Genomic DNA, 113,537 nt, shown 5'->3' with positions numbered 1-113,537 from the left:
GGCGATCCGAAGGAGGGTTCCGCCCTCGGAGAGCCGGGCACGTACGCACCGCTCGACGAGCCGTCGGGCCTGGTCAGCGGAGGGAAGGGCAGCGTGCGGCTGGTGAGCTTCAGCCACTTCAAGCTGATCGAGACGGACTTCCGCTACAGGTGCGCCGGGGGCGGGAAGCCGGTCATCGGGCATGTGTCGACCTGGGGGTCCTCCGGCGGGGGCGCGGTCAATTGCGACGAGCGCCTGGGCAAGGACGCGTCCGCCGCGGCCCACGAGGCCGTCAGGCTCTCCTGCGCCCGCTAGAAACCGCCCGGGAAGCCGCAGCAGCGGCTGCCCCGTACCATGGGAGTAGCCGTGGCGCGTCCGCCCGGCGGGCGTACGAGGACTCAAGACCGACCCAGGCGCCTGAATCCCCGATCCGAGAGAAGCGCAAGCCACACCATGCCCACGCGCCACGACATCCGTAACGTCGCCATCGTCGCCCACGTCGACCACGGCAAGACGACCATCGTCGATGCCATGCTCAAGCAGGCCGGCTCGTTCGCCGCGCACGCCGCCGAGTCGCTCGACGACCGCATGATGGACTCGAACGACCTGGAGCGTGAGAAGGGCATCACGATCCTGGCCAAGAACACGGCCGTGAAGTACCACCCCAAGGATGGCGGCGACGTCATCACCATCAACATCATCGACACCCCCGGCCACGCCGACTTCGGCGGCGAGGTCGAGCGCGGCCTGTCGATGGTGGACGCGGTCGTGCTTCTGGTCGACGCCTCCGAGGGCCCGCTCCCGCAGACCCGCTTCGTGCTGCGCAAGGCGCTCCAGCAGCGCCTGCCCGTCATCCTGTGCATCAACAAGACGGACCGCCCCGACTCCCGGATCGACGAGGTCGTCAACGAGACCTACGACCTCTTCCTCGACCTGGACGCGGACGAGGAGCAGATCGAGTTCCCGATCGTCTACGCGTGCGGCCGTGACGGCATCGCCTCGCTGACCAAGCCGGAGGACGGCACGGTCCCGGCGGACTCCACCAGCCTGGAGCCGTTCTTCTCCGCGATCCTGGAGCACGTCCCGGCCCCGACGTACGAGGAGGGCGCGCCGCTCCAGGCCCACGTCACCAACCTCGACGCCGACAACTTCCTCGGCCGCATCGCGCTCCTCCGCGTCGAGGAGGGCGAGCTGCGCAAGGGCCAGACGGTGGCCTGGATCAAGCGCGACGGCTCGATCCAGAACGTGCGCATCACCGAGCTGATGATGACCGAGGCGCTCACCCGCAAGCCCGCCGAGGTGGCCGGCCCCGGTGACATCTGCGCCGTCGCCGGTATCCCGGAGATCATGATCGGTGAGACGCTCGCCGACCCGGAGAACCCGGTCGCGCTGCCCCTGATCACGGTCGACGAGCCCGCGATCTCCATGACCATCGGCACCAACACCTCGCCGCTCGTCGGCCGGGGCGGCACCGGCAAGGGCGCGGAGGCCAAGGCCGCGGTCAAGGACCGCAAGGTCACCGCCCGCCAGGTCAAGGACCGCCTGGACCGCGAGCTGATCGGTAACGTGTCGCTCCGCGTCCTGGACACCGAGCGTCCCGACGCCTGGGAGGTGCAGGGCCGCGGTGAGCTGGCGCTGGCCATCCTGGTCGAGCAGATGCGCCGCGAGGGCTTCGAGATGACCATCGGCAAGCCCCAGGTGGTCACCAAGCAGGTCGAGGGCAAGACGTACGAGCCCGTCGAGCGCATGACGATCGACGTGCCCGAGGAGCACATGGGCGCCGTCACACAGCTCATGGGCGTCCGCAAGGGCCGTATGGACAACATGTCGAACCACGGCTCCGGCTGGGTCCGCATGGAGTTCGTCGTCCCGTCGCGCGGCCTCATCGGCTTCCGTACGGAGTTCCTGACGAACACCCGCGGTACGGGTATCGCGCACTCCATCCACGAGGGCCACGAGCCGTGGTTCGGCACCCTGACGACCCGTAACAACGGCTCGCTGGTCGCCGACCGCGCCGGTGCCGTCACCGCCTTCGCGATGACGAACCTCCAGGAGCGCGGCGTGCTGTTCACCGACCCCGGCACCGAGGTGTACGAGGGCATGATCGTCGGCGAGAACTCGCGCGCCGACGACATGGACGTGAACATCACCAAGGAGAAGAAGCTCACGAACATGCGGTCCTCGTCGGCCGACTCGTTCGAGGCGATCGTCCCGCCGCGCAAGCTCTCCCTGGAGCAGTCCCTGGAGTTCTGCCGCGACGACGAGTGCGTCGAGGTGACTCCGGAGGCCGTCCGCATCCGCAAGGTCGTCCTCGACCAGAAGGAGCGCAACCGCACCGCGTCGCGCGCCAAGCACGGCTGATCCGGCGCCGGTAGGCGATTTTCGGCCGACGATCCGTCAGCTCCAGGCATTGCCGTAGCCCAGGGCCCTCACAGACACTGTGGGGGCCCTCGGTCATGGTCAACCGGTTTTAGGCTTGCCTGACCAGCATGTGAGACAAAAACGTCCGATTATCGGAGGTTGCTCTCCGAAACATGTGTTAACAGTCCGTTTCGGGGGTGTCTGTCTGGGATCGCTTTGTCCGGATTTTGGTCCGCGCAAGGGTCGGATGTTGTCAAACCGAGACCCTTTAAGTGTGGTTTACGGCCCAGTCGTACTTAATAGTTGGCTCCATTGAGCTCGGGTCAATGGGTCACGCACCGTGGGGAGTGCGCCGACTCACGAGCACACTAAGGGCACTGAAACGATCACCGTCAGGGGTGTCGGTGTATCAACCCAGTGCCCTTCTTGTAGTCAAAAGTGGACTCATGAGGAGGAAACCCATGCGTGGTGCCAAGAGCGCCAAGTGGGTCGCGGGAGCGGCCATCATCGCCCTGGCTGCGACTGCCTGTGGTGGCGGCGACGACGACGGCGACAAGGGCAGCAAGCCCGCCGCCAAGGGCGCTGTGAACCCGGACGGCATCTTCTCCGTCGAGGTCGGCGAGCCGCAGAACCCGCTGCAGCCGGCGAACACGATGGAGTCGAACGGCAGCATCGTCACCGACGCGATCTTCTCGCAGCTGGTGGACTACGACCCGTCCGGCAAGCTTGAGATGATCAACGCCGAGTCCGTCGAGACCAAGGACTCCAAGCTCTGGACGGTCAAGCTCAAGAAGGACTGGAAGTTCCACGACGGCACCCCCGTCACGGCCGAGTCCTACATCAAGGCCTGGAACTGGGCCGCCAACATCAAGAACGACCAGACCAACGCGTCCTGGTTCGGCGACATCAAGGGCTTCGAGGACGTTCACCCGTCGGACGCGAAGGCCAAGCCGAAGTCGGACACCATGTCCGGTCTGAAGAAGGTGGACGACTACACGTTCACCATCGAGCTCAACGCCCCGCTGCCGTACTTCTCGTACAAGCTCGGCTACACGGTCTTCTCGCCGCTGCCCGAGTCCTTCTACGCGGACCCGAAGGCCGCCGGTGAGAAGCCGGTCGGCAACGGCGCGTACAAGTTCGTCAGCTGGGACCACAAGAAGCAGATCAAGGTCGTCCGCAACGACGACTACAAGGGTCTCGACAAGGCGAAGAACGGTGGTGTGATCTTCAAGAACTACACCACCCTCGAGACCGCCTACGAGGACCTGAAGTCCGGCAACGTCGACGTGCTCCGCCAGATCGGCCCGAAGGACCTCCCGGTCTACCGGTCCGACCTCGGTGACCGCGCCGTGGACAAGGCGTACTCCGCGATCCAGACGATCGCCGTCGCCTACTACACGGACCAGTGGAAGAAGATCGACCCCAAGGTCATCCAGGGTCTGTCGATGGGCATCGACCGCGACACCATCACCAAGACCGTGCTCCAGGGCACGCGTGAGCCGGCCACCGGCTGGGTCGCCAAGGGTGTCCTCGGCTACCAGCCGAACGCCACGGGCGACGTCACCAAGTACGACCCGGCCAAGGCCAAGCAGCTCATCAAGGAGGGTGGCGGCGTCCCGGGCAACAAGATCTCGATCCAGTTCAACGCCGACGGCGGCCACAAGGAATGGGTCGAGGCGGTCTGCAACAGCATCACGCAGTCGACCGGCGTCAAGTGCACCGGTGACTCGAAGGCCGACTTCCAGGCCGACACCAACGCGCGTGACGACAAGCAGGTCAAGTCCCTGTACCGCTCCGGCTGGGTGCTCGACTACCCGGTGAACGCCAACTTCATCTCGGACCTGTTCCGTACCGGCGCCGCGGGCAACCAGGGCGACTTCTCGAACAAGGGCCTGGACGCGGAGATCAAGAAGGCCGACTCCGCCGCCTCCCTCGAGGACTCCGTCGCCGCGTACCAGAAGATCGAGAAGGAGCTGGTGAACTACATGCCCTCCATCCCGCTCTGGTACTACAAGGTCAACGCCGGCTACTCGGAGAAGGTCCAGAACGTCGACTACGCCCAGGACGGCGACCCGATCCTGACGCAGATCGAAGTCAAGAAGTAATCACACCGACGTAGTCCGCGCGCACGCGCGGGACCGCAGAAGAACGGTCCCGCGCCTGCCGCTCGCAGTGGCCGGGGGGCCCTTCCACGCAACCGACCCACCCTCAGGGGCAGGCGGAGCGGGGGAGGGCCCGTCGGCTGCCGCCGCCTATTACATGGAGGCATGATGGGGCGCTATGTCGCACGACGACTGCTCCAGATGATCCCGGTCTTTCTCGGGACAACGCTGCTGATCTTCCTGATGGTCTACACGCTGCCCGGCGACCCCGTGCGCGGGCTCTTCGGGGACAAGGGGGCCGACCCGGCCACTCTGGAAGCGATGCGGCACAAGCTCGGACTGGACCAGCCGATTCTGGTGCAGTACTGGGACTACATGAAGGGCATGGTCTTTCATGGGGACTTCGGTAACCAGATAGCCAGCGGGCGCCCTGTCACCGACGTGCTCGGCGACGCCTTCCCGGTCACCCTGCGACTGGCGGGCATGGCGTTCGTCATCGAGATCATCCTCGGCATCGGCCTGGGCATGGTCGCGGGTCTGCGGGCGGGCCGGCTGGCCGACAACGTCGTCCTGATCCTGACGCTGCTGATCATCTCGATCCCCGTCTTCGTGCTGGCGCACATCGTGAAGTCCGTCTTCGCCGACCAGTTGGGGCTGATCTCGCCCAACGTCTCGAACGAGGCGACCTGGAGCGAACTGCTGACGCCGGCCATCGTGCTCGGCTCGCTCTCCCTCGCATACGTGGCCCGGCTGACCCGTACGACGATGGCCGAGAACCTGCGGTCCGACTACATGCGTACGGCCGTCGCCAAGGGACTTCCCAAGCGCCGCATCATCGGTGTGCACCTCATGCGCAACTCGATGATCCCCGTCATCACCTTCCTGGGCACCGACCTGGGAGCCCTGATGGGCGGTGCGGTCGTCACCGAGTCCGTCTTCAACGTCAAGGGCATCGGCGGCACCATCGTCGAGTCGATCACCCGGCGTGAAGGCACCACCCTGGTGGGCCTCGTCACCATCCTGGTGCTCGTCTACCTGTTCATGACCCTGATCGTCGACCTGCTGTACGCGGTCCTGGACCCGAGGATCCGTTATGCCTGACGTGACCAAGACCGCACCCGCGCCCGAGGACGTCCACGGTCCCGTCACGGACCCGACCTCCGTCGTGAAGGCCGCCAAGGCGCGCAGCCTGTGGGGCGACGCCTGGGCGGACCTGCGCCGCAACCCGTACTTTCTGGTGTCGTCGGTGCTCATCATCATCCTCCTGGTGATAGCCGTCTTCCCCGGCCTGTTCACCGGGGCTTCGGCGACCCACGCGGACCTCGGGAAGCACTTCCTGAAGAAGCCGGAGCTCAGCAAGATCGGCTCGGAGGGCTGGCTCGGATACGACGGGCAGGGCCGCAGCGTCTACGCCCGCGTCATCTACGGCACCCGCGCCTCGATCACCGTCGGCGTCTGCGTCACCGTGCTGGTGACCCTGTTCGGCGGCCTCATCGGCATGCTGTCCGGGTTCTTCGGCGGCTGGGTCGACGCGGTCCTCTCGGGCTTCACCAACATCTTCCTGGGCCTGCCCTTCCTGCTCGGCGCGATGGTCGTGCTCCAGTCCTTCAGCGAGCGCAAGGTGTGGGTCGTCGTCCTCGCCCTGGCGTTCCTGGGCTGGACGCAGATCGCCCGCGTCATGCGAGGCGCGGTGATCACCGTCAAGGAGGCCGACTACGTCCAGGCGGCCAGAGCGCTCGGCGCGGGGACCAGCCGGATCATGTTCCGGCACATCCTGCCGAACGTGATGGCGCCGGTGATCGTCGTCGCCACCATCTCGCTGGGTGTGTACATCTCGGCCGAGGCGACTCTGTCGTACCTGGGCCTCGGTCTCGCCGACCCGACCATCTCGTGGGGCATCGACATCTCGACCGGTTCGAACCAGATCCGGGTGGCACAGCACATCCTGATCTACCCGTCGATCATGCTCAGCATCACCGTTCTGGCGTTCATCATGCTCGGCGAAGCCGTCCGCAACGCCCTCGATCCGAAGTCGCGATAGGAGGGCGAACGTGGCCACCATCAACACGACCGCCGAAGTCCCGTCCGCACGCCGGGGTGACGACCACGTCGGTCCCCTGCTCGAAGTCCGTGACCTGCACGTGGAGTTCCACACCCGCGACGGTGTGGCCAAGGCGGTCAACGGGGTCAACTACAGCGTGGACGCCGGCGAGACCCTCGCCGTCCTCGGTGAGTCCGGCTCCGGCAAGTCCGTGACGGCGCAGGCCATCATGGGCATCCTCGACATGCCGCCCGGCAAGATCCCCAAGGGCGAGATCCTCTTCCGCGGCCAGGACATGCTCAAGATGTCCAACGAGGAGCGCCGGAAGATCCGCGGTCAGAAGATCGCCATGATCTTCCAGGACGCGCTGTCCTCGCTGAACCCGGTCCTCACCGTCGGCTACCAGCTCGGCGAGATGTTCCGGGTCCACCAGGGCCTGTCCAAGAAGGAAGCCCGCGCCAAGGCCATCGACCTGATGGACCAGGTGAAGATCCCGGCCGCCGCGGCCCGGGTCTCGGACTACCCGCACCAGTTCTCCGGCGGTATGCGCCAGCGCATCATGATCGCGATGGCGCTCGCCCTGGAACCGGACCTGATCATCGCGGACGAGCCGACCACCGCGCTCGACGTGACCGTCCAGGCCCAGGTGATGGACCTGCTCGCGGAGCTCCAGCGCGAGTACAACATGGGCCTGATCCTGATCACCCACGACCTGGGTGTCGTCGCGGACGTCGCCGACAAGATCGCCGTGATGTACGCGGGCCGGATCGTCGAGACCGCCCCGGTGCACGAGATCTACAAGCGCCCCGCGCACCCGTACACCAAGGGTCTGCTGGCCTCGATCCCGCGCCTGGACCAGAAGGGCCAGGAGCTCTTCGCGATCAAGGGTCTGCCGCCCAACCTGCTGCACGTGCCGTCGGGCTGCGCCTTCAACCCGCGCTGCACCATGGCCCAGGACATCTGCCGTTCGGACATCCCGGCCCTCCTGCCGGTGACCGAGCAGGACGGCACCGAGCTGGCCGGCCGCCGCAGCGCCTGTCACTTCTGGAAGGAGACGATCCATGGCTGACATCTCGAAGGAGTCCGTGGACGCCACCCCCAACGTCTCCGACGTGGAGACCGTCGACGCGGCGTCCGAGGCGGAGGCCGTAGCCGCCATCGACGCGCCCGTGTCGCAGGGGGAGCCGATCCTCCAGGTGCGCAACCTCGTCAAGCACTTCCCGCTGACGCAGGGCATCCTCTTCAAGAAGCAGGTCGGCGCGGTCAAGGCCGTCGACGGCATCTCGTTCGACCTGTACGCGGGCGAGACGCTGGGCATCGTCGGCGAGTCCGGCTGTGGCAAGTCCACCGTCGCCAAGCTGCTGATGACGCTGGAGCGGGCCACCGCCGGCGAGGTCTTCTACAAGGGCCAGGACATCACCAAGCTGTCCGGCCGCGCGCTGAAGGCCGTGCGCCGCAACATCCAGATGGTGTTCCAGGACCCGTACACCTCGCTCAACCCCCGTATGACGGTGGGCGACATCATCGGCGAGACGTACGAGATCCACCCGGAGGTGGCTCCCAAGGGCGACCGGCGGCGCAGGGTGCAGGAGCTCCTGGACGTCGTCGGGCTCAACCCGGAGTACATCAACCGGTACCCGCACCAGTTCTCCGGCGGTCAGCGCCAGCGCATCGGGATCGCCCGCGGCCTCGCGCTCAACCCGGAGATCATCATCTGCGACGAGCCGGTCTCCGCGCTCGACGTGTCGGTGCAGGCGCAGGTCGTCAACCTGATGGAGAAGCTCCAGGACGAGTTCAACCTGTCCTACCTCTTCATCGCGCACGACCTGTCGATCGTCCGGCACATCTCGGACCGGGTCGGCGTCATGTACCTCGGCAAGATGGCCGAGATCGGGACGGACGTCCAGATCTACGACCACCCGACGCACCCCTACACCCAGGCGCTGCTGTCGGCGGTCCCGGTCCCCGACCCGGAGGCCCGCGAGGGCCGCGAGCGGATCATCCTCTCCGGTGACGTCCCGTCCCCGGCCAACCCGCCGTCGGGCTGCCGCTTCCGCACCCGCTGCTGGAAGGCCCAGGACAAGTGCGCCACCGAGGTGCCGCTCCTCGCGGTCCCCGAGCGCTTCAAGGACTCGAAGACGCCGGCCGCCCACGAGTCGGCCTGCCACTTCGCGGAGGAGAAGGACGTGGTGCACGCGGCCTCGTAACGCCGCGCGCGACAAAGGGCGCCCCGGAACCGATGGGTTCCGGGGCGCCTTTCCCGTGTACCGGGAACCGGGCTCGCAGGGTGCTCGGGTCAATGGGCCGATGCGGGCTCGGTTCCCCCGGCCGGAGCCGTATGGCGGGCGTGGACCGGTCGGGTCCCGCGCCGGGCGTACGGCCCCGGGGCCGAGGCGAGGGGTGTCAGCCTCGCGCCTCGCGGTCTTCGGGCCCGCCGTCCTTCTCCAGACCCTTGGCGGGCTTGGCGTCCGCCGTGCCGAGGCTCTTGGCGGGCTTGGCGTCCGCCGTGCGGGCCTGCGGGACGGCGGCCACCGACTGGGAGTCCTCCGGGTAGTGGCAGGCCGTCAGGTGGCCCTCACGGCTGCCGGAGACCCGCACCAGCGGGGGCGTCTCGCTCGCGCACTTGTCCGTCGCCTTCCAGCAGCGGGTGCGGAAGCGGCAGCCCGACGGCGGGTCGACGGGGGACGGGACGTCGCCGGTGAGCCGGATGCGGTCACGGGCCGGCGTGTCGTCCGCGCTGGCCTCGGGCACGGCGGAGAGCAGCGCCCGGGTGTAGGGGTGGCGCGGATTCCCGTACAGGTCGTCGCGGTCCGCGATCTCCACGATCCGGCCGAGGTACATCACGGCGACGCGCTGCGAGAAGTGCCGTACGACCGCCAGGTCGTGGGCGATGAACAGGAAGGCGATCCCCAGCTCCTTCTGGAGCTTCTGCAGCAGGTTGACCACCTGCGCCTGGATCGACACGTCCAGCGCCGACACCGGCTCGTCCGCCACGATCAGCTTCGGCTGCAGGGCCAGTGCGCGGGCGACCCCGATGCGCTGGCGCTGACCGCCGGAGAACTCGTGCGGGAAGCGGTTGTAGTGCTCCGGGTTGAGCCCGACGGTCTCCAGCAGCTCCCGCACCCGGGCCTCGCGGCCGCCGGGCGGCTCGATGCCGTTGACCTCCATCGGCGCCGACACGATCTTCCCGACCGTCTGGCGCGGGTTCAGCGAGGCGTACGGGTCCTGGAAGATCATCTGGATCTCGGAGCGGACCGGGGCCAGCTGCTTGCGGGTGGCGTGCGTGATGTCCTGCCCGCGGTAGGTGATCCGGCCCGCGGTCGGCTCAAGCAGCCGGGTGACCAGCCGGCCCGTGGTCGACTTGCCGCAGCCGGACTCACCGACCAGGCCCAGGCTCTCGCCCTCGGCGACGGTGAAGTCCAGTCCGTCCACGGCCTGGACGGCCCCGACGGTCCGCCGGATCGGGAAGCCGCCCTTGATCGGGAAGTGCTTGGTGAGTCCGGAGACGTCCAGGAGGGGATCGGTGCTGCTCATGGTGGGAAAGTCCCGTCTCTTGTACGTCAGTTGGCCCGGGTGTCGGCGAAGTCGGTGAAGAACTCCACGCGCTGCTCCGGGGTCAGGTGGCAGGCCGCCCCGCGCCCGGACACCAGGTCCAGCGGAGGCTGCTGGGCCGAGCAGCGGTCGCCGCCGACCTGCTCGGTGAAGGAGCACCGCGGGTGGAAGCGGCAGCCGCTCGGCGGGTTGAGGAGGCTCGGCGGGGTACCGGGGATCGGCGACAGCGGCACGTCCACCGGGCCTTCGAGGGTGGGCATCGAGCCCAGCAGACCCCAGGTGTACGGGTGCTGGGGCGTGCGCAGCACCTCCTTCTTCGTACCCCGCTCCACACAGCGCCCGCCGTACATCACGAGGACGTCGTCCGCGATGTCGGCGATGACCCCGAGGTCGTGGGTGATGAAGATGATCGAGGTGCCGAACTCCTGCTGGAGGTCCTTGAGCAGGTCCATGATCTGGGCCTGCACGGTGACGTCCAGCGCGGTCGTCGGCTCGTCCGCGATCAGCAGCGCGGGGTCGCAGACCAGCGACATGGCGATCATGGCCCGCTGGCGCATACCGCCGGAGAACTGGTGCGGGTAGTCGTCCACGCGCAGGTCCGGCTGCGGGATGCCGACCTTGGTGAGCATCTCGATGGCCCGCGCCCGGGCCTCCTGCTTGGAGGCGCCGGTGTGCTTCCGGAACGTCTCGCCGATCTGCTTGCCGACCGTGTGGTACGGCGACAGGGAGGCCAGGGCGTCCTGGAAGACCATGGACATCTTGTTGCCGCGCAGCCGCTCCAGTTCGCGCTCGGACGCGGTCAGCAGGTCCTGCCCGTCGAGCAGGATCTCGCCCTCGATCTCGGTGTGGTCGGGGTGGTGCAGTCCGAGGATGGCCAGGTTGGTGACGGACTTGCCGGAGCCGGACTCGCCGACGATGCCGAGGGTCTTGCCGCGCTCCAGGTCGAAGGAGAGCCCGTCGACGGCCTTGACCATGCCGTCTTCGCTGGAGAAGTGCACGCGCAGATCGCGTACGGAGAGGAAGGGGGTGCTCATGGGGTCTCTCCCTAGGCGAGGCGGACGCGTGGGTCGATGAGGGCGTAGACGGCGTCGACGACGATGTTGAAGAAGACGATCGCCGCCGCCGCGACCAGGACGACACCCAGGATCATCGGCAGGTCGTTGTCGTAGACCGCCTTGATCGACAGGGCGCCGATGCCGTGCAGGCCGAAGGTCTTCTCGGTGATGATCGCGCCGCCGAGCAGCAGGCCGAGGTCGAGCCCGAAGATGGTGACGATCGGGCCCATCGCGCCGCGCCAGGCGAACCGGAAGAACACGGTGCGCCGGGACAGGCCCTTGGCACGGGCGGTGCGGACGTAGTCCTCGCTCATCGTCTCCACGAGCTGGGAGCGGGTCATACGCGTGTAGTTGGCGGTGAAGATCAGCGCCAGCACCATCCAGGGCAGCAGCAGTCCGGAGAACCAGCCGGCCGGGTCCTCGGTGAACGGGACGTCCTTGGGGCGGCTGAGGATGTGCCACTGGTCGCTGAGGTAGTACATGGCGACCACGCCGACGATGTAGATCTGCATCGAGGAGCCGATCAGGGACGCCGAGGAGGCGACCTTGTCCAGCGCCTTGCCCTGCTTCACCGCGGCCAGCATGCCCGTGCCCACACCGAAGAGCACGAAGACGACCGCGCTGCCGACGGAGAGGGAGAACGTCGTCGGGAGGCGGTCCATGATGGTGGCGAGGACCGGCTCGCGGTTGCGGAACGAGTAGCCCAGGCACGGCGCGGGGCAGTGGCCGAACGAGCTGTAGTCGCGCCCGACGAACACGCCCTCCAGCCAGTGCCAGTACTGCACGGGCAGCGGGTCGGCGATGCCGAGGTTCTGCTTGACCAGTGCCAGCGTCTCCGGCGTGCAGATCTTGCCGCAGGCCGCGCGAGCGGGGTCGCGGGGTGCGACGTAGAAGAGGACGAAGGTGATGGCACTGATGATCAGCAGGATGACCAGTGCGCCGATTGCCCGGCGGATGAGGAAGCGGAACATGGCGATGGATTTCCCTGGCAGACGCCGACGAGGGGGAGGGGAGCGGGCGGGGCGCCGCCGGGGCGCCCCGCCTCGGGGGGTGTCGGCTAGGCCTTCACGAAGAGCTTGTAGAAGATGGCCGAGGAGTACTGCGGGTGGAACATGGCGCCGCCGACCTTGGAGCCGTAGAGGTAGAAGCGGCGCTGGAACGTCTCGGGGATGATCGGCGCCTCCTCCGTCATGATCCGCTTGTCGAGCGCGGCCCACGCCTTGCCGGCCTCGGCCGGGTCCGCGATGGTGACGTTCTTCTTGATGGCCTCGTTGACCCAGTCGACGTTCAGCTGCGAGATGTTGTTCGCGCCGTCCGCGATGGTCCCGCCGTCGAGCAGCGGCTGGATCAGCGTGTAGCCGGTCGGCCAGTCCGGGGACCAGCCGAACCACATCACGTCGAACTTGTTGTCGATCTTCTGGACGCCGTCGTAGTAGCTGGTGGACTCCAGCGGCTTGAGGACGGGCTCGAAACCGGCCGCCTTGAGGGCGTTCTCGATGACGACCTTGGTCTTGTCGTAGGTGTTGCTCTGCGGGAAGGCGTAGACGATCTTCTGACCCTCCTTGCCCGCCTCCTTGAGCAGCGCCTTCGCCTTCTCCGGGTCGCCCTGCGGCTTCTTCAGCTTGCCGTAGACGTCGTCCTTGGCGTAGCCCAGGATGTCGGGGCTCAGGATGGACGTGGCGTAGTCACCGGCCGAGGGGCCACCGTAGATCTTGCGGATCTGCTCCAGCGGCCAGGCGTGGATGAGGGCCTGGCGCACCTTCAGGTCGGTGATGCGCTTGGTGTTGATCGCGTAGTAGTAGATGCCGGTGAGCAGACCGTTGAAGGTGCGCTTCTTCAGCTCGGCGTCGGTGAGGACCTTCTGGATGCGCTCGGCCGGGACGCCGCTGTACGCCATGACGGCGTACTGGTCGTCGCCGGAGTCGGCGATCAGGCGGTCGGTCGCCTGGAGCGACTCGGGGCCGAACTCGTAGACGATGCTGTCCGGGTACGCGTTGCGGATGGCGTCGGTGTTCGGGTCCCAGTGCTCGTTGCGGACCAGGGTCATCGACTTGTCGACGGAGTGCGACTTGATGCGGTACGGGCCGCAGGACACCGGGTCCTTGTCGTACTTCTCCTTGCTGTCGCCCTTGACCGGGACGGCGCCGTAGGAGCTCATCGCCAGGGTGAAGTTGAAGTCCGGGCGGGTCTCGGCCAGCTTGAAGGTGATGGTCTTCGCGGCCTTGTCGGTCACGACCGAGTCGAGGTGCTTGCCGCTGAACGGGCCCTTGTACTTCCCGCGGAAGTCCGAGGAGCCGGTGAGCGCCTGCTGGGCGTAGCCGGCGCCCTCGGTGGTGAAGCTGGCGAAGCCGCGCTCGATGCCGTGGCGCACGTCCTCGACCGTCAGCTCCTTGCCGTCCTCCCACTTGAGGCCGTCCTTGAGCGTGAACTCCCAGGTCTTGCCGCCGTCCTTGGTGGTGCCGGCGTCGGTGGCGAGGTCGCCGACGAGCTTCATCGAGCCGTCGGAGGCGATCTTGTAGCCGGTCAGGCAGCGGATGAAGAGGTCACCGACCGCGGAGTTCCACGAGAAGTAGATGCGCTGCGGGTCGAGGTGCGAGAAGTCGTCCGGCGCGATGCCGCGGATCGTCCCGCCCTTCTTGGCGCCGGGGATCTCCGGAGCGGCGCCCGTGGAGTCCTCCTTGGTGCCGACGACCACCGAGCCGGTGTACTTGTCGGTGCCGCCGTGGCCCTTGCTCTTGTCGCCCTTGCCGGCGCTGGAGCTGCCGCTGCTGCAGGCGGTGAGCACCATCGAGCCGCCGGCCGCGACCGACGTGGCGATGACGAAGTTTCTGCGGGAGAGAGACATGGCTTCCTGCTCTGGTCGAGTGGAGAAACGGTGGATCCGGGTGGGCCCCGTCGCCCGTCCGGAGTACGGCGGATTCAGCGCTTGGTCTTGGGGTCCAGTGCGTCGCGCACGGAGTCGCCGAGGAGGTTGAAGGCGATCACGAAGATCACCATCGACGCGCCGGGGAAGAGCATGAAGGTGATGTCGCTCTGATAGACGTCCGAGCCGCGCTGGATCATCACGCCCCAGTCCGGGGTCGGGGACGTCAGCCCGACGCCGAGGAAGGCGAGACCCGCCTCCGCCGTCACGTACGCGGGCAGCGCGAGCGTGGCCTGGATCAGGATCGGTGTCCAGAGGTTGGGCAGCAGTTCCTTGAAGATGATCCGCGCCGGGGAGGCACCGGTGACCTTGGCGGCCTCCACGAACTCGCGCTCGCGCAGGGCCAGCACCTCACCGCGCAGCAGACGGGCGATGGAGGCCCAGCCGAAGGCGGTCATGACCGAGATGAGGGTGACCACGGTCAGCCAGACCGGAGTGTTCTCCTCCGGGTCGACCAGGATCGAGAGCAGTACGGGCCAGAAGGCGATGAAGAAGAGCGTGGACGGGAAGGCCAGCAGGATGTCGATGACCCGGCCGACCAGGTAGTCCGTCTTGCCCCCGAGGTAGCCCGCGGTGATGCCGATCGCGATGCCGATCACGGTGACGAGCAGCGTGGTGGCGGCGGCGATGAGCAGGGAGTTGCGGATGCCGTAGAGCAGGAAGGTGAAGACGTCCCGGCCGAGACCGGGCTCGATGCCGAACCAGAAGTCGCCGCTGATCCCGCCGTTGGGAAGGACCGGGGAGCCGAAGTCGTCCAGCAGGCTGGTGTCGTTCTGCCCGTACGTCGTGTACGGGTCCTTTCCGTACAACTTCGCGATCAGCGGGGCGGCAATGCCCACCACGAAGAAGAAAATGACCACATAGGCGGAAATCACGCCGGTGCGGTCCCGCTTGAAGCGACGCCAGGCGAGCTTTCCGGGTGACCGGCCGTCACCGCCCTTGCCCGAGGCGGACTCCGGCGGAAGGGCCGCCGTCACATCCGCCGCCTCAAGAGTGGCTGCTGCGTTCGAGGTTGGAATCGTCATGGTGCTCCTGGCCCGGAGGGTCGAAGGACTCCGCAGGGCACACCCACGGGCTACCCGGACTTTTTCAACGCAATTCACGCAGGGTCAATGAATGTCGAGCCGCCTTGGTCCGCTCTTTGGCACCTTGACCGTTTCATGACCCGCACATGGTGAGTCTTTTACCTTGCATTTACCTGGTACTGGGGATATTGACCTGCAATTCAATTCAATCCGGGCATTGAGTCCGATATCCGGGCGGCGTTGTCTCGGAATTCGTACATCCGGATGTGGTGCTATGCGGTCGATGCCGGTTCGTTGTCCCGCCGTTATTGCTTCGTCGCTCGTCAGGCGGGGTGGGGAGCTCCGTCTGGGTGTCGTGTACGCGTCCGGAATCCGGTGTCCGGGCGTGTTCGCGGGTGCCCGGAGGGGTGTCGGCGCGCCCGAATGGGCGGAGTAGATATGCATACGCACCGTTCTGAGGTGATATTTGACCTCACGTAAGCCGGAGCACAATGAGGAGGCACTCCATGCGCGGAGCCACACACGTCAAGTGGGCCGCATGCGCGGCGGCCGTCGCCCTGGCGGCGACGGCCTGCGGCGGGGGCGACAGCGGTGGCGGTGGAGGTGGCGCCGACGGGATCGTCAGCTCGTCCTGGGGTGACCCGCAGAACCCGCTGGAGCCGGCCAACACGAACGAGGTGCAGGGCGGCAAGGTCCTCGACATGATCTTCCGGGGTCTGAAGAAGTACGACCCGAAGACCGGCGAGGCCACCAACATGCTCGCGGAGAAGATCGAGACCAAGGACAACCAGAACTTCACCGTCACGGTGAAGGACGGCTGGACCTTCAGCAACGGCGAGAAGATCACCGCCAAGTCCTTCGTGGACGCGTGGAACTACGGCGCCCTCCTGAAGAACAACCAGAAGAACGCCTACTTCTTCGGCTACATCGACGGCTACGACAAGGTCCACCCGGAGTCGGGGAAGGCCAGCGCCACCAAGCTCTCGGGCCTCAAGGTCGTGGACGGCCAGACCTTCACGGTCAAGCTGTCGCAGAAGTTCTCGCTGTGGCCCGACACCCTCGGCTACCCGGCCTTCGCCCCGCTCCCCAAGACCTTCTACACCGACCACGCCGGCTGGCTCTCCAAGCCCGTCGGCAACGGCCCGTACACCATCGACAAGTACACCAAGGGCTCCTCGATGAGCCTGCGCAAGTGGGACGACTACCCCGGGGACGACAAGGCGCAGAACGGCGGCATCGACCTCAAGGTCTACACCGACAACAACACCGCCTACACCGACCTGACGGCCGGCAACCTCGACCTCGTGGACGACGTGCCCGCCTCGCAGCTCAAGAACGTCAAGTCGGACCTCGGCGACCGCTACATCAACACCCCGGCCGGCATCATCCAGACCCTCGCCTTCCCCTTCTACGACAAGAACTGGGACACCGCCGGCGCCGTCAAGGTCCGCCAGGGCCTGTCGATGGCGATCAACCGCCAGCAGATCACCGACCAGATCTTCCAGAAGACCCGCACCCCCGCCTCCGATTGGACGTCTCCGGTCCTCGGCGAGGACGGCGGCTTCAAGAAGGGGCTCTGCGGCAAGGAGTGCACGTACAACGCCGCCGAGGCGAAGAAGATGATCGAGGACGGCGGCGGCATCCCCGGCGGCCAGCTCAAGATCTCGTACAACGGCGACACCGGCTCCCACAAGGAGTGGGTCGACGCCGTCTGCAACAGCATCAACAAGGTCATGGGCAATAACAAGGCGTGCGTGGGCGCCCCCGTCGGCACCTTCGCCGACTTCCGCAGCCAGGTCTCCCAGCAGAAGCTGCACGGCGCCTGGCGCGCGGGCTGGCAGATGGACTACCCGCTCATCCAGAACTTCCTGCAGCCCGTGTACTACACCAACGCCTCGTCCAACGACGGCAAGTGGAGCAACAAGCAGTTCGACGACCTCGTGGACAAGGCCAACGCCGAGTCCGACAAGGCCAAGGCCGTCTCCACCTTCCAGGACGCCGAGAAGGTCATGGTCGAGCAGATGCCCGTCATCCCGCTCTGGTACCAGAACGGCAGCGCCGGCTACTCGGAGAACGTCACCAACGTCTCGCTGAACCAGTTCAGCGTCCCGGTGTACGAGCAGATCAAGGTCAAGTAAGGGACGAAGCCGGGCGACCCGTGCGGTGACGCACCGGCCGCCCGGCTTCCCCGTCCCCCGACTCCCGAGCCTCCGTCCCCCGCGACCCCCGGAGCCCTTCATGGGACGTTATGTGATCCGGCGGCTGCTGCAGATGATCCCGGTCTTCTTCGGCACCACGCTGTTGATCTTCCTGATGGTGAACGTGATGGGTGACCCCATCGCGGGTCTCTGCGGCGACCGCCAGTGCGACCCGGCGACCGCCGCCCAACTCCGCTCGGAATTCGGCCTCGACAAGCCGGTGTGGCAGCAATACCTCACCTACATGGGCAACGTCTTCACCGGCGACTTCGGCACCGCGTTCAACGGGCAGAAGGTCACCGAGCTGATGGGCACCGCGTTCCCCATCACCATCCGCCTTACGCTCGTCGCGATCGTCTTCGAGATCGTCATCGGCATCAGCCTCGGCGTCGTCACCGGGCTGCGCCGCGGCCGGCCGGTCGACACCACGGTCCTCATCCTCACGCTGGTCGTGATCTCGATCCCGACCTTCGTCACCGGTCTGCTGCTCCAGCTGCTCCTGGGCGTCGAATGGGGCGTCATCAAGCCGTCCGTCTCGCCCGAGGCCCCCCTGAACGAGCTGCTCATCCCGGGCCTGGTGGTCGCCTCCGTCTCCCTGGCGTACGTCACCCGGCTCACCCGGACCTCGATCGCCGAGAACACCCGCGCCGACTACGTCCGCACCGCGACCGCCAAGGGGCTGCCCCGGCGCCGCGTGGTCATCCGCCACCTGCTGCGCAACTCGCTGATCCCCGTCGTCACCTTCATCGGTACGGACGTGGGCGCCCTGATGGGCGGGGCGATCGTCACCGAGCGGATCTTCAACATCCATGGCGTCGGCTACCAGCTCTACCAGGGCATCCTGCGCCAGAACTCGCAGACCGTCGTCGGCTTCGTCACCGTCCTGGTGCTGGTCTTCCTGGCGGCCAACCTGATCGTCGACCTCCTCTACGCCGTACTCGACCCGAGGATCCGCTATGCCTGAGCAGACACCGGACGAGGCGATCTCGGCCGCCGGAGCCGGCGGGCCCACGGACCTCGCGCTCGCGGAGGGCGACAGCCTGGAGAAGACCCCCGGCGGACCCGAGGGGACCGGGCCGGAGACCAAACCGCAGAGCCTGTGGTCCGACGCCTGGCGCGACCTGCGCCGCAACCCGGTCTTCATCATCTCCGCGCTGATCATCCTGTTCCTGGTGGTCATCTCGATCTGGCCGCAGCTCATCGCCTCCGGCGACCCGCTCGACTGCGACCTCGGCAAGGCCCAGCAGGGCTCCCAGCCCGGCCACCCCTTCGGCTACGACGGACAGGGCTGCGACGTCTACACCCGCGTCGTCTACGGCGCCCGCAACTCCGTCACCGTCGGCATCTGCTCCACCCTCGGCGTCGCCCTGATCGGCAGCGTCCTCGGCGGCCTCGCCGGCTTCTTCGGCGGCTGGTGGGACGCGGTCCTGTCCCGGCTCACCGACATCTTCTTCGGCATCCCCGTCGTCCTCGGCGGCCTGGTCTTCCTGTCCGTGGTGACCAGCTCCACGGTCTGGCCGGTGATCGGCTTCATCGTCCTGCTGGGCTGGCCGCAGATCGCCCGCATCGCCCGCGGCTCCGTCATCACCGCCAAGCACAACGACTACGTCCAGGCGGCCCGGGCCCTCGGCGCGTCCAACGGCCGGATGATGCTGCGCCACATCGCGCCGAACGCCGTCGCCCCGGTCATCGTCGTCGCGACCATCGCGCTGGGCACGTACATCTCGCTGGAGGCGACCCTGTCGTTCCTCGGCGTCGGCCTGAAGCCGCCCGCCGTCTCCTGGGGCATCGACATCTCCGCCGCGTCCCAGTACATCCGCAACGCCCCGCACATGCTCCTCTGGCCCGCCGGCGCGCTGGCGGTGACGGTGCTGGCCTTCATCATGCTCGGCGACGCGGTGCGCGACGCCCTCGACCCCAAGCTGCGCTGAGGAGTCCGCTGCCATGTTGCTCGAAGTGCGCGATCTGCACGTGGAGTTCCACACCCGGGACGGGGTCGTGAAGGCCGTCAACGGGGTCAACTACTCGGTGGCCGAGGGCGAGACGCTCGCGGTGCTCGGCGAATCCGGCTCCGGCAAGTCGGTCACCGCACAGGCGGTCATGGGCATCCTCGACATGCCCCCGGGGAAGATCCCGCAGGGCGAGATCCTGTTCAAGGGCCGCGACCTGCTGAAGATGAGGAAGGAGGAGCGCCGGAAGATCCGCGGCCAGGAGATGGCCATGATCTTCCAGGACGCGCTGTCCTCCCTCAACCCCGTCCTGACCGTCGGCGAACAGCTCGGCGAGATGTACGTCGTGCACCGCGGGATGTCCCGTAAGGACGCGAAGGCCAAGGCCATCGAGCTGATGGACCGGGTCCGCATCCCGGCCGCCAAGGAGCGGGTGGGCAACTATCCGCACCAGTTCTCCGGCGGCATGCGCCAGCGCATCATGATCGCGATGGCGCTCGCCCTGGAGCCCTCCCTGATCATCGCGGACGAGCCCACCACCGCCCTCGACGTGACCGTCCAGGCCCAGGTGATGGACCTCCTCGCGGAGCTCCAGCGCGAACTGAACATGGGCCTGATCCTCATCACCCACGACCTCGGCGTGGTGGCGGACGTCGCCGACAAGATCGCCGTGATGTACGCGGGCCGCATCGTGGAGACCTCGCCCGTGCACGACATCTACAAGGCGCCCGCCCATCCGTACACCAAGGGTCTGCTGGCCTCGATCCCGCGCCTGGACCAGAAGGGCCAGGAGCTGTACGCGATCAAGGGCCTGCCGCCCAACCTGCTGCACATCCCGCCCGGCTGCGCCTTCAACCCGCGCTGCCCGATGGCCCAGGACGTCTGCCGCACCGACGTGCCACCGCTGTACGACGTGTCCGAGCACCGAAAGAGCGCCTGCCACTTCTGGAAGGAGACGCTCGATGCACGCTGACCACTCGGGGCGCAAGGAAGCGCGCGAGGAGGGCGAGACCGCGCGCACCCTGCTGTCCAAGTCGCGCCGGGAGAGCGCGTACGCGGGCGGCGAACCGATCCTGGAGGTGCGCGACCTCATCAAGCACTACCCGCTCACGCAGGGCGTCCTCATCAAGAAGCAGGTCGGCGCGGTCAAGGCCGTCGACGGGGTCACCTTCGACCTCGCGGCCGGTGAGACGCTGGGCGTCGTGGGGGAGTCCGGCTGCGGCAAGTCGACGGTCGCCCGGCTGCTCGTCCAGCTGGAGAAGCCGACGGCCGGGGCCATCAGGTACAAGGGCGAGGACATCACCAAGCTGTCCGGCCGCGCGCTGAAGGCCGTGCGCCGCAACATCCAGATGGTGTTCCAGGACCCGTACACCTCGCTCAACCCGCGCATGACGGTGGGCGACATCATCGGGGAGCCGTACGAGATCCACCCCGAGGTCGCCCCGAAGGGCAGCCGGCGCCGCAAGGTGCAGGAGCTCCTGGACGTCGTCGGGCTCAACCCGGAGTACATCAACCGGTACCCGCACCAGTTCTCCGGCGGTCAGCGCCAGCGCATCGGGATCGCCCGCGGCCTCGCGCTCAACCCGGAGATCATCGTCGCCGACGAACCGGTCTCCGCGCTCGACGTCTCCGTCCAGGCACAGGTCGTCAACCTGCTGGACCGGCTCCAGGCCGAGTTCAACCTGAGCTACGTCTTCATCGCGCACGACCTCTCCATCGTGCGGCACATCTCCGACCGGGTCGGCGTGATGTATCTGGGCCGGTTCGTGGAGATCGGCACCGACGCGGAGATCTACGACCACCCCACGCACCCGTACACGCAGGCGCTGCTCTCCGCCGTGCCGGTGCCGGACCCCGCGGCGCGGGAGTTCCGCGAGCGGATCATCCTGCACGGCGACGTGCCCTCGCCCGCCAACCCGCCCTCCGGCTGCCGCTTCCGCACCCGCTGCTGGAAGGCCCAGAAGCGGTGCGAGCTGGAGGTGCCGCTGCTGGCGGTCCCGGAGGCGTTCCAGGACGTGGACACCCCCGCGCGGCACCCCTCCGCGTGCCACTTCGCGGAGGAGAAGCGAGTGGTCCCGCCGGAGGGCACCCTCGACTCGGTGCCGGGGGAGGGCGGCCAGGGGGAGGCGGCCGCGCGGGCGGCGGAGGCCGCGGAGGCGGAGGCGGCGGAGGCCGGGGAGCGGCCCGGACCGGCGGACCGCGACGAGGGCCCGCCCCCGCCGTCCGGGAGCAGCCGGGCGGTCTGACGCGGCGTTAACACGCGGGCAACGTCCCCGATATACGGACGCGGCATCATCGACAGCGTACGGCCGTGCGGGTGCCGTGGAACCGGCCGGTGGGGTGTGACGCCCCCCGGCCGGTCGCCGTACGGGCGGCGGTGCGGGCCCTCTTGTCCGGAGGGCGGACGCACGGAAGTATCACCGGTGTGATACTCACCCGCGGAGCAAGAGTCACCGGAGCCGTCCTGTCCGCCGTGCTCGCGGTGATCACCGCGGGCTGGCTGATACGAGACGTCGACGCGACAGGTTTTGGCCAACTGTGGCGTTACTGGTCGGGGTTGTACGACGAGACCCCCACGCGGGCCCTCCCCGCCACCTCGGGCACGGACCTCATCCTGTTCGTGGTGTACGTCGCCGTCACCGTGGCCGCCCTGCGTGCCGCGTCCGCCGCCTCCGCGCTCGTCGTCGCCGGTGTGGTCACCCTCGCGGTGCGGCTCCCCGGCCTCTGGACCATCGGGACCCGCCGGATGGAGTCCGCGTACCCCGACGACCTGCGCTCGCGGGCCCTGATCTGCGCCTTCGTCGCCGTTGCCGCGGCCGCCGCGATGATCATCGCCGCCGGTGCGGGCCGCCGTCCGCCCGTCGACTCCTACGAGCGGACGCCGGCCGGTCCGGGCCCGGGCTCGGGCGTGCTTGCCTTCCTGGCGCTGTGCGCCGCCGGGGCCGTGCTGATCGCCTGGGAGATCCGCCAGATGGTCCGGATTCCGGAGCTCTTCCCCGACTGGTACGTGGGCGGTGACCGGATCGGGCAGTACCTGACCGGGCCGCCGCCCGGCTGGGCCACCGTGACGCTGGCCCTGCTGTGCGTGGCCGCGGGGATCAGCGCCGTGGCCCGGGCCCCGCACGCGCGCCCGTTCGGTCTGGTCGCCGGGGCGGTGCTGCTGCCCGGCGGGGTGTTCGGGGTGGTCCGGATGGTCCACTACGAGACGCTCCAGCACTTCGACCAGCTGTCCACCGAGCTCCAGCTCAGCCTGCTCAGCACGGTCTTCCAGGTGCTGGCCGCCCTGGCCGCGCTGATCGCCCTCGCCGTGCCGGGCCCGGTCCGCGCCCCGGGCCAGGACCCCTGGACCGGCGGCGGCCCGGGCTGGGGCCCCGCACCGGCCACGCCCCCGCATCCCGGGCAGGGGCCGGGCTACGGCTACCCGCAGGGCGGCGGCTTCGGCCCGCCCCCGCCGCCCTCGCAGCCGCCGCCCGGCTGGTAGTTCAGATCCCCAGCGACCGCTTCAGGAAGTCGACCTGGAGCAGCAGCAGGTTCTCGGCCACCTTCTCCTGCGGGGTCATGTGGGTCACCCCGCTCAGCGGCAGCACCTCGTGCGGCCGCCCCGCGGCGAGCAGGGCCGAGGACAGCCGCAGGGCGTGCGCGACGACCACGTTGTCGTCCGCCAGACCATGGATGATCATCATGGGCCGCGCCTGCTCGGCCGCGTGCGACAGCCCCTCGTCGGTGAGCAGCGAGTTGTACGCGTACACCTCCGGGCTCCGTGCCGGGTCGCCCAGGTAGCGCTCGGTGTAGTGGGTGTCGTAGAGCCGCTGGTCGGTGACCGGGGCGCCCACGATCGCCGCGTGGAAGACGTCCGGCCGTCGCAGCGCGGCCAGCCCTGCCAGGAAGCCGCCGAACGACCAGCCCCGGACGGCCACCCGGCCCAGGTCCAGCGGGAAGCGCTCCGCGAGCGCGTGCAGGGCCTCCACCTGGTCGTCGAGGCCGAGGGTCAGATTGCCCTTGACCGCCTTCTCCCAGGCCGGTGAGCGGCCGGGCGTCCCCCGTCCGTCCGCCACGACCACCGCGAAGCCCTGGTCCGCGAACCACTGCGAGGTGAGATGCGGATGGTGGGCGGCCACGACCCGGCGCCCGTGCGGTCCGCCGTACGGGTCCATCAGGACCGGAAGCGGACCGTCCGACTCCGAGTACCCGGTGGGGAGCAGCACGGCGCACGGAATCCGCCGTGCGCCCCCTTCGGTGAGCACCGGCCGCGCGGTCAGCACCGGGCGCTCCGCACGGCTCTCCACGACGGCGATCTCCTTGCCGTCCCGCAGCACCCGCGCCCTCGGCCCGGGGTGCTCGGGCGTCGCCGAGACCAGCACCGTCACCCGGCCCGACCGGACCGCCGTATGCACGCCCACGCCCTCGGAGACCCGCTCGACGCCCAGTTCGTTGACCCGGTAGACGTGGGTCTCGCCGGTCTCCGGCGCGGCCGCCTCCTCGCCCGCCGACGCCGACACCAGGACGTCGGAGTCCCCGATGTCCAGCACCGCCTGGACGTGCAACTGGCCCCCGGTCAGCGTCCGGTCGCCGACCGCGAGCCGCCGCGCCCCGCCCTCGTCCGTGATCCGCACGAGCCGCCCGTCCGGCGCCCACGCGGGCACCCCAGGGAACAGCTCCAGCCAGACCGGGTCCTCGTCCGCGTGAACGGTCCGGGTCGCCCCGGTCTCCGGGTCCACCGCCAGATACAGCTGGCTCTGCTGGTCCCGGGCCTGGACGAGGAGCAGCGGAGCCCCGTACGAGGACCAGTGCACCCGCGCCAGATACGGGAACCGGGCCCGGTCCCACACCACTTCGGTGCGCTTGCCGTCCAGGTCCACGACATGGAGCCCGACCTCCGCGTTGGGCGTGCCCGCCGCGGGGTACGCGACCTCCGCCGGCTTCTGCCCCGGGTGCGCGGGGTCGGCGATCCACCAGCGCCGCACGGGGCTGTCGTCCACCCGGGCCACCAGCAGCCGGGCGGAGTCCGGCGACCACCAGAAGCCCCGGTTGCGGCTCATCTCCTCGGCCGCGATGAACTCCGCCAGCCCGTACGTGACATGGGCGTCCTCCGGCTCCGCGAGCGCCCGGTCCGCCTCGCCGTCCACCCCGACCACGCGCAGGGCACCCTTGGACACATAGGCGACGTGTCGCCCGTCCGGGGAGGGGCGCGGATCGATCACCGGGCCGGGAACGGGCAGCGCGCGCGCCGTGCCCGCGCCCAGATCCGCGACGTAGACCTTCCCCGACAGCGCGAACGCGGCCGTTTCGGCGGCCCCGTCCAGGGCGTAGCCCACGATCCCCGAGGAGCCCTCGCGGCTGCGCTCCCGCCGGGCGCGCTCCTGCGCCGACAGACGCTCCTGTGACCCGCCCAGCAGCGCCCGCGGATCGGCCACCAGGCGTTCTCGCGGTCCGGAGCCCTCGTCCAGGTCCAGCGCCCAGAGCTGCCCGGAGCGGTCCGTACCCGAACCCGAGCGCAGGTAGACCACGCGTCCACCGTCGGGTGACACCGTGAACGCACGCGGTGCCCCAAGGGTGAATCTCATGGTCCGGGCCAGCTGGAGCGGAAACGTGATCTCTGACGAAGTCATGCGCCCGAACCTATCGGCAGCGCCCGTCCGTGCGCCCCTCGTGCTGCTGTGACCCGAACAATGCGTTGCCACGGATAGTTATGATCCGTAGCGCTCGGTGGGTATGAACCTGCTGGCTCCATGCGTGCTGCCCGTCCCGACCGTACAGATGGAGGTGAACCGCCGTGGCGCTCTCGATTTCGGCGGTGGTGCTGCTGGCGATCATCGTCTTCCTGCTGATCCGGAAGTCCGGACTGAAGGGAGGACATGCGGTCGTCTGCGCGCTGCTCGGTTTCTATCTCGCCAGTTCGTCCATCGCACCCACCATCTCCGAGCTGACGACGAACGTGGCGGGCATGATCGGCGGCATCAAGTTCTGAGCGGGTCACCCGTCGGCGAGCGGCCGTCCCGCGGGCTCGTAGGCTGGTCCCATGACGGACCTTCCCGCCCGGCGGCTGCTCCTGGTGCACGCGCACCCGGACGACGAGTCGATCAACAACGGCGCCACCATGGCCAGGTACGCGGCCGAGGGCGCCCTGGTCACGCTCGTGACCTGCACGCTCGGCGAGGAGGGCGAGATCATCCCGCCCTCGCTCGCCCACCTCGCCGCCGACCGCGACGACGCCCTGGGCCCGTACCGCATCGGTGAACTCGCGGCGGCCATGAAGGAGCTGGGCGTCACCGACCACCGCTTCCTCGGCGGCCCCGGCCGCTACCGGGACTCCGGGATGATGGGCGCCGAGCAGAATCACCGCCCCGGCGCCTTCTGGTCCGCCGACGTGGACGAGGCCGCCGGACACCTCGCCGACGTCATCCGCGAGGTGCGCCCCCAGGTCCTGGTGACGTACGACCCCGACGGGGGCTACGGCCACCCCGACCACATCCAGGCCCACCGGGTCGCCACCCGCGCCGCGGAGCTGGCCGCCGACGCCGCGTACCGGCCCGGCTCCGGCGCCCCGCACGCCGTCGCGAAGGTCTACTGGAACCGGGTGCCGCGCCCGGTCGCCGAGGAGGGGTTCGCCGCGCTGCGCGCCGAGGCCCCGGACGCGTTCCCGGGGATCGCCGCGATCGGCGACGTACCGGGTGTGGTGGACGAGGACCGGATCACCACCGTGATCGACGGTGCCGGGTACGAGGGCGCGAAGACCGCCGCGATGCGGGCGCACGCCACCCAGGTCGCCGTCCAGGGGCGCTACTTCGCCCTGTCGAACGACCTGGGGCAGCCGGTGTTCACCACGGAGTACTACGAGTTGGCCGACGGCACGCCCGGCGCTCCGGCGGGTGAACGCGAACAGGACCTCTTCGCGGGTGTGCCGGGGGCGGACCGGTGAGCGGCAGCAGCAGGGCACGGGCCGGCGGCGACCGGACGGGTGCACAGAAGAAGGACGTTCCGGCCACTGGTCTGGCCGCACCCCTCAACCCCGCCCGGATCGCCGCGCTGTTCGGGCTCGTGGTCGTCGGCGCCGTCGTGGGCATCGCCGGAACGCTCGTCCAGGCCGCCTGGTTCCCCGGGGGGCTGCTGCTCGCCCTGGCGGCAGCCGCCGGCCTCTTCTACGGCGGGCGCACGCTGACGGGCACCCAGCCGGGCGCCGTGGCTCCGGCGGCGGGGTGGCTGATTTCGGTCATCTTTCTGCTCAGTGGGCGCCCCGAAGGGGACTATGTCTTCGGTGACGCGCTTGGCCTCGGGCTCTTCATGCTGGGCGGAATGGCCATCGCTGTGATCTGCGCCACCATGTCGCGATCGTCCGGGCAGCGGGCCGAAAGCGGCCGACCTGCCAAGTAATGTGCTCCGTCCGATCCCGTAATGCCCCCTGTCCGTCCGGGGGGTGCGCAGTCGTTTCCCCCGGTGGCGGGGTGTGTGCCGGCGGCGGCCAGTATGGTGGTTCGCGCGCCCGGGCTGCGGCACGGGGGAAGTACGGGCGGCGGAGCCAATCGGGAGAACCTGCTTTGAGTCGTGAAACTGACAGTTCGTCCTCCGGGCCCCAGGGTCGCGGAGGAGCCGCGTACCCCTCGGGTACGCCGCCGTACGGATCCCGCCAGTATCCGTCGACGCACCCGTCGCAGGACGCCCCGGAAGGGTCCCAGGAACCCGGCGGCGCGGACCGGCCCGATGAGCCGAAGACCGAGACGACGCTGACGACGCGCATCCGGATCAACATCCCGGGCTCGCGTCCCATCCCGCCTGTTGTCATGCGTACGCCCATGAGCGACGCCGAGGGCGAGGGCGAGCGCACCGGCTCGGCCCCGCGTCCGGACGCCTCCGCGCCGGGCGGCGCACCGCAGACGCCCCAGGCACCGGCCGCGGAGGCCGGCGAGGACGCGGAGTCCGGGAAGCCGGCCAAGGAGAAGAGCGGCGGCAGCGACTGGTTCGCCCCGCGCAAGCCCCCGGCGGCCGGGAAGCCCCCGACGGGCGGCGGTCCCGGCGACACGGACGGCGCGGGCTTCCCCGCACCGGGTGCCGGGGGGCCTGGCGGTGCTGGTGTCACGGGTGGGGCCGGCGGTGTCGGCGGCGAGGGTGGTCCCGGCGCCCCGAGCGGTCCCGGCGCCCCCACCGGCCCCGGCCGTGTCTCCCCGCCGTCCGGCCCCCGTACCGATCTGCCGTACTTCTCGGACGGGCCGCGGAACGACGCCCCGGAGGGGCCCGGCGGCCCGCGTTCCACCCCTGACCTGGGCGTCCGTACCCCCGGCCCGGCCGGCCCCACCACGGGCCCGGCCACCGGCAGTTCGCCGCTCACCCCGGACCTCGACGGCCCCGGCCCCTTCCCGCCCGGCCCCGGTCCGTTCCCGCCGGGCCCCGGTCCGCTGACCCCGGGCGGCCCCGGGCAGGCCGGTGCGCCGCAGCGCATGTCCGACGACACCGCCATCCTCACCCCGCAGTTCGCCCCGCCCCCGGGGGCCTCGGGCGGCAACGTCTCGGGTGACACCCTGAACAGCGGCATCCCCGTCGTGCCCGGCGGCCGGAACGTCCCGGGCGACCCGATGGGCACCGGGCCCGGTGGACCTGGCGGACCCGGTGGGCCCGGCGGCCCGGGCAGCACGGCGCCGAAGCCGGCCGCCGCGGCCCGGCCCGCGCCGAAGGCGGCCCCCGCCAAGAAGGGCCGCTCGAAGCTGGTCCTGCTCGGTGTGGCGGTCGTCTGCCTGCTCGGTGTCGCGTACGGTGCCGGGCTCCTGATGAACCACTCCGACGTACCCAAGGGCACCACCGTCCTCGGCGTGGACATCGGCGGCGGCACCAAGGAGGACGGCGTCGAGAAGCTGGACGCCGCGCTCGCCAAGCGCGCCGCGACCCCGCTCAAGCTGACCGTGGACGGCAAGGAGACGCAGCTCGCCCCGGACAAGGCCGGGCTCTCCCTGGACAGCCAGGCCACCGTGCGCGCCGCGGCCGGCAGCGACTACAACCCGGTCTCCGTCATCGGCTCGCTCTTCGGCGGCGCGCGGACCGTCGAGCCTGTCTTTCCGGTGGACGAGGAGAAGCTGGGCGTCGCGCTCCAGGACCTGGCCGGTGACTCCGGCACGGTGAAGGACGGCACGATCCGGTTCGAGCCGGGCAAGGCCGTCGCCGTACCGGGCAAGCCCGGCAAGGCGATCGACGTCAACAAGTCGATGGGCTCCGTCCGGGACGCGTACCGTGCCCAGGTCGAGACCGGCAGCGCCCGGACCGTCGAACTGCCCGTGGTCACCAAGGAACCCACCATCACCCAGGCCGAACTGGACCGGGCGATGAAGGAGTTCGCCGAGCCCGCGATGTCCGGCCTGATCACCATCAGGGCCGGCGGCAAGGAGATCCCGTTCGGCCCGGCGAAGTCCCTGCCGCAGATCCTGTCGATGAAGGCGGTCGACGGGAAGCTGGTCGACGTCTATGACAAGAAGGCCATCGACCGGCTCTGCGCCGGTGTCTTCGACGGCGTCATGATCACCAAGGGCGACGGCAAGAAGCACCAGCTCAGCGCGGACGACGTGGCCTACGCCATGAAGGGCGCGCTGATGGGGAAGACCCCCGCCGAGCGCACGGTCACCATCGACCTCGACGGCAACGGCTGACCCGCCCGCACCACAGCCCGCCCGCCCCCGACCGGCTCCCGGTCGGGGGCGGCGGCGTTGCCGGGCACCGGCCCCCGTACGTCCATCACCCCCGGCACATGACATCTGTCATCCCGGATCCACGACCGCTGACCCTGCCGCGCGCGCACCCCGGTCCGCCAGGCTGGACGCATGACAACGACAGCCACCGGAGCGACTGCGACGAGGACCGCGGTGGTCAGCTTCGACCAGGTCAGCAAGGTCTACGGGGACGTACGCGCCGTCGACGGGCTCACCCTGGACCTGCGTCCCGGCGAGACCGTGGCCCTCCTCGGCCCCAACGGCGCCGGCAAGTCCTCCACCCTCGACCTGCTCCTCGGCCTGCGCAGCGCCGACTCCGGCACCGTCAGCCTCTTCGGCACCACCCCGCAGGAGGCCATCAGGGCCGGCCGGGTCGGCGCCATGCTGCAGAGCGGCGGCCTGATGGAGGACGTCACCGTGGAGGAACTGGTCCGGCTCGCCTGCGACCTGCACCCGCGCCCCCACCCCGTCGGTGACGTGCTGGCCCGGGCGGGCATCGCGTCGATCGCCGGCCGGATGGTCAACAAACTCTCCGGCGGCCAGGAGCAGCGCGTACGGTTCGCGCTCGCCACCGCCGGCGCCAACGACCTGATCGTCCTCGACGAGCCGACGACCGGCATGGACGTCACCGCCCGCCAGGCGTTCTGGGCCACCATGCGCGAGCAGGCCGAGCAGGGCCGTACCGTCCTGTTCGCCACGCACTACCTGGAAGAGGCCGACGCGATCGCCGACCGCGTCCTGGTCCTGCACAAGGGCCGCCTCCTCGCCGACGGCACCGCGGCCGAGATCAAGGCGAAGGCCGGGGCCCGCCGGATCGCCTTCGAGCTGGAGGGCGCGATCGACGAAGCGGCCCTGCGCGCCCTGCCGTTCCTCTCCACGCTCGACATCAACGGGCGGCGGGTGCGCATCCAGTCGCACAACGCGGACGCGACCGTCCACGCGGTCTACGGCCTCGGCCTCTACCCGCGCGAGCTGGAAGTCGCCGGACTCGGCCTGGAACAGGCCTTCGTCGCCATCACCGAGGCCGAGGAGGCCAGGAACTCGTGAACACTCTGATCCGGCTCGAAGTGACCCGGACCCTGCGGAACAAGAAGTTCATGTTCTTCTCGGTCATCTACCCGTCGGTGATCTACCTGCTGATCTCCGGCACCCGGAACGACACCGACACGATCCCGCACACCGATCTGACCCTCCAGTCCTTCTTCATGGTCTCCATGGCCTCCTTCGGCGCGCTGACGGCCGTCCTCATGGGCAACAGCGAGCGCATCGCGAAGGAGCGCGAGAAGGGCTGGGTGCGCCAGCTGCGGCTGACCGCGCTGCCCGGCCGGGGCTACGTCCTCGCGAAGATCGCCGGAGCAGCCATCGTCACCCTGCCCTGCATCGTCGTGGTCTTCCTCGTCGCCGCCTCGGTCAAACACGTCCGCTTCGACGTCTGGCAATGGTTCGCGCTGACCGGCGTCATCTGGGCCGGCTCCCTGGTCTTCGCCGCGCTCGGCGTCGCCATCGGCTACCTCACCAGCGGGGACGCGGTCCGCCCGGTCACGATGATCATCTACTTCGGGCTCTCCATCCTCGGCGGCCTCTGGATGCCCAGCGCGACCTTCCCGCAGTGGCTCCAGAACATCTCCGAGTGGCTTCCCACGCACGCGTACGCTGCACTCGGCCAGGCCGTCGAGATGGGCGGCGCGCCGCACGCCAGGGACATCGCCGTCCTCTGCGGCTACTTCCTGCTCTTCGCGGGCGGCGCGGCCTGGCTCTACCGGAAGGACACCTTGAAGGCGTGAACGACGACGAGATGTCGGTGGGGCTCGGGCGGCCGCCCGCGACCGCCCGGCAGGCCGGGATCAAGCTGCTGTGGATCGGCATCTGGCTCGCCTTCATGAGCGCGCCGGTCAAGGACCTCGCCGACGGGAACCACACCCCGTGGGCGACCGCGCTGGGCGTCCTCGGGCTGCTGGTCTTCGTCGGCGCCTACCTGGTCCTGGTCTTCCGGCACACGTCGAAGGCGCTCGACCCCTTCCGGGTGCGGGCGTCGCTCGCCTTCCTCGGGGCCCTCGCGGTCCTGCTGTCGCTGACGTTCGGCACGCCCTGGCTGGTCCTCTTCGTGTACGTGGCGGTGTCGGCCGGGGCCACGATGCCGATGCGGACCGCGCGGTGGCTGATCCCCGTCGTCACCGCCGTCCTGGTGGGCATCGGGGCGACCCTGGAGGACCCGCGCGAGACCGTCACCGCCCTGGTCTTCCCGGCCCTGCTGGGCGGTTTCGCGATGACCGGCGTACGGCAGATGGTCCGCACCACGATCCAGCTGCGCGAGGCCCGGGCCACCGTCGCGCAGCTCGCCGCCAACGAGGAGCGCCTGCGTCTCGCCCGCGACCTGCACGACCTGCTCGGCCACTCCCTGTCGCTGATCACCCTCAAGAGCGAGCTGGCCGGCCGGATGCTCCCCGACCGGCCCGATCTCGCGGCCGCCCAGGTCGCGGACATCGAACAGGTCAGCCGCCAGGCCCTGGTGGACGTACGCAGTGCCGTCACCGGATACCGCCGGCCGACCCTCCCCGGCGAACTGGCGGGGGCCCGCACCGCGCTGGCCGCCGCCGGAGTCGACGCCGCCGTCCCGGCCGACATCCCCGACGGGCTGCCCGAGAAGGCGGAGGAGGTGCTCGCCTGGGGGCTGCGGGAGGCGGTCACCAATGTCGTACGCCACAGTGGTGCGCACCGCTGCATGGTGACCCTGACGCCCCGTCAGACACTGGGCGGGCGGGTACTCGAACTCACCGTCGCCGACGACGGCCGGGGCGCCGCCGGAACGACCCCCGGCAACGGCCTCACCGGCCTCACCGAACGCCTGGCCTCGGTGGACGGCACCCTCACCACCCGGGCCACCCAGCCCCGTTCGGGCAAAGGCTTCACCATGGTCCTCAGTGTCCCGTTCGAATCCGGCCTAGGATCCGCGGAATGAGCATGATCAGACTTCTCCTCGCGGAGGACCAGTCCATGGTGCGCGAGGCCCTGGCGGCGCTCCTCGGCCTGGAACCGGACATCGAGGTGGTCGCCCAGGTCGCCCGCGGCGACGAGGTCCTGGCGGCGGCCCGGGAACACTCCGTCGACGTGGCCCTCCTGGACATCGAGATGCCCGGCATGACCGGCATCGAGGCGACCGCCCGGCTCCGCGACGCCCTGCCGGCCGTGAAGGTCGTCGTCGTCACGACGTTCGGCCGGCCCGGCTATCTGCGCCGCGCCATGGAGGCGGGCGCCGACGCCTTCCTGGTCAAGGACGCCCCCGCCTCCCAGCTCGCGGAAGCGGTACGGAAGGTGCTCGCGGGTGAACGCGTCATCGACCCCGGCCTCGCGGCCGCCGCCCTCGCCGACGGCGCGAACCCGCTGACCGATCGCGAACGCGAGGTCCTGCGCACCGCCGCGGACGGCTCGACCAACGCGGAGATCGCCACCGCCCTCCACCTCTCCCAGGGCACCGTCCGCAACTACCTCTCCACGGCGATCCAGAAACTGGCCGCCCGCAACCGCGCCGAGGCGGTCCGCGTGGCGCGGGAGAAGGGCTGGCTGTAGGGGGCGTCCGCGTCGGGCCGTCGCCGTCCGCCCCCGCCGTCACCGCCCCGGGGACACCAGCCCCGCCTCGTACGCGATGATGACGAGCTGCACCCGGTCCCGCGCCCCCAGTTTGGCGAGCAGGCGGGTCAGGTAGGTCTTCGCCGTGGCGACGCTGATGACCAGGCGCTCCGCGATCTCCGCGTTGGAGAGCCCGCTGCCGACCAGCACCAGCACCTCACGCTCCCGCTCGGTGATCGCGGTCAGCGGCGCCGGGGGAGACGGGGTGGACGCGGGACGGGCCGCGAACTCCTTGATCAGCCGCCGGGTGACGCTCGGCGCGATCAGGGCGTCTCCGGAGGCCACCACCCGGACCGCCGCCAGGATGTCGTCCAGCGCCATGTCCTTGACCAGGAACCCGGCCGCACCGGCGCGCAGGGCGCCGTAGACGTAGTCGTCGTCATCGAACGTCGTCAGGACCACCACGTGCGCCGCGCCGCCCTGAGCGGCGATCCGCTCGGTGGCCTCGATGCCGTCCATGCCGGGCATCCGGATGTCCATCACGACGACGTCCGGAGCCAGCCGGGCGGTCAGCCCGACCGCCTCCTCCCCCGTCCCCGCCTCGCCGACCACCTCGATGTCCGGGGTGTCCGCCATGACCATGCGCAGCGCGGTCCGCACCAGCGGCTGATCGTCCGCGAGCACGACGCGGACCGGGGGAGGGGCAGCCGCCCCGCCGCCCACGTCCTGGGCGGGGCCGACGGGCGCGCCGGGCTGCTCGCCGCTCATGTCGCCGCTCCCTGAACCGGCTCCGGCTCCGGCTCCGGCGGCACGGGGGCCGCCTCCCGAGCACGCTCCGGCGCGGGGACCGCCTCCGACGCGGGCACCGGCAGGCGGGCGGTGACCCGGAAGCCTCCGCCCGGGGCCGGGGCGGCGCTGAACTCGCCGTGCAGCAGGGCCACCCGCTCCCGCATGCCGACCAGGCCGAACCCGGAGGCCGCGCCGGGGGCGCCGCGCCCCGTGTCCTGGCCCCCGCCCCGGCCCCGGTCCGTGACCTCCACGGTCAGCTCCTCGTCGCCGTACTCGACGCGAACCCGGCAGGCGTCGGTCTCCGCATGGCGCACGACGTTGGTCACCGACTCCTGGACGATCCGGAACGCCGACAGCTCCAACTCCGGAGGCAGCGGGCGCCGTTCACCCCGCCAGTCCACCCCGACCCGGACCCCGGCGGCGGTCGTGGCCCGGGCGAGCCGGTCGATGTCCGCCAGGCCCTCGGCGGGGCGCAACGGCGCGTCCTCGCGTCCCGCCGCGTCCTGGCCGGGCCCGGTCTCCCGCAGGGCGCCCAGCATCCGGCGGAGCCCCGACAACGTCTCCCGGCCCGCCGCCTCCACCGCGCTCATCGCCTCGCGTGCGGCGTCCGGCTGGGTGTGCACGACCCTGGCCGCGGCGCCCGCCTGGAGGGCGATGATGCCGACGCTGTGGGCCACCACGTCGTGCATCTCGCGGGCGATGCGCAGCCGTTCGGCGACGAGTGCCCGGTCCGTGGCCCGCGCCCTAAGGTCCGCGTCGTGCTTGCGGCTCTCGTGCACCGACCGGCCCACCAGCCACGCGACGACCGCCACCAGGGCGACGGCCAGCTCCGCCGACGTGCCGGCGGCCCATCCCGCGAGGACCCGGTAGCTCACGTAGGAGACCAGGACGAGGACCGACATGACGAGGGCGAGGACGCCCGTGCGCAGCGGGCGGGCGGCGGCCGTGAAGTACAGGGCGACATCGACGGCCAGGAACTGCGCCAGGGGTATCTCCGCCACCCCGAGCGGCATCGTGGCCAGCGCGGAAGCGGCGAGAAGCAGCGCCATGGCGCCCAGCGGGCGCCGGGTGAGCCATCGGCAGCCCGCCAGGAGCATCGCCGTGGACAGCACGTTGGTCAGCAGGCCGTCCCAGCGGTAGAGCAGGACCCCGGGCAGGACCGACGCCCGCTGCTCGCCGGGCAGCCGGACCCGCATGAGGAGGGTGAGCACCATGCCCGCGAACCAGGCAGCCGCCACCCACGCACCCGGTGGGACGCGCTTGAGCAGGGGCAGGACCGGTGAACTGGACATGAGTAGAGCGTAACCAGCGCCGAACCCCCGCGCATCGGACCGTGGTTGTACACCCACGGGTGCAGTCCGGCCCGTCCGGATGTCAGCGACGGCCCGACGACACCGCCCGGTCGCGGCCAGCAGAGTGGGGACCGTGATCGAAGTCAACGGACTGACCAAGCGATACGGCGGTGCCACCGCCGTGGACGACCTGACCTTCACCGTCCGGCCGGGCGAGGTGACCGGCTTCCTCGGGCCCAACGGGGCCGGCAAGACCACCACCCTGCGCATGTTCCTCGGCCTGGTCGAGCCGACCGCCGGAACGGTCACCGTGGGGGGCCGCCGCTTCCGCGACCACCCGCGCGGACTGCGCCACGTCGGCGCCCTGCTCGACGCGGGCGACGTCCACGGCGGACGCACCGCCCGCGCCCACCTCGCCGTGCTGGCCCGGAGCAACGGCATCCCCCGCGCCCGGGTCGACGCGATCCTCGAAGAGGTGGGCCTCGCGGCAGCGGCCCGCCGCCGCGTCGGCGGCTTCTCGCTCGGGATGCGCCAGCGCCTCGGCATCGCCACGGCCCTGCTCGGCGACCCGCCCGTCCTGCTCTTCGACGAACCGCTCAACGGCCTCGACCCGGAAGGCGTGTTGTGGGTGCGAGGACTCTTCCGCCGGCTCGCCGCCGAAGGCCGTACCGTCTTCGTCTCCAGCCACCTGATGACCGAGATGGAGCACACCGCCGACCGGCTCGTCGTCATCGGGCGCGGCGCGCTCATCGCGGCCGAGAGCCTGAGCGCCTTCGCCGCCCGCTCCGCCCGCCGCAGCGTGACCGTACGCACTCCGGACGCGGCGGACCTGACGCCGCTGCTGACCGCCGAAGGCGCCTCGGTGGCCGGGGACGGCGACCGGCTCGTCGTGACCGGGCTCCCCGCGGAGCGCGTCGGTGAACTCGCCCTGCGCCACCGGGTCCTGCTCCACGAACTGACCACGCTCGGCGCCTCGCTGGAGGAGGCGTTCATGGAAATCACCGCGGACAGCGTCCAGTACCCGGCAGGAGACCCCCGATGACCACGGCGACCGCCGTCCCCGTCACGCGCGTCGAGGCCCGCGCGCGCTTCACCGACCTGATCGCCGCCGAGTGGCTGAAGACGTGGTCGCTGCGCTCCACGCCCTGGCTGTACGCGCTCGCCGCGCTGGCCGTCGTCGCGTTCAACGCCGGTACGGCCTACGACCACTACAAGTACTGGTACCAGTACGACAAGGGCAGCCAGGAGTTCTTCGTCGGCCACCGCCTGGCGCTGGTCGACGCCTTCACCAACAACTCCGCCCTGGTGCTGGTCCTGGCGCTCGCCGCGGTCGGCGCCGTGTCGGTCACCGGCGAGTACGGGACCGGGCTCATCCGCACGACCTTCGCCGCCGTGCCGGCCCGGCGCTCGGTGATGGCCGCCAAGGTCCTCGTGCTCGCCGGCGTCACCACGGCCTTCGGCGTGCTCGTCGCCGCCGCCTCCTTCGCCTCGACCCAGGCGATCCTGTCCGGACGCGGCGCCTCCGTGGCCCTCGGCGACCCCGGAACGCTCCAGGTCCTCGCCGCCTCCGCGCTGCTCGCCCCGGTCGCCGCACTCACGGGCTTCGCGCTCGGCACGGTGATCCGGCACACGGGAGCGTCGGTCGTGGCGTGCGTGGTGGTGCTGCTCCTGCTCCCCATGGTCCTCAGCGACCGCCGCCACCTGACGGCGGTGCTCCGGCACACCCTGCCGTACAGCGCCTGGGAACGCCTGGCGGGCGGCGCCCTTCCGCGGCCCCCGGCCGAGCTCTACCCGTGGTCGGAGGCGGGCGCCTGGGCCGTCTGCGTCCTGTGGGCGCTGGTCGCGGCGGGCGTGGCGGTGTGCGCGGTGCACCGCCGCGATCAGTGAGGGCGGCGGTTGTCAGGGGGTGTCCCGCGGACGTCCGGCCGGTCGGGGGCCGGTGGGACACCCCCCGGGCGTCACGCTCCCGGCGCGCCGAAGTAGTGCCCCTCGTCCAGGTCCTCGATGAGCCCGGGGCGGGCCGGCTTCCAGCCGAAGCGTTCGCGGGTCAGGGCGCTGGAGGCGGGCGAGTCGAGGCTCACCATGCCGGCCAGCCAGCCGAAGTGGCCGGCCGCGTCCTCGGGGGCGACGGAGGCCGTGGGGACGCCGAGGTGGCGGCCGATGGTCTCGGCGACGGACCGCAGCACGACGCTCTCCTCGGCCGCCGCGTGCAGCATGGTGCCGGCGGGGGCGTCCTCCAGGGCCAGCCGGAACAGGTGGGCGGCGTCCGTTCGGTGGGCGGCCGGCCAGCGCTGGGAGCCGTCGCCGACGTAACCGGAGACGCCCTTGGCGCGGGCGGTGGCGATGAGGGAGGCCACGAAGCCCTGGTCCCCGTCGCCGTGGACCGTCGGGGGCAGCCGGACGACCGACGAGCGGACGTCGCGGGAGGCGAGGGCGATCGTCGCCCGCGCGTTGTCCTGGCGGCCGCCGGGACCGCCGGCGGGCGCGTCCGGGTCGGCGGCCTGCCAGTCCTCCTCGGTCGCGACCCGGCCGGGGGCCAGTCCGAGGAGCCCGGACGCGATGACGAAGGGCTTGCCGGAGCCGGCGAGCGCGTCCCCGAAGGCGTCGATGGCCTTCCGGTCCGCGTCGGTGGCGCCCTGGAAGTCGCCGGAGAACGCGATGTCGTGCTTGAACGCGAGGTGGAGCACCCCCTCCGCGTCGGCGGCGGCCTCGCGCAGCACGTCCAGGTCGTCCAGCGATCCTCGCCGCACCTCGGCCCCCGCGGCGGCCAGCGCCTCTGCCGAGGCGTCCGAACGGGCGAGCCCGACGACCTGGTGACCGGCCCCGATGAGCTCGGGGACGACCGCGGAACCGATCCAGCCGGACGCACCGGTGATGAATACACGCATGGGAAACCTCCTGGAACAGGCTGACGATCCGGGCGGCGGGAACGCTGCCGGACCCCTGATGTCAGCGACTGTCATCAGCCTAACTCTGATGTCAGTGACTGTCATCCCATAGACTCGCCGTATGGGTCGATGGGAGCCGAACGCACGCGGCAGGCTGGAGCATGCAGCCATGGAGCTCTACGCCGAGCGGGGCTACGAGCAGACGACCGTGACCGAGATCGCCAAGCGGGCCGGGCTCACGGAACGCACGTTCTTCCGCCACTACGCGGACAAGCGCGAGGTGCTGTTCGCGGGCTCCGCCCTGCTCCAGGAACGCCTGGTGAGCGGCCTCGCCGGGGCGCCGCCGTCCGCGCCGCCGATCGACGCCGTGGCGGCGGGGCTCCAGGCGGCCGCGGCCGTGCTGGACGAGCGGCACCCGCAGGCCAGGCAACGGCAGCGGATCATCGCGGCCAACGCGGAGCTCCAGGAACGCGAGCTGGTCAAGCTCGCGTCGCTCGCCGCCGCGATGGGGGAGGCCCTGCGGGCCCGCGGCGTCAGTGAACCGGCGGCGAGTCTGGCGGCGGAGGCGGGGATCGCCGTCTTCAAGGTCGCCTTCGAGCGCTGGATCGACACCATCGGGGTGCGCGGCCTGGGCATGTTCGTCCTGGAGGGTCTGGCCGGGCTCGAATCCCTGATGGCGGGCGGCCGCCCCTGACACGACGACGCCCGCCCCGTCGGAAGACGGAGCGGGCGTCCTGGCGGAGGACTCCGGCGACCGGAGCCCCGTACCGCCGGCGGATTACGGGAACGACACCACCTGTGACGGGACGGTCTCCGTACCCGAGGTCGGCGAACCCGTGTCGTTGATGACGTGGTTGTACTGGCCCTGGCCGCCGAGCGAGACGACGAGCAGGTCGTGGAACTTCACGCCGTCCTTCACCGGGGCCTCGAAACCGTGGTCCTGGCGGATGCTCGGGTCGACGTTGTAGTAGCAGTAGCTGCCGAGCCCCCAGCCCTCGTGCGTGTTGACCGAGTCGTCCACCTTGTAGGCCGCGTAGCCCTTGATGTCACCGTTCTGGATGGCGTCCTGGTTGGGGGCGTCGTAGGCCTTCTCGTTCTGGAAGAAGATCGTCTTGCCGTTCTCGCCGGACCAGCGGACGTCGTACTTGTTGAAGTGCTCGACGAACAGCCCGGTGGCCAGGACGTTGTCGCCGTTGACCTGGAGGCCGTAGTCGGCGCGGTTGGTCTCCCAGCCGACGCCCTCGCCGTGGTCGGCGCGCCACAGCCAGGTGTGGTCGATGATCGTGTCGTTGCTGTTGATCACCATGCCCGTGGTCGCCTTGCCGGCGCCCGCGCCGCCGACCCGGACGAACACGTCCTGGACGCTGGTCGGATTGTCCGCGTGGCTCGCGGAGGCGCCCTCGGGGCCGACCTCGACCAGGGTGTCGCTGTTTGTGGTGCCCGCGTCGATGAGCAGCCCGGCCAGCTTGACGCCGTCCACGTCACCGACCTTGATGGCGGTGACCCCGTTGTCCGGGACGATCGTCGCCAGGCCGAGGCCCAGCACGACGGTGTCGGCGCGGTCGATGTCGATCGTCTGGTCGACGTGGTAGATCCCGGGCGTGAACAGCAGGTGCAGGCCCTGGTCCACCGCAGCGTTGATCGTCTCCGCGCTCGCGCCCGGCTTCACCACGTAGAACTGGTCGAGCGGGATGGACTCGCCCTGCGGGGTGCCGTTGCCCCAGGAGACGCCGCGCGCGTTGGTGCGCTTGGCCGGGACGAACACCTTGTAGGCGTCGCCGTCCAGGTAGAGGAACGGCTTCTCGCGCGAGACCGGGGTGTTGTCGAGGGTGGTGTACGGCGGTTCGGGGAAGCTCTGCGCCGGGGCGCCCTCGACGCCGGAGAACGTCATGTTCCAGACGCCGTTGCCCCAGCTGCCGATGGAGCTGTCGCGGGTGTACCACTGCTGCTGCGAGTACGGGCCGACCTGTCCGTCGATCTTGCTGTCGGCGATGTAGCCGCCGCTCGCCCAGCCGTAGCCGTTCGGGGCGAGGTTGAGGCCGCCCTTGACGTGCATCCGGCGGAACGGTGCGGCCTGCGAGACCGCCCAGCGGTCGGTGCCGTTCACCGGGTTAAGCGCCAGGTTCTCGGCCGAACGCCAGAAGTTCTGCGTGGCGTTGCCGTTGAACCAGCCCGCGTCCACGGTGACATCACCGTTGAACGTGGTGTCGTCGGGGTTCAGCCCGAGGCCGGCGATCGAGGTGTAGAAGCCGATCTGCGCGTTGATGTTGTCGTACGTGCCCGGCTTGAACAGCAGCGCGTAGCGGCCGTCACCGAACTGCGCCGACTCCTGCTTCTTGAAGACCTCGTCGACCTTGGCCTGGATGTCCGGCGTCGACGGGTCGAACACCATGACGTTCGGGCCGAGATCGCCGCCGCCCTCGACGGCCTGCGCGTCCTGCCCGAAGGCGGTCTGCGCCGTGGGGACGGCCATGAGCAGCGACACGGCGAACGCGGCGAACCCGAAGGCCCTGCCCCGGCGCCTGCGGCGGGAGGGTGCGGTGGAGGTGGGTGTGGGGGGTGTGGTGGGGGCTTCCGTGGGGGGAAGGTGCATGGACGTACGTCTCCTGGGTGTTGGTGCGGGTGACGCGACGAACGGTCCGGCGAGATGCTCAGAGAGCGCTCTCCGGTGGCTGTTGATGGTTCCGCTGTTACCCGGGACACGTCAAGAGGTGTGCGTCGGAAGCCTTGGCCGGACCGGGTCTTGCGCAACAAGTAATGTCTGCGGCACGGCAATTGACCCGCTCTGTGGCCAGTCGGGCGTGCTCGTGCGTTCAGGAGCTGACGGTGACCGCCCCGGCGCGCGGGGTGCCCGGCACCGTCCGGCGCCACCACCCCTTAGGGTCGTACGGATGACCGAACTCGACGCGACCCGCGCCTATTACGACACCGTCGCCGAGGACTACGCCGTACGCGTCCCCGGCCTCTTCGCCGAGGACGTCCCGGGGCGCGCGCTGATCGGCGCGTTCGCGGAGGAGGTCCGCGCGGACGGCGGGCTCCCCGTCGCCGATCTCGGCTGCGGGCCGGGCCATGTGACGGCGCATCTGGCCGCCCTCGGGCTGAGTGTCCACGGTGTGGACGTGTCGCCGCGCATGGTGGACATCGCCCGGCGCCGCCACCCGGAGCTGCGCTTCGAGACCGGAACGATGGACGCGCTCGCGCTGCCGGACGGCGGCCTCGGGGGGATCGTCGCCTGGTGGTCCATCCTGCACACGCCGCCGGACCGGCTCCCGGTCCTCTTCGCGGAGTTCCGCCGCGTCCTGGCCCCCGGCGGCCGGCTGCTGCTGGGGTTCCACGCCGGGAACGGGGAGCCCTACACCTCGGAGAAGCGGGCGGGCGGATTCGCGTACGCCATCCATCTGCTGTCCGCCGACCGCGTTGCCGGACAACTGGAGGAGGCGGGGTTCGCCCTCACCGCCCGGCTGACCACCCCGGGCGCGAAGTGGCCCCAGGTGTGCGTGCTGGCCCGGGCGGCCGGTGCGTGAGAGGTGGCCTGGCCGGCACCTTGGTCAGGTGGGGTGCCGGCCAGGGGCTGTGGGCGCGTCAGGCGCGCGTGATGCGGGCGATGGCCTCGACGGTCAGGGCACGGTCGTGCGGTTCGGTTTCCAGCGCCCGATGGATGGAAAGGCCCTCGATCAGCGCGTCGAGCTGACGGGCCGTCGCCGGGTCGAAGTGCCACTCCAGGGCGACCCGGCTGCGGCGCATCCACTCGCGGGTCAGCTCGCGGTAGGCGGGTTTGCGGGCGGCGAGGGTGTACAGCTCGTGCGTGAGGACCAGTTCGCGCTGATTGCCGCCGGACAGATGGTGGACCAGATCGGCCACCGCCTCGCGGGCCTCGTCCCGCGTGGTGGCGGCGCCCAGGCGCTCCTCGAAGACGGCGACGATGCCGCTGGAGAAGCGCGTGAACGCCTCCCTCAGCAGCTCGTCCATACCGGCGAAGTGGTACGTCATCGAGCCGAGGGGCACCCCGGCTCGCGCGGCGACCTTGCGGTGCGAGGTCCCGGCGACCCCCTCGGCCGCGATCAGGTCGAGCGCGGCGGTGATGATGCGCTCCCGCCGCTCGGGATCGTTCTGTCCGGTCGCCACGCGCTGTCCCTCGTCTAGATCGAACGGATCACCCGGGCCGGATTGCCCACGGCGACCACGTTGGCGGGGATGTCCTTGGTGACGACGGCTCCCGCGCCGATGACGCTGTTGTCCCCGATGGTCACCCCGGCCAGCACGATGGCCCCGCCACCGAGCCAGACATTGTCGCCGATCGTGATGGGCCGCGCCGCCTCCAGCTTGTCCCGGCGGGGCTCCGGCTCCACCGGATGCGTCGGCGTGAGCAGCTGGACGTTCGGCCCGATCTGGCAGTCGCGGCCGATGGTGATCGGCGCGACGTCCAGCGCGGTGAGGTTGTAGTTGATGAACGTGTCCTCGCCGACCGTGATGTACGAGCCGTAGTCGACGTACAGCGGCGGCCGGATGTGCGCCCCCGCGCCGAGCCCGCCGAGGAGTTCGGCGACGACCGGCTGCGCGGCGTCCGGGTCCTCGGCGTAGGCGGCGAGATAGCGGGCGGCCAGCCGCACGGCGCGCTTCTGGGCCTCGACGATCTGCGGGTCGTCCGCGATGTACAGGTCTCCGGCGAGCATCCGCTCGTGGTTCGTACGGGGATCGCCCGCGAAGTAGTCCGTCATGGGTACGAGCGTACACTCCAGGCGTACGATCGTACGCTCGTGGCGTCGGGGTTTTTTCCGGCCGCCGCGTTCCCCACCGTCACCCCCTCCAACCGTCTGACGAGGCCCCGCTGTATGGATGCCGCCACACGCCGCTGGCGTGCCGCACTGTTCCTCTTCATGCTCGCCGCAGGTACCGGCATGGCCTCCTGGGTCGCGCGCACCCCCGCCGTCCGGGACGGGCTCGACGTGTCCACCGGCGCCATGGGCCTGGTGCTGTTCGGGCTGTCCACCGGTTCGATGGCCGGTGTCATGGCGTCCGGGCCGCTGGTGCGGCGGCACGGCGGCCGGGCGACGATCCTCGGCGGGGTCACCCTGATCGTCGCCGGGCTGCTGGTCGTCGCGGCCGGCACCGCCCTCTCGCTGGCCGTCGTGGTCTTCGGGGGACTGGCCCTGTTCGGCGGCGGGATGGGGATGAGCGAGGTGGCGTTCAACATCGAGGGCGCCGCCGTCGAGAGCGCCATCGGGCGGCCCGTCCTGCCGGTGCTGCACGGCTGCTTCAGCCTGGGGACCGTCGTCGGGGCGCTCCTCGGCATGGCGCTGACCGCGGCCGCGTTCCCCGTCGGATGGCACCTGGCACTCGTCGCGGGGCTGATAGCCGCGGCCGGTACACGGGCGGTCCTCGCCATTCCGCCCGGCACCGGCAAGGACGACGCTCCCGCCGCCGCCTCCGGGCAGGGCGGTCTGCGCGGACAGCTGCACGTGTGGCGCGACCGGAAGCTCGTCCTCATCGGCGTGATCGTGCTGGCGATGGCCTTCGCGGAGGGCGCGGCCAACGACTGGCTGCCGCTGCTCATGGTCGACGGCTACGACGTGAGCCCCACGGCGGGCTCCCTGACCTTCCTGGTCTTCGCCGCCTCCATGACCCTGGGCCGATTCGCCGGCGGACCTTTCCTGGAGCGCTTCGGCCGGGCACTGGTCGTCCGGATCAGCGGCCTGACCGCCGCGCTGGGCCTCGCGGTGGTCATCGTCGCCCCGAGCCCCCTGATGGCGGGCGCCGCCACGGTGCTGTGGGGGCTCGGCGCCTCGCTCGGCTTCCCCGTCACGGTGTCCGCCGCGGGCGACCACCCGACGGACGCCGCCGCACGGGTGGCCGCGGTCTCCACGGCGGGCTACGGCGCCTTCCTGGTCGGCCCGCCCGCCCTCGGCTTCCTCGCCGACCGCATCGGGCTGCGCCTCACGATGACCGTGGTCCTGGCGCTGGTCGCCCTCGCGGCTGCGCTGGCGGGGGCGCTGGGGCCGGGCCGGGAGGACGACAGGCCGAGGGTGGAGGCGGCGCCGGACACGGCCTAGAGACCGTCCGCCTCCTCGTCCCACAGCGCGGTGCTGTGCGCGGCGGTCAGCGCGGCGATCCGGGACAGCGCCTCCCCGGCCGGCATGGGGCCGAGCCGTCGGCCGTCGCGCAGGCGGAGTGCGACGAGCCCTTCGGCCGCCTCGGCCGCGCCGATCACCACCTGGTACGGCACCAGCCGGGCCTCGCGGACACGGGCGCCCAGGCTGCCGCGCTCCCGGCCGCTGATCTCCGCGCGGAGCCCCAGCCCGGCGCACCGTTCGGCCAGCGCCTCCGCGTCCGGGAGTTCGGCGTCGGACACCGGCAGGACCGCCAGCTGTTTCGGGGCGAGCCAGGCCGGGAAGGCGCCGCCGTGCTGCTCGATGAGATGGGCCACGGCCCGCTCGACGCTGCCGATGATGGAGCGGTGCACCATGACCGGGCGGTGCTTCGCCCCGTCGGCCCCGGTGTAGTGCAGGTCGAAGCGCTCCGGCTGGTGGAAGTCGGCCTGCACGGTGGACAGGGTGAACTCGCGGCCCGCCGCGTCCTCGACCTGGACGTCGATCTTCGGCCCGTAGAACGCGGCCTCGCCCTCCGCCGCCTCGTAGGGCAGCCCCGACGCCTCCAGCACTTCGGTCAGCAGCGCGGTCGCGCGCCGCCACAGCTCCGGGGCGGCGACGTACTTCCCGCCGGGCCCGGGCAGCGAGAGCCGGAAGCGGGCCGCGCGGACGCCCAGCGCCTCGTACGCCCGGAGGATCATGTCGAGCGCCCCGCGCGCCTCGTCGGCGACCTGCTCGACGGTGCAGAAGATGTGCGCGTCGTTCAGATGGATGGAGCGCACCCGGGTCAGCCCGCCGAGGACCCCGGACAGCTCCGCGCGGTACATCCCGCCCAGCTCCGCCATCCGCAGCGGCAGTTCGCGGTAGCTGTGCGCCCGGGAGCGGTAGATCACCGCGTGGTGCGGGCACAGGCTGGGCCTCAGCACCAGCCGCTGTCCCTCGCCCAGGTCCATCGGCGGGAACATGTCGTCGCTGTAGTGCGCCCAGTGCCCCGAGCGTTCGTACAGCTCCTGTTTGCCGAGCACCGGTGAGTACACGTGGCGGTAGCCCGCCCGCCGTTCGGCGTCCCGGATGTACTCCTCCAGGGTGTGCCGCAGCTCCGCCCCGTCCGGCAGCCAGTAGGGGAGCCCCGCGCCGATCAGCGGATCGGTGTCGAACAGTTCGAGCTCGCGGCCGAGTTTGCGGTGGTCGTGCATGGCGGTCTCCTCGCGTGGGAAGAGGCGAGCGACCCCACGCGAAAGCCCCGGGGCACTCGCCCCGGGGCTTGTCGGCTGGTCAGCAGTCAGCGCGCCGGGACACTCTCCGGCGTCGTCGTGTTGATAGCGGCACGCTGCATGGTTCCGACGCTAGCAGCGCCCCGCGCCCGCCCGCATCCGGTTTCTGCGCCCGTACGCGGGGGAAGGCCGCCGCTCAGCCCTCCTTCACCGAGTCGAGGTGCGCGAAGACCACGACGTTGTCCTCGTAGTCCTTGGCCTTCCGGTCGTAATTGCCGCCGCAGGTGATCAGCCGCAGCTGCGCGTCCGGGGTGTCGGCGTACACCTTGTCGTCCGGGAAGTCCGCCTTGCTGAACGTGTCCACGGAGTCGACGGAGAACGTCGCCACCGTGCCGTCGGCGCGGGTGATGTCGACGGTCGCTCCGGGTTTCAGGAAGCGCAGCTGGAGGAAGACGGCCGGACCGGTCGTGGTGTCCACGTGGCCCGCCACGATCGACGCCCCCCGTTCGCCGGGTGTGGCCCCGTCCTTGAACCAGCCGACCAGGTTCTTGTCGTTCGGCGGCGGCGCGTCGAGACGGCCCGAAGGGCCGATGGAGAGGGGGGTGAACGGCGCGTCCACCGCGATCGCCGGAATGCGCAGCCGCGTCGGCACCGAGCGCGGCAGCGAGGGCGATTCGCTCGGGGCGGCCTTCGCGGAGGCAGCGGACGACGGGGACGCGGCGGCGGAGGCGGCGGCCGGGGGCGGGGCGGGCGCCTTGTCATCGACCGGCGAACCGAGGGAGTGGTAGATCAGGGTCATGCCGAGACCGGCCGTCGCGAGGGGCCAGAACAGGGCCCGGCCGAGCGAGCCGGTGCGGGACGCGGCCCCGGGGGAGGGGGTTTCGGTGGTCTGCGGGGCGGCCATGGATACGTGCCTTTCGTCCGTACGGGGGCGGTACGAGTGGGGAGGACCGGGGAAACGCGGGCGCCGCGGCCGCCGGCCCCGGAGGGACGGCGACCGCGACGGCAGAGGCCCGCGGACCGGTCAGGCCATGGCACCGCCGGACGCCTGACGGCGGCGGAGCCGGTAGGCGGCCACACCGGCGCCACCGAGCAGCAGCAGCGAACCGGCGGCCAGACCGCTGCCGGTCATCGCCATCGCGCCACCACCGGTGTGCATGCCGCCGCTCGGCTTCTCCTCGTCCTTGTACTTGCCGCCCTCGTCACCGGGCTGCCACTCCGTGACGGTCTGCGCGAGCGCGCCGCCGCCGGTGTGGACGCCACCGTGCGGCTTGTCCTCGTCGTCCTTGCTGTACTTGCCGCCCTCGTCACCGGGCTGCCACTCCTTGGCGAGGGTGTTGGCCAGCGCGCCGCCGCCCGTGTGGACGCCACCGTGCGGCTTGTCCTCGTCGTCCTTGCTGTACTTGCCGCCCTCGTCACCGGGCTGCCACTCCTTCGCGACGGCCTTGGCCAGCGCGCCGCCGCCCGTGTGGACGCCACCGTGCGGCTTGTCCTCGTCGTCCTTGCTGTACTTGCCGCCCTCGTCACCCGGCTGCCACTCCTTGGTGACGGTCTTCGACAGGGCGCCGCCGCCGGTGTGGACGCCGCCGCTCGGCTTGTCCTTCTTCCAGGCGCCGTCGGAGTTGTCGTGCTCGTGGTCGGAGGCGGACGAGCCGCCGTGCTGCTGGTCGGCGGCGACGGTCATCGCGTAGGCCGAGGGAGCGGTGATGGTGAGGACCGCCGTGACGGCGGCCGAAGCGAACAGCGTGCGGGCAGAGCGCATCTGTACACAATTCCTTTCGTCGCCCCTGCGAGGAGTGACTGCGTGTCGACTCCTGGTGACGCAGCGGCTACGTGATCCACCGTCAGTCCGAACCCGGGAGCGCGCCATCGGAGAGCGCCGCATGGGGGCCACGGCGTGGGCCCATCGAGTGGCGAAGAGCGGATAATCACCCGTTGGACGGCATGCCGTGCCCCCGTGAGGTTTGGGTGCCGTGCCGCGCCTCCCGCTCCGTCAGGTCAGGAGCGCCAGCGCCTCCCGCTCCGTCAGTTCAGGAGTGCCCGCGCCGCCCGCGCACTGTTGCGCACCGCCTCCGCCACGGCCGGCTCCACGTCTTCGACGACCCGCGCGTACTCCTCCATCTCGGCCGCCCCGCGCAGGAACTCGCCCGCGCGCACCAGCAGCTGGGCGTGCTCGTAGCGCAGCCTGGCCGGGTGCGACGGCAGCAGCAGCGACAGCTCGGCCGCCCACAGCGCCACGGCGGTGTGCTCCGGGCGGGCCGCGGCCCAGGCCCGGATGTTGTTCAGCACGCGCAGCACGACCTCCAGCGGCCGTGCGGGCTCCAGCGACGACGGCTCCCACCGCTCCCCGGTCGCGCTCGTCACCATCAGCTCCGCGTCCTGGTCCGACAGCGGCCGCCCCCCGGCGAACGGATCGGCGAGGACCCGCTCGGCCGGGTCGCCGAAGCCGACCACGAAATGACCCGGCAGGGCCACGCCGTACACCGGGGCGCCCGCCCGCCGGGCGACCTCGATCCACACCACCGACAGCAGGATCGGCAGCCCGCGCCGCCGCCGCAGCACCTCGTGCAGCAGGGACGACTCCAGCCGCTGGTAGTCCGCCGCCGACCCCTCGAACCCGTACCGCTCACCGAGCAGTTCGGCCAGCGCCGACGCCCAGGCATGGGCCCCGCGCAGCCCGTACGGGAGCTGCCCGGCGAGCCGGTCCAGCTCGATCTGGGCCTCGTCGATGCCGTGCGCGTCCAGCGCCGGATCCGCCTCCGCCGCCACCAGCAGGCACAGCAGCGCCAGGTCGGGCCGCTCGGCCCGGGCCTCCTCCGCGAACCTGCGTCGCAGCTCCTCGCGGTCGTTCCGTTCGGCCGCCACCGGTCACACCGGCCGGAAGTGGTGGTAGCGGTGGTGCGTCGCGAAGCCCATCCCGTCGTACAGCGCGCGGGCGCCCTCGTTGTCCGCCTCCACCTGGAGCCAGGCGGCGGACGCGCCCTCGTCCATCGCCTGCCGGGCCAGTGCGGTCATCACGGCGGTCGCCAGGCCCCGGCGGCGGTGTTCGGGGGCCACCTCGACGGCCATGAATCCGGCCCACCGCCCGTCCACCACGCACCGCCCGATCGCGGCGGGCGCCTCGCCGTCCTCGCCGGGCACGGTCGCGAACCACACCGAGGGGCCGCTGTGCAGCACCGCCGTCACCTCCGGCCCCGGCGTCCCGACGCGCTGGTAGCGGCCGAGCCACGCGGCACCGGCCGTACGGTCCAGCCGGACCCGGGAGACCTCGGCCGGCAGGTCACCGACCGGGGCGAGCGCCGCGATCCGCACCTCCGCCGTCACCTCGCGCCGCCAGCCGTGCTCCTCCAGCGCCGCGCACAGCTCCTCCTGCGCGCCCTCGGCACCGGTCGCGGTCTGCACGTACGCGGGCAGCCCCCGCTCCGCGTACCACGCGCGGACGCGGCCGAGCGCTGCTTCGAGCGGCATGCCCGGGTCGCCGAGCGGCAGCACGGAGTTGGCGCGGCGGGTGAATCCGGCGGAGGCGCGCAGCAGCCAGTCGCCCAGTGGTTCGCTCTCCACGGGCTGCCAGGCGCGCGCGGTCACCCGGGCGAGTTCGGCGAAGGAGGCGGCGGGGCCGCGCCGCCGGGCGGGGGCGGAGGGAACGACCTTTCCCGCCACGAGAGAGGGCTCCGCGATGCGCACCGACACGCCACTCTTGGGTGTGACGCACAACACGCCGTCGTTCCATGATGTGAGAACGCCGACCGTGTCGGTGAATTCCGGCCCGTTAGGGCCTTCTCCGCTCAGACGCCGGACTGATACCCGTTTGCCCACGTCAGCTGGTGCAATTCGGACCTCCAGCCGTCCGCCGATGGTGAATTCCACAGCTCTGTCCGCCCCTCCTGTTCGGATCGTGCCCGCGAACGGAGATACTAGGTGCGGGCATCGACGACGCCGCGCTCCCGCGCGAGAGCCAACGCCCTACCGAGGAGGAACGACAGCGTGACCTACGTCATCGCGCAGCCTTGTGTCGACGTCAAGGACAAGGCCTGCATCGAAGAGTGCCCCGTCGACTGCATCTACGAGGGCCAGCGGTCCTTGTACATCCACCCGGACGAGTGCGTCGACTGTGGAGCCTGCGAGCCGGTCTGCCCGGTGGAAGCGATCTTCTACGAGGACGACACCCCGGACGAGTGGAAGGACTACTACAAGGCGAACGTCGAGTTCTTCGACGACCTCGGTTCGCCGGGTGGTGCCTCCAAGCTTGGTCTGATCGAGCGCGACCACGCGTTCATCGCCGCGCTGCCGCCGCAGAACCAGTAACAGCGCCCCGGCACGTGCGCCGCCCCGGTCCCGTACGGCTCGCCGCCGTGCGGGACCGCGGTGTTTTCCGCGCCCGCCGGGCCGCCCGCGTGAACTCCGTACGAGAAAGCAGAGAGCCGTGTCCGCAGTCTCCTCCCGCCTCCCGGTCTTCCCCTGGGACAAGCTGGCGCCCTACAAGTCGACGGCCGGGGCCCACCCGGACGGGATCGTGGACCTGTCCGTCGGCACCCCCGTCGACCCGGTGCCCGAGCTGATCCGGCAGGCGCTCGTCGCGGCCGCGGACAGCCCCGGCTATCCGACGGTGTGGGGGACCGCCGCACTGCGCGACGCGCTCACCGGCTGGGTGGAGCGGCGGCTCGGAGCCGTGTCGGTCGCCCATGAGAACGTGCTGCCCGTCGTCGGCTCCAAGGAGCTGGTGGCCTGGCTGCCGACCCAGCTCGGCCTGGGCCCCGGCGACAAGGTCGCCTACCCGCGGCTCGCCTACCCGACGTACGAGGTCGGTGCGCGGCTCTGCGGCGCGGAGCCGGTGGCCTACGACGACCCGACCGAGCTCGACCCGGCCGGCCTGAAGCTCCTCTGGCTCAACTCCCCGTCCAATCCGACCGGCCGCGTCCTCGCCAAGGACGAGCTGGTCCGCATCGTCGCCTGGGCGCGCGAGCACGGCGTACTGGTCTTCAGCGACGAGTGCTACCTGGAGCTGGGCTGGGAAGCGGAGCCGGTCTCCGTGCTCCACCCGGACGTCTGCGGCGGTACGTACGAGGGCATCGTCGCCGTCCACTCCCTGTCGAAGAGGTCCAACCTCGCGGGCTACCGCGCGGCGTTCATCGCCGGCGACGCGGCCGTACTGGGCGAGCTGCTGCTGATCCGCAAGCACGGCGGCATGATGACGCCCGCGCCCGTCCAGGCCGCGACCGTCGCCGCGCTCGGCGACGACACCCACGTCGACGAACAGCGCGCCCGGTACGCGGACCGCCGCGCCGCCCTGCGTGCGGCCCTGGAGGCCCACGGCTTCCGCATCGAGCACAGCGAGGCGAGCCTCTACCTCTGGGCCACCCGCGACGAACCCTGCTGGGAGACCGTGGCGTACCTGGCGGACCTGGGCATCCTGGTCGCGCCCGGCGACTTCTACGGACCGGCCGGCGACCGCTTCGTCCGGGTGGCGTTCACCGCCACGGACGAGCGCGTGGCGGCGGCGGTCAAGCGCCTCGGCTGACCAGCGGCGTACGCGAGGGCCCCCGGGAACACGTGTTCCCGGGGGCCCTCGCGCGTGGGGCGGGCGTTCAGCCGAGCGGCAGGCCCTGGGTGAGCGCGTCCGTGGGCAGACCGCCCTTGGCCGCCTTGGAGACGGTGCCGGTGGCGTCGCCCTTGGTGGCGCCGGAGACCGTCTTCGCGGCGGGGGCGGCCTTGCCGCCGACGTCGGTGAGCGTCTTGCCCGCGACCGGCAGCGCGGTGCCGACGAGCTTGCCGCCGGTCTCGTTCGCCGCGCCCGAAGCCGGCTTGGCGGCGCCTTCGACCGTCTTGCCGAGACCGGAACCCTCGACGCTGGTGAGACCGCCGAGGTCCGGGGCCTGCGAGAGCTCAACGGCACCCGCGGCACCGGCCGCACCGACCACGGGGGCCGCACCCGCCGCGATCAGCAGCGCGGTACGGGCGATCCGGCGGGTCAGGGGGAGGGACATGATGCTCCTTCGACGGGAGGGGAATTCGGGCTGTCCGTGAGCCGGACGCCATGACAACCGTCGTGGGGGCGGGTGAGGTTGCGGTGCGGTGACGTAAAGACTGAGCAATGCGTCGGATAATCCTCAGCGGAGGAACCCGGGCAAACCGCGCGCTCCGCGGCCGTCCGGCGAACCGTCACTCCCCTTGCGCCGCAAGGCTCGCGGGAGGCGCGCGACCGATCCCCGGCAGGCCTTCGGGGGAGCGCCGGGGGCGCACGGCGGTACGCCCCTGCGGGCGATGACCCGCACGCCTGCGCGGGCACCCCTGAGCGCCCTCAGCCCACCAGACGGAGCCGTACCTCGTCCGTGTCGGACGCCCCGCGCTCCGACGCCTCGCGCTCCGTGCGCCAGCCCGAGCCGGCCGCCCAGACCCGGCCCCCGTACGCGACCTCGTCGATGCCCAGCGCCTCCGACTGGGCCACCGCCCAGTGCGCCAGCTCCCACCCGCGCTGCGGTGCGCCGTCCCGGTCGGCCCGGCGGTCCGCCCGCACCGGGACCGCGAGCGCACCCGAGGCCGGGGAGCCCGCCGTGCCGGAGCCGGCCGGGAGGACCCCCTTGCCGAAGGCGCTCACCAGGGCCGCCCGCACCTTCGTCGCGTCACCGGTCCCGGCGGTGGTCCGTGGCGGCTCGCAGTCCAGCGCGGCGGGGGTGCGGCCGGTCAGCGCGGCGGCCAGCAGCGCCGCGTCCGGCTCGTGCTTCGCGTACGCCTGCGGGAAACCGCTGCGCTGGACGCGCTGCGCGGCTTCGGTCAGCGGCAGCCGCGAATAGCCCCGCACCTTTGCCAGGTGCTGGTAGAACTTCCCGGCCGAGTACACCGGGTCCATGATCTGCCGCGCGGTGCCCCAGCCCTGCGAGGGCCGCTGCTGGAACAGCCCGAGCGAGTCCCGGTCGCCGTGGTCGAGGTTGTGCAGCGCGGACTCCTGCAGCGCCGTGGCCAGCGCGATGGTCACCGCGCGCTCCGGCATCCCGCGCCGCGTGCCGACGGCCGAGATCGTCGCGGCGTTCGCGGCCTGCTCGGGCGTCAGCCGGTACGAACCGTCCGCCGACCGCACCGTGCACTGATCGGACCCGCGCCCGCCCGAAACGTACTGAACCATCAGATAACCGGCCACCGCCGCGAGCACGCCGACGGCCGCCACGATCCGCAGCCGACGGCTGCGGCCGGGACGCCGGGGAGCAGCGGAATCGGTCCTGGTCACGGGGCCACCGTACGACAGGCGCAGTGCCTCTCCGGAGCCCCCCGACTGGGCAGCGACGGGCTCCGGAGAGGCACTAGGCTCGTAGCCATGGCCGAAAGCACGCTTGACCTCACCCTTGACGGGCCCGCACTCACTGCCGCGCTCGTGGACTTCCCCTCGGTCAGCGGGGACGAGAAGGACCTCGCCGACGCCATCGAGACGGCGCTGCGCGCACTGCCGCACCTCACCGTCGAGCGGTACGGGAACAACGTCGTGGCCAGGACGGGACTCGGCCGTTCCGAACGCGTCATCCTGGCCGGGCACATCGACACCGTGCCGATCGCCGGCAACGTGCCCTCCCGGCTCGACGCGGACGGCCTCCTCTGGGGCTGCGGCACCTCCGACATGAAGTCCGGCGTCGCCGTCCAGCTGCGCATCGCCGCCACCGTGCCCGAGCCCAACCGCGACCTCACCTTCGTCTTCTACGACCAGGAGGAGGTCGCCGCCCACCTCAACGGCCTCGGCCGCATCGCCGACGCCCACCCGGACTGGCTGAAGGGCGACTTCGCCATCCTGCTGGAGGGTTCGAACGGCGAGGTCGAGGGCGGCTGCCAGGGCACCCTGCGCGTCTTCCTCCATCTGGAGGGCGAGCGGGCGCACTCCGCACGCAGCTGGATGGGGTCCAACGCCATCCACGCCGCCGCCCCGGTCCTCGCCCGCCTCGCCGCGTACGAGCCGCGGCGGCCGGTGATCGACGGGCTGGAGTACCACGAGGGCCTGAACGCCGTGCGCATCGAGGGCGGCGTCGCCAACAACGTCATCCCCGACGCCTGCACGGTCGTCGTGAACTACCGCTACGCCCCCGACCTCGGCCAGGAAGAGGCCCTGGCCCACGTCCGCGAGGTCTTCGCGGACTGCGGCGTCGCGGAGTTCACGGTGGACGACCACTCCGGCGCGGCGATGCCCGGCCTCTCGCACCCGGCGGCCAAGGCGTTCATGGACGCGGTCGGCGGCGTCGCCCGCCCCAAGTTCGGCTGGACGGACGTGGCCCGTTTCGGCCCCCTCGGCGTCCCCGCCGTCAACTACGGCCCCGGCGACCCGGTCCTCGCCCACAAGCGTGACGAGCACGTCAGGATCGAGCGGATCACCCACTGCGAGGAGCGCCTGCGGTCCTGGCTCACGTCCTGACCCACGTCCGACCTCCCGCCTTCCCCTGTCCGTAACCCGTGGCGATCTACGCTGGCGGGTGACGGAGGCGTCGCAGGGCGCCCCCGACGTCGGCGGAGGGAGCAGGTCATGGGCAACCGCGAGGACGCGCGCATTCCCGAGGGTGCGGAGATCCCCGAGGGCGCGGTACGGCCCGAGGAGCAGCGCCTCGGCCCCGTACTGCGCCGCAGGGACCAGGTGCAGCCCGGCACGACCGATCAGCGGCTGCTGGACTCCGAGGACGACTCCGAGTGGGTGCACACCGACCCGTGGCGGGTGATGCGCATCCAGTCGGAGTTCGTCGAGGGCTTCGGCGCGCTCGCCGAACTCCCGAGCGCCATCAGCGTCTTCGGCTCGGCCCGCACGCCCGCCGGTACGCCGGAGTACGAGGCGGGTGTACGGATCGGCAGGGCGCTGGTCGACGCGGGCTTCGCGGTCATCACCGGGGGCGGCCCGGGTGCGATGGAGGCAGCGAACCGGGGGGCGCGCGAGGCGAGCGGCATCTCGGTCGGCCTCGGCATCGAGCTGCCCTTCGAGTCCGGGCTGAACCCGCACGTCGACATCGGCGTCAACTTCCGCTACTTCTTCGTCCGCAAGACGATGTTCGTCAAGTACGCCCAGGGCTTCGTCGTCCTGCCCGGCGGCCTGGGCACCCTGGACGAACTCTTCGAGGCCCTGACCCTGGTCCAGACGGGCAAGGTCACCCGCTTCCCGATCGTCCTCTTCGGCACGGCCTACTGGGGCGGCCTGGTGGACTGGCTCCGCGACACGGTGGTGGCGCAGGGCAAGGCGTCGGAGCGGGACCTGCTGCTGTTCCACGTCACGGACGACGTGGACGAGGCGGTGGCGCTGGTGACGAAGGAGGTCGGGCGGTAGGCGTTGCGGGGGCGCTGCCCCCGTACCCCCGCTCATCGATCGCCGGAGGCGCTTGAGCTTCGCTCCTGTCGACGCACATCCGCGGCGACAGGAGCGAAATCCCGTCCCTACGCCAGCCCCCTCCGCGCGACCGCCGGCGGACGCCACCCCGCGAGGGACGCCACCATGTCCAGGACATCCCGCGTCTCGGCCACCTCATGCACCCGGTACACCCGCGCCCCCAGCCACGCGGACACCGCCGTCGTCGCCAGCGTCCCCAGCAGCCGCTCCTTCACCGGCCGGTCCAGCGTCTCGCCCACGAAGTCCTTGTTGGAGAGCGAGACCAGCACCGGCCACCCCGTCTCCGCCATCTCGCCGAGCCTGCGGGTCGCCTCCAGCGAGTGCCGGGTGTTCTTCCCGAAGTCGTGACCGGGGTCGATCATGATCCCGTCGGGCCGGACCCCCAGGGAGACGGCCCGCTCGGCCAGCCCCACGGTCACCCGCAGGATGTCGGCCATGACGTCCTCGTACCCCACCCGGTGCGGCCTGGTCCGGGGCTCCGCCCCGCCCGCGTGGGTGCACACGAGCCCCGCCCCGTACCGCGCGGCGACCTCGGCGAGCTTCGGGTCCACCCCGCCCCACGCGTCGTTCAGCAGATCCGCCCCCGCCTCGCAGACCGCCTCGCCGACCTCGTGGCGCCAGGTGTCGACGCTGATCACCACGTCCGGGTGGCGGCGGCGCACCTCGGCGACGAAGCCGACCGTGCGGCGGGCCTCCTCCTCGGCGGTGACCTCCTCGCCGGGTCCGGCCTTGACACCGCCGATGTCGATGATCGCCGCCCCGTCGGCCACGGCCTGCTCGACCCGGGCGAGCGCGGGCTCGTCCTGGAAGGTGGCGCCCCGGTCGTAGAAGGAGTCCGGAGTGCGGTTCACGATCGCCATGATCACCTGCTCGTGCGGCCCGAATTCATGCCGCCCCAGCCGGAGCACACCGCTTGCCATCCGTGTCCCTTCCTGTGAATCCGCCCAGGCAGAAACCGCCGAGGCCAACAGCCGACACTAACTGTCAGTGCCGCATGGCACGATCGGACCCGGACGAATTCCGCTCCCGGGGAGATACGCGTGTTCTTGTTCTTGCTGCTGGCGATGGTGGTGGTGGTTGCCGCGGTCACCCTCGCGGTGGTCGGTGGAGGCAGAAGCGCCGTCCTGCAGGACGTGGCGCCCGAGCAGCTGACGGACCCGCTTCCCGCCTCGCGCCCGGTCGGCCGGGAGGACGTCGAGGCGCTGCGGCTGCCCGTCGGTCTCCGGGGCTACCGGATGGCGGAGGTGGACGACGCGCTCGGCCGGCTCGGTGCCGAGCTCGCCGAGCGGGACGCGCGGATCGCGGAGCTGGAGTCCGCGCTCGCCGGTGCGCAGGCGACCAGGATGGGCGGCCCCGACCTGCTCAAGGAGGGGCACGGTGCGTCGCCCCGCCCCTGGCAGGCGCCCGAGACGGCTGCCCCGGCGGACGAACGCCCGGCCCCGGACGACGAGGAGCCCGGCCGGTGACCGGCGGAGCAGTGGCGGCGGCGGACGGCGGACTGCGCTGCCCCTGGGGGCTGTCCACCGAGGACTACCTCTGGTACCACGACACGGAGTGGGGCCGTCCGGTCCACGGCGACGACGCGCTGTTCGAGCGGCTGTGCCTGGAGGCGTTCCAGTCGGGGCTCTCCTGGCTGACGATCCTGCGCCGCCGCGAGGGCTTCCGCAGCGCGTTCGCCGGGTTCAGTATCCCGGCGGTCGCGGAGTTCACGGAGGCGGACCGGGAACGGCTGCTGGCCGACGAGGGGATCATCCGCAACCGCGCGAAGGTCGACGCGACCATGGCCAACGCCCGGGTGCTGGCCGGCTGGGGCTCCGGCGAGCTGGACGAGCTGATCTGGTCGTACGCCCCCGACCCGCTGAGCCGTCCGGCCCCGAAGACCCTCGGGGACGTACCGGCGGTCACCCCCGAGTCCGCGGCTCTGGCCAAGGAGCTGAAGAAGCGGGGGCTGCGCTTCATCGGGCCGACCACGGCCTACGCCCTGATGCAGGCGTGCGGCTTGGTGGACGACCACCTCGCCGACTGTGTCGCCCGCCCCACCCCGGCGTAGCACCTACCGCCCGAGGTACTTCGGCTTCTCCTTCGCGAGGAACGCCCGCACCGCGATCCCGTGGTCCTCGGACACCCCCGCCCTGGTCTGGAGCCCGTCCTCCTTCTCCAGGGCCTCGGCCAGGCTGTGACCCGCGCCGAAGGCGAGCGACTCCTTGAGCGCCGCGTAGGCGACGGTCGGGCCGTCGGCCAGGGTGCGGGCCACGGCGGCCGCCTCGGCGGCCAGCTCGGCCGCGGGCACCAGCCTGTTGACGATGCCCAGCTCATGGGCGTCCCGCGCGGAGATGGAGCGCGGGAAGAGCAGCAGGTCGGCGGCGCGGCTCTGGCCGATCAGCCGGGGCAGCGTCCAGGAGACGCCCGAGTCTGCGGTGAGGGCGACCCCGGCGAACGAGGTGTTGAAGGAGGCGGTGTCGGCGGCCACCCGGTAGTCGCAGGCGAGCGCGAAGCCGAAGCCCGCGCCCGCGGCGGCGCCGTTGATCCCGGCCACGACCGGCTTCGGCATCTCGGTGAGCGCCCGCACGATGGGGTTGTAGTGCTCCCGCACGGTGCTGAGCGGGTTGCCCCCGCCCGCCGCCTCGGTCTCCGCCAGCGTGGACAGGTGCTCCTTGAGGTCCTGCCCGACACAGAAGGCGCGCTCCCCGGCCGCCGTGAGCAGCACCGCCCGGACGCCGGTGTCGGCGGCGGCGGACCGCAGCGCGTCGCGGAGCGCGACCTTGGCGGCGGTGTTCATGGCGTTCATCGCGTCGGGGCGGTTGATCGTGATGGTCGCGAGCCCGTCGCTGATGTCGTACCGCACCACGTCGTCGTGATCGGCCATGAGAGGGGTCCCCTTTGCGTGTCGTTGACCTGCGTGTCCAGGCAAGCATGGCCGACTTCGCCGGAGGCGGACATGTGACCTGCGTCAAACATTTATGCGCCGCGGAGGGGCTCAAGGGGCCGGAGTATCCCAGTGAGGTCCCCGAATTGGGTGGTTTTGAGTGAGCGCGTTGCCCAAGAGATGCAGAGCGATGTTGGTCATCGGGGTCGGTGATGCGGGATAATGGCGTGGAAGCATTGTGTTCGATGCCGGTGAGGCAGCGCCTGTCATGGGGCCGCCGGTTGCGATGAGCTGGTTTCAGGAAGGGGAACGAGCATGGCGGCCATGAAGCCGCGGACGGGCGACGGCCCGCTCGAGGTGACAAAGGAGGGGCGGGGCATCGTCATGCGAGTTCCGCTCGAAGGCGGCGGTCGGCTTGTCGTGGAGCTGACGCCGGACGAGGCCGATGCCCTCGGCGACGCCCTCAAGCAGGTCGTCGGCTGAGCAGACGCTCATAACTTCACCGCTGCCCCGGCATGGTTCCCGTGCCGGGGCAGCGGTGCGTCCGGATCCGGGCGCCTTCGTACGGCGGGCGCGGCCGCGCGTACGCGTCAGCCGCGCCGCACCGCGCAGAGCAGGCCGTCGCCCACCGGCAGCAGCGTCGCCATCAGCTCCTGGCTCTCACGGACCGCCCGCAGCAGCTCCCGTACGCGCAGCACCTCGGCCGGCTGGGCGGCCGAGTCGACCGTACGGCCGTCCGCGAAGACGCCCTCGAAGCAGACGAGGCCCCCGGGCCGCAGCAGGCGCAACGATTCAGCGAGACAGTCCAGGCTCTCCATCCGGTCGCCGTCGCAGAACACGAGGTCGTAACCGCCGTCCGCGAGCCGGGGGAGCACATCGAGGGCGCGCCCCGGGATGAAGCGGGACCGGTTGGCCGCGAAGCCCGCGGCGCGGAACGCCTCCCGGGCGAACTGCTGGCGCTCGGGCTCCGGGTCGACCGTGGTCAGCACCCCGTCCGGCCGCATCCCGTGCAGCAGATAGATGCCGGACACGCCGGTGCCGGTGCCGATTTCCGCCACGGCCTTGGCGTCCGTGGTGGCAGCGAGCAGGCGCAGGGCGGCCCCGGTGCCTGGCGACACCGAGCGGAGCCCTGCCTCGCGGGCCCGGTCCCGGGCCCAGCGCAGTGCTTCGTCCTCGGCGACAAAGGCGTCGGCGAACGCCCAGCTCGTCTGCCGGTTGGCGGTAATGACCCTCTCCTGTCCCCTTAGTTGGCGCAACGGTGACTGTATCCGCTGGACCCGGGAACCCGCAGATGGGACCGGGCGTTGTCCAAAGGTGGGGAGAAGCCCGGTGACGAGGCCCGCCGGTCGGGTCCGTGGCACGGGTGAGCTTCCGGGGATTTCCCCGGCCCCAGCTGGAAAAAGGCTTATCCGGAGCTAACGGGCGAGGTGGTTATGGTAGGGGCTCCACTGGACACCACCAGAGCCGATAGGGGAGGTGCGGCTGCGCCTGTGGATCGGGGAGGAGTGCTGCGGCGCTTTCTCAGGTCGGCGGGTGAGCCGAAATCCGTGACCGACATTGCTGACCGTTCTTCCAAAGACTCCGCACCGACCGCGACCTTCGCCTCCGATGCGGAATCCCAGGCGTGGACCCCGCCCACATGGGAAGAGATCGTCAGCACGCACAGCGGCCGCGTTTACCGCCTCGCCTACCGGCTGACGGGAAACCAGCACGACGCGGAGGACCTCACGCAGGAGGTCTTCGTCCGTGTCTTCCGTTCGCTGTCGACCTACACGCCCGGCACCTTCGAGGGCTGGCTGCACCGCATCACGACCAATCTCTTCCTGGACATGGTCCGCCGCAAGCAGCGCATCCGCTTCGACTCCCTCGGGGACGACGCCGCCGAGCGGCTGCCCAGCCGTGAGCCGTCGCCCCAGCAGGTCTTCAACGACACCCACTTCGACGCCGACGTCCAGCAGGCGCTGGACACCCTCGCGCCCGAATTCCGGGCCGCTGTCGTCCTCTGCGACATCGAGGGCCTTTCCTACGAGGAGATCGCGGCGACGCTCGGTGTGAAGCTGGGCACGGTGCGCAGCCGTATCCACCGCGGGCGCTCCCACCTGCGCAAGGCCCTGCGGCACCGCTCGCCGGAGGCCCGCGCCGAGCAGCGCTCCCTGGCGGGCGCCGGTGTCCTCCTGGCAGGGGAGGGCGGTACGGCGTGAGCCAAACGGATCCGACCCTCGCGGAACAACACCTGGGGGACCGCCTCGCCGCGCTCGTCGACGGCGAGCTGAAGCACGATGCCCGCGACCGGGTGCTCGCCCACCTCGCCACCTGCGCCAAGTGCGCGGCCGAGGCGGCAGCCCAGCGCCGCCTGAAGAGCGTCTTCGCGCAGGCCGCCCCGCCCTCGCCCTCCGAAGGCTTCCTGGCCCGCCTCCAAGGGCTTCCGGGCGGACCGCCCGGAGGTGACGACGACCGGCAGGGAAGACCCGGGGGCGCATCCGGGCGGTTCGGTGACGGACTCTTCCCGGGGACGCGCCCGCCGGGCGGCCGGGCGGACCTCACCACCGCCCCCGGACCTCTGGACAACTTCGGCTACCTCCCCGCCGTCCACGGCGGGGCCACCGCGCTGCCCTCGGCCGGTACGGGCTTCCGCATCCACGAGGTGGGGCGCGAGGGCGACCGCTCGCCGTGGCGGGGCCGCAGGTTCGCCTTCGCCGCCGCCAGCGCCGTCTCGCTGGCGGCCATCGCGCTCGGCGGAGCCCTCCCGACGACCACCGGCGAGACGCCCACCCGTGCCTCCGGCGCGGGCAACAGCGTCACCCCGGCAGGCACCGACGCCCGGACCGGCGGCGGCGTCCCGGCCGGCCGGCGGAACGGGACGGGGCAGGGCACGCGCGCCTTGTCCGGTCAGGCGGACCGCTCGGTCTCCCTCGCGGTGAACACCGTGTCAGCCGGATTCGCCGCCCCGTCGCTGCTGGGCACCGGCCGCCTCTCCGGCAACGCGTACGGGCTGGGCCTCCGCTCCGGCATCTCCGCGATACGCCCCGGCGGGGCCGGTTCGCTGCTGGGCCGCGCCCTGGGCGCCGGGCTCGACCCGGTCTCGCCCGCCTCCGCCCCGCAGCCCTCCCTGCCGCCCACCTCCGCCGCCGCGAAACCGGCCTCCGCCGACCACGGACTGCCCCTCTCGCCCCGTCGCTGATCCCGCACGCCGTACGGGCTGCGCAGCCCAGGACCAAACCTGGTTGAATTCCGGCAGGATTTTCGGGAGGGACGCCCCTTCGGGGGCGTGCGGAGGGCCGGTTGCGGCAGTTGCGGGGAGAACATGGACGACGGGAAGCTCACCGAGCCCAAGGCGAAGTGGTGGAGCCGGCCCACGCCGGGGCCGGCCACGGCCGGCGAGGCCCCGGAACCCGCGCCTGAGGCGGCCGCGGCGCCCGTGCCCCCGGCAACGCCCGGGGCACCCGAGGCCCACGGGTCCGGTGGGACACCGGGTGTCCCCGAAGCCCACGACCCAGCCGTGACGTCCGGCGCCCACGACGCCCCGGCGCCCCACGGCGCCGCCGAGGCGCCCGCGGTGCTCGACGCACCCCACGACGCCCCGGCGCCCCAGCCGCTGCACGAGCCGGACCCGTACGGCACCCCGCCCTACGGCGGCCCCGGCCCCTGGGCGCCCGCTCCCCCGGTACAGCGGCCGACGCCCGCGCACGGCACGCCCGTACCCCCGCCGTACGCGGGGACGAACGGCGCGGGGATGTCCGTCGCACCCCCGCCGGCTCCGCAGGACTCGCACCCGCCCGCCCCGCAGTGGCAGAGCTACGACCCCTGGGGCGCGCCCCGGCAGCCGCTCGTCACCCAGCCGGGCCCCCCGCTCCCGGACGGCCGGCGGAAGAACCGGCGCGGCGCGATGCTGATCGGCGCGCTGCTCCTCGCCCTGGTCGCGGGCGGCATCGGCGGCGGCATAGGCGCGTACATAGAACGCAACGGCGGTCTCACCAGCGTCGAGCTGCCCCAGGACGAGCGGGACGGCGGCGGCCGCGCCCCGGACAGCGTGGCGGGCATCGCGGCCAGCGCCCTGCCCAGCGTCGTCACCCTGCACGTCAGCGGCGCCTCCGAGTCCGGCACCGGCACCGGCTTCGTCCTCGACGACCGGGGCCACATCCTCACCAACAACCACGTGGTCGCCCCGGCCGGTTCGTCCGGCGAGATCACCGTCACCTTCAGCGGTGGCGAGACCGCGACCGCCGAGGTCGTCGGCAAGGACAGCGGCTACGACCTGGCCGTCGTGAAGGTCAGCGGAGTCTCGGGGCTCAAGCCGCTCCCGCTGGGCAACTCCGACAACGTCCAGGTCGGCGACCCGGTGGTGGCCATCGGGGCCCCCTTCGACCTGTCCAACACCGTCACCTCCGGGATCATCAGCGCCAAGGACCGCCCGATCACCGCGGGCGGCGAGAAGGGCGACGGCAGCGACGTCAGCTACGTCAACGCGCTCCAGACCGACGCCCCCATCAACCCGGGCAACTCCGGCGGCCCGCTGGTGGACACCGACGCCCATGTCATCGGCATCAACAGCGCCATCCGCGCCGCCGACAGCGGCTCGGCCGGTGAGGGCGGGCAGGCGGGGTCCATCGGCCTCGGCTTCGCCATCCCGATCAACCAGGGCAAGCGGGTCGCCGAGCAGCTGATCAACACCGGCAAGGCGACCCACCCGGTGATCGGCGTCACCCTCGACATGAAGTACACCGGCGACGGCGCCAAGGTCGGCGGGAGCGCGCAGGGGTCCTCGCCGGTCACCGCGGGCGGTCCGGCCGACAAGGCCGGCATCGAGGCGGACGACGTCATCACGGAGGTGGACGGGAAGCGGGTGCACAGCGGCGAGGAGCTCATCGTCAAGATCCGCTCGCACCGGCCCGGGGACGACCTGCGGCTGACCGTGACGCGCGGTGGTAAAGACCTGTCCATAACTTTGACGCTGGGCTCGGCAACCGGCACGTGACCGCCACGGGAAGCTACCGTCCGGACAGATTCGCCGGGTACCGTGTTCGATGTCCGGACCTCATCCGAGCTGGTCGCGGAGAATACGAGGAGCCGCAAGGTGTTCAACGACATAGGCGCACTGGAGCTGCTGACGCTCGCGATTCTCGGCGTGCTCATCTTCGGTCCGGAAAAGCTGCCCAAGGTCATCCAGGACGCCTCACGCCTCATCCGCAAGATCCGTGAGTTCTCGGAGAGCGCCAAGGAGGACATCCGCACGGAGCTGGGCCCGGAGTTCAAGGACTTCGAGTTCGAGGACCTCAACCCCAAGACGTTCGTCCGCAAGCAGCTCATGGACGGCAACGACGACCTGGGGCTGAAGGAGATCCGCGAGAGCTTCGACCTGCGCAAGGAGATCACCGAGGTCACCGACGCGGTGAACGGGCGCTCCACCGCGTCCGTCGAGGCGAAGACCGGCGTGTCGGGCGGTGCCTCGGTCACGGCAGCGAATGGCTCGAAGGGCGCTCCGGACCTGCTCAAGAAGGGCGAGCAGCCGCCGAAGGACACCCCGCCGCCGTTCGACGCGGACGCCACCTGAGGGCTGCCAATCCCGGGTCGCCCGGACGGTATGGCTATTCTCCATCTGTCCGGTTGTGAGACGCCCGCGGGGGGCGGGCCGCTCCGGACCCACGGATCGAGGAGGCGGCCGGGCTGATGGAGACGACGAGTCGGGTGGGCGCACAGGAGGCGCCGGACACGGTGGAGGCGGTCCGGGCGGCCCGGCTCATGGTGGTCGACGGCTATCTGAAGGCCCCGTTCCCCTGGTACGCGCTGGACGAGGCGTTCACCGGTCCGCGCCGGCTGATGCCGCTGGGCACCGCCGCCGACGGCGAGGTGCAGCACGGCTCCATCGGACACGGCGACGAGCCGTTGGTCCGGGGCGACTCGGGGGCCGACAAGCAGCGGTTCGCGGTCGTGGTGACCGTCGCCAGCAGCCCCGTACGGCGCAGTGGTGACGGCACCGGGGTGCTGGAGGCGACGACGGTGTCCTCCGCGGCCTGGCTGGCCGGTTCCGGGCTGCTGTCCTGCACCTGGCCCCCGCAGCTCGACCACACCCTGCGCGACGACTGGCTGGACCAGCAGACGGAGACCGCGTTCGAGCTCGCCGACGATCTGGAGGGCCCCGCCTGGTCGGCGCTGTCCCTGCCGGTCGACGGCGTCCCGGTCCCCTTCCACTACCGCGAGTCCGAGTTCGGCTGGGTGCTCGCCGGCTCCGCGCCCGGCGGGGTGCACATCGGCGCCTACGGGCGCGGCATGAGCGCGTACGGGCTGGGCTTCTCCATGGTCAAGGACATCGAGGCGTACGCGTAACGCATGCGACGACGGCGAAGGCCGGGGCCCTCGGGCCCCGGCCTTCGCCGTCGTACGCGTGTCAGAACTTGTTGCGCGGGGTGATGCCCAGCGACATGCCGGACAGGCCGCGCTGACGGCCGCTCAGCTTGCCCGCGATGGTGCGCAGCGCCTTGCCGGCGGGGGAGTCGGGGTCGGAGAGCACGACGGGCTTGCCCTCGTCGCCGCCCTCGCGCAGCCGTACGTCGATCGGGATCGCGCCCAGCACCGGCACCTCGGCGCCGACCGTCTTCGTCAGCCCCTCGGCGACCTTCGCGCCGCCGCCCGAGCCGAAGACGTCGACCATCTCGTCGCAGTGCGGGCACGGCATGCCGGACATGTTCTCGACGACGCCGACGATCTTCTGGTGGGTCTGCACCGCGATCGAACCGGCCCGCTCGGCCACCTCGGCGGCGGCCTGCTGCGGGGTCGTGACGACCAGGATCTCCGCGTTCGGCACGAGCTGCGCGACCGAGATCGCGATGTCACCGGTGCCCGGCGGCAGGTCGAGCAGCAGGACGTCCAGGTCGCCCCAGAAGACGTCGGCCAGGAACTGCTGGAGCGCGCGGTGCAGCATGGGACCGCGCCAGACCACCGGGGCGTTGCCCGGGGTGAACATGCCGATCGAGATGACCTTCACGCCGTGCGAGGACGGCGGCATGATCATGTTCTCGACCTGGGTGGGCTTCCCGTCCACGCCCAGCATCCGGGGCACGCTGTGACCGTAGATGTCCGCGTCCACGACACCGACCTTGAGCCCGTCCGCCGCCATCGCCGCGGCCAGGTTCACCGTGACCGAGGACTTGCCGACGCCGCCCTTGCCGGAGGCGACCGCGTACACCCGGGTCAGCGAGCCGGGCTTCGCGAAGGGCACCTCGCGCTCGGCCGTGCCGCCGCGCAGCGACGCGGCGAGGTCCTTGCGCTGCTCGTCGCTCATCACGTCGAGGGTGACGTCGACCCGCGAGACGCCCTCGACACGGGCCACCGCGTCGGTCACGTTCTGGGTGATCGTCTCGCGCATCGGGCAGCCGGAGACGGTGAGGTACACCGTGACAGCGACCACACCGTCAGGATCGATGTCGACCGATTTCACCATGCCCAGCTCGGTGATCGGACGGTGGATCTCGGGGTCGTTCACTGTCGCCAGTGCCTCAAGCACCGCGTCTTCCGTAGCCATACATCGATAGTACGGGTGCGCGCAGCGCTCCCTGCAAGGGTGGTGGTGGGTGACGGGAGGGCGGTACGGCGCCGTACCGTACGCGTGGGTAGCCCCGTCAGCGGTCTTCGTCACTCTCGGCGGAGAACAGCGCCCGGCGGTCGTCCAGGTCCTTCACCAGGTCCTCCAGTTCGGAGCGGATCCAGTCCCGGGTGGCGACCTCGCCGAGGCCCATCCGCAGCGCCGCGATCTCCCTGGTCAGGTACTCGGTGTCGGCGATGGAGCGCTCGTTCTGCTTGCGGTCCTGCTCGTGCGTGACCCGGTCCCGGTCGTCCTGCCTGTTCTGCGCGAGCAGGATCAGCGGAGCCGCGTACGACGCCTGGAGCGACAGCATCAGGGTCAGGAAGATGAACGGGTACTGGTCGAATCTCAGGTGCTCGGGCGCGAAGATGTTCCACGCCACCCACACGATGATGATCAGCGTCATCCAGACGATGAACCGGCCGGTGCCCAGGAAGCGCGCGATGCGCTCCGAGAACCGGCCGAACGCCTCGGGGTCGTACTCCGGGAGCAGGCGCCGGCGCGGCGCCTTCGGCTGGTCGAGCCGGTTCCGCGGCGTACGGGTCAGCGCCGTCGAGCCGTTCGACGCGCGGGCGCGGTCGTCACCGGCCACGGAGCACCCCCTCGCCGCCGTGGAAGTCCGTCTCCCGCCAGTCGTCCGGCAGCAGGTGGTCCAGCACGTCGTCCACGGTCACCGCGCCCAGCAGCGAACCGCTCTCGTCCACCACCGGCACCGACACCAGGTTGTACGCCGCCAGATAGCTGGTCACCACGGACAGCGGGGTGTCCGGCGGCAGCGGCACCAGATCGCTGTCCAGGAGCGAGCTGACCAGGGTGAACGGCGGGTCCCGCAGCAGCCGCTGGAAGTGCACGGTGCCCAGGTACTTGCCCGTCGGCGTCTCGTCCGGCGACCGGCACACGTACACCTGCGCGGCGAGCGCCGGCGACAGGTCCGACTGGCGCACCCGGGCGAGCGCGTCGGCCACCGTGGCGTCCGGGCGCAGGATGACCGGCTCCGTCGTCATGAGGCCGCCCGCGGTGCGCTCCTCGTAGGACATCAGCCGCCGCACGTCGGCCGCGTCGCCCGGGCGCATCAGCGTCAGCAGCCGTTCCTTGTCCTCCTCGGGCAGCTCGGAGAGCAGGTCGGCCGCGTCGTCCGGGTCCATCGCCTCCAGGACGTCCGCCGCGCGCTCCTCCTGGAGCTTGCCGATGATCTCCACCTGGTCGTCCTCGGGCAGCTCCTCCAGGACGTCGGCGAGCCGGTCGTCGTCCAGCGCCGCCGCGACCTCCGCCCGGCGCTTCGGGGTCAGGTGGTGCAGCGCGTTGGCGACGTCGGCGGGGCGCAGCTTCTCGAAGGTGGCCACCAGGGACTCGGCGCCCTGCCCGTGCTCCTCCAGCGAGAAACCCTTCACCGCCGACCACTCGACGGTCAGCGTCTCGCCCTTGCGGCGCAGCGCCCCGCCTCGCCCCTTGCGGACGAAGTACTTGTCGATCTCCCAGTCCCGGCGGGCGGGCAGCTGCTGGATGGCCACGTCCAGGATGGTGACCTCCTCGTCCGTCTCCACCAGGCGCACCCGGCGGTCGAGGAACTCGCCGAGCACCAGGCGTTCGGTTGGCCGCTGTTCGAAGCGCCGCATGTTGACCACGCCCGTGGTGATCACCTGCCCCGACTCCACGCCCGTCACCCGGGTCATCGGCAGGAAGATCCGCCGCCGGCTCACCACCTCGACCACCATGCCGAGCAGCCGGGGCGGACGGCCGCCGACGCGGAGCATCGCGACCAGGTCGCGGACGCGTCCCACCTGGTCGCCGTTGGGGTCGAAGACCGGCACCCCGGACAGGTGCGAGACGAACACCCGGGGCGTCACCGGTGTCATCCCGCACCTCCTCGCTCGCCTTCGGACGACCGCGGCCGTCCGCTTCCGACAGTTTTCGGGCTGTTATGACGTGATCAGGCTAGCCCGTACCCACGAGGACCGCCCCGGCTGGCCGTCCGTACGGCTCCGGGTCCGATGGCGTAGGCCACCCGGGTACGCTGCGGTCTGCCACCCCCCACCATGGATACGAGAGGCAGTGCGCCTGTGACCTCTTCCGCCCCGGCCGTACGGGCCCGCCGCCGGAACGCATCCCTCGCCGTCGCGCTGTGCGCGGGGCTGACCGCGGCGCTCACCGCCTGCGGGGGCGAGGACCCGGACGAGGGGACCAACGGCATCGGCAAGCTCTCCGCGCCGGAGATCGAGAAGAAGGCGCGCGGCGCGGCGGACTCCGCCGACGCGGTGCGGCTCGCCGGGACGCTGGTCAGCAAGGGCGGCTCGTACAAGATCGACATGAGGCTCAAGGACCAGGGCGGGGCGGGCTCCGTGACCTCGAAGAGCAGCACCTTCACGCTGCTGCGGATCGGTGACGAGCTCTACCTCAAGGCCGACGCCGGCTTCTGGAGCCATGACGACGAGGGCGAGGCGGACACCGGCAAGGACGGCGCGGCGGCGGCCGGAAAGCTGGAGGGCAAGTACGTCAAGGTCCCCGAGGGCGACCCCACGTACAAGCAGCTGAGCGGTTTCACCGACAAGAAGGTGCTGCTCGACGGCATGCTCACGCTGCACGGCGAGCTCACCAAGGGCGACCGCGACAAGGTCGCCGGGGTGCGCACGGTGCGGATCATGGGCGGCGAGGGCGCGGGCGGCGCGCTCGACGTGGCGCTGGAGGGCAAGCCGTATCCGCTGCGCTTCGCCCGGGGCGGCGGCGGAGGCGTGATCACGCTCGCCGACTGGGGCAAGGACTTCACGCTGAAGGCCCCCGCGAAGGACGAGACCGTCGACTACGGCAAGCAGCTTCCGAAGACCTCGTCCTAGGACCTGTCTTCACACTGCCGTCCGACGCGCGCCGCTACTTGCGCAGTGAGCGCTTCAGCAGCCGCGGCAGGCCCGCCGGGACCGGCAGCCGGGTCGTCGCCGCCGTCGGCAGCGGTGCCGCCGCGCCGGAGGTCTCGGGCAGCTCGGTGCGTGCGTCGAGGGGCGTGAGCCGGACGACCCGGCACTCGCGCGCCCAGCGGTCCGTCATCCGCTCCGCGTCCGGCGCGTTCAGCCGCTTGCCCTTCAGCTCGGCGACGGCGGCTTCCCACTCCTCGGAGTGCGGGGCGAGGACGGCGACCGAGGCCGACCAGGCGACGAGGCGGCCGCCCTTGTCCTTGCTGCGGACGGTGACCTCGGCGGTGCCGCCCTCGGTGAGCCCGGCCGGGAACGGCTGCTCGCCGGGGCCGTCGCCGACGAGGTGGGCGGCGCCCTCGTGCCATACGTGCCACAGCGCCCGCGCCGCGCCGGTGGAGCGCACCCAGACGAGGCCGGACTTCTTCGTGGCCTCCTCGACGAGGGCGGGCCCGAGCAGCGTGTCAGCAGCAGTCATGGGGCAGAGCTTAATGGCGGACGCTCAGAGCCATCCGTTGCGCTTGAGCATGCGGTGGATGGAGAAGCAGACCACTCCGATGAAGCCCATCACCATCGGATAGCCGTACGTCCAGGCCAGCTCCGGCATGTGCTCGAAGTTCATGCCGTAGACCCCGCAGATCATCGTCGGCACGGCGATGATGGCCGCCCAGGACGTGATCTTGCGCATGTCCTCGTTCTGCGCGACGGTCGCCTGCGCCAGGTTGGCCTGGAGGATGGAGTTCAGCAGCTCGTCGAAGCCGATGACCTCTTCCTGGACCCGCACCAGGTGGTCGGCGACGTCCCGGAAGTACTTCTGGATGTCCGGGTCGATCAGCCGCATGGGCCGCTCGCTCAGCAGCTGCATCGGGCGCAGCAGCGGGGAGACGGCCCGCTTGAACTCCAGCACCTCGCGCTTGAGCTGGTAGATCCGCCCGGCGTCCGAGCCGCGCGCGCTGCCCTTGTCCGGGGTGGAGAAGACCTCGATCTCCACCTCGTCGATGTCGTCCTGCACCGCACCCGCCACCGCGATGTAGCCGTCGACCACATGGTCGGCGATGGAGTGCAGCACGGCGGAGGGGCCCTTGGCCAGCAGCTCGGGGTCGTCCTCCAGGCGGTGGCGCAGCGCGCGCAGCGAGCCGTGGCCGCCGTGCCGCACCGTGATGACGAAGTCCCGGCCGGTGAAGCACATGACCTCGCCGGTCTCCACGACCTCGCTGGTCGCGGTCAGTTCGGCGTGCTCCACGTAGTGGATGGTCTTGAAGACGGTGAACAGCGTGTCGTCGTACCGCTCCAGCTTCGGGCGCTGGTGGGCGTGGACCGCGTCCTCCACCGCCAGCGGGTGCAGCCCGAACTCCCGGGCGATGCCCGCGAATTCCTCCTCGGTCGGCTCGTGCAGCCCGATCCAGGCGAAGCCGCCCTTCTCCCGGACCCGGAGCATCGCCTCGCGGGCGGTGCGGCAGGTGCCGTCGGCCTCGGCGAGCCGGCGCCCGTCGCGGTAGACCGCGCAGTCGACCACCGCGCTGGACGCGGACGGGTCACGGGTGGCGTCGTAGCTGTTGTGCAGGGGTGCGCTCTTGCGCAGGGAGGGGCGCACGGCGGCGCGCAGGTCACGGATCATCGACATGGCTGGCTCCTTCACGGAGGGCCGTCGTCGGGGGGGCGTGGAACAGCCCGGAATGGGGACGTGGACTCACATCCGCAAAGCGGGCGGCACCGCGGCGGCACGATGACGGCGTTCGCTACAGACAGGCAAAAAGACGTGCTCTTCCGTCATGCGACATGCCAGGGCCCCGACCGGGTGTCAGATCACACGGAGGGGCGTCCGGTGGAAGAGCGGTTGGTACTGCACGATCGACTCGGATCCACCGCAGCCCCACCTCCTCCTGCCGGTCCCCCGTGGGGGATGACGTAGCGCCGGGACTTGAGAGCGACGCTCAGCGTGCTGTCCCGGCCGACACCCCAGGCTAGCAGCCGGCACAGGGCCAATCCCTTACTTTGCCCGTTCCATACGCGACCTATGCTCGCGGCATGGCAGAAATTCTTGCTCTGGTCGAGGCGCGTCTGCGGACGGCCCTGGGTGAACCGGACGCACGTGCGGCAGTGACGTTTCTCGGGACGGACCGGATCGAGGTGCTCCGGTTCATCGACGGCGACATCGTGCGGTACGCCACGCTCGGCATGTCCGCCCAGCCGATGTCCGACCCGACGGCCGTGGTGGCCGACCCGCTGAAGGGCCCGCGCGCCGAACTGGTCCTGTCGGTACGGGGCGGCCTGGCCGACACCGACCAGGTGCTGCGCAAGCTCGCGGTGCTCGCGGCCTCGCCCCAGGTGGAGGGCCTGGTCGTGGCGCCCGGCGCCTCGCTGGACGTCGGCGAACCGCTGTGGCCGGGCGCGCCGTTCACCTCGGTGCTCGTCGCGGAGAGCGGGGGGCTGGTGGAGGACCTGGAACTGGATGCCCCCTTGGAGCCGGTGCGCTTTCTGCCGCTGCTGCCGATGACACCCAACGAGGCCGCCTGGAAGCGGGTCCGGGGCGCGCAGGAGCTCCAGGAGAAATGGCTGTCGCAGGGGACCGACCTGCGCGATCCCCTGCGGCATTCCGTCGTTCTCGACTGACGGCGTCAGTTGGCGAAGACCGTGACGCCGTCCTCCGTGGCGTGCTTCGGCTCCAGCTCCTCCGCCTCGTGGGTGAGCGCGGAGCGCCGTACCCAGACCACGATCGCACCGGCCACCGAGGCGGCGGCGGCGACCACGAACGGGATGTGGATGTTGCTCCACTCCTCGATCTTCGGGGCCAGGTAGGGCGCCGCGGCGGCGGCGAACCAGCGGACGAAGTTGTAGCCCGCGCTGGCCACCGGGCGCGGCGCGTCCGAGACGCCGAGCGCCAGCTCCGTGTACACCGTGTTGTTCATGCCGATCAGGGCGCCGGACACGATGGTGCAGACGATGGCCGTGGTGTGGCTTCCGTAACCGAGGACCACCAGGTCGGCGGCGAGCAGCACCAGTGAGGCGCCGAGCACCTTGAGCGAGCCGAACCGCTGCTGGAGCCGGGGCGCGACGAGCACCGAGAAGACCGCGAGCAGCAGGCCCCAGGCGAAGAAGACGGCACCGGACTTGTACGGCGTCATGTTCAGCACGAACGGGGTGAACGCCAGGATCGTGAAGAACGCGTAGTTGTAGAAGAACGCGGACGCCGCGACCGAGGCGAGCCCGCCGTGGCCGAGCGCCTTGACCGGGTCGAGCAGCGAGGTCTTCCGGGCGGGCTTGGGCTGCTCCTTCAGGAACGCCGTGATGCAGACGAAGCCGATCGCCATCAGCGCGGCCGTCCCGAAGAACGGGTAGCGCCAGCTGGCGTCCCCGAGCAGGGCGCCGAGCAACGGCCCGCACGCCATGCCGAGCCCGAGCGCCGACTCGTACAGCAGGATCGCCGCCGAGCTGCCGCCCGCCGCCGCGCCGACGATCACCGCGAGGGCGGTCGAGACGAACAGCGCGTTGCCCAGGCCCCAGCCCGCCCGGAAGCCCACCAGCTCGGCGACGGACGAGGAGGTGCCGGAGAGCGCCGCGAAGACCACCACGAGAGCCAGCCCGGCCAGCAGCGTCTTGCGGCCGCCGATGCGGCTGGAGACGAAGCCGGTCACGAGCATCGCGACGGCGGTGATCAGGAAGTACGAGGTGAAGAGCAGCGACACCTGGCTCGGCGTCGCCTCCAGGCCCTTGGCGATGGACGGCAGGATCGGGTCCACCAGGCCGATGCCCATGAACGCGACGACGGAAGCGCCCGCCGTGGCCCAGACGGCCTTGGGCTGGCGCAGGATGCTGACCGGCTCCTGGTTGAACGGATCCTCTCCCGGTACTGCCTCTGACGGCATGGGCCTCTCCCTCTCCACTGGCTCCATCGGATCGATGCGTTATGCACAGAATAAGTTAGAGAAGCTAATGAATGCAAGTTACATCTAAATTCGCCGGTGGTGGCCCGGTGGCCGGACGGCGCGCGGGGTAGAGGGGTCTGGGTGCGCGGCGCGCAAGGGTGATCGTCCTTGACGTGGCGACGGCCGGAGAGGACCGTGGGAAGGTATGAGGGGCGAACCAAGTTGCCCGAAGTGCGGAGGCCGGGTCCGGGCGCCCGGACTCTTCGCCGACACCTGGCAGTGCGACGACCACGGCAGCGTGCACCCGCTCCAGCCGGTCGTCCCGCCGAGCGTCGAGGCGCTCGGCGTGGTGGTGCACCGGGCGCAGGTCCCCGTGTGGATGCCCTGGCCGCTCCCCGTCGGCTGGCTCTTCACCGGCGTCGCCAGTGCCGGGGACGACCGCACCGGCGGACGTGCCACCGCCGTCGCCTGCTCCGGACCCGGACCGCTCGGCGGCATGGGCGAGCTGCTGCTCGTCGCCGAGGAGCTGGGCGTCGGGCTCGGCGCGCGGTACGCGGGCATCGACGGGCCGGACCCCGGGCCCCTGCTGCGCGTGGACGGCCCCCCGGACTCCAAGGTGCTCGCCGCCGGACGCCCCACCCCCCTCTGGCACGTCAGGCACGCCCCCGCCGACCGCGCCGTCTTCGCGGGCGAGGCGCGCGGCCTGTGGCTGTGGGCCATCGTCTGGCCCGAGCAGTCCGGGCTGCTGATGTACGACGAACTGGTCCTCACCGACCTGCGTGACGCCGGGGGAGAGGTGGATCTGGTGCCCTGCGGCGCCCTCACCCCCCGCCTGCTGACGGGCCCCTGACGCGGCCTCCGCGCCGTCCGGACCAAGCTCGCGCGCCGGTTATCCTGGGGTGTCCCCCGTCCCGCCGCGAGCACTGGAGTACGAGTCGTGCGCATCGATCTGCACACCCACTCCACCGCGTCGGACGGCACGGACACCCCCGCCGAGCTGGTGCGCAATGCCGCCGCCGCGGGCCTGGACGTCATCGCCCTCACCGACCACGACACCGTGCGCGGCCACGCCGAAGCCGCCGCCGCGCTCCCCGGAGGGCTCACGCTGGTCCCGGGCGCCGAGCTGTCCTGCCGCATCGACGGCGTGGGCCTGCACATGCTGGCGTACCTCTTCGACCCGGACGAGCCCGAGTTCGCCCGCGAGCGCGAGCTGGTGCGCGACGACCGCGTGCCACGCGCCCGGACCATGGTCCGCAAGCTCCAGGAGCTGGGCGTGCCCCTCACCTGGGAGCAGGTCGCCCGGATCGCCGGAGACGGCTCCGTCGGCCGCCCGCACGTCGCCACCGCCCTCGTGGAGCTCGGCGTCGTCCCGACCGTGTCCGACGCCTTCACGCCGGACTGGCTCGGCGACGGCGGGCGCGCGTACGCGGAGAAGCACGAGCTGGACCCCTTCGACGCGATCCGGCTCGTCAAGGCCGCGGGCGGCGTCACCGTCTTCGCCCACCCGGCCGCCGTCAAGCGAGGTCGTACGGTGCCCGAGGCGCGGATCGCCGAGCTGGCCGCCGCCGGGCTCGACGGCATCGAGGTCGACCACATGGACCACGACGAGCCCACCAGGACCCGGCTGCGCGCGCTCGCCCGCGAGCTCGGGCTGCTGACGACCGGCTCCAGCGACTACCACGGCAGCCGCAAGACCGTGGAGCTCGGCGCGTACACCACGGACCCCGAGATCTACGGCGAGATCACCCGGCGCGCCACGGGGGCCTTCCCGGTGCCGGGCGCCGGCGGATCCGTCTCCGCGTAACGGCACCCGGGCCCCACCGGCCCGCTTCTCCTCGCGTCCCAACGCCGTCCGGCATGTCCGGGCGGCGGTGGGGTGCGCCACTTTCCCGCGGTCATCCCGCACACCCGCTCACTCCCCACAAGGCTCACCCGTGTTCGACGTCGCTGTCTTCGGATCCCTTTTTCTCACCCTTTTCGTGATTATGGATCCGCCCGGAATCACCCCGATCTTCCTCGCCCTCACGGCCGGCCGGCCCGCCAAGGTGCAGCGCCGCATGGCCCTCCAGGCCGTCGCCGTCGCCTTCGGTGTCATCGCCGTCTTCGGCGTGCTCGGCCAGCAGATCCTGGACTACCTGCACGTCTCCGTACCGGCGCTGATGATCGCCGGCGGGCTGCTCCTGCTGCTCATCGCGCTCGACCTGCTCACCGGCAAGACCGACGAGCCGACGCAGACCAAGGACGTCAACGTCGCCCTCGTCCCCCTCGGCATGCCGCTGCTCGCCGGGCCCGGCGCGATCGTCTCGGTGATCCTCGCCGTGCAGCACGCCGACAGCGCGGCGAGCCAGGTCTCCGTCTGGACGGCGATCCTCGCCATGCACATCGTGCTCTGGCTGACCATGCGCTACTCGCTGCTGATCATCCGCGTCATCAAGGACGGCGGCGTCGTGCTCGTCACCAGGCTGGCCGGCATGATGCTGTCCGCCATCGCCGTGCAGCAGATCATCAACGGTGTCACCCAGGTCATCCAGGGCAGCTGACCCGGATCCGGACGCAACAGCGCCCCCGCACGATCGTTCCGTGCGGGGGCGCCTCGTCTTCGTTACGACGGCAACTCACATCGGCAAGGTGTTACGAAGCCGGACTTTCGGCCGGACGGATATAGATGCGCTGGCCCGTAGCCGCGGCCTGCTGCACGATCCGCTTGACGGAGGCGGCGTCCACGACGGTGCTGTCCACGGCGGTACCGTCGACATCGTCGAGTCGCATGATCTCGAAGCGCATAGGGCTTCCCTTCGTCTGATCCTCCTGCTGGAGAACTACTGGGAGGACGGTGTCCCGTCCGCAAGGATGAGGAGCGCCAGGCATGCCTGTCGTGCGCCCCACGGTGGGTACAACGGCTTGTCCCCTGCAATCATTCCCTACGCTAAGGAAATTTTTCGGATGTCTAAGTACCGACGGGTAATCACGCGTACGGGCGCGACGGGACGCGCATGAACGACGCGGAGATCGGCGAGCGGCTGGACCGCACCAACGCCCTGCTCGAACGCGTGCTCGCCGAGGTCTCGAAGACCCCCTCGACCCACGCGATCTTCGTGGACGCGGGCTATGTGTACGCCGCCGCCGGGCTGCTCGTCACCGGCACCGAGGACCGGCGCTCCTTCGACCTCGACGCCGAAGGACTGATCGAGGCCTTCATCGACAAGGCCCGCACCATCTTCGCGGACAGCAGGCTGCTGCGCGTGTACTGGTACGACGGGGCCAGGCGCCGCATCCACACCACCGAGCAGCAGACCATCGCCGAACTCCCCGACGTCAAGGTCAGGCTCGGCAACCTCAACGCCAACAACCAGCAGAAGGGCGTCGACTCCCTCATCCGCACCGACCTGGAATCACTCGCCCGCCACCGGGCCATCAGCGACGCCGCGCTCGTCGGCGGCGACGAGGACCTGGTCTCCGCCGTCGAGGCCGCCCAGGGCTACGGAGCCCGCGTCCACCTCTGGGGCATCGAGGCGGGCGAGGGGCGCAACCAGGCGGAGCCGCTGCTCTGGGAGGTGGACAGCCAGCGCACCTTCGACCTGGACTTCTGCCGCCCCTACGTGACCAGACGCCCCGTCACCACCTACGAGGAGGACGCCCCCGCACCCTCCCGCGAGGACGTCCACTTCGTCGGCGCCCAGATCGCGGGGGCCTGGCTCGCCGCCCGCGGCCGGGAATCCCTGGCCGACCTGCTGCCCGGCCACCCGTTCCTGCCGGGCTCCGTCGACCAGGACCTGCTGCACGAGGCCGAACGCCTCCTCCAGCGCTCCCTGCGCGGCCACCCCCCGCTGCGCCGGGCACTGCGCGACGGCTTCTGGCAGCACCTCCAGTCGCAGTACTGAGAGCCGCCTTCACGGGGCCTGCGGACCGGACCTACAGCCCGTCCCAGAAGGAGGCGAGCGCGGCGGCGGTCGCCTCCGGCCGGCCCGTGTTGGGGGAGTGCTCGGCGCCCTCGATCCGGGTCCGGCGCGCCCCGAGCCGTACCGCCATCTCGTCCAGCGACGGCACCGGCCAGACGTCGTCCACCTCGCCGGAGACGACATGGACCGGCAGCCCGGTCGCGGCGAGCTCGGCCACCCGGTCCGGCTCGGTGGCCAGCTGACGGCCCGTCGCGATCAGCTGGGCCGGACGGTGGAGCAGCCAGCGCCGTCGCAGGTCCTCGCCGCCCGTCTCCGCCTCGGCCGGGGGGTCGAAGGCCCGCATCGCGTCCCAGACGGCGCTCATGGTCATCGTGGCCAGCGCGTCACCGAGGATCTTCAGCTTGACCTGCTGCGCCTCCACCACCTCGGCGGGCCCCGAGGACATCAGGGTCAGCGAGCGGAACGGCGCCGCGTCCCTCAGGACCGCGGCCCGGCAGAGCTGTCCGCCGAGCGAGTGCCCCAGCAGGTGCACCCCGCCCTTCCCGGCACCGAGAGCGGCCGTCTGCGCGAGCACGTCACGGGCCAGCTCCTCCTGGGCGTACTCCTGGAGGTCGTCCGCCCCCGGGCTCTCGAACTGCCCGCGCCCGTCCACGGCGACGGCCCGGTAGCCGGCCTCCGTCAGCGGTCCGAGCAGCGCGATGAAGTCCTCCTTGCTGCCGGTGTACCCGGGCACCAGCAGGGCGGTGCCGCGCGGCGGCCCGGCGGGGGCCGCGTCCAGCACGGCGAAGTCCCCGCGCGCGGTGGGCAGCGCACGGGCGCGGGCGCAGGAGGGCGGGAGGAAGGTGGGTGGCCGGCTCATGGCACGAGGTTAATGCGGCGCGCGCGTGCGCGAACGACGGGCGGCCCCGGGGAATGAACCCCGGGGCCGCCCGTCGGATGCTGCGTCGGTCCGCTCAGCCCTCGGCCTTCGCGGTGGCGCGCGGTGCCCGGCGCCGGCGCGGCTTGGCCTCGCCGTCGGCGGCAGCGGTCTCCGCCACGGCCTCCGTCTTCGGCTTGGACGCCGTACGCGTACGACGACGGACCGGCTCGGGCTCGGAGATCGGCGCGATCTGGAAGTCGACCTCGTCCTCGACGGGCTTGATCACCCGGCGACGGCGCGGCCGTGTGACGGCGGGCGCCTCCGGCTCGGCCACCGGCGCGGCCTGGACCACGGCCTCCTCGGTCACCGGCTTGGCCGCGCGGGCCCGGCGGCGACGCGGCTTGGCCTCCTCCTCGGCGGTCGCGGTCTCCGCGACGGCCTCGGCCGCGACGGTCTCCGTCTTCGGCTTGGCGGCCCGGGTCCGGGTGCGCTTCTTCGGCGCGGCCTCGGCCTCAGGCTCCGCCACCACGGCCGCGGGGGCCTCGGCCACGGCGACCGCGGCCGTGACGGCGACCGCCTCGGCCGCGAGGGCCTCAGCGGCACCGGCACGGGTGCGGCGACGACGGCGCGGGGTGCGCGGGGCGTCCGTCACGGCTTCCGCGTCGCTCACGGCCTCCGCGTCGGCCTCCGCGGCCGGTGCGGGCACGGTCGCGGCGCCCTCGTCGAGCGACGTGCCACCACGGGTGCGACGGCGCTGACGCGGGGTGCGCGGGGCCCGTTCCTCGCGGGCGGCCGGCGCGGCGGACTTGCGGCCGCGGCCGCCCGTCTCGCCCAGGTCCTCGATCTCCTCGGCCCCGAGACCGGCGCGGGTGCGCTCGGCACGCGGCAGGACACCCTTGGTGCCGGCAGGGATGGCCAGTTCCTCGTACAGGTGCGGGGAGGTGGAGTACGTCTCGACCGGGTCCGGGAAGGACAGGTCCAGGGCCTTGTTGATCAGCTGCCAGCGCGGGATGTCGTCCCAGTCGACCAGCGTGATCGCGATGCCCTTGGCGCCCGCGCGGCCGGTGCGGCCGATGCGGTGCAGATAGGTCTTCTCGTCCTCGGGGGACTGGTAGTTGATGACGTGCGTCACGCCCTCGACGTCGATGCCGCGGGCGGCGACGTCGGTGCAGACCAGCACGTCGACCTTGCCGTTGCGGAAGGCGCGCAGAGCCTGCTCGCGAGCGCCCTGGCCGAGGTCGCCGTGGACCGCGCCCGAGGCGAAGCCGCGCCGCTCCAGCTGCTCGGCGATGTCCGCCGCGGTGCGCTTGGTGCGGCAGAAGATCATCGCGAGCCCGCGGCCGTCGGCCTGCAGGATGCGCGCGACCATCTCTGGCTTGTCCATCGAGTGGGCGCGGTAGACGTACTGCGCCGTGTTCTTGACGGTCGTGCCCTCGTCGTCGGGCGAGGTGGCGTTGATGTGCGTCGGCTGCGACATGTAGCGGCGGGCGAGCGAGATGACCGCGCCCGGCATGGTGGCCGAGAACAGCATCGTCTGGCGCTTCGCCGGCAGCATCGTGATGATGCGCTCGACGTCGGGCAGGAAGCCCAGGTCAAGCATCTCGTCGGCCTCGTCGAGGACGAGCGCGCGGACCTTGGACAGGTCCAGCTTGCGCTGACCCGCGAGGTCGAGCAGCCGGCCGGGGGTGCCGACGATCACGTCGACGCCCTTCTTCAGCGCCTCCACCTGGGGTTCGTAGGCGCGGCCGCCGTAGATCGCGAGGACCCGCACATTGCGCACCTTGCCGGCGGTGAGCAGGTCGTTGGTGACCTGCTGGCACAGCTCGCGGGTGGGCACGACGATGAGGGCCTGCGGGGAGTCGGTCAGCTCCTCCGGCTTCGCGCGGCCGGCCTCGACGTCGGCGAGGACGGTGACGCGCTCAAGGAGCGGAAGGCCGAAGCCGAGCGTCTTGCCGGTGCCGGTCTTGGCCTGGCCGATGACGTCGGAGCCCGAGAGGGCGACCGGGAGCGTCAGCTCCTGGATGGGAAAGGGGGACGTGATGCCGACGGCCTCAAGGGCCTCGGCCGTCTCGGAAAGAATCCCGAGGTCTCGGAACGTAGTCAGGGTGCTGCCTCTTCTGTGAGACGCGGTCCGAGGCGAACGAAGGGGGTCGTACCGTGCCGGGGTTGGTCATCCGGCGGAGAAGCCGGGTGGCGCGGGACCACTGCCGTCGCTCGAGCGCTCGTGCCGCTGAGGGGGCCCCTCATCTGCGGTCGTACGTGTGCACGCACCGCGTGGAGGGCTGTCGGGTCGGAGCCGATCGGGCCACCGACCGGGCATCCTCATTCAATTTCGCGCCACGAGCAGATGCAAAGTGCTCAGTAAGCGCATTACCACTGTACCCCGGATCCGCGCATCTGTGTTGGGCGAATTCGTCGGAACGGTGTGACGTCGGTCCTCGGGCGGGCCCCGCCGCCGCAGCCCGGGCGGGCTATTCTGCGCTGCATGGAGACGCCTGACAACGCCAACGAAGCCACCGCGACGACCAGAATCGCCGACCAGGACTGGGCCACCGCGTCCGCGCAGCCGCAGTACCGGGCCGCCGTCGTGGATCTGCTGGGAGCCCTCGCCTACGGGGAGCTCGCGGCCTTCGAGCGGCTGGCCGAGGACGCCAAGCTGGCGCCGACGCTGGCCGACAAGGCGGAGCTGGCGAAGATGGCGTCCGCCGAGTTCCACCACTTCGAGCGGCTGACCGAGCGGCTGACCGCCATCGAGGTAGAGCCGACCGCCGCCATGGAGCCCTTCGCCCGCGCGCTGGACGACTTCCACCGCCAGACCGCCCCGTCGGACTGGCTGGAGGGCCTGGTCAAGGCGTACGTCGGCGACTCGATCGCCAGTGACTTCTACCGGGAGGTCGCGGTCCGCCTGGACTCCGACACCCGCTCGCTCGTCCTGGCCGTGCTCGACGACACGGGCCACGGCAACTTCGCCGTCGAGAAGGTGCGCGCGGCGATCGAGGCGGACCCGCGGGTCGGCGGCCGGCTGGCGCTGTGGGCGCGACGGCTGATGGGCGAGGCGCTGTCGCAGGCGCAGCGCGTGGTCGCGGACCGCGACGCGCTGTCGACCATGCTGGTCGGCGGGGTCGCCGACGGATTCGACCTGGCGGAGGTGGGGCGGATGTTCTCCCGGATCACCGAGGCGCACACCAAGCGCATGGCCGCGCTGGGGCTGGCCGCGTAAAAGGGGTCAGGCGGCGGCCGACCGGCTCAGCCGGCGGCTGCGGGGCCGGATCAGCAGGGACACCGTCACGGCGGCGATCAGCACGGCGCCCACCACGACGGCCGCCGCGTGGCCCGGGCCGAGCACCGAGTGCATCAGGGACGCGCCGAACAGGCCGCCGAGTGCTCCCGTACCGAACACGGTCCGGCGGGCCGGGAGCCGGCCGGGGAGCGAGCGCAGCGCCGCCCAGGAGAGGGCCACTCCGAGCACGACGGCGCTCAAGGTCTCCAGGATCACGGACGATCACCTCGCAGATATACGGAACGGGTGGTTCGGTTCTGCTGGTACTACCCGTGAGCGACCGCTCACAACCCTCCCGCGCACAGGCTTCGCCCAGCCGACGCACAGCCGGCCCCGGAGCACGGGCACCGGAATGAGGAGCGGCCCGGCGGGGAATCCCGCCGGGCCGCTCCTCGCGTTCGTACGCTCTACAGCGCGCCGAACCCCACCCGTCGGGTGCTGGGCTCGCCGATCTCCACGTAGGCGATCCGGTCGGCCGGCACCAGGACCTTGCGGCCCTTCTCGTCCGTGAGGCTGAGCAGCTGTGCCTTGCCGGCGAGAGCCTCGGACACCGCGCTCTCGACCTCTTCGGCGGAAAGCCCGCTCTCCAGAACGATCTCCCGGGGCGTGTGCTGCACCCCGATCTTGACCTCCACGGCTATGTCCCTCCGACGGTCAGTCCCTGCGCAGTACGCGCCGTACGCAGCACACATTAGCCCGCTGAGGGGACTCGTCAGGGCTCCCGGGGCACGCCCGCAGCGAACACGGGCGGACGCCGGACGGTCAGTGCTGGTCGATGCCGTGCAGGGGGAAGCCGGCGATGCCGCGCCAGGCCAGCGAGGTGAGCAGCTGGACGGCGGTGTCGCGCGGGATGGCCGACCGGCTCGACAGCCAGTAGCGGGCGACCACCTGGGACACCCCGCCGAGGCCCACCGCGAGGAGCATGGACTCGTCCTTGGACAGGCCCGTGTCGCCCGCGATCACGTCGGAGATCGCCTCGGCGCACTGGAGCGAGACCCGGTCCACGCGCTCGCGCACGGCGGGCTCGTTGGTCAGGTCGGACTCGAAGACCAGCCGGAAGGCGCCGCCCTCGTCCTCCACGTACGCGAAGTACGCGTCCATCGTCGCGGCGACGCGCAGCTTGTTGTCCGTGGTCGACGCCAGCGCCGTGCGCACCGCCTGGAGCAGCGACTCGCAGTGCTGGTCGAGAAGGGCCAGGTAGAGCTCCAGCTTGCCCGGGAAGTGCTGGTAGAGCACCGGCTTGCTGACCCCGGCGCGCTCCGCGATGTCGTCCATCGCCGCGGAGTGGTAGCCCTGCGCGACGAAGACCTCCTGCGCGGCTCCCAGCAGCTGGTTGCGTCGGGCGCGGCGGGGCAGGCGAGTGCCCCGCGGGCGCGCCGCCTCGGTCTGCTCGATGGCTGTCACGCCGCCTCCCAAATTCGTGGTCCGACACAGCCGTTCCGTACGTGCCGCGCCATACCGACATCGTACTTTTGGGTAACCCCGGTATGCGCGGCGCGGACGCAGAATTTCACGGACCGGACGGCTGCGGTAGCCGCAGATCGCCCCTCCTCGTGCGCAGAGCGGGACGTATCAGCGGTAATCGTCCTCATCCTGGGGAACCACGCGGGCCTGATCCGCCGCGTCCGCCTCGCTGGCGCCGCTGCGGTCGAGGTCCGTGAGCGGTTCATCGTTCTCCGGGCGGAGGTCGGCGTGCTGCTCGGCGGCGTCCGCTTCGGGCGTCTCCTGGTCGGGCTCGTCCGGCTGGACGTCCTCGAAGGTCTCCGGGTCCCTCGGGTCGACCGTCATGGTGACTCCCTTCCTCGGTTCGAGCCTAGGAGGTACCCCGTAAAGCCGCTATGCGATCGTGTGACGGCGAACACATGAACCCCGGTGTGATCATCTCGTAACATTGCCGCATGTCTTCGACCGAGCTGCCGGGAGTCCGCGCCGCCGCCGCGGCGGTGTCACCCACGGTGAGCGCCGTCAGGGTCGCGGAGGGGGAGCGGCTGCGCTCCGTCGAGCTGCCCGGGCTGACGCTCACCGTCCGTTCCCGGCCGTCCCGGGGGCCCGGGCTGCCGCCCGCCCTCTTCGTGCACGGCCTCGGCGGCTCCTCGCAGAACTGGTCGGCCCTGATGCCGCTGCTGGAGGAGCTGGCCGACTGCGAGGCGGTCGACCTGCCGGGCTTCGGCGACTCGCCGCCCCCGGACGACGGCAACTACTCGGTCACCGGACACGCCCGGGCGGTCATCCGCCTCCTGGACGCCCAGGAGCGCGGTCCCGTCCATCTGTTCGGCAACTCGATGGGCGGCGCGGTCGCCACCCGGGTCGCCGCGGTCCGCCCCGACCTGGTGCGTACGCTCACGCTGATCTCGCCCGCGCTTCCGGAGATCCGGGTCCAGCGCACGGCCGCCCCGACCGCCCTGCTCGCACTGCCGGGCGTCGCGTCCCTGTTCGCCCGCCTCTCCCGGGACTGGACCGCGGAGGACCGCACCCGCGGAGTCATGGCACTCTGTTACGGCGATCCGGCACGGGTCTCCGAGGCAGGCTTCCGCGACGCGGTGGCCGAAATGGAGCGCCGGCTGGAACTGCCGTACTTCTGGGACGCCATGGCGCGTTCCGCCCGTGGCATCGTCGACGCGTACACGCTGGGCGGACAGCACGGGCTGTGGCGCCAGGCCGAGCGGGTGCTCGCGCCGACCCAGTTGGTGTACGGCGGACGGGACCGGCTCGTCTCGTTCCGGATGGCCCGCAGGGCGTCCGCGGCCTTCCGCGACGCGCGCCTGCTGACACTGCCCGATGCCGGGCACGTGGCGATGATGGAGTACCCGGAGGCAGTCGCCCAGGCGTTCCGGGAATTGCTCGACGAATGCGGCGGGAGCTGATCCAGGGCGTGGGACGACACAGCCGGAGGGGCCCTGCGCCCAGCGCGCCCGCAACCGGGCAGGCGGAGCCGGACGAGGCGGGGCGGGAGGCCGCCCGGCCCGTCGCCGGCACCGGACGGCGCAGACGGCAAGCGGGACCGGCACCCTTCGGGGGAGCGCCCGAGGTGCGCGGCGGCCACCCCGAGCAGCGTGAGCCGGGCGGCGGCTGGGGCGCGGGCCCCATGCGCGCCCCTTCCCGCCCCGGCCTCCAGGGGCCCACGCCCGGCGCGCGCCCCGGCGCTCCGCGCCCCCCGCACCACCAGCAGTCCACCGGCGCCCGGCCGCTGATACCGGGCCCGCGGCGCGAGTTCGTGGAAGCCTTCGACAGCCCGCCCGCACCGCCGGCCCCGCGTCGGCGCGACCCGGTGGCTGAGGACCCGTACCGCTCCGTCACCGACTGGGACACCCGCGAGCCGGAGGCCCGGCAGGGCGAGGACACGGCCCCGGCCAGGGAGAACAAGGGCGGCAAGGGCCGCACGTTCACCGGTATCGCGGCCGCCGCGGTGACCACCGTCCTCGCGGTCGTCGTGGCCGGGCAGGTCGCCCACGACAGCACCTCGGGGAGCGGTGCCGCGCAGGCCGCAGGAGTGGACCGGGACGACGCGGACGACGCCTCCCGTTCGGACAGCCGTACGACCCCCTCGCCCGAGGCGGTGGCCGTCAAGCCCCTGACGTATGACCAGAAGATGGCCAAGCCCTATCCGCTCTCGCCCGCGCTGACGGGCTCGGGGAAGTTCGAGACCGTGCCCGGCTCCGCCAAGGCGCCCGGCAAGGGGACGGTCCACCGCTACCGGATCGACGTGGAGAAGGGCCTCGGGCTCGACGCCCAGCTGTTCGCCCAGGCCGTTCAGAAGACCCTCAACGACGACCGGAGCTGGGCGCACGACGGCGACATGACCTTCGAACGGATCTCCAAGGGCGATCCGGACTTCGTCATCACCCTGGCCAGCCCCGGCACCACCGGCAAGTGGTGCGCCAAGTCCGGCCTGGACACCATGGAGGACAACGTCTCCTGCGACTCGGCCGCCACCGAGCGCGTGATGATCAACGCCTACCGCTGGGCGCAGGGTTCGGCCACCTTCGGACCGGACAAGCTGTACGCGTACCGGCAGATGCTCATCAACCACGAGGTCGGCCACCGGCTCGGCCACAACCATGTGAGCTGCCGGACGGAGGGCGCGCTCGCGCCGGTCATGCAGCAGCAGACCAAGACACTGGATCTCGACGGCATCAAATGCCGCCCCAATCCGTGGGTGTACCCCACCACTGAGTAACCCTCAGTTTCCTTAGCGCGACAGAACGCTATTCCGCCGGGAAAGTTACGCCGGTTCACCCCTTTCGGTGGCGCGATGGACAACCGTCCGTCGCGCCACCGGCGTATCCGCTTACGGTCGTCCCGCCGCGAGTCGCCGAAGGAACGGCGGCCGCTCACAAGGGAGATCGGGGGTGCGCTCGTGCGGATCGGACTGCTCACCGACGGTGGTTATCCGTACGCGACCGGTGAGTCCAGGCTCTGGTGCGACCGGCTCGTACGCGGGCTCGCACAGCACGAGTTCGACCTCTTCGCACTCAGCCGCTCCGCCGAACAGGAGGCGGCCGGCTGGGTCCGGCTCCCTCCCCAGGTCGCCGGCGTGCGCACCGCACCCCGGTGGACCGCCGACGAGGAAGCCCTCGGTCTCCACGCCCCCCGGGGGCCGCTCGCCCGGCTGCTGACCGGCGGGGGCGCGCGGACGTACGCCCGGCGCGAACGGCGGCGCTTCGCCGCGCACTTCGCGGACCTCGCGGCCTCCGTCTGCACCGCGGCGGGCCCGGAGCGGGACCGGACCGACCCGGACCGGGCGGAAGGCGGCGCCGAACCCCGCCTCGTGGACGAGCGGTTCACCCGCGGGCTCTACGGCCTCGCCGAACTCGCCTGGGAATACGGCGGACTGCCCGCCGCCCTGCGCTCCGAGACGGCCGTGCGCATCCTGGAGGCCGCCTGCCGCGCACCCGGCACCGGACGCACCGTGCAGACCGCCACCGTCACCGACCTGCTCGCCTTCACCGCCGAGCTGGACCGGGTGCTGCGCCCCCTCTCCCTCGACTGGTACGAGGAGGACGGGCTCGGTGCCGTGGACCTCTGCCACGCCACGGCGGGCGGTGCCGCCGCGCTCCCGGGCCTGCTGGCCAAACGCTTCTTCGGGGTGCCGCTGCTGGTCACCGAGCACTCCGTCCGGGTGCGGGCCCACTACCTCGCGTCGGGCGGTGCGCCGGTCAGCGCTCCGGTGCGCGCCCTTCTCGCCCACCTGCACGCACGGCTCGCCACCGAGGTGTACCGGCAGGCCGCGCTCATCACCCCCGGCAACACCCACGCCCGCCGCTGGCAGGAGCGCTGCGGCGCCGACCCCGCGAAGCTGCGGACCGTGTACCCGGGCATGGAGGCGGCCCGGTTCGCCGAGCTCGGCGAGAGCGAGGACGACGGCGGGCCCGACACGCTCGTCTGGGTCGGCCGCATCGAGCCCGCCAAGGACCTGACCGGCCTCCTGCACGCGTTCGCCGAGGTGCGCCTGGCCGAGCCGGGTTCCCGGCTGCGGATCATCGGCGCCCCGGCCCCGGGCCCGGCGGGCGCCGCCTACCTGGCCCGCTGCCGTGACCTGGCCGCCCGGATCTTCCCCGAGGAGGACGCGGTCGGCTTCGAGGAGATCGGCGGGCCCGAGGTCCCGGAGCTCGCCCGGGCGTACGCGGCGGGCGGGGTCGTGGTGCTCTCCAGCGTCGTCGAGGGCTTCCCGATCAGCCTGGTCGAGGCGATGTTCTGCGGCCGGGCCACGGTGTCGACGGACGTCGGCGCGGTGGTCGAGGTCATCGGCGGTACGGGGCTCGTGGTCCCGCCGCGCAACCCCCGGGCGCTCGCGGACGCCTGCGTCGCGCTCCTGCGTGACCCCGAGCGCCGTGCACGCCTGGGTGCGGCGGCGCGCGCCCGCGCGCTCGAACTCTTCACCATCGAACAGAATCTCGCCGCCTTCCACGGGATCTACCTGGAGCTGATCGCACGGGCCCCGGTACGCGAGAGGCCGCAGACCGCCCCGCACGACGGCCCGCGCCCCTTCGCCACCCCGCCGGAGGCCCACGTCCTGGAGCACTGGCCGGAGTCGGCCGCCCCGGAGCGCGCCGACCGCACCCCCAGCTGGGCGGGCGCCGGGAGCGTCGATGCGTAGCCACGAGAAGGCGTGCCCGGCACCGGGCGGACAGCACCACGGAGGAACGACGATGAGCCGCGAGGGCCACCAGGGGGACGCCGCCTCGGCGCGGGAGCTCGCGTCCGGGGACGCGCCCGCGCGCGCCCCCGAAGTGGCGCACGCGCACCCCGCCTCCGCCCTGCGCAAGGCGGCCCTCGGGCGACTGGGGACCGCCGACCCGGTGCGGGCGCTCATGCACCGTCACCGGGAGCTGTGCGAACGGGCCGTCGACCCGCTGGAGATCGCCGCAGGACTGGAGGCCCACGGGGTCACCGACCGCACCGCCGCCCGCTACCGGCACCGGGACGTGTTCTCGCTCGCCGAGGAGCTGTTCGCACGGGTCCCGGCGGTCGCGGGGGAGCCCGTCGCGACCGGCCACGCTCCGGCGCGCGACGTCACCACGCGCGCCGCCTGGTCCCTGCGCGCCCTGCTGCCCGGCGCCGCCTGCCTCGCGACCCTCGTCGCGCTCGCGCTGACCGACGGGGTCCTCGGCGGCGACGCCCGCCTCGCCATCGGCTCCACCGGGACGCTCCTCGCACTCATCGGCCTCGCCCTCGCCCTGCGCACCGGCCCGCTGAGCGCCCGGGAGGGGAGGGGGTCCTCCGGCACCGCCGCGCTCTGCGCCTGCTGGCTGCTCGGCTACGTCCTGTACGGCGACGACCTGCTCCACCAGGTCCTCAGCGGCGGACCCGAGGGCCCCTGGACGATGACCCCGGCCCCCCTGCTGGGGCTCGCCGTCGCGGTGGCCCCGGCCGCCTGGTGCGCCCACCTCTTCGCCCTGGCCGCGCATCGCCGCCTGCGCGGCAGCCATGCGCTGGAGGAGTTCGGGGCGGGCGCGCGCCCCCTGCTCTTCGGCGTCGTCGCGCTCTTCGCGTGCGTCCTCGCCGCACTGCTGTACCTGGCCCGTCTCGGCTTCGGCACCGGCGGCTCACCGGCCGGGGCCGCCGCCCTCGGGATGCTGCTCCTGCTGGCCCGCCTGCTGACCGTCCACGGCTTCCCCGAACCCGCCGCCACCGGACTCGCCGCCGCCTGCGCCATGGAAGCGGCGGCCCCCGCCCTGATCCTGGCCGGGCGGCTGCCCGGGCTCGACGCGGTCGCCCGCCCCGTCGACGCCCTCATCGAGGCGGCGGGCCCCGGGGCCGTGCCCGTACTGGCCTGCGGCACCGCCGCGTTCGGCCTGCTGATCACCGCCGTACTGGCCCTCTCCCGGGCGTCCGCCCACGCCGCCCCCTGAGGCGGCCCCCGATCCCCCGCGGAGCCGACGCCGCGGGCCGTCACCACCCGAACCGTACGCACCGACGCGTACGGGACAGCCCTCAAGGAGACACCGACATGACCCGCCAATCCCCCGCACCGGCAGCCCGCCGTCGGCCCTCAGGCCGGGGCGGTGCGCGATGAGGGTGCTGCTGCTCGGAGCCAACGGATTCATCGGCCGGTTCGTGGCCGACCGGCTGCTCGCCGACCCCGCCGTCCACCTCACGGCCCTCGGCCGCGGCGACGACGCCGACGTCCGGTTCGACCTCGCGACCGGAAGCCCCGGAGCGCTCACCCGCTTCCTGGACGCCGTCCACCCCGGGGTCGTCGTCAACTGCGCCGGCGCGACCCGGGGCGGCGCACGCGACCTCACCCGCCACAACACCGTCGCCGTCGCCACCGTCTGCGAGGCGATGCGGCGCAGCCGCTGCACCGCCCGCCTGGTCCAGGTCGGCTGCGCGTCGGAGTACGGCCCGTCCCAGCCCGGGTCCTCCACCGCCGAGGACGCCATCCCGCGCCCCGGCGGCCCCTACGGCGTCAGCAAGCTCGCCGCCACCGAGCTCGTCCTCGGCTCCGGCCTCGACGCGGTCGTCCTGCGGGTCTTCTCCCCGGTCGGCCCCGGCACCCCGGCGGGCTCCCCGCTCGGCCGGCTCGCCGAGGCGATGCGCCGCACCATGCAGGCCGGGGACGGCGAGCTGAAGCTCAGCGGACTCGGCGTGCAGCGGGACTTCGTGGACGTACGCGATGTGGCGCGGGCCGTCCACGCCGCCTCGCTCTCCGCCGCGCAGGGCGTCGTCAACATCGGCACCGGCCGGGCCGTCCGGCTGCGCGACGCGGCGGCCGTCCTCGCCAAGGTCGCCGGATACGCCGGAGCGCTCCACGAGCTGGACACGCCCCCCGCCCGCCTGCCCATCGGCGCGCCCCGCACCTCCACCGAGTCGGTCATCGAACACCTCTCGGCGACCCCGTCCCCCTACCCGGACGGCTGCGGCGCCTGGCAGCAGGCCGACGTCCGCACCGCACGGGACCGGCTCGGCTGGCGCCCCCGGATCAACCTGGAGGAGTCGCTCGCCGACATCTGGATGGAGGCGGCGTGCCGTATCTGACCAGCACCGGCACCGCCCGGCGCGGCAGCGGCGCCGACCGGCTCGGCTTCGGGGTCCCCGGCTACGCCCACCCGCTGCTCGCCCCCGCCGAGTGGGCCGAGCTGACCCGCCCGGGCACCCCGCTGCACTGGGCCGTCCTCAACATCGACAACGGCCCCGGCAGCCGGCCCGACCCGCACTGCCTGGAGGCGGCCGGCCGGCTGCGCAACGCCCGCGCCCGCGCACTGCGCGAAGGCGACCCGCTCGACGCGGTACGGGCCTCCGGCGGTCACCTGCTCGGGCAGCTCGACCTCGCCCACGGCACCCGGCCGTTCGGCGAACTGCTCGCCGAGGCCCGGTCGTACCTGGACTGGTACCGGGTGGACGGCTTCTACCTGGACCGCTGTCCGGCCGGACGCGCCGAGCTGCCGGCCGTCCGACGGCTCACCGGCACCCTGCGGGCCTTCCTGGGGAAGGGCGACGGGCACCTCGTGCTGGGGCACGACACCCACCCGTATCCCGGTTACGCGGAGACGGGGGACCAGCTCGTCACGTTCCGGGGGGCGTGGAGCGACTACCGCTGGTCGCAGGTGGCGGAGTGGACCGCGGCCTACCCGCCCGGCCGCTTCGCGCACTTCGTGCACGGCGTTCCGCGCACGCATCTGGAGGAGGCGATGCGCATCGCCCGCTGGCAGGGTGCCGGGACGATCTTCTTCACCGACCGCGGCGGACGGTCCGGCCCGGGGAACGGCCGCAACGGTGACGGACAAAGCGACCCATTCGCGGCACTGCCCAGGTACTGGGACGAAATCGTCTCGCGGATCGGACCCGGTATCTCGGAATGAGAGGGGGCGTGGCAGTGTTACCGGAAGAACAACCGTACGTAGTCGAAGTACGTAGAAACCGACCACCTGCATTGTTGAGGTTCCTGTGTCGCTGCCACCCCTGGTCGAGCCAGCTGCTGAGCTCACCGTCGACGAGGTCCGCAGGTACTCCCGCCACCTGATCATCCCGGATGTCGGGATGGACGGGCAGAAGCGGCTGAAGAACGCGAAGGTGCTCTGTGTCGGCGCCGGCGGCCTCGGTTCGCCGGCCCTGATGTACATGGCCGCCGCCGGTGTCGGCACGCTCGGCATCGTGGAGTTCGACGAGGTAGACGAGTCGAACCTGCAGCGCCAGGTCATCCACAGCCAGGGCGACATCGGCAAGTCCAAGGCCCAGTCGGCCAAGGAGACCGTCCAGGGCATCAACCCCCTGGTCAACGTGGTCCTTCACGAGGAACGGCTCGAAGCCGAGAACGTGATGGACATCTTCTCCCAGTACGACCTGATCGTGGACGGCACGGACAACTTCGCCACCCGCTACCTGGTCAACGACGCCGCGGTCCTGCTGAACAAGCCCTACGTCTGGGGCTCGATCTACCGCTTCGACGGCCAGGCGTCCGTGTTCTGGTCCGAGCACGGTCCCTGCTACCGCTGCCTCTACCCGGAGCCGCCCCCGCCGGGCATGGTTCCGTCCTGCGCCGAGGGCGGCGTCCTCGGTGTGCTCTGCGCCTCCATCGGCTCGATCCAGGTCAACGAGGCCATCAAGCTGCTCGCCGGCATCGGCGACCCGCTGGTCGGCCGGCTGATGATCTACGACGCCCTGGAGATGCAGTACCGCCAGGTCAAGGTGCGCAAGGACCCCGACTGCGCGGTCTGCGGCGAGAACCCCACCGTCACCGAGCTCATCGACTACGAGGCGTTCTGCGGCGTCGTGTCGGAGGAGGCCCAGGAGGCGGCGGCCGGTTCGACCATCACTCCGAAGCAGCTCAAGGAGTGGATCGACGCCGACGAGAAGATCGAGATCATCGACGTCCGCGAGCCGAACGAGTACGAGATCGTCGCGATCCCGGGCTCCCGGCTGATCCCGAAGAACGAGTTCCTGATGGGCAACGCCCTCCAGGACCTCCCGCAGGACAGGCGCATCGTCCTGAACTGCAAGACGGGTGTCCGCAGTGCGGAAGTCCTCGCGGTCCTCAAGTCGGCGGGCTTCGCCGACGCGGTCCACGTGGGCGGCGGCGTGATCGGGTGGGTCAACCAGATCGAGCCCGAGAAGCCGGTCTACTAGAACGGTCGGAAGGGGCCGGTCCGCATCGTGCGGGCCGGCCCCTTCGGCGTTCCGCCGCGCCGCTACGAGCAGGTCGTGCCGTCCGCCGGGACCTTCCCGTCCAGGAAGTACGTGTCCACGGTCGACGTCACGCAGCTGTTGCCCCCGTACGCGCCGTGCCCCTCGCCCTTGTTGGAGAGCAGCACACCGACGCCCTCGCCCAGCTCGTCCGCCATCCGGCGGGCGCCCTCGTACGGCGTGGCCGGGTCGCCCGTCGTGCCCACGACCAGGATCGGACCGGCGCCCGGAGCGCTCGCCTCCGGGTTGTCGTGCTCGCCCGGCACCGGCCAGCCGGAGCACCAGCCCGCCGTGTCCCAGGCCAGGAACGGGCCGAAGACCGGGGACAGCTTCCCGAACTCCGGCAGCAGCGCCTTCGCCTCGGCCGCCGTGGGCCGCGCCTTGCCGTCCGCGCAGGAGATGGCCCGCTGCGAATGGTTCTGGGTGTCGTAGTGGCCGTTCTCGTCCCGGCCGTTGTACGAGTCGGCGAGCTGGAGCAGCAGGGCGCCGCTGCCGGCCTCGGCCTCGTCCAGGGCGCGGGTGAGGGTGGGCCAGTTGTCCTTCGAGTAGAGGGGGGTCACGATGCCGGTGATCGCCAGCGACTCGTTGAGCTCGCGGTCCGTGCCGGTCGGCAGCGGCTCGGCGTCGATCCGCTTCAGCAGCGCCGCGATCCGCCGGGTGCCCGCCTTCGGGTCCTGGCCGCGGTCCTTGAGGTAGTTCTCCAGGGCCCGCTGGAAGCCGGTCGCCTGGTTGCGCGCGTGCCCGGTGGAATCCGCGGTCGGGTCGACGACCGCGTCCAGGACCGTGCGCCCCACGCGCTTCGGGAAGAGGTGGGCGTACGTGCCGCCCAGCTCGGTGCCGTACGACATGCCGAAGTACGTCAGCTTCTCGTCCCCGAGGGCCTGGCGGATCAGGTCCATGTCGCGGGCGGCGTTCGTCGTGCCGACGTACGGGAGGACCTTGCCGGACAGGCGTGCGCAGCCGGCCCCGAAGTCGGCGCCGTCCGCCATGAACGCCGCCTCCTCGGCCGCGGTGTCCGGGGTCATGTCCACATTCTGGTACGCCTTTTCCTGCGCCTTGTCGTCGCGGCACCGCACCCCGGCGCTCTGCGCCACCCCGCGCGGGTCGAAGCCCACCAGGTCGTAACGGGAGTTGAGGGTGGCGTACCCGGCGGCGGCGCGCGGCAGGATCGACACGCCGGAGCCGCCGGGACCGCCGAAGTTGAAGAGCATCGAGCCCAGGCGCTTGGACGGGTCCGTGGCCTCCTTGCGGATCAGGGCGATGCCGATCGTGTCGCCCTTCGGCTTCGCGTAGTCCAGCGGCACCCGCACCGTCGCGCAACGCCATTCGGAGCCCGGCGCCTCGCCGTCCTCGGGGGCCTTGCATTCGGTCCACTTCAGGCGCTGCGAGGCGGGCGACGAGGCGGTGGAGCCGTCCGCCCGCTTGCCCGGTTTGTCGTCCGTACCGTCCTCGCAGCCCGCGAGCACCCCCGTCAGCAGCAGTGCGGCGGCGGCCAGTGTCCCGGCCCGTGCGTGTGCGACCACGTGTGCGTTCCCTCCCCGTCGAGCGCTGCCCGTACGGCAGTTCGCCCATCGTAGGGGGGTCGCGCGAGGGCTCAGCCGCAGACGGTCCCGGCCTCCGGGGTCCTGCCGTCGAGCAGATAGCCGCCGACCGCCTTCTGCACGCAGGCGTCGCCGCTGTTGTACGCGCCGTGGCCCTGGCCCTTGTACGTCATCTGCACGCCGACGTCCTCGCCCAGCTCGTCGGCCATCGCCTTGGCGCCCTCGTACGGTGTCGCCGGGTCGCCGGTGTTGCCGATGACGAGGATGGGGGCGGAGCCGGGGGCGCTGACGTCGGGGGTCTTCCAGGTGCCCTTGACCGGCCAGTCGGTGCAGCCCATCAGGCCCCAGCCCAGGTAGTTCCCGAAGACCGCCGAGGCGTCGCGGAATTCGGGGAGCTTGGCCTTCGTCTGCTCCAGCGTGAACCGCTCCCGCGAGTCGGCGCAGCTGATCGCGGAGTAGGCGGCGGCGGAGTTGTCGTAGCGCCCGTCCTCGGAGCGGCCGTTGAGGGAGTCCGCCAGCGCCAGGAGCAGGGAGCCGTTCCCGCCGTCGGCCTCGTCCACACCCTGTTCCAGGAGCGGCCAGGTCTCCTTGGAGTAGAGGGCCGCCGCGATGCCGGTGGTGGCCTGCGTCTCGGTCAGTTTGCGGGCGCCGATGCCCTTGATGGGCTTCTTCTCCAGCTGGTCCAGCAGGGAGGCGATGCCCTGCTCGATCTCCTTCGCGTCGGAGCCGGGCAGCTTGCAGGCGTCGCCCCGGTCCGCGCAGTCCTTGGTGAAGTTCTCCAGGGCGAGCTGGAAGCCCTTGGCCTGGCTCAGCGAGGACTGCTCGGCGTCCTCGGTGGGGTCGACCACCGCGTCCAGGACCGCCCGGCCGACCTTCTTCGGGTACAGGTGCGCGTAGACGCCGCCCAGCTCGGTGCCGTACGAGATCCCGAAGTAGTACAGCTTGTCGTCGCCGAGCACCTGGCGCATCAGGTCCATGTCGCGGGCGGCGTTGGTGGTGCCGACGTACGGAAGCTGCTCGCCGGACCGCTTCTCGCAGGCGGCGGCGAACCGCTTGGTGTCCTGGACGAACGCCTTCTCCTCCGCCGAGTCGTCCGGGGTGCCGTCCTCCTGGTAGCGGGCGTCCAGCTGCTTGTCGGTCTCGCACTCGACGCCGTCGCTGTTCCCCACGCCGCGCGGGTCGAAGCTCACCAGGTCGTACCGGGCCCGCAGTTTGTCGTACGCCGTACCGAACGCGGGCAGGGTGGCGACGCCCGAGCCGCCGGGGCCGCCGAAATTGAAGATGAGCGAGCCGATCCGCTTCTTCGGGCTGATCGCCTTCGCGCGGATCAGCGCCAGCTCGATGGTGTCGCCGTCCGGCTTCGCGTAATCGAGGGGGGCCTTCATGGAGGCGCACTCCCAGTTCGCCCCGCCGGGCAGCGGGGACGGCGGGTTTCCGCCGCCCTGGGCCTGGGAAGGCGCGGGGCACTTCTTCCACGTCAGCTTCTGGGAGGCGAGGCCGGACGACGGGCTGCCGGTGGTGGCGTTCGCCGCGCGGGCCTGGCTCGTCGGGCCGGTGGCTTCCTTGTCACCGCCGTCCGCACAGCCGGCGAGCGGGAGCAGCACGGTCACGGTGGCGGCGAGGGCCGCGGCGCGCAGGGCAGGGGAGGTCCTCATCGCTCCATGCTGCGGTGGCGCCGGAGCGCGCGCACGGGGTGCCGGTCCAAGTGGGTGGCCCGTGCACGCGGGCTCTCCGGGTCAGTGCCCGGGCTTCAGAGCTGCCCCTTGCGCGTGAGGTGGTTGAAGCACAGCCAGCCGGGAAGGACCGGCAGCCACAGGGTCATCAGCCGGAACAGCAGCACTGCCGGGGCGGCGACCTCCTTCGGCAGCCCGACCGCGATCAGACCCAGCGTCAGCGCGCCCTCGACGGCGCCCATGCCGCCCGGCGTCGGCGCGGCCGAGCCGAGCGCGTTGCCGGCGAGGAAGACCACCGCGATGCTCGCGTAGCTGAGGTGCGGGGTGTCCGGGCCGCTGAACGCCCGGACCGAGGCGTCCAGGCACATCACGAAGACACCGGTCAGCAGCAGCATCCCGCCGATCCCGGTGAGGAGCTTCTGCGGGCGCTGCACCACGTCGAGCATGCGGGGCACGACCCCGGCGAACAGCGACCGCACCCGGGTCACCACGAACTTCCGCAGGAACGGGATGGCGGTGACCACGAGGACCAGCACGGCGACCGTCAGCAGCCCGGCGATCACGGTCCTGGACGGGGTGAGCGAGGACGGTGTCTTCTCGGTGCCGGTCAGATAGCCGAAGGCGCCCAGCAGCAGGATGTGGCAGCCCAGACCGAACAGCTGGGACGCGCCCACGCTCGCCACCGCGAGACCGGGGCGGACCCCGGAACGCTGGAGGAACCGGGTGTTCAGCGCCACCCCGCCGACCGCCGCCGGCGCCACGATCTTCACGAACGACCCGGCGACCTGCGCGAGGACGGTCCGGCCGAACGACACCCGCTCGGGCACGAAGCCCAGCAGGCTCATCGCGGCGGCCACGTAGCTCAGCGCCGAGAAGCCGAGCGCGGCGGCCACCCAGCCCCACTCCGCCTGCTCGACGACCGCCCCGAAGTCGGCCTCGGTGACCTGGGAGATCAGGAAGTACGCGGCGATGGCACCGGCGATGAAGCTGATCAGGGTGCGCGGCTTGATGCGTTCCAGGCGGACCGGCTCGACCGGCGCCTGCGGCCGGATCAGCAGGACCTCCCGGCGCATCTGGGAGAGCAGGTCCTCCTCGCGCGCCTCTTCGAGGGCGTCGTCCATGGCCCGCTTCTCGGCCTGCTTCTCGGTGCGCAGCGACTTGCGCGCGTTCTTGCGGTCGCCCTGCCTGGACAGCTCCGCGTCCTCGGCCCGGGCGCGCTTGGCCGCGTCCGACGCTTCGAGGACGGCCTCGCGTTCGCGCTGCGAGCGTTCCCGGGCGAGCCTGCGCAGCTGCGCCCGGGTGGAGCGGCTGAGCGCGATCGGCTGGAGGAGGGGCAGGCAGTCGGCGACCGCGTCGGGGCCGAGCACGGCGAGGGCGGCGGCCACGGCCCGCTCGGGGCCCACCCGCAGCCCGGTGGTGGTGAGCAGCTGCGCGACGTCCATCCGCAGGACCAGGTCACCGGCCGCGATCTCGCCGCCGCGCAGGTCGGTCACGAACACCGTGCCGAAACGATCCACCAGTATGGCGTCGCCCGTGAGCCTGCGGTGCGCGATCCGGCGCGACTGGAGGGCCTTGACCTGCTTCCACGCCCCGCGCACCAGATCGTCGGTGATCTCGGCGTCCTCCAGGGCGTCCAGCGACCGGCCGCCGATGTGCTCGTAGACCAGCATCACGGCGTCCGGGCCGAGCTCGGAGGTGGCGATGAGCTTGGGGGCGTTGGCCCCGGCGGCGATGGCCGCGTACGCGAGCAGCGCCTCCTGCTCCAGTGCCTGGCGCAGCGACTGGATGGACCGCCGCTGGGTGATGCCGCGCAGGGTGAGCCTGCGCCACACCCGGTAGAAGAACCCCTGGGCCTGTTGCTCGCGGTCCACGACGGTCACGTCGAGCGGTGGCCCGTCCTCCAGGGAGACCAGATAGCGGCGCCCCCGGTCGCTCTGGTCGCCGGAGTCGGGCGCGTCGTCCGCCCGCATCGCGGTGACCGGTCGGAAGCCGACGTGCCGCAGACCGGCCATCAGGTGCTGGCCGGTCGGGCGGACGTTCGGCGAGCCCACCGCGTACAGCGTGCCGTATGCCACCGTCCAGCCGATCAGCACCGTGAGCACGATGGAGAACGGGGTGGTGTAGCCGCCGACCAGCATCGCGAAGGCGTCCAGCAGCAGCACCACCCACAGCACGACCCGCCAGCGCGGCCGTCTCGCCATGCCGACCGCGGTCATGTACGCGATCACGGGCGCGAGGTAGCCGTGCACCGGATCGGTGACCGCGTCGCCGGGCTGCGGCTGGGTCAGCGCGTCCCGGATGGTGCCGGAGGCGGACTTGGCGACCCACAGGTCCGCGGCGAGCGTCACCCCGTGCGCCAGCACCGCGGCCAGCACCCCGTCGGCGATCCGGAGCCCGTCGCGTTTGATCAGCCGCTCGATGGCGAAGGCGACCGGGACGAGCAGCACGGCGATGCTGGAGACCAGCCCGGCGAGCTTGATCAGCAGGTCGGGGGCCTGGCCCGTGCCCTTGTTGATGTCCTCTTCGAGGCCGGTGGTCGTGCCGTGGGCGAAGGCGGCGACGGAGAACAGCACGACGACCGCCAGCACCCCGATGAGCAGGCGCAGCAGGTCGGAGGGGCGGTGCACCCGGGCGGGCAGCAGCGGTTCGTCACCGGAGACGCGCTCGGCCTGCGAGGTCTCGGAGCCGGCGAGGGTCGACCCGGCCAGGGTCTCCGCGTCCGTGCCCGGCTCCCGCCGGGCGCTGTCCGGACGCGGCTCGGCATCGGAGGCGTCGGCCGCCTTCGGTGGCTGCACGCCCTGCTCCTTCGTCGCCTCTGATTGGTCTTCGTGTTCTCGTATCACCGGTCACCGCCCGCATGATGGTGGCACGGCCGATGGGCGCAAGGGGGCATCAGGGTGCGATGCGGGGGCGTGCGATGCGCAACATACGCTCCTTTCCCGCCGCGCGCACGCTCCGTGTGCGCGCGAACACGGGTAGGGCCTTTCGTTTGGATCAGGCCGGGCTCGCGGGGCCTGGCACGCGCTCCCCCAAGCTCTCGGCTTCGCTCGAACAGGGAGGGACCCCCTCCCGCGTTGTCGTCAATCACCAACGCTCCGCGTTGCCTCAATCCTCCGCCTTGCAGCTGCACGCACCAGGCCCCGCTCCCTGATCCGGCCTGATCCAAACGAAAGGCCCTCGGCCGGGGCTGTCGGTGGGGTACGGCAGGATGGGGCGGATGAGCGAACACCCGACGGGCGACGCGCTGCCGGAGTACGCGGAGCGCGTGCTCGACGTCGCCGACCTGATCCCGCCAGGCCGCGTCATGACGTACGGCGATGTCGCGGAGTGGCTGGACGAGGGCGGCCCGCGCCAGGTCGGCCGGGTCATGGCGCTGTACGGGAGCGCGGCGCCGTGGTGGCGCGTGGTGCGCGCCGACGGCAGGCTGCTGCCCGGCCACGAGCTGCGCGCCCTGGACCACTACCGCGCGGAGAACACCCCGCTGCGCGAGGCCCCGGCGAGCGCAGAAGGCCACCTCCCGCGCCTGGACATGCGGCGCGCGCGATGGGACGGCGTGACGGGCGGCGGTGGGGGAGCTCACACCTGACAGCTTCGGCCATGGGGCGGCGGATCGGGCGGATCCGGCTCCGTACGGTGCGCGGCGCGCGGCCCGGTGCCAGGCCGGTGGCGGTCCGTCCGCGCCCCGGGCCCCCGGGAGCCGCCGGCCGTCCGGGACCGTGCGGCCCGAAGGACGTGACGATTCCCGCAGCCGTCCCGCCGCATTCGGGGGGCGCGCCGGAGTAGCGTCTTCAGTTCGCGGCGGACGCCGCGCCCTCACCACCCGTACACCCACCAGGACCGGCGAACCCACGTGAGCACCTCCTCCACCACCCGGCACAGTCCTCGCCGCCACGCACGGCCGGGGACCACGGGCCCGTACCGGCTGGTGCGCACCCTGCCGGGTTCGGTGGAGCCCCCTCTCCTGGACGCGGCGCAGCGGGCGGTGGTTGACCACCGGGGCGGCCCGCTCCTGGTCCTCGCAGGACCCGGCACGGGCAAGACGACGACGCTGGTCGAAGCCGTCGCCGCGCGCGTCGCCCGGGGCGCCGACCCGGCCCGCCTGCTGGTCCTCACCTTCAGCCGGAAGGCCGCCGTCGAACTGCGCGACCGGATGGCCGCCCGGCTCGGCGCCGCCCGGGGACCGCAGGCCACCACCTTCCACTCCTTCTGCTACGCCCTCGTCCGCGCCCACCAGGACGCCGACCTCTTCGCGGACCCGCTGCGGCTGCTCTCCGGCCCGGAGCAGGACGTGACCGTCCGCGACCTCCTGGCCGGCCAGCTGGAACTGGAGAAGGAAGGCCGCCCGCACATCAGCTGGCCCGACGAGCTGCGCGCCTGCCTGACCACGCGCGGCTTCGCCGACGAGGTACGCGCGGTGCTCGCCCGCAGCCGTGAGCTGGGCCTCGGCCCGGACGCCCTCGCCGCCTTCGCCCGGCGCACCGGCCGGCCCGACTGGGGCGCCGCCGCCCGCTTCCTCGCGGAATACCTCGACGTGCTGGACGCGCAGGGCGTGCTGGACTACGCGGAGCTGGTGCACCGCGCGGTGCTGCTCGCGGAGCGCCCCGAGGTGTCGGCGCAGCTGGCGGGGGCGTACGACGCGGTCTTCGTGGACGAGTACCAGGACACGGACCCCGCCCAGGTGCGGCTGCTGCACGCGCTGGCCGGCAACCGGGGCACCGCGCCGGGGGGCGGCGGCGGGCGGGACCTGATCGCCTTCGGTGACCCGGACCAGTCGATCTACGCGTTCCGGGGCGCCGACGTCAACGGCATCCTCGACTTCCCGGAGACGTTCCGGCGCGCGGACGGCGCCCCCGCCCCGGTCGGCGTCCTCACCACCTCGCGCCGTTCCGGCGACCGGCTGCTGGCCGCCACCCGGCTGCTCACCCGGCGGATGCCGCTCACCCGGCTGCCGTCGGCCAAGGTCCGCGCCCACCGCGAACTCGTCGCGGTCCGCGAGGGCGGCGGCGTCGAGGCGTACACCTACCCGACCGCCTCCACGGAGCTGGACAACATCGCGGACCTGTTGCGCCGGGCGCACCTTGAGGACGGGGTGCCGTGGTCCGAGATGGCGGTGCTCGTCCGCGCCGGAGGCCGCACGCTGCCTTCCCTGCGCCGGGCCCTGACCTCGGCGGGCGTCCCGCTGGAGGTCGACGGCGACGACCTGGCCCTGCGCCACGAACCCGCGGTGGGCCCGCTCCTGACGGCGCTGCGCGCGGTGGCGGAGGCGGCGGTGCGCGGCGCGGCTTCCGAAGCGGCGGAGGCCCCCTGGCTCGACACCGAGACCGCGCTGACCCTGCTCGCCTCGCCCCTCGGCGCGATGGACGCCGCCGACCTGCGCCGCCTCGGCCGCGCCCTGCGGGACGATGAGCGCGCCGCCGGGAACAAGGTGCCCGCGCCCTCCGGGGCGCTGCTGGCCCGGGCGCTCGCCGAGCCGGAGCGCCTGGTCACGCACGATCCGGCGTACGCCAGGGGCGCCCAGCGCCTCGGCGCGCTCCTGCGTACCGCCCGCGAACTCCTTGAGGCGGGCGGCACCGCCGAGGAGGCCCTGTGGGCGCTGTGGTCCGGCACCCCGTGGCCGGGCAGGCTGGAGCGGGCGGCCCTGCGCGGGGGCACCGCGGGGCGCAACGCGGACCGCGACCTCGACGCGGTGTGCGCGCTGTTCGAGACCGCTGCCCGCGCCGAGGAACGCACCGGCGGCCGGGGCGCCCTCAACTTCCTGGAGGAGGTCGACGCCCAGGACATCGCGGCCGACACTCTCTCCCGCCGCGCGGTCCGCCCGGACGCCGTCCGGCTGATGACAGCGCACCGCTCGAAGGGCCTGGAGTGGCGCCTCGTCGTCGTCGCGGGCGTCCAGGAAGGGCTCTGGCCGGACCTGCGCCGCCGGGGCTCGCTCCTCGAAGCGGACCGGATCGGCCGCGACGGGCTCGCCGAGCCGCTGACGCCCGGCGCCCTCCTCGCGGAGGAGCGGCGGCTGTTCTACGTGGCGGCGACCCGCGCCCGCGAGCGCCTGGTCGTCACGGCGGTCAAGGCCCCCGCCGACGACGGCGACCAGCCCTCCCGCTTCCTCGCCGAGCTGGGCGTCGAACCCCGCGACGTCACCGGCCGCCCGCGCCGCCCGCTGTCCGTCGCCGCACTCGTCGCCGAGCTGCGCGCCACCACCGTCGACCCGGCCGCCTCGGACGCGCTGCGCGAGGAGGCCGCCCGCCGCCTCGCCCGGCTCGCGGCGCTCACCGACGACGACGGCCAGCCGCTCGTACCGTCCGCGCACCCGTTCCGCTGGTGGGGCCTGTACGAACCGACCCGCTCGGCCGTGCCGCTGCGCGACCGGGACCAGCCGGTCACCCTCTCCGGCAGCGCGCTCGACCAGCTCGCCAACACCTGCGCGCTCCAGTGGTTCCTGGGCCGCGAGGTGAAGGCCGACGCGCCCGCGAGCGCCGCCCAGGGCTTCGGGAACGTCGTCCACGTCCTGGCCGACGAGGTGGCCTCCGGCCGTACGCCCGCCGATCTGGCCGTCCTCATGGAACGGCTCGACTCGGTCTGGGACGGGCTCGTCTTCGATGCCCCCTGGAAGTCGCGCCAGGAGAAGGAGCAGGCCCGCGCGGCCCTCGAACGCTTCTTGCGCTGGCACGTCATGGACCGGGCCGGACGCACGCCCGTCGCCAGCGAGCACGACTTCGACGTGACGCTGGAGGCGGGGGAGTACGAGGTGCGCATCCGGGGCTCCATGGACCGCGTCGAACGGGACGCCGAGGGCCGGGCCTACGTGGTCGACTTCAAGACCGGCAAGCAGTCCCCGACGAGGGACGAGGTCCACCGCCACCCCCAGCTCGCCGTCTACCAGCTGGCGGTACGGGAAGGCGCGGTCGACGACGCCTTCGGCGGTACGCGGCCCGAGCCGGGCGGCGCCGAACTCGTACAGCTGCGCCAGGCCGCCCCCAAGAAGGAGGGCGGCGACGCCGCTCCCAAGGTGCAGGCGCAGGCGCCGCCGGACGGCGAGTGGGTCTCCGACCTGCTGGCGACCGCGGCGGGCCGGGTCCTGGACGAACGGTTCACGCCGACGACCGGCCAGCACTGCGGCCACTGCTCCTTCAAGGCGTCGTGCAGCGCGCAGCCCGAGGGCCGGCACGTCGTCGAGTGATCAGTGCTTACGGGCCACCAGGCCGTACACACTGACGTCCGCGTCGGTGACGTCGTTGATGTCCTGGTAGCGCGTACGGTCCAGCTCGTCCAGGCCCGCCACGAACTCGGGGTCCGGGTTCCCGGCCTCCGGCAGGTCCACCACGCGCTCGGGGCGCCAGCGGTGCACGGGGACGATGCCGGGTTCGAGGAGTTCCAGGCCGTTGTCGGTGACGAACCGTTCCATCTGGGCGTACGACCGGCGCACCATGGCGAAGCCGCGCTCCTTGAAGCCCTTGGTGATGCTGCCGACCTGCTCCGGGTTGAGGTCCGAGCTGACATTGCTCAGGACGAGGACGCTGCCGGGGGCCAGCGCGTCGACCAGCCGCTTCACGACCGGGTAGGCGGTCTCGTCCTCGATGAAGTGGGTCACGGCGGCGAGGACCAGGGTGACCGGCAGACCGAAGTCGAGCGTGCGGCGCGCGGCGGCCAGGATCCGGTCCGGTTCCCGCAGGTCCGCCTCGATGTAGTCGGTGCGGCCCTCGGGACCGCTGGTGAGCAGGGCCTGCGCGTGCACGAGGACCACGGGGTCGTTGTCCACGTAGACCACGCGCGACTCCGGCGCGATGCCCTGCGCGATCTGGTGCACGTTCTGCTGGGTCGGCAGGCCGGTGCCGACGTCCAGGAACTGCCGGATGCCGTCGTTCGCCGCGAGGGTCACCGCCCGCCGCATGAAGTCCCGGTTGTGCCGCACGGTGAGGTAGCCGCGCGGATTGGCGGCCAGCGCCATGGCCGCGGCCTCGCGGTCGGCCGGATAGTTGTCCTTGCCGCCGAGGAAGACGTCGTAGACCCGTGCGGGATGCGCCTTCGTGGTGTCGATGCGCTTCCTGAGCTCCGTGGCGTCAGGGGCGGGTGCGTCGGCGCTCATATGACCGTCCTCGTAAGGCTGTTGGTGCGACAAGCGGCTAATTTAGCCCCGTCGGGTGTGACGGATGCCACCGGGAGACGGCGAGGTGAGCCGCTTCCACGACTTCACCCGTTGTCGGTGGTGCCGGTTAGCCTCTGTGGAGTGTCCCCGCGCCTCACCGATCCCGAGCAGCTCAAGGAGCTGCTGGGCATCCCCTTCACCCCGGAGCAGACGGCCTGCATCACCGCGCCGCCCGCCCCGCAGGTGATCGTGGCCGGAGCCGGGTCGGGGAAGACCACGGTGATGGCGGCCCGCGTGGTCTGGCTGGTCGGCACCGGCCAGGTCGCCCCCGAGCAGGTCCTCGGGCTCACCTTCACCAACAAGGCGGCCGGTGAGCTCGCCGAGCGCGTACGCAAGGCACTCGTCGCCGCCGGGATCACCGACCCGGACGTGATCGACCCGGACAACCCCCCGGGCGAGCCCGGCATCTCCACGTACCACGCCTTCGCCGGGCGGCTGCTGACCGAGCACGGACTGCGCATCGGACTCGAACCGGGCACCCGCCTCCTCGCCGACGCCACCCGCTACCAGCTCGCCGCCCGCGTGCTGCGCGAGGCCCCCGGCCCCTACCCGGCCCTGACCAGGTCCTTCCCCACCCTCGTCAGCGACCTCCTGGCCCTCGACGCCGAGCTGGCCGAACACCTCGTACGCCCCGAACAGCTCGACGCGTACGACACCGCGCTGCTGAGCGCGCTGGAGACCGCGAAGCTCAGCAACGAAGAGCTGCGCAAGATCCCCGCGACCGCCGAGGCCCGCCGTGAACTGCTCGCGCTGACCCGGCGCTACCGCGAGGCGAAGCGCAGCCGCGACCTCCTCGACTTCGGCGACCAGATCGCCCTCTCCGCCGAGCTGGCCCTCACCCGCCCCGAGGTCGGCACGATCCTCCGCGACGAGTACCGGGTCGTCCTGCTCGACGAATACCAGGACACCTCCGTCGCCCAGCGCCTCCTGCTCTCCGCCCTCTTCGGCAGCGGCCCCGGCACCGGCGAACCGACCGGGCACGCCGTCACCGCCGTCGGCGACCCCTGCCAGGCCATCTACGGCTGGCGCGGCGCCTCCGTCGCCAACCTGGACGACTTCCCGAACCACTTCCCGCACGCCGACGGCACCCCCGCGACCCGCTACGCGCTCAGCGAGAACCGCCGCAGCGGCGGCCGCCTCCTCCACCTCGCCAACGGGCTCGCCGCGCCCCTGCGCGCCATGCACGAGGGTGTCGAGGCCCTGCGCCCCGCCCCCGGCGCCGAGCGCGACGGCCTCGTCCGCTGCGCCCTGCTGCCCACGCACACCGAGGAGATCGCCTGGCTCGCGGACTCCATCGCCCACCTGGTGCGCACCGGCAAGGCACCCGGCGAGATCGCCGTCCTGTGCCGCACGGCCGGTGACTTCCCGGAGATCCAGGCCGCGCTGGTCGCCCGCGACATCCCGGTCGAGGTCGTCGGCCTCTCCGGGCTGCTCCACCTCCCCGAGGTCGCCGACCTCGTCGCCGTCTGCGAAGTCCTCCAGGACCCGGGGGCCAACGCCGCCCTGGTCCGGCTGCTCACCGGCCCCCGCTGGCGGATCGGCCCCCGCGACCTGGCCCTGCTCGGCCGCCGGGCCCGCCTCCTGGTGCACCGCGCCGCCCACGACGACGAGGAGTACGACCCCGACCGCAGGCTCGCCGAGGCCGTCGAGGGCATCGACCCGGCCGAGGTGATCTCCCTCGCCGACGCCCTGGACACCTTCCTGGACGGCGGCGGCGAGGAGGACGACCGGCTTCCGTTCTCCGCCGAGGCCCGCGTCCGCTTCGCCCGCCTCGCCGCCGAACTGCGCGACCTGCGCCGCTCGCTCGCCGACCCCCTGATGGACGTCCTGCACCGCGTCCTCGCCACCACCGGCCTGGAGGTCGAGCTCTCCGCGTCCCCGCAGGCCCTGGCCGCCCGCCGCCGCGAGACCCTCGGCAACTTCCTCGACGTCGCCGCCCGCTTCGCCGCCGTCGACAACGAGGCCACGCTGCTCGCCTTCCTCGGCTTCCTGCGCACCGCCGTCCAGTACGAGAAGGGCCTCGACAACGCGCTGCCCGGCGGCGAGAACACCGTCAAGGTCCTCACCGCCCACAAGTCCAAGGGCCTGGAGTGGGACGTCGTCGCCGTCCCCGGCCTGGTCACCGGCCAGTTCCCCAGCGGCCAGTCCCGGGACGCCTGGACCTCCCAGGCCAAGGTCCTCCCGCACGCCCTGCGCGGCGACACCGCCACCCTGCCCGCCCTCCACAGCTACGACGCCAAGGGCCTCAAGGGCTTCAAGGCCGAGATGAAGGAGCACCAGCACACGGAGGAGCTGCGCCTCGGCTACGTCACCTTCACGCGCCCCCGCAGCCTGCTGCTCGGCTCCGGCCACTGGTGGGGCCCCACCCAGAAGAAGCCGCGCGGCCCGTCCCCCTTCCTGCACGCGCTGTACGAGCACTGCGCCGCCGGGTACGGCGAGATCGAGGTGTGGGCGGACGCCCCGGCGGAGACCGACGAGAACCCGGCCCTGGCCGAGGCGTCCGCCGACCACGCCTGGCCGCTCCCGCTGGACGGCACCGCGCTGGCCCGCCGCAGGGCCGCCGCGGACACGGTCATGGAGCTGCTGGCCCGGCCGGAGACCCCGGACGGCGACGCCGGTGTGCCGGACGTCCCGGCCCCCCGTCTCACCCCCGAGGAGACGCGCACCCTCGCCTCCTGGGACCGGGACCTCGACGCGCTGGCCGGGGAGCTGCGCCGGGCCCGCGCCACCGTGCGCGACGTCCTCGTCCCCGCCTCGCTCTCCGCCACCCAGCTGCTGCGCCTCGCCGACGACCCCGACGCCTTCGCCCGGGAGCTGGCCCGGCCCATGCCCCGCCCGCCGCAGCCCGCCGCCCGCCGGGGCACCCGCTTCCACGCCTGGGTGGAGTCCCGGTTCGAGGAGCTGCCGCTGCCCATGCTCGGCCCCGACGAGCTGCCCGGGGGCGACGAGAGCGATGCCGACATCGCCGACGAGCGCGACCTCGCCGACCTGAAGGAGGCCTTCGAGCGCACTCCGTACGCCCGCCGCACCCCCTACCGCGTGGAGACGCCGTTCCAGATCACCCTGGCGGGCCGGGTCATCCGGGGCCGTATCGACGCCGTGTACCGCACGGGGGACACGTACGAGATCGTGGACTGGAAGACCAGCCGCACCCACACCGCCGACCCGCTCCAGCTCGCCGTCTACCGGCTGGCCTGGGCCGAGCTGCACGGACTTCCGCTCACCGACGTCACGGCCACCTTCCTCTTCGTCCGCAGCGGCGAGGCCGTCCGCCCGGCCTCCCTGCCGGGCCGTCCCGAGCTGGAGCGCATCCTTCTGGACGAGCCACTTCCCTCGGACGGATAAGCTGAAGGTCATGAGCGACACCCCGGACAGCGCCGTCCGCACGTACACCGAGCAGCACCGCGCGGCTTTCCTCGACGACCTCGCCGAGTGGCTGCGCATCCCCTCCGTATCCGCTCAGCCGGAGCACGAGGGTGACGTACGGCGCAGCGCCGAGTGGCTGTCGGCCAAGCTGAAGGAGACCGGATTCCCGGTCACCGAGGTCTGGGAGACCGACGGCGCACCCGCCGTCTTCGCCGAATGGCCCTCCGACGACCCGTCCGCCCCCACGGTCCTGGTGTACGGACACCATGACGTGCAGCCCGCCGCCCGCGAGGACGGCTGGAGCAGCGAGCCGTTCGAGCCGGTGATCCGCGACGGCCGGATGTACGGGCGCGGCGCGGCCGACGACAAGGGGCAGGTGTTCTTCCACACCCTCGGCGTCCGGGCCCACCTCGCAGCCACCGGCCGTACCGCCCCCGCCGTGCACCTCAAGCTGGTCGTGGAGGGCGAGGAGGAGTCCGGCTCCCCGCACTTCCGGGACCTGGTCGAGCGCCACGCCGGCCGCCTCGCCGCCGACGCCGTGATCGTGTCGGACACCGGCATGTGGGACGAGACCACGCCGACCGTCTGCACCGGGATGCGCGGCCTCGCCGAGTGCGAGATCGAGTTCCACGGCCCCGGGCAGGACATCCACTCCGGCTCGTTCGGCGGCGCCGTCCCCAACCCGGCCACCGAGATCGCCCGCCTCGTCGCCGCGCTCCACGACGCGGACGGGAAGGTCGCGGTCCCCGGCTTCTACGACGGCGTGGCCGAGCTCACCGCGACCGAGCGCGCGCTCTTCGCCGCGCTGCCCTTCGACGAGGCCGACTGGCTGCACACCGCCAAGTCCCGGGCCGCCTCCGGAGAGACCGGATATTCGACGCTGGAGCGGATCTGGGCCCGCCCGACCGCCGAGGTCAACGGCATCGGCGGCGGCTACCAGGGCGCCGGAAGCAAGACGATCATCCCCTCCGCCGCCCGTGCGAAGATCAGCTTCCGCCTGGTCGCCGGCCAGGACCCGGACCACATCGAGAAGGCCGTACGGGCCTGGGCCGAGGCCCGCGTCCCCGCCGGGATCAGCCATCGGATCACCTTCCTCCCCGCCACCCGGCCCTGCCTGACGCCCCTGGACCACCCGGCGCTCCAGGCCGTGGCCCGCGCCATGGGCCGGGCGTTCGACAAGAAGGTCCTCTTCACCCGGGAAGGGGGCTCGGGACCCGCCGCCGACCTCCAGGACGTGCTCGGCGCACCCGTTCTCTTCCTCGGCATCTCCGTACCGTCCGACGGCTGGCACGCCCCCGACGAGAAGGTTGAACTGGACCTCCTGTTCAAGGGCGTCGAGACCGCCGCCCACCTCTGGAGCGACCTGGCGGCCGCCCTCCGCTGAATTCTCTGAACGCCCGATCCATCCCGGGGGAGTAGGAAGCACCTTGAGCACCTTCGACAACGCCACCACGGACCGGCCCATCGGTCTCACCGCGCCGAGCGGCATCGACCGCGCGGCGCACCACCGCCTTGACGAGGCATGGCTGTCCGCCGCGTGGAGCCACCCGACGACCCGGGTCTTCGTCGTTTCCGGGGGCCAGGTGCTGATCGACGACACCGACGACGGCACCGAACTCGTGATGACGCCCGCCTTCGAGGCCCCCGTCACCGAGACCCACCGCTACTTCCTCGGCACCGACGCGGACGGCGTCAGCTACTTCGCCCTCCAGAAGGACACCCTGCCCGGCCGCATGGACCAGTCGGCCCGCCCGGCCGGGCTGCGCGAGGCGGGGATGCTGCTCGGCCCGCGCGACGCCGCCCTGATGGTGCACGCGGTGGCCCTGGAGAACTGGCAGCGGCTGCACCGCTTCTGCTCCCGCTGCGGCGAGCGCACGGTGATCGCGGCGGCCGGACACATCCGCCGCTGCCCGGCGTGCGGCGCCGAGCACTACCCGCGCACCGATCCGGCAGTCATCATGCTCGTCACGGACGACCAGGACCGGGCGCTGCTCGGCCGCCAGGTGCACTGGCCCGAGGGCCGCTTCTCCACGCTCGCCGGATTCGTGGAGCCGGGCGAGTCGATCGAGCAGTCCGTGGCCCGCGAGGTCTTCGAGGAGGCCGGCATCACGGTCGGCGAGGTCGAGTACGTCGCCAGCCAGCCCTGGCCGTTCCCGTCCAGCCTGATGCTGGGCTTCATGGCCCGCGCCTCGACGTTCGACATCAACGTGGACGGTGAGGAGATCGAGGAGGCGCGCTGGTTCTCCCGCGAGGAGCTGACCGCGGCCTTCGAGTCGGGCGAGATGCTGCCCCCGTTCGGCATCTCGATCGCCTCCCGGCTGATCGAGCTCTGGTACGGCAAGCCGCTTCCGAAGCCGGTGCGCGCGGGGGTCTGACCCGGGCCGGACATGCCACCGCCCCCACCGGTGCGCGGACCGGTGGGGGCGGGGTGCCCGAGGTCAGGCTCCGAGGGCCTGCTTCACCTGGGCCAGGCTCGGGTTCGTCATCACGACGTCCTCGCCGCCGTTCCCAGGGACCACGAGCACGGTCGGGACCGTCTGGTTTCCGCCATTGGCCTTCTCGACGAAGGCGGCCGACTCCGGGTCCTGCTCGATGTTGATCTCGGTGTAGGCGATGCCCTCGCGGTCCATCTGCCCCTTCAGCCGACGGCAGTAGCCGCACCAGGTGGTGCTGTACATCGTCACAGTGCCCGGCATGTCTTCGCGCTCCTCTGTCTCTTCGGTCCCGGCAAATCCCGTCACGCCCGGACGGGCGCTCACGCGTCTGCTGCGTCACACGGGGCCGGGGCGTGCGTTGCCGCACGCCAGGTGAACGTATGCGACCCGGCCGCCATTCCCGCCCCCGGGGCCCTTGCGGGACGGGCACCGGACCTCCGCGCGGACCGGCCCCGCATTAGTACGACGGATACCTCACCCCTGTGGACAACCACCGCACGCGCCCCGGGCGACCTGGCAGCATGGCGGGGTGACATCAGCAACGCACTCCACCCTCTTCCCCCGGGTCCCGGACTCCGCGGACGCCGTCCTCGACGGGCTCGACCCCGAGCAGCGCGAGGTGGCCACGGCCCTGCGGGGCCCGGTGTGCGTGCTGGCCGGAGCCGGTACGGGCAAGACGCGGGCCATCACGCACCGCATCGCCTACGGGGTGCGCGCGGGGATCCTCCAGCCGTCGAGCGTCCTGGCCGTCACCTTCACCAACCGGGCGGCGGGCGAGATGCGCGGCCGGCTGCGCCAGCTCGGCGCGGGCGGGGTGCAGGCGCGCACGTTCCACTCCGCGGCCCTGCGCCAGCTCCAGTACTTCTGGCCGAAAGCGGTCGGTGGCGAGCTGCCCCGGCTCCTGGAGCGCAAGGCCCAGCTGGTGGCCGAGGCAGCGGCCCGCAGCGGCCTCCGGCTCGACCGCAACGAGCTGCGCGACGTCACGAGCGAGATCGAGTGGGCCAAGGTCACCCAGACCGTCCCCGCCGACTACCCGGCGGTGGTGGCCAAGGCCCAGCGGGACGCCCCGCGCGACCCGGCGGAGATCGCCAAGGTCTACGAGACCTACGAGGAGCTGAAGCGCGAGCGCACCGTGATCGACTTCGAGGACGTGCTGCTCCTCACCGTCGGCATCCTCCAGGACCGGCACGACATCGCCACCCACGTCCGCCGCCAGTACCAGCACTTCGTCGTGGACGAGTACCAGGACGTGAGCCCGCTCCAGCAGCGGCTGCTCGACCTCTGGCTCGGCGACCGGGACAGCCTCTGCGTCGTCGGCGACGCGGGGCAGACGATCTACTCGTTCACCGGGGCCACCCCGGACCACCTGCTCAACTTCCGCACCCGCCACCCCGGCGCGACCGTCGTCAAGCTGGTCCGGGACTACCGCTCGACCCCGCAGGTGGTCCACCTGGCCAACGGGCTGCTCTCCCAGGCCACCGGCCGGGCCGCCGAGCACCGCCTCGACCTGGTCTCGCAGCGGGAGCGCGGCCCCGAGCCCGCCTTCGTGGAGTACGCGGACGAGCCCGCCGAGGCCGAGGGCACCGCCCGCCGCATCCGGGACCTGATCGCGTCGGGCGTCCCGGCCGGCGAGATCGCGGTGCTCTACCGGGTCAACGCGCAGTCCGAGGTCTACGAGCAGGCCCTCGCGGACGCGGGGGTGCCCTACCAGCTCCGGGGCGCCGAGCGGTTCTTCGAGCGCGCCGAGGTCCGCGAGGCGGGCGTGGCCCTGCGCGGCGCGGCCCGCGCGGGGGGCAACGACTCGCTCCTGGACCACGCGGACGACCTCCCCGCCGAGGTGCGCGCGGTGCTCTCCACCAAGGGCTGGCGCAGCGAGCCGCCCGCCGGGTCCGGCGCGGTGCGCGACCGCTGGGAGTCCCTGGCCGCTCTCGTCAGGCTCGCCGAGGACTTCGAGCGGGCCCACCCGGGGGCGACGCTGTCCGATCTGGTCGCGGAGCTGGACGAGCGGGCCGCCGCCCAGCACGCGCCCACGGTCCAGGGCGTCACTCTGGCCTCGCTGCACTCGGCGAAGGGCCTGGAGTGGGACGCGGTGTTCCTGGTCGGGCTGACCGAGGGCATGATGCCGATCACCTACGCCAAGACGGCGGAGCAGATCGAGGAGGAGCGCCGGCTGCTGTACGTCGGCGTCACCCGGGCCCGCTTCCACCTCGCCCTGTCCTGGTCGCTCTCCCGGTCGCCCGGCGGCCGCCCCGGGCGCCGGCCGACCCGCTTCCTGAACGGGCTCCGCCCCGGCTCCACGGGCCCCGGCGGCCGGAGCGCGGCGGCGGCCGGCCCGGGCGGCGTCTGGGTAGGCGACGGCTTCCGGAGCGGCGAGGGCGGGGCGGCCGGCTCGGGTGGCGAAGGGCGTCCGGCGGCGGCCCGGCGCAAGCCCCGGACACCGGCCCGGTGCCGGGTCTGCGGCAAGACGCTGACGGACGCCGGCGAGATGAAGCTGATGCGCTGCGACGGCTGCCCGTCCGACATGGACGAGGCGCTGTACGAACGGCTGCACGACTGGCGTGCGGCCCGGGCGCGGGAGATCGGCCAGCCCGCCTACTGCGTGTTCACCGACCGGACGCTGATGGCCATCGCGGAGGCAGTGCCCGGCAGCGAGGGCGAGCTGGCTGGGATCCCGGGGGTCGGCGCACGGAAGCTGGGCCGCTTCGGAGCCGCCGTTCTGGACATCTGCGCAGGCGGGGACGGGTGCGAGGGCGAGGCGGACGCCGCCGGGGAGATGTGAGAAAAACTCGTCGCAAAAATAGTTTGCGCCCGCCCCAGTCATCACCATAGGTTCTTAACCACGGAAACAGCGGCTTCTCTGAAGCCCTGGATCCGTGCTGTACTTATCCGAATACGCAGGACCGGCCCGCCGGTCCCCCCGAGACGCCGAGAGGAGGCGATTGAAGTGATCAGCATCATCGAGACCAACAAAATGACCGATCTCTCGGTCGTCTCCGCCTGCTCGCTCGGCCTTCTCGCCCGTGCCCCGAAGTCCTCCCTGCGCGCCACCGGTGTGTCCGGCGTCTCCGCCGTCATTCCGATGTCCCTGGCTGGTCTTCCCGTGCGGGAGCGCAATGAGCGACCGACCCAGGCACCGGCAGCAGCAGTAGCGAAGGGACAGGCCCCGGCCTATGCCTTTGCGGCCGTCGGTGCGGGAGCGGAAGCCGGCGTCACCGAGCAGACGAAGCAGCACCACACGATGTGGGCCTTCCGTGGGCCTGAACCCTGGAGTGATCCAGCCTGATCCAGCATCAGGCCGGCGCCTTCAGGGCCGCGGAACCCCACTCGGGATCCGCGGCCCTTTTGTTTTGCCTCAACGGGCGGGACAACGAGAAGGGGCCTCGGGACAAGCAGGACCTGGTACCAGCCGCCCCCCGGCCAACAGGCCGGAAACGACCAGACGAGGACACCACCACCGTGCAACTCGAAGCGCACGCCCCGTCCGTACCGCCTTCCGACACGATCTCCCCGCCCGGCCTCACGGAGGACTCCACCTTGACCCCCCTCACCGCGCTCACCGCGCTCGACGACGCCATCGAGAACCTCGGTGTACCCGTCCCCTGCCGCGCCTACGACCCGGAGGTCTTCTTCGCCGAGTCGCCCGCCGACGTCGAGTACGCCAAGTCCCTGTGCCGCACCTGCCCGCTTGTCGAGGCGTGTCTCGCCGGCGCCAAGGAGCGCCGCGAGCCGTGGGGTGTCTGGGGTGGCGAGCTCTTCATCCAGGGCGTCGTCGTCGCCCGGAAGCGGCCGCGTGGCCGCCCGCGCAAGAACCCGGTCGCGGCGTGATCGCCGACCTGGGGGTCCCGGCCCCCAAGCCCATGAAGCGCATCGGAACCATCGACCGTCCCCTCACCCACGATCCCCGAAACCAGGCTCCAATGACCATCCCCGCCCCCACGGCCGAGCCCGCCGGCTCCGCGACCCCGGACGTCACCATCATCGGCGCGAACGACTCGCGTCAGAACAGGACCCGCGAAATGCAACTCATCCCAGAAGCCCTGGCCCGTGCGCATATGCACGACCGCCTGCGCGAAGCCGACGCGGACCGTCAGGCCGTGCGCCTGATCTCCGCCCGGCGGATGCAGCGCCGTGCCGAGCGCGCCTCGATGCGCGCCCGCCGCGCGCTGGCCATGGCCGTCATGCACTGACCCGGCCCGGCCGGCCATGGAGGCCCCGCCCGGACGCAGCCGCTCTCTGCGCCCGGCGGGCCGCGCCTCCCGGAGCCACCCGCGCAGCAGCACCCCACCCCGGGGCCGATCCGTCCAACGGACCGGCCCCGGGGTCGTTTCGCGGGGCTCGGCGGGGCGTGGCGCGGCTCGGCCCGGCCCGGTCCGGCGTGGCGCGGTCCGGCGTGGCCCAGCTCCGGTCGGCAGGTGCCGCTCCGCTAGCCGGCGTCCACCGTTTCGGCGGACCTCGGCGCGGGCGGAGCGGGCTCCGGGCCCAGGCCCTCCGGGCCCAGGCCCTCCGGGCCCTCGTCACCCAGCTGGGCTTCCGCCTCCTCCGGGCCCTCCGCGTCCGGGGCTTCCGCCTCCTCGTCGCCCTCCGAGCCCTCTGCGTCCTCCGGGAGCAGGAACCCAGGGAGCCAGGATTCGAGTTCGTCGCGGAGGCGGACCGTGGCGCCGAGCTGGCACAGCACCCCGATCGTGCTCAGCGTCACCCGGTGTATCAGCAGGTAGGACGGCGGCAGGTTCAGCTGCTTGCCCAACTGATGCGCCGGGGAACGCGGATCCGCTATCCGGGCCGCCTGATGCCGCATCCAGCTCCGGCTGAACGTGAACTCCTCCACCTGGGCCGGCTCGATGATCGGCAGCAAGTAGTCCAGCACCGCGTCCGGATCCAGGTCGATCGAGTCCTTGACGAACCCCTCCGCCCGCAGCATCTCGTAGACCGCGTCCGCGTCGCCCCCCAACGTCAGCCGCAGCGCGTCCCCGATGGTCTGCGGCAGTCCGCCCGGCAGCCGGTCCACCGTCCCGAAGTCCAGCACCCCCAGCCGCCACGAGGACGCGTCCGCGCCCTCCGCGCCCTCCTCGCCGGACGCACCCGCCTCCGGGGGGAGCAGCCTGAAGTTGCCCGGGTGCGGGTCGGCGTGGAGCAGGCCCGTGCGCGCGGGGCCCGAGAAGAGGAACCGGGCGAGGAGCTGGCCGGCCCGGTCGCGCTGCCCGGCGGTGCCGTCGGCGATCACATCGGCCAGCGGGACACCGTCCATCCACTCGGTGACCAGCACCTGGGCCGACTGGTGGACCACCTCGGGGACCACGACATCGGGATCGTCCGCGAACTCCTCGGCATGCGCCTGCTGGGACCGCGCCTCCTGTTCGTAGTCCAGTTCCTCGGAGACCCGGTCCCGCATCTCCGTGATCAGCGGCTTGATGTCCATGCCCGGTACCAGCGGGCCCAGCAGCCGCGCGAACCGGCTGAGCTGCGTCAGGTCCGAGAGCAGCGCCTCGCCCGCCCCCGGATACTGGACCTTCACGGCCACGTCCCGCCCGTCGTGCCACACCGCCCGGTGCACCTGGCCGATCGACGCCGCGGCCGACGGCTTGTCCTCGAAGGTCAGGAACAGCTCCCGCCAGTCCTCGCCGAGCCGCTCCGCCAGGACCGCGTGCACCGTGCCGCTCGGCATGGGCGGAGCGGCCTCCTGGAGTTTGGTGAGCGCCGCGCGGTAGGGCCCCGCGACCTCCTCGGGCAGCGCGGACTCGAAGACGGACAGGGCCTGGCCGAGCTTCATCGCCCCGCCCTTCAGCTCCCCGAGGACCTTGAAGAGCTGGTCCGCGGTGCGCTGCTGGACCTCGCGGGCCACCAGCTCCGCCGATCTCCCGCCGATGCGCTTGCCCAGCCCCCAGGTGGCGCGGCCGGCGAAACCCAACGGCAGCGCGGCCAGCTTGGCGGTACGGGTGACCGCCTTCCGGGGAAGATCAGACATAAGCCCCTCCAATTCCCAGACTGCCGCGCTGCGTGCGGCGGTTACCCGGCCATTGTGTCGTGCGCCGTGCCGGCTCCGGAGGCGCGGACCCCTTCAGTGTGACCGGCGGCGCCACAGGAACAGTCGAGGTGCGCACCGATCCGTTCCGTCCTCCAGTCCAACAGCGGCAGCGCCGCCTCCCACCGAGCACCGGTGCTCACGGGCAGCTCGCCGTCCAGGAAGGCCAGCGCGTGCGCCGCCGCCAGCCCCGCCACGGCCGTCGCCAGGCCCAGGTCGCACGCCTGGGCGGCGCCGCGCCGCCCGGACTGCCACTGCGCCAGCATGCGCGGCCACTGCGGATCCCGGTCCCGCCGGTGCGACTGGAGGCAGCCCGCGCAGGCCGTGCCGCCGGGCAGGACCAGGGGGCCGACGAACCCGGTGGCCTCCAGCACACCCGCGTACAGATGAGGTGTGCCCGAGGCGATCCACGGCTCGGCGGTGCCCGGATCG

Annotated in this window: 103 protein-coding genes (2 of these 103 only partly in view); 61 read left to right on the top strand and 42 right to left on the bottom strand. The window is 71.9% G+C overall.

From position 1 onward, the window contains the following. The 7 genes from ACZ6C6_RS11970 to ACZ6C6_RS11940 form a co-directional block, all read left to right on the top strand. Positions 1 to 294, top strand: partial view of a hypothetical protein gene (locus ACZ6C6_RS11970; protein WP_469201667.1) — the end only. Its footprint begins 381 nt before the window's first position; the window shows 294 of its 675 coding nt (coding positions 382–675); its start codon lies beyond the left edge, outside the window; its stop codon occupies positions 292 to 294. A 138-nt stretch (positions 295 to 432) separates the two neighbouring features. After that, positions 433 to 2,340, top strand: coding sequence for a translational GTPase TypA (gene typA, locus ACZ6C6_RS11965; RefSeq protein WP_469201665.1), 1,908 nt, complete (start codon positions 433 to 435; stop codon positions 2,338 to 2,340). A 461-nt stretch (positions 2,341 to 2,801) separates the two neighbouring features. Then, a complete protein-coding gene (locus ACZ6C6_RS11960) occupies positions 2,802 to 4,445 on the top strand; it encodes a peptide ABC transporter substrate-binding protein (protein WP_469201663.1) in 1,644 nt (547 codons plus the stop codon). Positions 4,446 to 4,610: 165 nt separating this feature from the next. After that, entirely contained in the window at positions 4,611 to 5,543 is a 933-nt protein-coding gene (locus tag ACZ6C6_RS11955; RefSeq protein WP_161206940.1) for an ABC transporter permease, read from the top strand. Beyond that, positions 5,536 to 6,483, top strand: coding sequence for an ABC transporter permease (locus tag ACZ6C6_RS11950; protein ID WP_469201661.1), 948 nt, complete (start codon positions 5,536 to 5,538; stop codon positions 6,481 to 6,483). The genes ACZ6C6_RS11955 and ACZ6C6_RS11950 overlap by 8 nt, the downstream gene beginning before the upstream one ends. Positions 6,484 to 6,493: 10 nt before the next feature. Then, positions 6,494 to 7,552 (top strand): ABC transporter ATP-binding protein, encoded by a 1,059-nt coding sequence (locus ACZ6C6_RS11945; protein ID WP_469201659.1) that lies wholly within the window; start codon positions 6,494 to 6,496, stop codon positions 7,550 to 7,552. Next, the gene (locus tag ACZ6C6_RS11940) at positions 7,545 to 8,690 is read left to right on the top strand and encodes an ABC transporter ATP-binding protein (protein WP_469201657.1); all 1,146 of its coding nucleotides are present in this window, start codon (positions 7,545 to 7,547) and stop codon (positions 8,688 to 8,690) included. The genes ACZ6C6_RS11945 and ACZ6C6_RS11940 overlap by 8 nt, the downstream gene beginning before the upstream one ends. Before the next feature lie 196 nt (positions 8,691 to 8,886). Here the strand turns inward: ACZ6C6_RS11940 and ACZ6C6_RS11935 are convergent, their stop codons facing one another. From ACZ6C6_RS11935 to ACZ6C6_RS11915, 5 genes are all read right to left on the bottom strand, one after another. Beyond that, positions 8,887 to 10,017, bottom strand: coding sequence for an ABC transporter ATP-binding protein (locus ACZ6C6_RS11935; protein ID WP_469201655.1), 1,131 nt, complete (start codon positions 10,015 to 10,017; stop codon positions 8,887 to 8,889). 26 nt (positions 10,018 to 10,043) lie between these two features. Beyond that, positions 10,044 to 11,069, bottom strand: coding sequence for an ABC transporter ATP-binding protein (locus ACZ6C6_RS11930; RefSeq protein ID WP_469201653.1), 1,026 nt, complete (start codon positions 11,067 to 11,069; stop codon positions 10,044 to 10,046). 11 nt (positions 11,070 to 11,080) lie between these two features. Then, the gene (locus tag ACZ6C6_RS11925) at positions 11,081 to 12,061 is read right to left on the bottom strand and encodes an ABC transporter permease (RefSeq protein ID WP_469201651.1); all 981 of its coding nucleotides are present in this window, start codon (positions 12,059 to 12,061) and stop codon (positions 11,081 to 11,083) included. Between the two features lie 86 nt (positions 12,062 to 12,147). Beyond that, positions 12,148 to 13,935, bottom strand: a complete 1,788-nt coding sequence (locus ACZ6C6_RS11920) for an ABC transporter substrate-binding protein (protein ID WP_469201649.1) — start codon at positions 13,933 to 13,935, stop codon at positions 12,148 to 12,150. 74 nt (positions 13,936 to 14,009) lie between these two features. After that, a complete protein-coding gene (locus ACZ6C6_RS11915) occupies positions 14,010 to 15,038 on the bottom strand; it encodes an ABC transporter permease (protein WP_403998485.1) in 1,029 nt (342 codons plus the stop codon). Between the two features lie 506 nt (positions 15,039 to 15,544). On the opposite strand from ACZ6C6_RS11915, the gene ACZ6C6_RS11910 reads away from it, so the two are divergent. The 6 genes from ACZ6C6_RS11910 (at position 15,545) to ACZ6C6_RS11885 (ending at position 22,666) form a co-directional block, all read left to right on the top strand. Then, the gene (locus tag ACZ6C6_RS11910; RefSeq protein WP_469201647.1) at positions 15,545 to 17,176 is read left to right on the top strand and encodes a peptide ABC transporter substrate-binding protein; all 1,632 of its coding nucleotides are present in this window, start codon (positions 15,545 to 15,547) and stop codon (positions 17,174 to 17,176) included. 100 nt (positions 17,177 to 17,276) lie between these two features. Further along, positions 17,277 to 18,200: an ABC transporter permease gene (locus ACZ6C6_RS11905; protein ID WP_365677975.1), complete on the top strand. Its 924-nt coding sequence runs from the start codon at positions 17,277 to 17,279 to the stop codon at positions 18,198 to 18,200. Next, positions 18,193 to 19,167, top strand: coding sequence for an ABC transporter permease (locus ACZ6C6_RS11900; RefSeq protein WP_469201645.1), 975 nt, complete (start codon positions 18,193 to 18,195; stop codon positions 19,165 to 19,167). The genes ACZ6C6_RS11905 and ACZ6C6_RS11900 overlap by 8 nt, the downstream gene beginning before the upstream one ends. A 13-nt stretch (positions 19,168 to 19,180) precedes the next feature. After that, positions 19,181 to 20,158, top strand: a complete 978-nt coding sequence (locus ACZ6C6_RS11895) for an ABC transporter ATP-binding protein (protein ID WP_469201643.1) — start codon at positions 19,181 to 19,183, stop codon at positions 20,156 to 20,158. Next, the gene (locus tag ACZ6C6_RS11890; RefSeq protein ID WP_469201641.1) at positions 20,148 to 21,431 is read left to right on the top strand and encodes an ABC transporter ATP-binding protein; all 1,284 of its coding nucleotides are present in this window, start codon (positions 20,148 to 20,150) and stop codon (positions 21,429 to 21,431) included. The genes ACZ6C6_RS11895 and ACZ6C6_RS11890 overlap by 11 nt, the downstream gene beginning before the upstream one ends. Positions 21,432 to 21,610: 179 nt before the next feature. Beyond that, a complete protein-coding gene (locus ACZ6C6_RS11885) occupies positions 21,611 to 22,666 on the top strand; it encodes a hypothetical protein (protein WP_469201639.1) in 1,056 nt (351 codons plus the stop codon). Between the two features lies 1 nt (position 22,667). On the opposite strand, the gene ACZ6C6_RS11880 is transcribed toward ACZ6C6_RS11885, so the two are convergent. Further along, entirely contained in the window at positions 22,668 to 24,749 is a 2,082-nt protein-coding gene (locus ACZ6C6_RS11880) for a S9 family peptidase (protein WP_469201853.1), read from the bottom strand. Between the two features lie 209 nt (positions 24,750 to 24,958). Here ACZ6C6_RS11880 and ACZ6C6_RS11875 point away from each other — a divergent pair, with 209 nt between their 5' ends. The 8 genes from ACZ6C6_RS11875 to ACZ6C6_RS11840 all read left to right on the top strand — a co-directional run bounded on the left by ACZ6C6_RS11875 (position 24,959) and on the right by ACZ6C6_RS11840 (position 32,441). Beyond that, a complete protein-coding gene (locus ACZ6C6_RS11875; protein WP_018100847.1) occupies positions 24,959 to 25,153 on the top strand; it encodes a hypothetical protein in 195 nt (64 codons plus the stop codon). Positions 25,154 to 25,204: 51 nt separating this feature from the next. After that, entirely contained in the window at positions 25,205 to 26,104 is a 900-nt protein-coding gene (mshB, locus tag ACZ6C6_RS11870; protein WP_469201637.1) for an N-acetyl-1-D-myo-inositol-2-amino-2-deoxy-alpha-D-glucopyranoside deacetylase, read from the top strand. Then, positions 26,101 to 26,556, top strand: coding sequence for a DUF6113 family protein (locus tag ACZ6C6_RS11865; RefSeq protein ID WP_469201635.1), 456 nt, complete (start codon positions 26,101 to 26,103; stop codon positions 26,554 to 26,556). The genes mshB and ACZ6C6_RS11865 overlap by 4 nt, the downstream gene beginning before the upstream one ends. Before the next feature lie 164 nt (positions 26,557 to 26,720). After that, a complete protein-coding gene (locus ACZ6C6_RS11860; protein ID WP_469201633.1) occupies positions 26,721 to 28,814 on the top strand; it encodes a peptidoglycan binding domain-containing protein in 2,094 nt (697 codons plus the stop codon). Between the two features lie 171 nt (positions 28,815 to 28,985). Further along, positions 28,986 to 29,921 (top strand): ABC transporter ATP-binding protein, encoded by a 936-nt coding sequence (locus ACZ6C6_RS11855; protein ID WP_469201631.1) that lies wholly within the window; start codon positions 28,986 to 28,988, stop codon positions 29,919 to 29,921. Next, positions 29,918 to 30,658 (top strand): ABC transporter permease, encoded by a 741-nt coding sequence (locus ACZ6C6_RS11850; RefSeq protein WP_469201629.1) that lies wholly within the window; start codon positions 29,918 to 29,920, stop codon positions 30,656 to 30,658. Before ACZ6C6_RS11855 ends, ACZ6C6_RS11850 begins: the two co-directional genes overlap by 4 nt. Then, on the top strand, positions 30,655 to 31,833 hold the full coding sequence (locus ACZ6C6_RS11845) for a sensor histidine kinase (RefSeq protein ID WP_469201627.1): 1,179 nt from the start codon (positions 30,655 to 30,657) through the stop codon (positions 31,831 to 31,833). Before ACZ6C6_RS11850 ends, ACZ6C6_RS11845 begins: the two co-directional genes overlap by 4 nt. Then, positions 31,830 to 32,441 carry a response regulator gene (locus ACZ6C6_RS11840; protein ID WP_469201625.1) on the top strand — a complete coding sequence of 204 codons (612 nt, stop codon included), beginning with the start codon at positions 31,830 to 31,832 and terminating at the stop codon, positions 32,439 to 32,441. Before ACZ6C6_RS11845 ends, ACZ6C6_RS11840 begins: the two co-directional genes overlap by 4 nt. 39 nt (positions 32,442 to 32,480) lie before the next feature. Here ACZ6C6_RS11840 and ACZ6C6_RS11835 read toward each other — a convergent pair whose 3' ends face one another. Both ACZ6C6_RS11835 and ACZ6C6_RS11830 read right to left on the bottom strand, forming a co-directional pair. Further along, entirely contained in the window at positions 32,481 to 33,209 is a 729-nt protein-coding gene (locus ACZ6C6_RS11835) for a response regulator (RefSeq protein WP_469201624.1), read from the bottom strand. Further along, entirely contained in the window at positions 33,206 to 34,522 is a 1,317-nt protein-coding gene (locus ACZ6C6_RS11830) for a sensor histidine kinase (protein WP_469201623.1), read from the bottom strand. The genes ACZ6C6_RS11835 and ACZ6C6_RS11830 overlap by 4 nt, the downstream gene beginning before the upstream one ends. Positions 34,523 to 34,655: 133 nt before the next feature. On the opposite strand from ACZ6C6_RS11830, the gene ACZ6C6_RS11825 reads away from it, so the two are divergent. Next, positions 34,656 to 35,564 (top strand): ABC transporter ATP-binding protein, encoded by a 909-nt coding sequence (locus ACZ6C6_RS11825; protein WP_469201621.1) that lies wholly within the window; start codon positions 34,656 to 34,658, stop codon positions 35,562 to 35,564. Then, the gene (locus ACZ6C6_RS11820) at positions 35,561 to 36,409 is read left to right on the top strand and encodes an ABC transporter permease (RefSeq protein ID WP_469201619.1); all 849 of its coding nucleotides are present in this window, start codon (positions 35,561 to 35,563) and stop codon (positions 36,407 to 36,409) included. The genes ACZ6C6_RS11825 and ACZ6C6_RS11820 overlap by 4 nt, the downstream gene beginning before the upstream one ends. Positions 36,410 to 36,480: 71 nt before the next feature. Here ACZ6C6_RS11820 and ACZ6C6_RS11815 read toward each other — a convergent pair whose 3' ends face one another. Further along, complete coding sequence (locus tag ACZ6C6_RS11815) at positions 36,481 to 37,410, bottom strand: SDR family oxidoreductase (protein ID WP_469201617.1); 930 nt, start codon at positions 37,408 to 37,410, stop codon at positions 36,481 to 36,483. A 121-nt stretch (positions 37,411 to 37,531) separates the two neighbouring features. Between ACZ6C6_RS11815 and ACZ6C6_RS11810 the strand changes: the two genes are divergently transcribed. Continuing rightward, complete coding sequence (locus ACZ6C6_RS11810; protein ID WP_469201615.1) at positions 37,532 to 38,104, top strand: TetR/AcrR family transcriptional regulator; 573 nt, start codon at positions 37,532 to 37,534, stop codon at positions 38,102 to 38,104. 84 nt (positions 38,105 to 38,188) lie between these two features. Here ACZ6C6_RS11810 and ACZ6C6_RS11805 read toward each other — a convergent pair whose 3' ends face one another. Continuing rightward, positions 38,189 to 40,003: a coagulation factor 5/8 type domain-containing protein gene (locus ACZ6C6_RS11805; protein WP_469201613.1), complete on the bottom strand. Its 1,815-nt coding sequence runs from the start codon at positions 40,001 to 40,003 to the stop codon at positions 38,189 to 38,191. A gap of 298 nt (positions 40,004 to 40,301) precedes the next feature. Between ACZ6C6_RS11805 and ACZ6C6_RS11800 the strand changes: the two genes are divergently transcribed. Next, positions 40,302 to 40,934, top strand: a complete 633-nt coding sequence (locus ACZ6C6_RS11800; protein WP_469201611.1) for a class I SAM-dependent DNA methyltransferase — start codon at positions 40,302 to 40,304, stop codon at positions 40,932 to 40,934. 58 nt (positions 40,935 to 40,992) lie between these two features. Here the strand turns inward: ACZ6C6_RS11800 and ACZ6C6_RS11795 are convergent, their stop codons facing one another. Further along, on the bottom strand, positions 40,993 to 41,535 hold the full coding sequence (locus tag ACZ6C6_RS11795) for a TetR/AcrR family transcriptional regulator (protein ID WP_365680168.1): 543 nt from the start codon (positions 41,533 to 41,535) through the stop codon (positions 40,993 to 40,995). Positions 41,536 to 41,549: 14 nt separating this feature from the next. Then, complete coding sequence (locus ACZ6C6_RS11790) at positions 41,550 to 42,128, bottom strand: sugar O-acetyltransferase (RefSeq protein ID WP_147970729.1); 579 nt, start codon at positions 42,126 to 42,128, stop codon at positions 41,550 to 41,552. A gap of 114 nt (positions 42,129 to 42,242) precedes the next feature. Here ACZ6C6_RS11790 and ACZ6C6_RS11785 point away from each other — a divergent pair, with 114 nt between their 5' ends. Then, positions 42,243 to 43,460 (top strand): MFS transporter, encoded by a 1,218-nt coding sequence (locus ACZ6C6_RS11785; protein ID WP_469201608.1) that lies wholly within the window; start codon positions 42,243 to 42,245, stop codon positions 43,458 to 43,460. On the opposite strand, the gene thrS is transcribed toward ACZ6C6_RS11785, so the two are convergent. From thrS to ACZ6C6_RS11760, 5 genes are all read right to left on the bottom strand, one after another. Continuing rightward, a complete protein-coding gene (thrS, locus tag ACZ6C6_RS11780; protein WP_469201606.1) occupies positions 43,457 to 44,692 on the bottom strand; it encodes a threonine--tRNA ligase in 1,236 nt (411 codons plus the stop codon). The two genes, ACZ6C6_RS11785 and thrS, sit on opposite strands and share 4 nt — an antisense overlap. 214 nt (positions 44,693 to 44,906) lie before the next feature. Further along, positions 44,907 to 45,614, bottom strand: a complete 708-nt coding sequence (locus ACZ6C6_RS11775) for a class F sortase (RefSeq protein WP_469201604.1) — start codon at positions 45,612 to 45,614, stop codon at positions 44,907 to 44,909. Between the two features lie 120 nt (positions 45,615 to 45,734). Beyond that, entirely contained in the window at positions 45,735 to 46,472 is a 738-nt protein-coding gene (locus ACZ6C6_RS11770; RefSeq protein WP_469201602.1) for a hypothetical protein, read from the bottom strand. A 263-nt stretch (positions 46,473 to 46,735) separates the two neighbouring features. Beyond that, positions 46,736 to 47,575, bottom strand: a complete 840-nt coding sequence (locus ACZ6C6_RS11765) for a transglutaminase-like and tetratricopeptide repeat-containing protein (RefSeq protein ID WP_469201600.1) — start codon at positions 47,573 to 47,575, stop codon at positions 46,736 to 46,738. A gap of 3 nt (positions 47,576 to 47,578) precedes the next feature. Next, positions 47,579 to 48,577, bottom strand: coding sequence for a GNAT family N-acetyltransferase (locus ACZ6C6_RS11760; RefSeq protein WP_469201598.1), 999 nt, complete (start codon positions 48,575 to 48,577; stop codon positions 47,579 to 47,581). A gap of 117 nt (positions 48,578 to 48,694) precedes the next feature. Between ACZ6C6_RS11760 and fdxA the strand changes: the two genes are divergently transcribed. Next, positions 48,695 to 49,015 (top strand): ferredoxin, encoded by a 321-nt coding sequence (fdxA, locus tag ACZ6C6_RS11755; protein ID WP_018105475.1) that lies wholly within the window; start codon positions 48,695 to 48,697, stop codon positions 49,013 to 49,015. Between the two features lie 118 nt (positions 49,016 to 49,133). After that, positions 49,134 to 50,228 carry a succinyldiaminopimelate transaminase gene (gene dapC, locus ACZ6C6_RS11750; RefSeq protein ID WP_469201596.1) on the top strand — a complete coding sequence of 365 codons (1,095 nt, stop codon included), beginning with the start codon at positions 49,134 to 49,136 and terminating at the stop codon, positions 50,226 to 50,228. Between the two features lie 67 nt (positions 50,229 to 50,295). Here the strand turns inward: dapC and ACZ6C6_RS11745 are convergent, their stop codons facing one another. Further along, positions 50,296 to 50,694, bottom strand: a complete 399-nt coding sequence (locus tag ACZ6C6_RS11745; protein ID WP_469201594.1) for an ATP-binding protein — start codon at positions 50,692 to 50,694, stop codon at positions 50,296 to 50,298. 314 nt (positions 50,695 to 51,008) lie between these two features. Further along, positions 51,009 to 51,932 carry a VldE C-terminal domain-containing protein gene (locus tag ACZ6C6_RS11740; protein WP_469201592.1) on the bottom strand — a complete coding sequence of 308 codons (924 nt, stop codon included), beginning with the start codon at positions 51,930 to 51,932 and terminating at the stop codon, positions 51,009 to 51,011. An 87-nt stretch (positions 51,933 to 52,019) separates the two neighbouring features. Here ACZ6C6_RS11740 and dapE point away from each other — a divergent pair, with 87 nt between their 5' ends. Both dapE and ACZ6C6_RS11730 read left to right on the top strand, forming a co-directional pair. Then, on the top strand, positions 52,020 to 53,099 hold the full coding sequence (gene dapE / locus ACZ6C6_RS11735) for a succinyl-diaminopimelate desuccinylase (RefSeq protein ID WP_469201590.1): 1,080 nt from the start codon (positions 52,020 to 52,022) through the stop codon (positions 53,097 to 53,099). A 108-nt stretch (positions 53,100 to 53,207) separates the two neighbouring features. Further along, positions 53,208 to 53,993, top strand: coding sequence for an LOG family protein (locus ACZ6C6_RS11730; protein ID WP_328902168.1), 786 nt, complete (start codon positions 53,208 to 53,210; stop codon positions 53,991 to 53,993). A gap of 107 nt (positions 53,994 to 54,100) precedes the next feature. On the opposite strand, the gene folP is transcribed toward ACZ6C6_RS11730, so the two are convergent. Next, the gene (gene folP / locus ACZ6C6_RS11725) at positions 54,101 to 54,961 is read right to left on the bottom strand and encodes a dihydropteroate synthase (RefSeq protein WP_469201852.1); all 861 of its coding nucleotides are present in this window, start codon (positions 54,959 to 54,961) and stop codon (positions 54,101 to 54,103) included. A 132-nt stretch (positions 54,962 to 55,093) separates the two neighbouring features. On the opposite strand from folP, the gene ACZ6C6_RS11720 reads away from it, so the two are divergent. Together ACZ6C6_RS11720 and ACZ6C6_RS11715 are read left to right on the top strand one after the other, a co-directional pair. Continuing rightward, positions 55,094 to 55,519 (top strand): DivIVA domain-containing protein, encoded by a 426-nt coding sequence (locus ACZ6C6_RS11720; RefSeq protein ID WP_469201588.1) that lies wholly within the window; start codon positions 55,094 to 55,096, stop codon positions 55,517 to 55,519. After that, on the top strand, positions 55,516 to 56,103 hold the full coding sequence (locus ACZ6C6_RS11715; protein WP_469201586.1) for a DNA-3-methyladenine glycosylase I: 588 nt from the start codon (positions 55,516 to 55,518) through the stop codon (positions 56,101 to 56,103). Before ACZ6C6_RS11720 ends, ACZ6C6_RS11715 begins: the two co-directional genes overlap by 4 nt. Before the next feature lie 3 nt (positions 56,104 to 56,106). Here ACZ6C6_RS11715 and chcB read toward each other — a convergent pair whose 3' ends face one another. Further along, the gene (gene chcB, locus ACZ6C6_RS11710; protein ID WP_469201584.1) at positions 56,107 to 56,919 is read right to left on the bottom strand and encodes a 2-cyclohexenylcarbonyl CoA isomerase; all 813 of its coding nucleotides are present in this window, start codon (positions 56,917 to 56,919) and stop codon (positions 56,107 to 56,109) included. A 315-nt stretch (positions 56,920 to 57,234) separates the two neighbouring features. Here chcB and ACZ6C6_RS11705 point away from each other — a divergent pair, with 315 nt between their 5' ends. After that, complete coding sequence (locus ACZ6C6_RS11705) at positions 57,235 to 57,402, top strand: DUF3117 domain-containing protein (RefSeq protein WP_018105485.1); 168 nt, start codon at positions 57,235 to 57,237, stop codon at positions 57,400 to 57,402. Between the two features lie 107 nt (positions 57,403 to 57,509). Here ACZ6C6_RS11705 and ACZ6C6_RS11700 read toward each other — a convergent pair whose 3' ends face one another. Continuing rightward, complete coding sequence (locus ACZ6C6_RS11700) at positions 57,510 to 58,175, bottom strand: O-methyltransferase (RefSeq protein WP_018105486.1); 666 nt, start codon at positions 58,173 to 58,175, stop codon at positions 57,510 to 57,512. 177 nt (positions 58,176 to 58,352) lie between these two features. Between ACZ6C6_RS11700 and sigE the strand changes: the two genes are divergently transcribed. The 5 genes from sigE to ACZ6C6_RS11675 all read left to right on the top strand — a co-directional run bounded on the left by sigE (position 58,353) and on the right by ACZ6C6_RS11675 (position 63,243). Continuing rightward, positions 58,353 to 59,120, top strand: a complete 768-nt coding sequence (sigE, locus tag ACZ6C6_RS11695; RefSeq protein WP_185993001.1) for an RNA polymerase sigma factor SigE — start codon at positions 58,353 to 58,355, stop codon at positions 59,118 to 59,120. Continuing rightward, positions 59,117 to 60,100, top strand: a complete 984-nt coding sequence (locus tag ACZ6C6_RS11690; protein ID WP_469201581.1) for a zf-HC2 domain-containing protein — start codon at positions 59,117 to 59,119, stop codon at positions 60,098 to 60,100. The genes sigE and ACZ6C6_RS11690 overlap by 4 nt, the downstream gene beginning before the upstream one ends. Before the next feature lie 123 nt (positions 60,101 to 60,223). Beyond that, the gene (locus tag ACZ6C6_RS11685) at positions 60,224 to 61,894 is read left to right on the top strand and encodes a S1C family serine protease (RefSeq protein WP_469201579.1); all 1,671 of its coding nucleotides are present in this window, start codon (positions 60,224 to 60,226) and stop codon (positions 61,892 to 61,894) included. A gap of 99 nt (positions 61,895 to 61,993) precedes the next feature. Further along, positions 61,994 to 62,470 (top strand): sec-independent translocase, encoded by a 477-nt coding sequence (locus tag ACZ6C6_RS11680; protein WP_469201577.1) that lies wholly within the window; start codon positions 61,994 to 61,996, stop codon positions 62,468 to 62,470. Positions 62,471 to 62,586: 116 nt separating this feature from the next. Next, on the top strand, positions 62,587 to 63,243 hold the full coding sequence (locus tag ACZ6C6_RS11675) for a hypothetical protein (RefSeq protein ID WP_469201575.1): 657 nt from the start codon (positions 62,587 to 62,589) through the stop codon (positions 63,241 to 63,243). 61 nt (positions 63,244 to 63,304) lie between these two features. Here the strand turns inward: ACZ6C6_RS11675 and ACZ6C6_RS11670 are convergent, their stop codons facing one another. The 3 genes from ACZ6C6_RS11670 to ACZ6C6_RS11660 all read right to left on the bottom strand — a co-directional run bounded on the left by ACZ6C6_RS11670 (position 63,305) and on the right by ACZ6C6_RS11660 (position 66,354). Further along, complete coding sequence (locus ACZ6C6_RS11670) at positions 63,305 to 64,438, bottom strand: Mrp/NBP35 family ATP-binding protein (protein WP_469201573.1); 1,134 nt, start codon at positions 64,436 to 64,438, stop codon at positions 63,305 to 63,307. Between the two features lie 97 nt (positions 64,439 to 64,535). Beyond that, positions 64,536 to 65,090 (bottom strand): DUF1003 domain-containing protein, encoded by a 555-nt coding sequence (locus tag ACZ6C6_RS11665; RefSeq protein ID WP_469201572.1) that lies wholly within the window; start codon positions 65,088 to 65,090, stop codon positions 64,536 to 64,538. Further along, complete coding sequence (locus ACZ6C6_RS11660) at positions 65,080 to 66,354, bottom strand: magnesium transporter MgtE N-terminal domain-containing protein (protein WP_365680208.1); 1,275 nt, start codon at positions 66,352 to 66,354, stop codon at positions 65,080 to 65,082. Before ACZ6C6_RS11660 ends, ACZ6C6_RS11665 begins: the two co-directional genes overlap by 11 nt. Positions 66,355 to 66,558: 204 nt before the next feature. On the opposite strand from ACZ6C6_RS11660, the gene ACZ6C6_RS11655 reads away from it, so the two are divergent. Then, on the top strand, positions 66,559 to 67,329 hold the full coding sequence (locus tag ACZ6C6_RS11655) for a hypothetical protein (RefSeq protein ID WP_469201569.1): 771 nt from the start codon (positions 66,559 to 66,561) through the stop codon (positions 67,327 to 67,329). Positions 67,330 to 67,363: 34 nt separating this feature from the next. Here ACZ6C6_RS11655 and ACZ6C6_RS11650 read toward each other — a convergent pair whose 3' ends face one another. Continuing rightward, positions 67,364 to 67,879: a hypothetical protein gene (locus ACZ6C6_RS11650; RefSeq protein ID WP_469201567.1), complete on the bottom strand. Its 516-nt coding sequence runs from the start codon at positions 67,877 to 67,879 to the stop codon at positions 67,364 to 67,366. A gap of 24 nt (positions 67,880 to 67,903) precedes the next feature. Further along, a complete protein-coding gene (locus ACZ6C6_RS11645; RefSeq protein WP_469201565.1) occupies positions 67,904 to 69,025 on the bottom strand; it encodes a magnesium and cobalt transport protein CorA in 1,122 nt (373 codons plus the stop codon). Between the two features lie 404 nt (positions 69,026 to 69,429). On the opposite strand from ACZ6C6_RS11645, the gene ACZ6C6_RS11640 reads away from it, so the two are divergent. Next, a complete protein-coding gene (locus ACZ6C6_RS11640; RefSeq protein ID WP_469201564.1) occupies positions 69,430 to 70,014 on the top strand; it encodes a suppressor of fused domain protein in 585 nt (194 codons plus the stop codon). Between the two features lie 5 nt (positions 70,015 to 70,019). Here the strand turns inward: ACZ6C6_RS11640 and ACZ6C6_RS11635 are convergent, their stop codons facing one another. After that, a complete protein-coding gene (locus ACZ6C6_RS11635) occupies positions 70,020 to 71,267 on the bottom strand; it encodes an MFS transporter (RefSeq protein ID WP_469201561.1) in 1,248 nt (415 codons plus the stop codon). 205 nt (positions 71,268 to 71,472) lie between these two features. Here ACZ6C6_RS11635 and ACZ6C6_RS11630 point away from each other — a divergent pair, with 205 nt between their 5' ends. From ACZ6C6_RS11630 to ACZ6C6_RS11620, 3 genes are all read left to right on the top strand, one after another. Continuing rightward, positions 71,473 to 72,117, top strand: a complete 645-nt coding sequence (locus tag ACZ6C6_RS11630) for a DUF6758 family protein (protein WP_365680221.1) — start codon at positions 71,473 to 71,475, stop codon at positions 72,115 to 72,117. Positions 72,118 to 72,204: 87 nt separating this feature from the next. Beyond that, on the top strand, positions 72,205 to 73,071 hold the full coding sequence (locus ACZ6C6_RS11625) for a PHP domain-containing protein (RefSeq protein WP_469201559.1): 867 nt from the start codon (positions 72,205 to 72,207) through the stop codon (positions 73,069 to 73,071). A gap of 130 nt (positions 73,072 to 73,201) precedes the next feature. Continuing rightward, positions 73,202 to 73,807: a MarC family protein gene (locus tag ACZ6C6_RS11620; protein WP_469201557.1), complete on the top strand. Its 606-nt coding sequence runs from the start codon at positions 73,202 to 73,204 to the stop codon at positions 73,805 to 73,807. Positions 73,808 to 73,898: 91 nt separating this feature from the next. Here ACZ6C6_RS11620 and ACZ6C6_RS11615 read toward each other — a convergent pair whose 3' ends face one another. Then, on the bottom strand, positions 73,899 to 74,051 hold the full coding sequence (locus ACZ6C6_RS11615; protein ID WP_018105503.1) for a hypothetical protein: 153 nt from the start codon (positions 74,049 to 74,051) through the stop codon (positions 73,899 to 73,901). A 209-nt stretch (positions 74,052 to 74,260) separates the two neighbouring features. Between ACZ6C6_RS11615 and ACZ6C6_RS11610 the strand changes: the two genes are divergently transcribed. Then, positions 74,261 to 75,148 carry an NYN domain-containing protein gene (locus tag ACZ6C6_RS11610; protein WP_469201554.1) on the top strand — a complete coding sequence of 296 codons (888 nt, stop codon included), beginning with the start codon at positions 74,261 to 74,263 and terminating at the stop codon, positions 75,146 to 75,148. 31 nt (positions 75,149 to 75,179) lie between these two features. Here ACZ6C6_RS11610 and ACZ6C6_RS11605 read toward each other — a convergent pair whose 3' ends face one another. Together ACZ6C6_RS11605 and ACZ6C6_RS11600 are read right to left on the bottom strand one after the other, a co-directional pair. Continuing rightward, positions 75,180 to 76,025 (bottom strand): alpha/beta fold hydrolase, encoded by an 846-nt coding sequence (locus ACZ6C6_RS11605; RefSeq protein ID WP_469201552.1) that lies wholly within the window; start codon positions 76,023 to 76,025, stop codon positions 75,180 to 75,182. 94 nt (positions 76,026 to 76,119) lie between these two features. Further along, positions 76,120 to 78,039: a DEAD/DEAH box helicase gene (locus tag ACZ6C6_RS11600; RefSeq protein ID WP_469201850.1), complete on the bottom strand. Its 1,920-nt coding sequence runs from the start codon at positions 78,037 to 78,039 to the stop codon at positions 76,120 to 76,122. Between the two features lie 471 nt (positions 78,040 to 78,510). Between ACZ6C6_RS11600 and ACZ6C6_RS11595 the strand changes: the two genes are divergently transcribed. Then, positions 78,511 to 79,245 carry a ferritin-like fold-containing protein gene (locus ACZ6C6_RS11595; protein ID WP_469201550.1) on the top strand — a complete coding sequence of 245 codons (735 nt, stop codon included), beginning with the start codon at positions 78,511 to 78,513 and terminating at the stop codon, positions 79,243 to 79,245. Between the two features lie 6 nt (positions 79,246 to 79,251). Here the strand turns inward: ACZ6C6_RS11595 and ACZ6C6_RS11590 are convergent, their stop codons facing one another. The 4 genes from ACZ6C6_RS11590 to ACZ6C6_RS11575 form a co-directional block, all read right to left on the bottom strand. Further along, positions 79,252 to 79,521, bottom strand: a complete 270-nt coding sequence (locus ACZ6C6_RS11590) for a hypothetical protein (RefSeq protein WP_365680233.1) — start codon at positions 79,519 to 79,521, stop codon at positions 79,252 to 79,254. A gap of 191 nt (positions 79,522 to 79,712) precedes the next feature. Beyond that, positions 79,713 to 79,940, bottom strand: a complete 228-nt coding sequence (locus tag ACZ6C6_RS11585; RefSeq protein WP_024490505.1) for a DUF3107 domain-containing protein — start codon at positions 79,938 to 79,940, stop codon at positions 79,713 to 79,715. Between the two features lie 127 nt (positions 79,941 to 80,067). Next, positions 80,068 to 80,709 (bottom strand): TetR/AcrR family transcriptional regulator, encoded by a 642-nt coding sequence (locus ACZ6C6_RS11580; protein WP_018105511.1) that lies wholly within the window; start codon positions 80,707 to 80,709, stop codon positions 80,068 to 80,070. A 168-nt stretch (positions 80,710 to 80,877) separates the two neighbouring features. Further along, on the bottom strand, positions 80,878 to 81,093 hold the full coding sequence (locus ACZ6C6_RS11575; protein ID WP_469201548.1) for a hypothetical protein: 216 nt from the start codon (positions 81,091 to 81,093) through the stop codon (positions 80,878 to 80,880). Positions 81,094 to 81,203: 110 nt separating this feature from the next. Between ACZ6C6_RS11575 and ACZ6C6_RS11570 the strand changes: the two genes are divergently transcribed. The 7 genes from ACZ6C6_RS11570 to moeZ all read left to right on the top strand — a co-directional run bounded on the left by ACZ6C6_RS11570 (position 81,204) and on the right by moeZ (position 89,871). Continuing rightward, positions 81,204 to 82,169: an alpha/beta fold hydrolase gene (locus ACZ6C6_RS11570; protein WP_469201546.1), complete on the top strand. Its 966-nt coding sequence runs from the start codon at positions 81,204 to 81,206 to the stop codon at positions 82,167 to 82,169. Next, the gene (locus ACZ6C6_RS11565) at positions 82,154 to 83,482 is read left to right on the top strand and encodes a DUF3152 domain-containing protein (RefSeq protein ID WP_469201544.1); all 1,329 of its coding nucleotides are present in this window, start codon (positions 82,154 to 82,156) and stop codon (positions 83,480 to 83,482) included. The genes ACZ6C6_RS11570 and ACZ6C6_RS11565 overlap by 16 nt, the downstream gene beginning before the upstream one ends. Before the next feature lie 180 nt (positions 83,483 to 83,662). Continuing rightward, complete coding sequence (locus ACZ6C6_RS11560; protein WP_469201542.1) at positions 83,663 to 85,402, top strand: glycosyltransferase; 1,740 nt, start codon at positions 83,663 to 83,665, stop codon at positions 85,400 to 85,402. 52 nt (positions 85,403 to 85,454) lie between these two features. Continuing rightward, positions 85,455 to 86,657, top strand: a complete 1,203-nt coding sequence (locus ACZ6C6_RS11555) for a hypothetical protein (RefSeq protein WP_469201540.1) — start codon at positions 85,455 to 85,457, stop codon at positions 86,655 to 86,657. Between the two features lie 160 nt (positions 86,658 to 86,817). Beyond that, entirely contained in the window at positions 86,818 to 87,783 is a 966-nt protein-coding gene (locus ACZ6C6_RS11550; RefSeq protein WP_073964087.1) for an NAD-dependent epimerase/dehydratase family protein, read from the top strand. Continuing rightward, complete coding sequence (locus ACZ6C6_RS11545; RefSeq protein WP_469201538.1) at positions 87,771 to 88,607, top strand: spherulation-specific family 4 protein; 837 nt, start codon at positions 87,771 to 87,773, stop codon at positions 88,605 to 88,607. Before ACZ6C6_RS11550 ends, ACZ6C6_RS11545 begins: the two co-directional genes overlap by 13 nt. 85 nt (positions 88,608 to 88,692) lie before the next feature. Next, a complete protein-coding gene (moeZ, locus tag ACZ6C6_RS11540) occupies positions 88,693 to 89,871 on the top strand; it encodes an adenylyltransferase/sulfurtransferase MoeZ (RefSeq protein ID WP_018105519.1) in 1,179 nt (392 codons plus the stop codon). Positions 89,872 to 89,933: 62 nt separating this feature from the next. On the opposite strand, the gene ACZ6C6_RS11535 is transcribed toward moeZ, so the two are convergent. From ACZ6C6_RS11535 to ACZ6C6_RS11525, 3 genes are all read right to left on the bottom strand, one after another. Beyond that, a complete protein-coding gene (locus tag ACZ6C6_RS11535) occupies positions 89,934 to 91,451 on the bottom strand; it encodes an alpha/beta hydrolase (RefSeq protein WP_469201535.1) in 1,518 nt (505 codons plus the stop codon). Positions 91,452 to 91,522: 71 nt separating this feature from the next. After that, positions 91,523 to 93,124 carry an alpha/beta hydrolase gene (locus tag ACZ6C6_RS11530; protein ID WP_469201534.1) on the bottom strand — a complete coding sequence of 534 codons (1,602 nt, stop codon included), beginning with the start codon at positions 93,122 to 93,124 and terminating at the stop codon, positions 91,523 to 91,525. Positions 93,125 to 93,219: 95 nt separating this feature from the next. After that, positions 93,220 to 95,937: a lysylphosphatidylglycerol synthase domain-containing protein gene (locus ACZ6C6_RS11525; protein WP_469201531.1), complete on the bottom strand. Its 2,718-nt coding sequence runs from the start codon at positions 95,935 to 95,937 to the stop codon at positions 93,220 to 93,222. Positions 95,938 to 96,359: 422 nt separating this feature from the next. Between ACZ6C6_RS11525 and ACZ6C6_RS11520 the strand changes: the two genes are divergently transcribed. Both ACZ6C6_RS11520 and ACZ6C6_RS11515 read left to right on the top strand, forming a co-directional pair. Beyond that, positions 96,360 to 96,728 (top strand): MGMT family protein, encoded by a 369-nt coding sequence (locus ACZ6C6_RS11520; RefSeq protein WP_469201529.1) that lies wholly within the window; start codon positions 96,360 to 96,362, stop codon positions 96,726 to 96,728. A gap of 264 nt (positions 96,729 to 96,992) precedes the next feature. After that, entirely contained in the window at positions 96,993 to 100,319 is a 3,327-nt protein-coding gene (locus ACZ6C6_RS11515) for an ATP-dependent helicase (RefSeq protein WP_469201527.1), read from the top strand. Here the strand turns inward: ACZ6C6_RS11515 and ACZ6C6_RS11510 are convergent, their stop codons facing one another. After that, positions 100,320 to 101,225 carry an SAM-dependent methyltransferase gene (locus ACZ6C6_RS11510; protein WP_469201525.1) on the bottom strand — a complete coding sequence of 302 codons (906 nt, stop codon included), beginning with the start codon at positions 101,223 to 101,225 and terminating at the stop codon, positions 100,320 to 100,322. It abuts the gene before it with no gap. Between the two features lie 141 nt (positions 101,226 to 101,366). On the opposite strand from ACZ6C6_RS11510, the gene ACZ6C6_RS11505 reads away from it, so the two are divergent. From ACZ6C6_RS11505 to nudC, 3 genes are read left to right on the top strand one after another with little or no spacing between them, the layout of a single operon-like run. Continuing rightward, a complete protein-coding gene (locus ACZ6C6_RS11505; protein ID WP_469201523.1) occupies positions 101,367 to 104,630 on the top strand; it encodes a UvrD-helicase domain-containing protein in 3,264 nt (1,087 codons plus the stop codon). A 10-nt stretch (positions 104,631 to 104,640) separates the two neighbouring features. Next, on the top strand, positions 104,641 to 106,035 hold the full coding sequence (locus tag ACZ6C6_RS11500; RefSeq protein ID WP_469201521.1) for a dipeptidase: 1,395 nt from the start codon (positions 104,641 to 104,643) through the stop codon (positions 106,033 to 106,035). 43 nt (positions 106,036 to 106,078) lie between these two features. Further along, the gene (gene nudC, locus ACZ6C6_RS11495; RefSeq protein WP_469201519.1) at positions 106,079 to 107,026 is read left to right on the top strand and encodes an NAD(+) diphosphatase; all 948 of its coding nucleotides are present in this window, start codon (positions 106,079 to 106,081) and stop codon (positions 107,024 to 107,026) included. Positions 107,027 to 107,089: 63 nt separating this feature from the next. On the opposite strand, the gene ACZ6C6_RS11490 is transcribed toward nudC, so the two are convergent. Continuing rightward, positions 107,090 to 107,347, bottom strand: coding sequence for a mycoredoxin (locus ACZ6C6_RS11490; RefSeq protein WP_469201518.1), 258 nt, complete (start codon positions 107,345 to 107,347; stop codon positions 107,090 to 107,092). A 268-nt stretch (positions 107,348 to 107,615) separates the two neighbouring features. Here ACZ6C6_RS11490 and ACZ6C6_RS11485 point away from each other — a divergent pair, with 268 nt between their 5' ends. From ACZ6C6_RS11485 to ACZ6C6_RS11470, 4 genes are all read left to right on the top strand, one after another. After that, the gene (locus ACZ6C6_RS11485) at positions 107,616 to 109,865 is read left to right on the top strand and encodes an ATP-dependent DNA helicase UvrD2 (protein ID WP_469201516.1); all 2,250 of its coding nucleotides are present in this window, start codon (positions 107,616 to 107,618) and stop codon (positions 109,863 to 109,865) included. Between the two features lie 165 nt (positions 109,866 to 110,030). After that, on the top strand, positions 110,031 to 110,369 hold the full coding sequence (locus tag ACZ6C6_RS11480; RefSeq protein ID WP_365680272.1) for a hypothetical protein: 339 nt from the start codon (positions 110,031 to 110,033) through the stop codon (positions 110,367 to 110,369). A gap of 173 nt (positions 110,370 to 110,542) precedes the next feature. Next, entirely contained in the window at positions 110,543 to 110,911 is a 369-nt protein-coding gene (locus tag ACZ6C6_RS11475; protein ID WP_018105532.1) for a WhiB family transcriptional regulator, read from the top strand. Positions 110,912 to 110,943: 32 nt separating this feature from the next. Beyond that, positions 110,944 to 111,273 carry a hypothetical protein gene (locus tag ACZ6C6_RS11470; protein ID WP_469201848.1) on the top strand — a complete coding sequence of 110 codons (330 nt, stop codon included), beginning with the start codon at positions 110,944 to 110,946 and terminating at the stop codon, positions 111,271 to 111,273. A gap of 236 nt (positions 111,274 to 111,509) precedes the next feature. On the opposite strand, the gene ACZ6C6_RS11465 is transcribed toward ACZ6C6_RS11470, so the two are convergent. Both ACZ6C6_RS11465 and ACZ6C6_RS11460 read right to left on the bottom strand, forming a co-directional pair. Continuing rightward, on the bottom strand, positions 111,510 to 113,048 hold the full coding sequence (locus ACZ6C6_RS11465) for an ABC1 kinase family protein (RefSeq protein ID WP_469201513.1): 1,539 nt from the start codon (positions 113,046 to 113,048) through the stop codon (positions 111,510 to 111,512). A 41-nt stretch (positions 113,049 to 113,089) separates the two neighbouring features. Further along, positions 113,090 to 113,537, bottom strand: partial view of a ThiF family adenylyltransferase gene (locus ACZ6C6_RS11460; protein ID WP_469201511.1) — the 3' portion only. The gene runs 701 nt beyond the window's last position; only the last 448 of its 1,149 coding nucleotides appear in the window; its start codon lies off the right edge, out of view — the gene reads right to left on this strand; it ends in the stop codon at positions 113,090 to 113,092.

It is taken from the genome of Streptomyces sp. NPDC041814, assembly GCF_055590565.1.
This window is presented reverse-complemented; position numbering and strand designations above follow the sequence as displayed.

Coding starts and splice junctions, on each gene's coding strand:
- ACZ6C6_RS11640 (WP_469201564.1), top strand. CDS start 69,430: ATGGCAGAAATTCTTGCTCTGGTCGAGGCGCGTCTGCGGACGGCCCTG.
- ACZ6C6_RS11615 (WP_018105503.1), bottom strand. CDS start 74,051: ATGCGCTTCGAGATCATGCGACTCGACGATGTCGACGGTACCGCCGTG.
- ACZ6C6_RS11815 (WP_469201617.1), bottom strand. CDS start 37,410: ATGCGTGTATTCATCACCGGTGCGTCCGGCTGGATCGGTTCCGCGGTC.
- ACZ6C6_RS11920 (WP_469201649.1), bottom strand. CDS start 13,935: ATGTCTCTCTCCCGCAGAAACTTCGTCATCGCCACGTCGGTCGCGGCC.
- ACZ6C6_RS11685 (WP_469201579.1), top strand. CDS start 60,224: ATGGACGACGGGAAGCTCACCGAGCCCAAGGCGAAGTGGTGGAGCCGG.
- ACZ6C6_RS11500 (WP_469201521.1), top strand. CDS start 104,641: ATGAGCGACACCCCGGACAGCGCCGTCCGCACGTACACCGAGCAGCAC.
- ACZ6C6_RS11805 (WP_469201613.1), bottom strand. CDS start 40,003: ATGCACCTTCCCCCCACGGAAGCCCCCACCACACCCCCCACACCCACC.
- ACZ6C6_RS11630 (WP_365680221.1), top strand. CDS start 71,473: ATGAGGGGCGAACCAAGTTGCCCGAAGTGCGGAGGCCGGGTCCGGGCG.
- ACZ6C6_RS11745 (WP_469201594.1), bottom strand. CDS start 50,694: ATGTCCCTCCCCCTGACCCGCCGGATCGCCCGTACCGCGCTGCTGATC.
- ACZ6C6_RS11835 (WP_469201624.1), bottom strand. CDS start 33,209: ATGAGCGGCGAGCAGCCCGGCGCGCCCGTCGGCCCCGCCCAGGACGTG.
- typA (WP_469201665.1), top strand. CDS start 433: ATGCCCACGCGCCACGACATCCGTAACGTCGCCATCGTCGCCCACGTC.
- ACZ6C6_RS11605 (WP_469201552.1), bottom strand. CDS start 76,025: ATGAGCCGGCCACCCACCTTCCTCCCGCCCTCCTGCGCCCGCGCCCGT.
- ACZ6C6_RS11880 (WP_469201853.1), bottom strand. CDS start 24,749: ATGAGATTCACCCTTGGGGCACCGCGTGCGTTCACGGTGTCACCCGAC.
- chcB (WP_469201584.1), bottom strand. CDS start 56,919: ATGGCCGATCACGACGACGTGGTGCGGTACGACATCAGCGACGGGCTC.
- ACZ6C6_RS11565 (WP_469201544.1), top strand. CDS start 82,154: ATGCGGCGGGAGCTGATCCAGGGCGTGGGACGACACAGCCGGAGGGGC.
- ACZ6C6_RS11935 (WP_469201655.1), bottom strand. CDS start 10,017: ATGAGCAGCACCGATCCCCTCCTGGACGTCTCCGGACTCACCAAGCAC.
- sigE (WP_185993001.1), top strand. CDS start 58,353: ATGGTAGGGGCTCCACTGGACACCACCAGAGCCGATAGGGGAGGTGCG.
- ACZ6C6_RS11900 (WP_469201645.1), top strand. CDS start 18,193: ATGCCTGAGCAGACACCGGACGAGGCGATCTCGGCCGCCGGAGCCGGC.
- ACZ6C6_RS11960 (WP_469201663.1), top strand. CDS start 2,802: ATGCGTGGTGCCAAGAGCGCCAAGTGGGTCGCGGGAGCGGCCATCATC.
- ACZ6C6_RS11730 (WP_328902168.1), top strand. CDS start 53,208: ATGGGCAACCGCGAGGACGCGCGCATTCCCGAGGGTGCGGAGATCCCC.
- ACZ6C6_RS11675 (WP_469201575.1), top strand. CDS start 62,587: ATGGAGACGACGAGTCGGGTGGGCGCACAGGAGGCGCCGGACACGGTG.
- ACZ6C6_RS11775 (WP_469201604.1), bottom strand. CDS start 45,614: ATGGCCGCCCCGCAGACCACCGAAACCCCCTCCCCCGGGGCCGCGTCC.
- ACZ6C6_RS11530 (WP_469201534.1), bottom strand. CDS start 93,124: ATGAGGACCTCCCCTGCCCTGCGCGCCGCGGCCCTCGCCGCCACCGTG.
- ACZ6C6_RS11465 (WP_469201513.1), bottom strand. CDS start 113,048: ATGTCTGATCTTCCCCGGAAGGCGGTCACCCGTACCGCCAAGCTGGCC.
- ACZ6C6_RS11790 (WP_147970729.1), bottom strand. CDS start 42,128: ATGACGGACTACTTCGCGGGCGATCCCCGTACGAACCACGAGCGGATG.
- ACZ6C6_RS11575 (WP_469201548.1), bottom strand. CDS start 81,093: ATGACGGTCGACCCGAGGGACCCGGAGACCTTCGAGGACGTCCAGCCG.
- ACZ6C6_RS11785 (WP_469201608.1), top strand. CDS start 42,243: ATGGATGCCGCCACACGCCGCTGGCGTGCCGCACTGTTCCTCTTCATG.
- ACZ6C6_RS11830 (WP_469201623.1), bottom strand. CDS start 34,522: ATGTCCAGTTCACCGGTCCTGCCCCTGCTCAAGCGCGTCCCACCGGGT.
- ACZ6C6_RS11895 (WP_469201643.1), top strand. CDS start 19,181: ATGTTGCTCGAAGTGCGCGATCTGCACGTGGAGTTCCACACCCGGGAC.
- ACZ6C6_RS11610 (WP_469201554.1), top strand. CDS start 74,261: ATGAACGACGCGGAGATCGGCGAGCGGCTGGACCGCACCAACGCCCTG.
- ACZ6C6_RS11550 (WP_073964087.1), top strand. CDS start 86,818: ATGAGGGTGCTGCTGCTCGGAGCCAACGGATTCATCGGCCGGTTCGTG.
- ACZ6C6_RS11820 (WP_469201619.1), top strand. CDS start 35,561: ATGACCACGGCGACCGCCGTCCCCGTCACGCGCGTCGAGGCCCGCGCG.
- ACZ6C6_RS11800 (WP_469201611.1), top strand. CDS start 40,302: ATGACCGAACTCGACGCGACCCGCGCCTATTACGACACCGTCGCCGAG.
- ACZ6C6_RS11950 (WP_469201661.1), top strand. CDS start 5,536: ATGCCTGACGTGACCAAGACCGCACCCGCGCCCGAGGACGTCCACGGT.
- ACZ6C6_RS11840 (WP_469201625.1), top strand. CDS start 31,830: ATGAGCATGATCAGACTTCTCCTCGCGGAGGACCAGTCCATGGTGCGC.
- ACZ6C6_RS11555 (WP_469201540.1), top strand. CDS start 85,455: ATGAGCCGCGAGGGCCACCAGGGGGACGCCGCCTCGGCGCGGGAGCTC.
- ACZ6C6_RS11770 (WP_469201602.1), bottom strand. CDS start 46,472: ATGCGCTCTGCCCGCACGCTGTTCGCTTCGGCCGCCGTCACGGCGGTC.
- ACZ6C6_RS11650 (WP_469201567.1), bottom strand. CDS start 67,879: ATGACTGCTGCTGACACGCTGCTCGGGCCCGCCCTCGTCGAGGAGGCC.
- ACZ6C6_RS11670 (WP_469201573.1), bottom strand. CDS start 64,438: ATGGCTACGGAAGACGCGGTGCTTGAGGCACTGGCGACAGTGAACGAC.
- ACZ6C6_RS11470 (WP_469201848.1), top strand. CDS start 110,944: ATGAAGCGCATCGGAACCATCGACCGTCCCCTCACCCACGATCCCCGA.
- dapE (WP_469201590.1), top strand. CDS start 52,020: ATGGCCGAAAGCACGCTTGACCTCACCCTTGACGGGCCCGCACTCACT.
- ACZ6C6_RS11490 (WP_469201518.1), bottom strand. CDS start 107,347: ATGCCGGGCACTGTGACGATGTACAGCACCACCTGGTGCGGCTACTGC.
- ACZ6C6_RS11510 (WP_469201525.1), bottom strand. CDS start 101,225: ATGAGCGCCGACGCACCCGCCCCTGACGCCACGGAGCTCAGGAAGCGC.
- ACZ6C6_RS11955 (WP_161206940.1), top strand. CDS start 4,611: ATGGGGCGCTATGTCGCACGACGACTGCTCCAGATGATCCCGGTCTTT.
- mshB (WP_469201637.1), top strand. CDS start 25,205: ATGACGGACCTTCCCGCCCGGCGGCTGCTCCTGGTGCACGCGCACCCG.
- ACZ6C6_RS11645 (WP_469201565.1), bottom strand. CDS start 69,025: ATGTCGATGATCCGTGACCTGCGCGCCGCCGTGCGCCCCTCCCTGCGC.
- ACZ6C6_RS11810 (WP_469201615.1), top strand. CDS start 37,532: ATGGGTCGATGGGAGCCGAACGCACGCGGCAGGCTGGAGCATGCAGCC.
- ACZ6C6_RS11570 (WP_469201546.1), top strand. CDS start 81,204: ATGTCTTCGACCGAGCTGCCGGGAGTCCGCGCCGCCGCCGCGGCGGTG.
- ACZ6C6_RS11855 (WP_469201631.1), top strand. CDS start 28,986: ATGACAACGACAGCCACCGGAGCGACTGCGACGAGGACCGCGGTGGTC.
- ACZ6C6_RS11635 (WP_469201561.1), bottom strand. CDS start 71,267: ATGCCGTCAGAGGCAGTACCGGGAGAGGATCCGTTCAACCAGGAGCCG.
- thrS (WP_469201606.1), bottom strand. CDS start 44,692: ATGCACGACCACCGCAAACTCGGCCGCGAGCTCGAACTGTTCGACACC.
- ACZ6C6_RS11930 (WP_469201653.1), bottom strand. CDS start 11,069: ATGAGCACCCCCTTCCTCTCCGTACGCGATCTGCGCGTGCACTTCTCC.
- ACZ6C6_RS11705 (WP_018105485.1), top strand. CDS start 57,235: ATGGCGGCCATGAAGCCGCGGACGGGCGACGGCCCGCTCGAGGTGACA.
- ACZ6C6_RS11595 (WP_469201550.1), top strand. CDS start 78,511: ATGGAGACGCCTGACAACGCCAACGAAGCCACCGCGACGACCAGAATC.
- ACZ6C6_RS11940 (WP_469201657.1), top strand. CDS start 7,545: ATGGCTGACATCTCGAAGGAGTCCGTGGACGCCACCCCCAACGTCTCC.
- ACZ6C6_RS11910 (WP_469201647.1), top strand. CDS start 15,545: ATGCGCGGAGCCACACACGTCAAGTGGGCCGCATGCGCGGCGGCCGTC.
- ACZ6C6_RS11925 (WP_469201651.1), bottom strand. CDS start 12,061: ATGTTCCGCTTCCTCATCCGCCGGGCAATCGGCGCACTGGTCATCCTG.
- ACZ6C6_RS11905 (WP_365677975.1), top strand. CDS start 17,277: ATGGGACGTTATGTGATCCGGCGGCTGCTGCAGATGATCCCGGTCTTC.
- ACZ6C6_RS11520 (WP_469201529.1), top strand. CDS start 96,360: ATGAGCGAACACCCGACGGGCGACGCGCTGCCGGAGTACGCGGAGCGC.
- ACZ6C6_RS11890 (WP_469201641.1), top strand. CDS start 20,148: ATGCACGCTGACCACTCGGGGCGCAAGGAAGCGCGCGAGGAGGGCGAG.
- ACZ6C6_RS11915 (WP_403998485.1), bottom strand. CDS start 15,038: ATGACGATTCCAACCTCGAACGCAGCAGCCACTCTTGAGGCGGCGGAT.
- ACZ6C6_RS11660 (WP_365680208.1), bottom strand. CDS start 66,354: ATGACACCGGTGACGCCCCGGGTGTTCGTCTCGCACCTGTCCGGGGTG.